This window comes from Nocardioides mangrovicus (assembly GCF_003674065.1).
Classification (GTDB): Bacteria; Actinomycetota; Actinomycetes; order Propionibacteriales; family Nocardioidaceae; genus Marmoricola; species Marmoricola mangrovicus.
On sequence record NZ_RDBE01000001.1, the window covers coordinates 92,567 to 205,541 of the forward strand.

The 112,975-nt window shown below is 72.2% G+C and carries 110 protein-coding genes, 1 tRNA gene and 1 pseudogene (1 of these 112 only partly in view); 58 read left to right on the forward strand and 54 right to left on the reverse strand.

The features are described 5' to 3' along the window. Positions 1-5: 5 nt before the first annotated feature. Complete coding sequence (locus D9V37_RS00420) at positions 6-1,289, reverse strand: lytic transglycosylase domain-containing protein (RefSeq protein WP_158604333.1); 1,284 nt, start codon at positions 1,287-1,289, stop codon at positions 6-8. 214 nt (positions 1,290-1,503) lie between these two features. Here D9V37_RS00420 and hemL point away from each other — a divergent pair, with 214 nt between their 5' ends. From hemL to ccsB, 6 genes are read left to right on the forward strand one after another with little or no spacing between them, the layout of a single operon-like run. Then, complete coding sequence (gene hemL, locus D9V37_RS00425; protein ID WP_121804176.1) at positions 1,504-2,775, forward strand: glutamate-1-semialdehyde 2,1-aminomutase; 1,272 nt, start codon at positions 1,504-1,506, stop codon at positions 2,773-2,775. Then, the gene (locus D9V37_RS00430) at positions 2,772-3,428 is read left to right on the forward strand and encodes a histidine phosphatase family protein (RefSeq protein WP_121804177.1); all 657 of its coding nucleotides are present in this window, start codon (positions 2,772-2,774) and stop codon (positions 3,426-3,428) included. Before hemL ends, D9V37_RS00430 begins: the two co-directional genes overlap by 4 nt. Continuing rightward, positions 3,425-3,976: a TlpA family protein disulfide reductase gene (locus tag D9V37_RS00435; RefSeq protein WP_121804178.1), complete on the forward strand. Its 552-nt coding sequence runs from the start codon at positions 3,425-3,427 to the stop codon at positions 3,974-3,976. Before D9V37_RS00430 ends, D9V37_RS00435 begins: the two co-directional genes overlap by 4 nt. Next, entirely contained in the window at positions 3,973-4,749 is a 777-nt protein-coding gene (locus tag D9V37_RS00440) for a cytochrome c biogenesis CcdA family protein (RefSeq protein WP_121804179.1), read from the forward strand. The genes D9V37_RS00435 and D9V37_RS00440 overlap by 4 nt, the downstream gene beginning before the upstream one ends. Beyond that, a complete protein-coding gene (gene resB, locus D9V37_RS00445) occupies positions 4,746-6,311 on the forward strand; it encodes a cytochrome c biogenesis protein ResB (RefSeq protein WP_121804180.1) in 1,566 nt (521 codons plus the stop codon). Before D9V37_RS00440 ends, resB begins: the two co-directional genes overlap by 4 nt. Next, entirely contained in the window at positions 6,308-7,297 is a 990-nt protein-coding gene (gene ccsB, locus D9V37_RS00450; protein WP_121804181.1) for a c-type cytochrome biogenesis protein CcsB, read from the forward strand. The genes resB and ccsB overlap by 4 nt, the downstream gene beginning before the upstream one ends. A 230-nt stretch (positions 7,298-7,527) precedes the next feature. On the opposite strand, the gene D9V37_RS00455 is transcribed toward ccsB, so the two are convergent. Further along, on the reverse strand, positions 7,528-7,728 hold the full coding sequence (locus D9V37_RS00455) for a hypothetical protein (protein ID WP_198412302.1): 201 nt from the start codon (positions 7,726-7,728) through the stop codon (positions 7,528-7,530). Between the two features lie 51 nt (positions 7,729-7,779). Between D9V37_RS00455 and D9V37_RS00460 the strand changes: the two genes are divergently transcribed. Further along, positions 7,780-8,064, forward strand: a complete 285-nt coding sequence (locus D9V37_RS00460; protein ID WP_121804183.1) for a DUF4229 domain-containing protein — start codon at positions 7,780-7,782, stop codon at positions 8,062-8,064. Here D9V37_RS00460 and D9V37_RS00465 read toward each other — a convergent pair. Both D9V37_RS00465 and D9V37_RS00470 read right to left on the reverse strand, forming a co-directional pair. After that, the gene (locus D9V37_RS00465) at positions 8,047-8,613 is read right to left on the reverse strand and encodes a maleylpyruvate isomerase N-terminal domain-containing protein (protein ID WP_121804184.1); all 567 of its coding nucleotides are present in this window, start codon (positions 8,611-8,613) and stop codon (positions 8,047-8,049) included. The two genes, D9V37_RS00460 and D9V37_RS00465, sit on opposite strands and share 18 nt — an antisense overlap. Beyond that, a complete protein-coding gene (locus tag D9V37_RS00470; RefSeq protein ID WP_121804185.1) occupies positions 8,610-9,491 on the reverse strand; it encodes a 1,4-dihydroxy-2-naphthoate polyprenyltransferase in 882 nt (293 codons plus the stop codon). The genes D9V37_RS00465 and D9V37_RS00470 overlap by 4 nt, the downstream gene beginning before the upstream one ends. A 19-nt stretch (positions 9,492-9,510) precedes the next feature. Here D9V37_RS00470 and D9V37_RS00475 point away from each other — a divergent pair, with 19 nt between their 5' ends. The 6 genes from D9V37_RS00475 to D9V37_RS00500 are packed head-to-tail and all read left to right on the forward strand — an operon-like array spanning position 9,511 to position 16,562. Continuing rightward, entirely contained in the window at positions 9,511-10,485 is a 975-nt protein-coding gene (locus D9V37_RS00475) for an AMP-binding protein (RefSeq protein WP_232524662.1), read from the forward strand. Further along, complete coding sequence (locus tag D9V37_RS00480) at positions 10,482-11,426, forward strand: o-succinylbenzoate synthase (RefSeq protein WP_121804187.1); 945 nt, start codon at positions 10,482-10,484, stop codon at positions 11,424-11,426. The genes D9V37_RS00475 and D9V37_RS00480 overlap by 4 nt, the downstream gene beginning before the upstream one ends. Further along, positions 11,423-13,024: a 2-succinyl-5-enolpyruvyl-6-hydroxy-3-cyclohexene-1-carboxylic-acid synthase gene (gene menD / locus D9V37_RS00485; protein ID WP_121804188.1), complete on the forward strand. Its 1,602-nt coding sequence runs from the start codon at positions 11,423-11,425 to the stop codon at positions 13,022-13,024. Before D9V37_RS00480 ends, menD begins: the two co-directional genes overlap by 4 nt. Positions 13,025-13,033: 9 nt before the next feature. Then, positions 13,034-14,008: a hypothetical protein gene (locus tag D9V37_RS00490; protein ID WP_147455826.1), complete on the forward strand. Its 975-nt coding sequence runs from the start codon at positions 13,034-13,036 to the stop codon at positions 14,006-14,008. Between the two features lie 12 nt (positions 14,009-14,020). After that, positions 14,021-15,883 (forward strand): Na+/H+ antiporter, encoded by a 1,863-nt coding sequence (locus tag D9V37_RS00495; protein WP_121804190.1) that lies wholly within the window; start codon positions 14,021-14,023, stop codon positions 15,881-15,883. A gap of 40 nt (positions 15,884-15,923) precedes the next feature. Continuing rightward, the gene (locus D9V37_RS00500; RefSeq protein WP_121804191.1) at positions 15,924-16,562 is read left to right on the forward strand and encodes an MBL fold metallo-hydrolase; all 639 of its coding nucleotides are present in this window, start codon (positions 15,924-15,926) and stop codon (positions 16,560-16,562) included. A 63-nt stretch (positions 16,563-16,625) separates the two neighbouring features. Here the strand turns inward: D9V37_RS00500 and D9V37_RS00505 are convergent, their stop codons facing one another. Continuing rightward, the gene (locus D9V37_RS00505) at positions 16,626-17,861 is read right to left on the reverse strand and encodes an isochorismate synthase (protein WP_121804192.1); all 1,236 of its coding nucleotides are present in this window, start codon (positions 17,859-17,861) and stop codon (positions 16,626-16,628) included. Between the two features lie 11 nt (positions 17,862-17,872). After that, a complete protein-coding gene (locus D9V37_RS00510; protein WP_121804193.1) occupies positions 17,873-18,772 on the reverse strand; it encodes a L,D-transpeptidase family protein in 900 nt (299 codons plus the stop codon). Between the two features lie 80 nt (positions 18,773-18,852). On the opposite strand from D9V37_RS00510, the gene D9V37_RS00515 reads away from it, so the two are divergent. From D9V37_RS00515 to D9V37_RS00600, 18 genes are all read left to right on the forward strand, one after another. Beyond that, complete coding sequence (locus D9V37_RS00515; protein ID WP_121804194.1) at positions 18,853-19,548, forward strand: demethylmenaquinone methyltransferase; 696 nt, start codon at positions 18,853-18,855, stop codon at positions 19,546-19,548. A 223-nt stretch (positions 19,549-19,771) separates the two neighbouring features. After that, positions 19,772-20,131, forward strand: coding sequence for an NADH-quinone oxidoreductase subunit A (locus D9V37_RS00520; RefSeq protein ID WP_121804195.1), 360 nt, complete (start codon positions 19,772-19,774; stop codon positions 20,129-20,131). Between the two features lie 138 nt (positions 20,132-20,269). Next, positions 20,270-20,824: a NuoB/complex I 20 kDa subunit family protein gene (locus D9V37_RS00525; protein WP_121804196.1), complete on the forward strand. Its 555-nt coding sequence runs from the start codon at positions 20,270-20,272 to the stop codon at positions 20,822-20,824. Between the two features lie 61 nt (positions 20,825-20,885). Continuing rightward, on the forward strand, positions 20,886-21,641 hold the full coding sequence (locus tag D9V37_RS00530; RefSeq protein WP_121804197.1) for an NADH-quinone oxidoreductase subunit C: 756 nt from the start codon (positions 20,886-20,888) through the stop codon (positions 21,639-21,641). Further along, positions 21,641-22,978, forward strand: a complete 1,338-nt coding sequence (locus D9V37_RS00535; protein ID WP_121804198.1) for an NADH-quinone oxidoreductase subunit D — start codon at positions 21,641-21,643, stop codon at positions 22,976-22,978. Before D9V37_RS00530 ends, D9V37_RS00535 begins: the two co-directional genes overlap by 1 nt. Then, positions 22,975-23,757 carry an NADH-quinone oxidoreductase subunit NuoE gene (nuoE, locus tag D9V37_RS00540; protein WP_121804199.1) on the forward strand — a complete coding sequence of 261 codons (783 nt, stop codon included), beginning with the start codon at positions 22,975-22,977 and terminating at the stop codon, positions 23,755-23,757. Before D9V37_RS00535 ends, nuoE begins: the two co-directional genes overlap by 4 nt. A gap of 84 nt (positions 23,758-23,841) precedes the next feature. Next, positions 23,842-25,149, forward strand: coding sequence for an NADH-quinone oxidoreductase subunit NuoF (nuoF, locus tag D9V37_RS00545; RefSeq protein WP_121804200.1), 1,308 nt, complete (start codon positions 23,842-23,844; stop codon positions 25,147-25,149). Further along, positions 25,146-27,545 (forward strand): NADH-quinone oxidoreductase subunit G, encoded by a 2,400-nt coding sequence (locus D9V37_RS00550; RefSeq protein ID WP_121804201.1) that lies wholly within the window; start codon positions 25,146-25,148, stop codon positions 27,543-27,545. Before nuoF ends, D9V37_RS00550 begins: the two co-directional genes overlap by 4 nt. Further along, positions 27,542-28,831 carry an NADH-quinone oxidoreductase subunit NuoH gene (nuoH, locus tag D9V37_RS00555; protein ID WP_121804202.1) on the forward strand — a complete coding sequence of 430 codons (1,290 nt, stop codon included), beginning with the start codon at positions 27,542-27,544 and terminating at the stop codon, positions 28,829-28,831. Before D9V37_RS00550 ends, nuoH begins: the two co-directional genes overlap by 4 nt. Before the next feature lie 3 nt (positions 28,832-28,834). After that, positions 28,835-29,380, forward strand: a complete 546-nt coding sequence (nuoI, locus tag D9V37_RS00560; protein WP_121804875.1) for an NADH-quinone oxidoreductase subunit NuoI — start codon at positions 28,835-28,837, stop codon at positions 29,378-29,380. Then, on the forward strand, positions 29,380-30,162 hold the full coding sequence (locus D9V37_RS00565; protein WP_121804203.1) for an NADH-quinone oxidoreductase subunit J: 783 nt from the start codon (positions 29,380-29,382) through the stop codon (positions 30,160-30,162). Before nuoI ends, D9V37_RS00565 begins: the two co-directional genes overlap by 1 nt. Beyond that, the gene (nuoK, locus tag D9V37_RS00570; RefSeq protein WP_121804204.1) at positions 30,162-30,461 is read left to right on the forward strand and encodes an NADH-quinone oxidoreductase subunit NuoK; all 300 of its coding nucleotides are present in this window, start codon (positions 30,162-30,164) and stop codon (positions 30,459-30,461) included. Before D9V37_RS00565 ends, nuoK begins: the two co-directional genes overlap by 1 nt. A 16-nt stretch (positions 30,462-30,477) precedes the next feature. After that, positions 30,478-32,397: an NADH-quinone oxidoreductase subunit L gene (gene nuoL / locus D9V37_RS00575; RefSeq protein ID WP_232524731.1), complete on the forward strand. Its 1,920-nt coding sequence runs from the start codon at positions 30,478-30,480 to the stop codon at positions 32,395-32,397. After that, the gene (locus tag D9V37_RS00580) at positions 32,397-33,908 is read left to right on the forward strand and encodes an NADH-quinone oxidoreductase subunit M (protein ID WP_121804205.1); all 1,512 of its coding nucleotides are present in this window, start codon (positions 32,397-32,399) and stop codon (positions 33,906-33,908) included. The genes nuoL and D9V37_RS00580 overlap by 1 nt, the downstream gene beginning before the upstream one ends. Next, on the forward strand, positions 33,905-35,491 hold the full coding sequence (nuoN, locus tag D9V37_RS00585; protein ID WP_121804206.1) for an NADH-quinone oxidoreductase subunit NuoN: 1,587 nt from the start codon (positions 33,905-33,907) through the stop codon (positions 35,489-35,491). The genes D9V37_RS00580 and nuoN overlap by 4 nt, the downstream gene beginning before the upstream one ends. Continuing rightward, complete coding sequence (locus D9V37_RS00590; protein ID WP_456299561.1) at positions 35,488-36,492, forward strand: polyprenyl synthetase family protein; 1,005 nt, start codon at positions 35,488-35,490, stop codon at positions 36,490-36,492. Before nuoN ends, D9V37_RS00590 begins: the two co-directional genes overlap by 4 nt. Before the next feature lie 87 nt (positions 36,493-36,579). Continuing rightward, entirely contained in the window at positions 36,580-36,912 is a 333-nt protein-coding gene (locus tag D9V37_RS00595) for a YciI family protein (protein WP_121804207.1), read from the forward strand. Positions 36,913-36,968: 56 nt separating this feature from the next. After that, positions 36,969-38,150, forward strand: a complete 1,182-nt coding sequence (locus D9V37_RS00600; RefSeq protein WP_198412303.1) for an RNA polymerase sigma factor — start codon at positions 36,969-36,971, stop codon at positions 38,148-38,150. On the opposite strand, the gene D9V37_RS00605 is transcribed toward D9V37_RS00600, so the two are convergent. After that, positions 38,128-38,766 (reverse strand): DsbA family oxidoreductase, encoded by a 639-nt coding sequence (locus D9V37_RS00605; protein WP_198412304.1) that lies wholly within the window; start codon positions 38,764-38,766, stop codon positions 38,128-38,130. The two genes, D9V37_RS00600 and D9V37_RS00605, sit on opposite strands and share 23 nt — an antisense overlap. Next, the gene (locus tag D9V37_RS00610; protein WP_121804208.1) at positions 38,763-39,590 is read right to left on the reverse strand and encodes an NAD(P)H-binding protein; all 828 of its coding nucleotides are present in this window, start codon (positions 39,588-39,590) and stop codon (positions 38,763-38,765) included. Before D9V37_RS00610 ends, D9V37_RS00605 begins: the two co-directional genes overlap by 4 nt. 79 nt (positions 39,591-39,669) lie before the next feature. Here D9V37_RS00610 and D9V37_RS00615 point away from each other — a divergent pair, with 79 nt between their 5' ends. Continuing rightward, positions 39,670-40,128, forward strand: coding sequence for an Rrf2 family transcriptional regulator (locus D9V37_RS00615; protein ID WP_121804209.1), 459 nt, complete (start codon positions 39,670-39,672; stop codon positions 40,126-40,128). Here the strand turns inward: D9V37_RS00615 and D9V37_RS00620 are convergent. Further along, a complete protein-coding gene (locus tag D9V37_RS00620; protein ID WP_121804210.1) occupies positions 40,114-40,980 on the reverse strand; it encodes an NmrA family NAD(P)-binding protein in 867 nt (288 codons plus the stop codon). The two genes, D9V37_RS00615 and D9V37_RS00620, sit on opposite strands and share 15 nt — an antisense overlap. A gap of 84 nt (positions 40,981-41,064) precedes the next feature. On the opposite strand from D9V37_RS00620, the gene D9V37_RS00625 reads away from it, so the two are divergent. After that, a complete protein-coding gene (locus tag D9V37_RS00625) occupies positions 41,065-41,820 on the forward strand; it encodes a TetR/AcrR family transcriptional regulator (RefSeq protein WP_121804211.1) in 756 nt (251 codons plus the stop codon). A gap of 6 nt (positions 41,821-41,826) precedes the next feature. On the opposite strand, the gene rarD is transcribed toward D9V37_RS00625, so the two are convergent. From rarD to D9V37_RS00655, 6 genes are all read right to left on the reverse strand, one after another. Further along, positions 41,827-42,786 (reverse strand): EamA family transporter RarD, encoded by a 960-nt coding sequence (gene rarD, locus D9V37_RS00630; protein WP_232524664.1) that lies wholly within the window; start codon positions 42,784-42,786, stop codon positions 41,827-41,829. 157 nt (positions 42,787-42,943) lie between these two features. After that, complete coding sequence (locus tag D9V37_RS00635) at positions 42,944-43,915, reverse strand: XRE family transcriptional regulator (protein ID WP_121804212.1); 972 nt, start codon at positions 43,913-43,915, stop codon at positions 42,944-42,946. Then, a complete protein-coding gene (locus D9V37_RS00640) occupies positions 43,912-44,487 on the reverse strand; it encodes a hypothetical protein (RefSeq protein WP_121804213.1) in 576 nt (191 codons plus the stop codon). Before D9V37_RS00640 ends, D9V37_RS00635 begins: the two co-directional genes overlap by 4 nt. Positions 44,488-44,773: 286 nt before the next feature. Then, the gene (locus tag D9V37_RS00645; RefSeq protein ID WP_121804214.1) at positions 44,774-45,511 is read right to left on the reverse strand and encodes an SDR family NAD(P)-dependent oxidoreductase; all 738 of its coding nucleotides are present in this window, start codon (positions 45,509-45,511) and stop codon (positions 44,774-44,776) included. Next, positions 45,508-46,326, reverse strand: a complete 819-nt coding sequence (locus D9V37_RS00650; protein WP_232524665.1) for an SDR family oxidoreductase — start codon at positions 46,324-46,326, stop codon at positions 45,508-45,510. The genes D9V37_RS00645 and D9V37_RS00650 overlap by 4 nt, the downstream gene beginning before the upstream one ends. Positions 46,327-46,410: 84 nt before the next feature. Next, entirely contained in the window at positions 46,411-47,148 is a 738-nt protein-coding gene (locus D9V37_RS00655) for an SDR family oxidoreductase (RefSeq protein WP_121804215.1), read from the reverse strand. Between the two features lie 102 nt (positions 47,149-47,250). On the opposite strand from D9V37_RS00655, the gene D9V37_RS00660 reads away from it, so the two are divergent. Next, complete coding sequence (locus D9V37_RS00660) at positions 47,251-48,093, forward strand: LysR family transcriptional regulator (protein ID WP_121804216.1); 843 nt, start codon at positions 47,251-47,253, stop codon at positions 48,091-48,093. Between the two features lie 13 nt (positions 48,094-48,106). Here D9V37_RS00660 and D9V37_RS00665 read toward each other — a convergent pair whose 3' ends face one another. Next, positions 48,107-48,685 (reverse strand): TetR/AcrR family transcriptional regulator, encoded by a 579-nt coding sequence (locus D9V37_RS00665; RefSeq protein ID WP_121804217.1) that lies wholly within the window; start codon positions 48,683-48,685, stop codon positions 48,107-48,109. Between the two features lie 83 nt (positions 48,686-48,768). Here D9V37_RS00665 and D9V37_RS00670 point away from each other — a divergent pair, with 83 nt between their 5' ends. Beyond that, on the forward strand, positions 48,769-49,650 hold the full coding sequence (locus D9V37_RS00670; RefSeq protein WP_121804218.1) for an SDR family oxidoreductase: 882 nt from the start codon (positions 48,769-48,771) through the stop codon (positions 49,648-49,650). 5 nt (positions 49,651-49,655) lie between these two features. Here the strand turns inward: D9V37_RS00670 and D9V37_RS00675 are convergent, their stop codons facing one another. From D9V37_RS00675 to D9V37_RS00685, 3 genes are read right to left on the reverse strand one after another with little or no spacing between them, the layout of a single operon-like run. Then, positions 49,656-50,582, reverse strand: coding sequence for an NAD(P)/FAD-dependent oxidoreductase (locus tag D9V37_RS00675; protein ID WP_121804219.1), 927 nt, complete (start codon positions 50,580-50,582; stop codon positions 49,656-49,658). A 12-nt stretch (positions 50,583-50,594) separates the two neighbouring features. Beyond that, positions 50,595-51,008, reverse strand: coding sequence for a hypothetical protein (locus D9V37_RS00680; RefSeq protein ID WP_121804882.1), 414 nt, complete (start codon positions 51,006-51,008; stop codon positions 50,595-50,597). Between the two features lie 7 nt (positions 51,009-51,015). Continuing rightward, entirely contained in the window at positions 51,016-52,248 is a 1,233-nt protein-coding gene (locus D9V37_RS00685; protein ID WP_121804220.1) for an NAD(P)/FAD-dependent oxidoreductase, read from the reverse strand. A 54-nt stretch (positions 52,249-52,302) separates the two neighbouring features. Between D9V37_RS00685 and D9V37_RS00690 the strand changes: the two genes are divergently transcribed. After that, positions 52,303-52,686, forward strand: a complete 384-nt coding sequence (locus tag D9V37_RS00690) for a rhodanese-like domain-containing protein (protein WP_121804221.1) — start codon at positions 52,303-52,305, stop codon at positions 52,684-52,686. Here the strand turns inward: D9V37_RS00690 and D9V37_RS00695 are convergent. From D9V37_RS00695 to D9V37_RS00735, 9 genes are all read right to left on the reverse strand, one after another. Continuing rightward, the gene (locus D9V37_RS00695; protein ID WP_121804222.1) at positions 52,683-53,570 is read right to left on the reverse strand and encodes a formylglycine-generating enzyme family protein; all 888 of its coding nucleotides are present in this window, start codon (positions 53,568-53,570) and stop codon (positions 52,683-52,685) included. The genes D9V37_RS00690 and D9V37_RS00695 overlap by 4 nt on opposite strands. Beyond that, on the reverse strand, positions 53,567-54,028 hold the full coding sequence (locus D9V37_RS00700) for a thioesterase family protein (protein ID WP_232524666.1): 462 nt from the start codon (positions 54,026-54,028) through the stop codon (positions 53,567-53,569). Before D9V37_RS00700 ends, D9V37_RS00695 begins: the two co-directional genes overlap by 4 nt. After that, positions 54,021-54,965, reverse strand: a complete 945-nt coding sequence (locus tag D9V37_RS00705) for a 3-hydroxyacyl-CoA dehydrogenase NAD-binding domain-containing protein (RefSeq protein WP_121804223.1) — start codon at positions 54,963-54,965, stop codon at positions 54,021-54,023. Before D9V37_RS00705 ends, D9V37_RS00700 begins: the two co-directional genes overlap by 8 nt. Before the next feature lie 8 nt (positions 54,966-54,973). Beyond that, complete coding sequence (locus D9V37_RS00710) at positions 54,974-55,873, reverse strand: BKACE family enzyme (protein WP_232524667.1); 900 nt, start codon at positions 55,871-55,873, stop codon at positions 54,974-54,976. Positions 55,874-55,964: 91 nt separating this feature from the next. Continuing rightward, entirely contained in the window at positions 55,965-57,014 is a 1,050-nt protein-coding gene (locus D9V37_RS00715) for a serine hydrolase domain-containing protein (protein WP_147455827.1), read from the reverse strand. A 32-nt stretch (positions 57,015-57,046) separates the two neighbouring features. Beyond that, positions 57,047-58,849, reverse strand: coding sequence for an ABC transporter ATP-binding protein (locus D9V37_RS00720; RefSeq protein WP_198412305.1), 1,803 nt, complete (start codon positions 58,847-58,849; stop codon positions 57,047-57,049). Continuing rightward, positions 58,846-59,724 (reverse strand): ABC transporter permease, encoded by an 879-nt coding sequence (locus tag D9V37_RS00725; protein ID WP_121804225.1) that lies wholly within the window; start codon positions 59,722-59,724, stop codon positions 58,846-58,848. The genes D9V37_RS00720 and D9V37_RS00725 overlap by 4 nt, the downstream gene beginning before the upstream one ends. Next, positions 59,721-60,752: an ABC transporter permease gene (locus D9V37_RS00730; protein ID WP_232524668.1), complete on the reverse strand. Its 1,032-nt coding sequence runs from the start codon at positions 60,750-60,752 to the stop codon at positions 59,721-59,723. The genes D9V37_RS00725 and D9V37_RS00730 overlap by 4 nt, the downstream gene beginning before the upstream one ends. A 9-nt stretch (positions 60,753-60,761) precedes the next feature. Further along, positions 60,762-62,330: an ABC transporter substrate-binding protein gene (locus D9V37_RS00735; RefSeq protein ID WP_198412306.1), complete on the reverse strand. Its 1,569-nt coding sequence runs from the start codon at positions 62,328-62,330 to the stop codon at positions 60,762-60,764. Between the two features lie 148 nt (positions 62,331-62,478). On the opposite strand from D9V37_RS00735, the gene D9V37_RS00740 reads away from it, so the two are divergent. After that, positions 62,479-63,198 carry an IclR family transcriptional regulator gene (locus tag D9V37_RS00740; protein ID WP_158604334.1) on the forward strand — a complete coding sequence of 240 codons (720 nt, stop codon included), beginning with the start codon at positions 62,479-62,481 and terminating at the stop codon, positions 63,196-63,198. 25 nt (positions 63,199-63,223) lie between these two features. On the opposite strand, the gene D9V37_RS00745 is transcribed toward D9V37_RS00740, so the two are convergent. Then, positions 63,224-65,539 carry an arylsulfatase gene (locus tag D9V37_RS00745; RefSeq protein ID WP_198412307.1) on the reverse strand — a complete coding sequence of 772 codons (2,316 nt, stop codon included), beginning with the start codon at positions 65,537-65,539 and terminating at the stop codon, positions 63,224-63,226. 62 nt (positions 65,540-65,601) lie between these two features. Here D9V37_RS00745 and D9V37_RS00750 point away from each other — a divergent pair, with 62 nt between their 5' ends. Further along, positions 65,602-66,981, forward strand: a complete 1,380-nt coding sequence (locus tag D9V37_RS00750) for an NAD-dependent succinate-semialdehyde dehydrogenase (protein ID WP_121804228.1) — start codon at positions 65,602-65,604, stop codon at positions 66,979-66,981. A 61-nt stretch (positions 66,982-67,042) separates the two neighbouring features. Here D9V37_RS00750 and D9V37_RS00755 read toward each other — a convergent pair whose 3' ends face one another. The 3 genes and pseudogenes from D9V37_RS00755 to D9V37_RS00765 all read right to left on the reverse strand — a co-directional run bounded on the left by D9V37_RS00755 (position 67,043) and on the right by D9V37_RS00765 (position 70,681). Further along, the gene (locus tag D9V37_RS00755) at positions 67,043-67,417 is read right to left on the reverse strand and encodes a hypothetical protein (RefSeq protein ID WP_121804229.1); all 375 of its coding nucleotides are present in this window, start codon (positions 67,415-67,417) and stop codon (positions 67,043-67,045) included. Between the two features lie 278 nt (positions 67,418-67,695). Beyond that, positions 67,696-68,733 (reverse strand): annotated as a pseudogene (locus D9V37_RS00760) (2-oxoacid:ferredoxin oxidoreductase subunit beta); the annotation flags it as partial. A gap of 61 nt (positions 68,734-68,794) precedes the next feature. Next, positions 68,795-70,681 carry a 2-oxoacid:acceptor oxidoreductase subunit alpha gene (locus D9V37_RS00765; protein ID WP_121804230.1) on the reverse strand — a complete coding sequence of 629 codons (1,887 nt, stop codon included), beginning with the start codon at positions 70,679-70,681 and terminating at the stop codon, positions 68,795-68,797. Between the two features lie 231 nt (positions 70,682-70,912). Here D9V37_RS00765 and D9V37_RS00770 point away from each other — a divergent pair, with 231 nt between their 5' ends. Genes D9V37_RS00770 through D9V37_RS00785 form a run of 4 tightly spaced genes read left to right on the forward strand, consistent with a single transcriptional unit; the run spans position 70,913 to position 74,616 of the window. Beyond that, the gene (locus tag D9V37_RS00770) at positions 70,913-71,947 is read left to right on the forward strand and encodes a sulfate ABC transporter substrate-binding protein (protein ID WP_121804231.1); all 1,035 of its coding nucleotides are present in this window, start codon (positions 70,913-70,915) and stop codon (positions 71,945-71,947) included. A gap of 3 nt (positions 71,948-71,950) precedes the next feature. Further along, a complete protein-coding gene (gene cysT / locus D9V37_RS00775; RefSeq protein WP_121804232.1) occupies positions 71,951-72,808 on the forward strand; it encodes a sulfate ABC transporter permease subunit CysT in 858 nt (285 codons plus the stop codon). Further along, the gene (locus D9V37_RS00780; protein WP_232524669.1) at positions 72,801-73,640 is read left to right on the forward strand and encodes a sulfate ABC transporter permease subunit; all 840 of its coding nucleotides are present in this window, start codon (positions 72,801-72,803) and stop codon (positions 73,638-73,640) included. The genes cysT and D9V37_RS00780 overlap by 8 nt, the downstream gene beginning before the upstream one ends. 7 nt (positions 73,641-73,647) lie before the next feature. Next, a complete protein-coding gene (locus tag D9V37_RS00785) occupies positions 73,648-74,616 on the forward strand; it encodes a sulfate/molybdate ABC transporter ATP-binding protein (protein WP_121804233.1) in 969 nt (322 codons plus the stop codon). 14 nt (positions 74,617-74,630) lie between these two features. Here the strand turns inward: D9V37_RS00785 and D9V37_RS00790 are convergent, their stop codons facing one another. The 10 genes from D9V37_RS00790 to D9V37_RS00835 all read right to left on the reverse strand — a co-directional run bounded on the left by D9V37_RS00790 (position 74,631) and on the right by D9V37_RS00835 (position 83,864). Then, entirely contained in the window at positions 74,631-75,710 is a 1,080-nt protein-coding gene (locus D9V37_RS00790) for an MSMEG_0565 family glycosyltransferase (protein WP_121804234.1), read from the reverse strand. Beyond that, a complete protein-coding gene (locus D9V37_RS00795; RefSeq protein WP_121804235.1) occupies positions 75,707-76,534 on the reverse strand; it encodes a carbon-nitrogen hydrolase family protein in 828 nt (275 codons plus the stop codon). Before D9V37_RS00795 ends, D9V37_RS00790 begins: the two co-directional genes overlap by 4 nt. After that, positions 76,531-77,838: an MSMEG_0569 family flavin-dependent oxidoreductase gene (locus D9V37_RS00800; RefSeq protein ID WP_121804236.1), complete on the reverse strand. Its 1,308-nt coding sequence runs from the start codon at positions 77,836-77,838 to the stop codon at positions 76,531-76,533. Before D9V37_RS00800 ends, D9V37_RS00795 begins: the two co-directional genes overlap by 4 nt. Beyond that, positions 77,831-78,685 (reverse strand): carbon-nitrogen hydrolase family protein, encoded by an 855-nt coding sequence (locus D9V37_RS00805; protein ID WP_121804237.1) that lies wholly within the window; start codon positions 78,683-78,685, stop codon positions 77,831-77,833. Before D9V37_RS00805 ends, D9V37_RS00800 begins: the two co-directional genes overlap by 8 nt. Next, positions 78,682-80,067 (reverse strand): MSMEG_0567/sll0787 family protein, encoded by a 1,386-nt coding sequence (locus D9V37_RS00810; RefSeq protein WP_121804238.1) that lies wholly within the window; start codon positions 80,065-80,067, stop codon positions 78,682-78,684. The genes D9V37_RS00805 and D9V37_RS00810 overlap by 4 nt, the downstream gene beginning before the upstream one ends. Before the next feature lies 1 nt (position 80,068). Then, on the reverse strand, positions 80,069-81,127 hold the full coding sequence (locus D9V37_RS00815; protein WP_121804239.1) for an MSMEG_0568 family radical SAM protein: 1,059 nt from the start codon (positions 81,125-81,127) through the stop codon (positions 80,069-80,071). 4 nt (positions 81,128-81,131) lie between these two features. Further along, positions 81,132-81,656 (reverse strand): MSMEG_0572/Sll0783 family nitrogen starvation response protein, encoded by a 525-nt coding sequence (locus D9V37_RS00820; protein ID WP_121804240.1) that lies wholly within the window; start codon positions 81,654-81,656, stop codon positions 81,132-81,134. Between the two features lie 42 nt (positions 81,657-81,698). Continuing rightward, complete coding sequence (locus tag D9V37_RS00825; RefSeq protein ID WP_121804241.1) at positions 81,699-82,526, reverse strand: amidohydrolase family protein; 828 nt, start codon at positions 82,524-82,526, stop codon at positions 81,699-81,701. A 103-nt stretch (positions 82,527-82,629) separates the two neighbouring features. Then, complete coding sequence (locus tag D9V37_RS00830; RefSeq protein ID WP_121804242.1) at positions 82,630-82,992, reverse strand: hypothetical protein; 363 nt, start codon at positions 82,990-82,992, stop codon at positions 82,630-82,632. Then, positions 82,989-83,864: a DODA-type extradiol aromatic ring-opening family dioxygenase gene (locus tag D9V37_RS00835; RefSeq protein ID WP_121804243.1), complete on the reverse strand. Its 876-nt coding sequence runs from the start codon at positions 83,862-83,864 to the stop codon at positions 82,989-82,991. Before D9V37_RS00835 ends, D9V37_RS00830 begins: the two co-directional genes overlap by 4 nt. Before the next feature lie 122 nt (positions 83,865-83,986). On the opposite strand from D9V37_RS00835, the gene D9V37_RS00840 reads away from it, so the two are divergent. Then, positions 83,987-84,787 (forward strand): IclR family transcriptional regulator domain-containing protein, encoded by an 801-nt coding sequence (locus D9V37_RS00840; RefSeq protein ID WP_198412308.1) that lies wholly within the window; start codon positions 83,987-83,989, stop codon positions 84,785-84,787. A 47-nt stretch (positions 84,788-84,834) separates the two neighbouring features. Here D9V37_RS00840 and D9V37_RS00845 read toward each other — a convergent pair whose 3' ends face one another. Beyond that, positions 84,835-86,262, reverse strand: a complete 1,428-nt coding sequence (locus D9V37_RS00845) for an amidohydrolase family protein (protein WP_121804245.1) — start codon at positions 86,260-86,262, stop codon at positions 84,835-84,837. A gap of 92 nt (positions 86,263-86,354) precedes the next feature. On the opposite strand from D9V37_RS00845, the gene D9V37_RS00850 reads away from it, so the two are divergent. Next, positions 86,355-87,500 (forward strand): CaiB/BaiF CoA transferase family protein, encoded by a 1,146-nt coding sequence (locus D9V37_RS00850; RefSeq protein WP_121804246.1) that lies wholly within the window; start codon positions 86,355-86,357, stop codon positions 87,498-87,500. After that, the gene (locus tag D9V37_RS00855) at positions 87,493-88,284 is read left to right on the forward strand and encodes a citryl-CoA lyase (protein ID WP_121804247.1); all 792 of its coding nucleotides are present in this window, start codon (positions 87,493-87,495) and stop codon (positions 88,282-88,284) included. The genes D9V37_RS00850 and D9V37_RS00855 overlap by 8 nt, the downstream gene beginning before the upstream one ends. A gap of 10 nt (positions 88,285-88,294) precedes the next feature. On the opposite strand, the gene D9V37_RS00860 is transcribed toward D9V37_RS00855, so the two are convergent. Both D9V37_RS00860 and D9V37_RS00865 read right to left on the reverse strand, forming a co-directional pair. Further along, positions 88,295-91,012, reverse strand: a complete 2,718-nt coding sequence (locus D9V37_RS00860; RefSeq protein WP_121804248.1) for a DEAD/DEAH box helicase family protein — start codon at positions 91,010-91,012, stop codon at positions 88,295-88,297. Between the two features lie 7 nt (positions 91,013-91,019). Then, positions 91,020-91,511, reverse strand: a complete 492-nt coding sequence (locus tag D9V37_RS00865) for a YajQ family cyclic di-GMP-binding protein (RefSeq protein WP_121804889.1) — start codon at positions 91,509-91,511, stop codon at positions 91,020-91,022. A 92-nt stretch (positions 91,512-91,603) separates the two neighbouring features. Here D9V37_RS00865 and D9V37_RS00870 point away from each other — a divergent pair. From D9V37_RS00870 to D9V37_RS00890, 5 genes are all read left to right on the forward strand, one after another. Then, positions 91,604-91,685: transfer RNA gene (locus tag D9V37_RS00870), tRNA-Tyr, on the forward strand. A 123-nt stretch (positions 91,686-91,808) separates the two neighbouring features. Next, positions 91,809-92,780 (forward strand): isopenicillin N synthase family dioxygenase, encoded by a 972-nt coding sequence (locus tag D9V37_RS00875; RefSeq protein ID WP_121804890.1) that lies wholly within the window; start codon positions 91,809-91,811, stop codon positions 92,778-92,780. 46 nt (positions 92,781-92,826) lie between these two features. Further along, entirely contained in the window at positions 92,827-93,282 is a 456-nt protein-coding gene (locus D9V37_RS00880) for a MarR family winged helix-turn-helix transcriptional regulator (protein WP_198412309.1), read from the forward strand. Positions 93,283-93,287: 5 nt separating this feature from the next. Next, a complete protein-coding gene (locus D9V37_RS00885; protein ID WP_121804892.1) occupies positions 93,288-93,722 on the forward strand; it encodes an organic hydroperoxide resistance protein in 435 nt (144 codons plus the stop codon). A gap of 65 nt (positions 93,723-93,787) precedes the next feature. Next, positions 93,788-94,765, forward strand: coding sequence for a zinc-binding dehydrogenase (locus D9V37_RS00890; protein WP_121804249.1), 978 nt, complete (start codon positions 93,788-93,790; stop codon positions 94,763-94,765). Positions 94,766-94,789: 24 nt separating this feature from the next. On the opposite strand, the gene D9V37_RS00895 is transcribed toward D9V37_RS00890, so the two are convergent. Together D9V37_RS00895 and D9V37_RS00900 are read right to left on the reverse strand one after the other, a co-directional pair. After that, positions 94,790-96,352 carry a GAF domain-containing protein gene (locus D9V37_RS00895; protein WP_121804250.1) on the reverse strand — a complete coding sequence of 521 codons (1,563 nt, stop codon included), beginning with the start codon at positions 96,350-96,352 and terminating at the stop codon, positions 94,790-94,792. A gap of 88 nt (positions 96,353-96,440) precedes the next feature. Next, positions 96,441-97,127 carry an NUDIX hydrolase gene (locus D9V37_RS00900; RefSeq protein WP_121804251.1) on the reverse strand — a complete coding sequence of 229 codons (687 nt, stop codon included), beginning with the start codon at positions 97,125-97,127 and terminating at the stop codon, positions 96,441-96,443. Between the two features lie 52 nt (positions 97,128-97,179). Between D9V37_RS00900 and nadA the strand changes: the two genes are divergently transcribed. Genes nadA through nadC form a run of 3 tightly spaced genes read left to right on the forward strand, consistent with a single transcriptional unit; the run spans position 97,180 to position 100,354 of the window. Continuing rightward, positions 97,180-98,151 carry a quinolinate synthase NadA gene (gene nadA / locus D9V37_RS00905; RefSeq protein ID WP_121804252.1) on the forward strand — a complete coding sequence of 324 codons (972 nt, stop codon included), beginning with the start codon at positions 97,180-97,182 and terminating at the stop codon, positions 98,149-98,151. Then, positions 98,148-99,545 (forward strand): L-aspartate oxidase, encoded by a 1,398-nt coding sequence (locus D9V37_RS00910; protein WP_198412310.1) that lies wholly within the window; start codon positions 98,148-98,150, stop codon positions 99,543-99,545. Before nadA ends, D9V37_RS00910 begins: the two co-directional genes overlap by 4 nt. Further along, positions 99,545-100,354: a carboxylating nicotinate-nucleotide diphosphorylase gene (gene nadC / locus D9V37_RS00915; protein WP_121804253.1), complete on the forward strand. Its 810-nt coding sequence runs from the start codon at positions 99,545-99,547 to the stop codon at positions 100,352-100,354. The genes D9V37_RS00910 and nadC overlap by 1 nt, the downstream gene beginning before the upstream one ends. 102 nt (positions 100,355-100,456) lie before the next feature. Here the strand turns inward: nadC and D9V37_RS00920 are convergent, their stop codons facing one another. Together D9V37_RS00920 and D9V37_RS00925 are read right to left on the reverse strand one after the other, a co-directional pair. Next, on the reverse strand, positions 100,457-101,056 hold the full coding sequence (locus D9V37_RS00920; protein WP_121804254.1) for an FMN reductase: 600 nt from the start codon (positions 101,054-101,056) through the stop codon (positions 100,457-100,459). Next, entirely contained in the window at positions 101,056-102,138 is a 1,083-nt protein-coding gene (locus D9V37_RS00925) for an LLM class flavin-dependent oxidoreductase (RefSeq protein ID WP_121804255.1), read from the reverse strand. Before D9V37_RS00925 ends, D9V37_RS00920 begins: the two co-directional genes overlap by 1 nt. Positions 102,139-102,289: 151 nt before the next feature. Here D9V37_RS00925 and D9V37_RS00930 point away from each other — a divergent pair, with 151 nt between their 5' ends. From D9V37_RS00930 to D9V37_RS00945, 4 genes are all read left to right on the forward strand, one after another. Beyond that, complete coding sequence (locus D9V37_RS00930) at positions 102,290-102,574, forward strand: DUF1540 domain-containing protein (RefSeq protein WP_121804894.1); 285 nt, start codon at positions 102,290-102,292, stop codon at positions 102,572-102,574. A 37-nt stretch (positions 102,575-102,611) separates the two neighbouring features. Continuing rightward, positions 102,612-103,523, forward strand: coding sequence for a pirin family protein (locus D9V37_RS00935; RefSeq protein WP_232524670.1), 912 nt, complete (start codon positions 102,612-102,614; stop codon positions 103,521-103,523). A gap of 62 nt (positions 103,524-103,585) precedes the next feature. Further along, entirely contained in the window at positions 103,586-104,461 is an 876-nt protein-coding gene (locus D9V37_RS00940; protein ID WP_121804256.1) for a homocysteine S-methyltransferase family protein, read from the forward strand. 2 nt (positions 104,462-104,463) lie between these two features. Further along, positions 104,464-105,057, forward strand: a complete 594-nt coding sequence (locus D9V37_RS00945) for a DNA-3-methyladenine glycosylase I (RefSeq protein ID WP_121804257.1) — start codon at positions 104,464-104,466, stop codon at positions 105,055-105,057. 39 nt (positions 105,058-105,096) lie between these two features. Here the strand turns inward: D9V37_RS00945 and D9V37_RS00950 are convergent, their stop codons facing one another. From D9V37_RS00950 to D9V37_RS00965, 4 genes are all read right to left on the reverse strand, one after another. After that, the gene (locus D9V37_RS00950; protein WP_121804258.1) at positions 105,097-107,115 is read right to left on the reverse strand and encodes an ArnT family glycosyltransferase; all 2,019 of its coding nucleotides are present in this window, start codon (positions 107,113-107,115) and stop codon (positions 105,097-105,099) included. A gap of 1 nt (position 107,116) precedes the next feature. Continuing rightward, positions 107,117-107,938 carry a dolichyl-phosphate beta-glucosyltransferase gene (locus tag D9V37_RS00955; RefSeq protein WP_121804259.1) on the reverse strand — a complete coding sequence of 274 codons (822 nt, stop codon included), beginning with the start codon at positions 107,936-107,938 and terminating at the stop codon, positions 107,117-107,119. A 73-nt stretch (positions 107,939-108,011) separates the two neighbouring features. Next, on the reverse strand, positions 108,012-109,928 hold the full coding sequence (locus D9V37_RS00960) for an MDR family MFS transporter (RefSeq protein WP_198412311.1): 1,917 nt from the start codon (positions 109,926-109,928) through the stop codon (positions 108,012-108,014). A 75-nt stretch (positions 109,929-110,003) separates the two neighbouring features. Further along, on the reverse strand, positions 110,004-111,095 hold the full coding sequence (locus D9V37_RS00965) for a pyridoxal-phosphate-dependent aminotransferase family protein (RefSeq protein WP_121804260.1): 1,092 nt from the start codon (positions 111,093-111,095) through the stop codon (positions 110,004-110,006). A gap of 117 nt (positions 111,096-111,212) precedes the next feature. On the opposite strand from D9V37_RS00965, the gene D9V37_RS00970 reads away from it, so the two are divergent. Beyond that, positions 111,213-111,770: a GrpB family protein gene (locus D9V37_RS00970; RefSeq protein WP_121804261.1), complete on the forward strand. Its 558-nt coding sequence runs from the start codon at positions 111,213-111,215 to the stop codon at positions 111,768-111,770. Here the strand turns inward: D9V37_RS00970 and D9V37_RS00975 are convergent. Beyond that, on the reverse strand, positions 111,748-112,975 hold the 3' portion of the coding sequence (locus D9V37_RS00975) for an FAD-binding oxidoreductase (protein ID WP_121804262.1). 137 nt of this gene lie beyond the right edge of the window; 1,228 of the gene's 1,365 nt are visible here — the last part of the coding sequence; the start codon falls outside the window, past its right edge; the stop codon is at positions 111,748-111,750. The genes D9V37_RS00970 and D9V37_RS00975 overlap by 23 nt on opposite strands.

Below are 112,975 nucleotides of genomic sequence, written 5' to 3' on the forward strand. Positions count from 1 at the left end.
GGCCGTCAGAGCCCGGGAATCGAGATGCCCAGGAGCGCGAGCAACGACTTCGGTGACAGGCTGCTGGCCAGGTTGCTCGCGGCCGACTGCGTCATGCCGCCGAACTTGTTGGTGCAGGCCGACATCGCCCCGGGCAGGTCCTTGTACTGGCCGAGTGCCGAGCTGCAGAACGCGGCGGTCTGGCCGAGCTGGTTGAGCGTCTTGACCACGGGCGTCACGACCGGGGCCGGGTCGGGAGTGGAGACGTGCACCGGGGGACTCGAGACCGGGGCCTTCGGCGTCGAGGAGGAGCCCGACCCACTGCCGCTGTGGCTGTTGTTGCCGCTGCTGCCGTTCTGGTTCCCGCTCGAGCCGGTCGGGGCGGCGCTGGGCGCCGCGACGTGGACGCTGGCCTTGCTCGGCTTGGGCTTGGCCAGCTTCGCCTTCGGCGTGGCCTGTCCGCCGCCGGAGCCGGACTCGGGGTAGCTGAAGGTCTGGCCGCCGGAGATGCCGTTGGGCACCGCGGTGTAGTCGCCGGCCTGGTAGGCCTCCATGATCCGCAGCACGAGGTCGACGTAGGCGTCGGAGTGGTTGTAGCGGTAGACCGCCGCCTTCTGGCCGGTGGTCTTGGCCAGGTCCTCGGTGCCGGAGCAGAGGTACACGCCGGTGGCCAGGGAGGCGTCGTCGATGTCCTGGGGGTTGCGCTGGCCGTCGCCGTCGGCGTCGACCTTCACCACCTGCCAGGTGCTCGGGATGAACTGCATCGGGCCCACGGCGCGGTCCCAGGTGGTGTCCTGGTCGAGCTCGCCGCCGTCGGTGTCCTTGATGGCCTGGGTGCCGTCCTGGCCGTCGAGCACAGGCCCGAGGACGCCGGGCTTGGAGACGCCGTTGGACTCCAGCACGTTGCCGCCGTAGCGACCGTGGTCGGACTCCACACGCCCGATCGCGGCGATCAACTCCCAGGGCACGTGGCAGGAGGTGTCGGCGGCGTCGATGATCTGGGCGGCGCGCTGGTAGGCCGACAGCGCGGCCGAGGGGATGCCGCTGGTGGAGGCGCCGTTGGCGACCGCGTCGGCGTCGCCGTCGGGTACGCCCGGGGCGATCTGGCCGCTGACCGGCAGGTTGGCCGGGGCCTGGATGGCCTTGCTCGGGACGGTGGTGCCGTCGGGCAGCGTGCCGTCGTGGCGCGCCTTCCCGGCGGCGTCGGCCGAGCCGAAGCCGGCCATGCTCACGGTCCAGCCGCCGCAGAGCAGCGCGATCGGGACCAGGACCGCGGCCTTCTGCCGACGGTTCAGCTCATGCGTAGCCATGCGGACGAACATCTCCCTCTGACGACCACCTCGACGAGGTGGTGGCCGTCCCCTGGTGCTGCTCCTACCCGTGACGCGAGTCACTGAAACCACGAAAGGTACGACTGTATTACTCACAGGTAACGTTGGCTAGGGGGCCAGGTACCCAGCGCTTGTCGCAGCGCGGGAGAATGCCGGTGTGTCACCAGTCGATCCGCCGCAGTCCGCCGCCTGGATGCAGCGGGCCCGCCGCGTCATCCCGGGCGGGGTGAACTCGCCGGTCCGCGCCTTCCACGCCGTCGGCGGCACGCCGCGGTTCATGGCGTCGGCCAGCGGCGCCCGCCTCACCGACGTCGACGGCATCGAGTACGTCGACCTGGTCGGCTCGTGGGGTCCGATGTTGCTGGGTCACGCGCACCCCGAGGTGGTGGCGGCAGCGCAGGCCGCGGCGGCGCGCGGCACGTCGTTCGGCACGCCGAGCGCCACCGAGGTGGAGCTGGCCGAGGAGATCGTCGAGCGGACACCGACCGAGCAGGTGCGGCTGGTCTCCTCGGGCACCGAGGCGACGATGTCGGCCATCCGGCTGGCCCGCGGGTTCACCGGCCGCGACCTGGTGGTGAAGTTCGCCGGCTGCTACCACGGCCACGTCGACTCGCTGCTGGCCTCGGCCGGCTCGGGCCTGGCCACCTTCGGCATCCCCGGGACGCCCGGAGTGCCCGCCGCCGCCACCGAGGCGACGCTGGTGCTGCCCTACAACGACCCGGTGGCGGTGGAGAAGGTATTCGCCGAGCACGGCGACCGGATCGCCTGCCTGGTCACCGAGGCGGCCCCCGGCAACATGGGCGTCGTGCCGCCGGAGGCGGGCTTCAACGAGCTGCTCGCGCGCACCTGCCGCGAGCACGGTGCGCTGTTCGTCAGCGACGAGGTCATGACCGGCTTCCGCGCCTCGCGCGAGGGCATGTGGGGCCTCGACGGCAAGGTGGAGGGCTGGGCGCCCGACCTGATGACGTTCGGCAAGGTGATGGGCGGCGGCTTCCCGGCCGCTGCGTTCGGCGGCCGCGCCGACGTCATGGCGATGCTCTCTCCGGAGGGGCCGGTCTACCAGGCGGGCACGCTCTCGGGGAACCCCGTCGCCACCGCGGCCGGGCTCACCACGCTGCGGCTGGCCACCGAGGAGGTCTACGACCGCGTGGGCCACGCCTCCGACGTCGTCGCGGCGGCCACCACCGAGGCGTTGACCCGCGCGGGGGTGCCGCACGTGGTGCAGCGGGTGGGCACCATGTTCAGCGTGTTCTTCACCGACGCCGAGCAGGTGCGCGACTTCGACGGCGCCGGGGCCCAGGACACCCGTGCCTACGCCGCGTTCTTCCACGCGATGCTCGACGCCGGGGTCTACCTGCCGCCGTCGGCCTACGAGGTGTGGTTCACCTCCGCCGCCCACACCGAGGAGGACCTCGACCGGATCGTGAGCGCCCTGCCCGCCGCTGCGGATGCGGCTGCGGCATGACCAGGACGATCGTGCACCTGCTGCGGCACGGCGAGGTGGAGAACCCCGAGGGCATCCTGTACGGCCGGCTGCCCGGCTACCGCCTCTCCGCCCTGGGCGAGCGGATGGCCGAGCGCGTGGCCGAGCGCATCGGCCAGCGCGACATCACCGCCGTCGTCGCCTCGCCGCTGGAGCGGGCCCAGCAGACTGCCACGCCGCTGGCGACCGTGCGCGCGCTCGAGCTCGGCACCGACGAGCGGCTCATCGAGTCCGGCAACGTCTTCGAGGGCAAGCCGTTCGCGCTCGGCGACGGCGTGCTGCTCAACCCGCCCGCCTGGCGCTACCTGTGGAACCCCTTCAAGCCCTCGTGGGGCGAGCCCTACCGCGAGGTCGCCCACCGCATGTGGGCCGCCGTGCTCGACGCGCGCGCGGCCAACGAGGGACACGAGGCGGTGCTGGTCTCCCACCAGCTGCCGGTGTGGATCACCCGGCTCCTGGCCGAGGGACGTCGCTTCGTGCACAACCCGCGCACACGGCAGTGCACCCTGGCCTCGCTCACCTCGCTCACCTTCGACGGCGAGCACCTGGTCAGCGTCGGCTACTCCGAGCCGGCCGGCGACCTGATCCCGGCCAAGGACCGCAAGCAGAACTTCTCCTCCGGCGGCAAGCGGTGAGGTACCTGCTCGGCGTGGTGGCGCTGCTGCTGGTGGCCGGCTGCGGCACCGACGCCAGCACCGGCGACAAGGGCTACGTCTCCGGCGAGGGCACCGTCTCCACCTACAAGGCCGCCGAACGCAAGAAGGCGCCGGCCATCTCCGGCACCACGCTGCAGGGCAAGAAGGTCTCGGTGGACACGCTCGCGGCCGGCCGGCCCACCGTGGTGAACATCTGGGCGTCGTGGTGCGGCCCGTGCCGCCAGGAGGCCAGCACCTTGATCAAGGCGTCGCAGAAGCTGGGGTCGACGGCCAGCTTCGTCGGCATCAACGTGCGCAACCCCGAGGGCCGGGCCAGCGGGCTCGCCTACGAGCGCCGCTTCGACGTGACGTACCCGAGCATCTACGACCCCGAGGGTCGCACCCTGCTCGGCATGCCCAAGGGCATCACGGTCTACGCGATCCCCAGCACCATCGTCCTCGACGGGCAGGGGCGCATCGCAGCGACGATCGTCGGCGCCGTGCCGAGCGCGCTGACGGTTGAAGAGCTCGTGAAGAGCGCGGCATGACCGGCTACCCGATCCTGCTCGACGTTGGCTCGTCCTTCGCCCAGACCGCCTCGTCCGGCTCGTTGCTGCTGGCCGTGCCGGTGGCCCTGGTCGCCGGCCTGGTCTCGTTCTTCTCCCCGTGCGTGGTGCCGCTGCTGCCGGGCTACCTCTCCTACGCCACGGGCCTGTCGGGGTCCGACCTGGAGAACGCACGCCGGGGCCGGATGGCGCTGGGCAGCCTGCTGTTCATCCTCGGCTTCTCGGCGGTGTTCGTCTCCTACGGCGTGCTGTTCGGCGCGGTGGGGCAGTGGCTGGTGGAGTACTCCCGGCCCATCACCGTGGTGCTCGGCGTCATCACCGTGCTGGTCGGGCTGGCCTTCCTCGGGCTGGTGCCGTGGCTGCAGCGCGACGTGCGCGTGCACCGGGTGCCCGCCGTCGGGCTGGTGGCCGCACCGCTGCTGGGCGTGCTGTTCGGTCTGGGGTGGACCCCCTGCATCGGGCCCACGCTGGCCGCGGTGCTCTCGCTGTCGACCCAGGAGGCCTCGGCCGGGCGGGGTGCGTTCCTCACCTTCGTCTACTGCTTAGGGCTCGGCGTGCCGTTCCTGGTGGCGGGCCTGGCCTACCGACGGATGCTCGGCGCGGTGCGATGGGTGCGTCGCCACCAGGCGTGGGTGACGCGCGTGGGCGGGCTGATGCTGGTGGCGGTCGGCGTGCTGCTGCTCACCGGCTGGTGGGACGTGCTCGTGGCCGACCTGCGTGACGTGTTCTTCCCCGGCTTCACTCCCGGCGTATGACGCTCACCTCGACGCGTCCCGAGACGCCGCCCTCCGAGCCGCCGGACCTGCGTCCGCGCGAGCTGCTGCGCTGGGCCTGGCGGCAGCTGACGTCGATGCGCACGGCGTTGATCCTGCTGTTCCTGCTCGCGCTGGCGGCCATCCCGGGCTCGGTGGTGCCGCAGAACGGGGTGGACTCGCTGCGGGCCTCGCAGTGGCGCGAGCAGCACAAGACGCTCGCACCGATCTACGAGCGCCTCGGCCTCTTCGACGTCTACGGCTCGCCCTGGTTCGCCGCGATCTACCTGCTGCTGGTGGTCTCGCTGGTGGGCTGCATCCTGCCGCGCACGATGGTCTACTGGCGCGCCGCCCGAGCGACGCCGCCGCCCGCGCCGCGCCGCCTCACCCGGCTGCCCGAGCACCGCACGTTCACCACCACGGTCTCGCCCGAGGACGTCCTGGACCGAGCGCGCCGCCAGCTGCGACGACGTCGCTACCGGCTGGCGCCGCAGGAGGAGGGGACGGTGGCGGCAGAGCGCGGCTACCTGCGCGAGGCCGGCAACCTGCTCTTCCACGTGGCGGTGCTGGTGGTGATCATCGGCTTCGGGCTCGGCTCGCTGCTCGGCTTCAAGGGCGGCGTCATCGTCGTCACCGGCGACGGCTTCAGCAACCAGCTCAGCCAGTACGACGACTTCACCCCGGGCACGATCTTCAAGCCCAGCCAGCTCGAGCCGTTCAGCTTCACGGTGCACGACTTCCACGTCGACTTCATCAAGACCGGACGCTCGGCGGGCGCAGCGCACAAGTTCTACGCCGACCTCGACGTCCGCAAGTCCTCGGGATCCTCGAGCACCCGGGAGCGGATCTCGGTGAACCACCCGCTCACCGTCGACGGCACCAAGGTCTTCCTCATCGGGCACGGTTACGCCCCCCACATCACGGTGCGCGACGCGGAGGGCAACGTTGCCGCGTCCGGGCCGGCGGTCTTCCTGCCCGAGAACGAGAGCTTCACCTCCTTCGGCGTGGTGAAGGCCTTCGACGCCCAGCCGACGGCGATCGGGCTGGAGGGCGAGTTCTACCCGACCTACGCCTTCTCGAACACGACCGGCCCGTTCTCGGCGTTCCCCGACGACGAGGACCCCGCCCTGTCGATGCTGGTGTGGCGCGGGAAGACCGGCACGGATCCCGGGAGCAACCAGTCGTCGGTGTACGCGCTCGACAAGGGTGACCTGACGCCGCTGAAGACGTCCAAGGGCGTGCAGCAGCGCATCGACCTCAAGCGCGGGCAGACCGTGCAGCTCGCCGACGGCGCCGGATCGGTGACCTTCGACGGCGTCAGCCGCTTCGTGCGGCTGCAGGTCAGCGACCGTCCCGGCAGCGGCACCGCACTGGTCGGCACCGTGCTCGCGCTGCTCGGCCTGCTGGGCTCGCTGTTCGTGCGGCCGCGGCGGGTCTGGGTGCGCGTCAGCGATGCGGGGGACGGTCGTACGCTCGTCGAGGCGGCAGGGCTCGACCGGTCGAGCGGCGGTGACCTGTCCGGTGAGCTGGACGACGTCGTGACAGGGATGCAGGAGAGCACGTGAGCCACGAGCAGTTCGAGATCCTCAGCAACCAGGCCGTCGCCGCCTGCGCGATCCTCTACTTCCTGGTGTTCTTGGCCCAGGTGGCGGCCTGGGTGACCCGGCCGCGCGTCGCGGCGGAGTCCACGAGCGTCGAGGCGCAGGGCCAGGGCGGCGTGGCCGTCGCGGCCCCGCCGGCCACGGGCGGACCAGTCTCCGACCGCTCCGACTACTGGTCGCGGATCGCGCTCACGCTGACGGTATTCGCGGCGCTGGTGCACTTCGTCGCGCTGGTCTCGCGCGGGCTCGCGGCCGACCCGGTGCGGGTGCCGTGGGGCAACATGTACGAGTTCACCCTCACCGGCACCTTCGTGGTGGTGGCGCTCTACCTGGCGATGTACAAGCGGTTCTCGCTGGCCTGGATGGCGCCGGTCGTGTCGCTGTTCGTGCTCACCGTGCTGATGCTCGACGTGCTGGTGCTCTACGAACCGGTCACCCCGCTGCGCGACGCGCTGCAGTCGCCGTGGCTGGTGATCCACGTGGTCGCCGCGATCCTGGCGACGGGTGCGTTCACCATCGGCGGGATGTGCTCGGTGCTCTACCTGGTCAAGGAGCGCGCCCTGGCCCGCGGCCGCGGCACCACCGGCTACCTGGCCTCGGTGCCCGAGCTGCGCTCGCTGGACCGGCTGGCCTACCGCTGGCACGCCTTCGCGTTCCCGGTCTGGACCTTCGCGGCGCTGATCGCCGGCCCGATCTGGGCCGAGCACGCCTGGGGCAGCTACTGGAACTGGGACCCCAAGGAGGTCTGGGCGTTCATCACCTGGGTCGTCTACGCCGGGTACCTGCACGCCCGCGCCACCGCCGGCTGGAAGGGCTCCCGCGCCTGCTGGGTCGCCCTGATCGGCCTGGCGACGCTGTGGTTCAACTTCGTCGGGATCAACTTCTTCTTCGGGTCCGGGTCGCAGCACTCCTACGCCGTCGAGGTCGTGAGTCGGGTCGTCGGGGGCTGAGGTCCCGGGTGTGCGCGTGGGGGCTGTCCGTCGCGGGCGGGTTGTGGCGGGGGTTTTGCCGGGCACCCGGCAAAACCCTGGGAAATCGGCCTCAGTTTCAGTCGATCTGACGAGTTTCGGTAGCTCGCCGTCCGACATGCGAGGGTTGCGCAGCTGACATCCCAGCCGTCACATCTGCCTCAAGATTCACCGGGCACCCGGCAAAACCCCCCGCCGTCGGGCCCGCCGCCTCACTCCTCCGGCCGGTGCTTGCGCTTGCGATCGAGCTCGCGCAGGAAGTCCTCGTCGTCGTCGGGGCCGAGGGGGCCGCGGGGGCGCGGGTCGGGCGCCGATGACTGGGAGCCCGGGTCGGCGTTGCGCCGGTTGATGCTCCAGAAGACCGCGTAGATCACCGCGGCGATGATCAGCAGGTACAGCAGGACCCGGAGCACGTGGCCAAGGGTAGAGGCGCCCGGCAACCGGCGGCTCCGTAGGCTGCTCCTGTGCGCGACTTCTGGGTCTACAACGTGCTGCGGATCGCGCTGTTCCTGGCCACCGCCGCCGTGGTCTGGGGGATCTTCGCGCTGTTCGCCGACGAGACCATCAACCTGGTCCTGGTCGCCGCCATCGCCGCCGTCGTCTCCGCGGTGCTCTCGTGGCGGCTGCTGGCCGGTCCGCGCGAGCGCGCGGCCTCGGCGATCTCGGGCCGGGCGTCGCGGATGACCGAGGCGTTCGAGGAGCGGCGCGCGCGGGAGGACGCCGAGTCGGCCTCAGGCGAGGAGCGGTAGCCGCGAGGCGAGCTCGGCGCCGGGCTCGGCCGTCGCCACGGCCTGCACCACGTGGCGCGTGTGCGTCAGGGACGCTTGCGAGGGGCCGGGCAGGTCCAGGTGGGCCACCAGGTCGAGGTGGTGCACGGTGGCCTCGACGACCAGCGTGCTGAGCAGGTCGGCCACCCGCAGCGCGTGGCCCTGGGTGGCCACGACCGCCTCGGGGTCGGCCTGCGACGCCGCGTGCGCGGCCGCTCGCGTGGTCTCGGCGTAGAGCCCCCGCAGCTGCTGCCAGCGGCTGAACATGCTGGCCGAGACACGCGCGAACCGGCGGCCGCTGTCGTCGCCCACCGGGTCGTCGCCCCAGTCCTGCCAGTAGCCGACGGCGTCGCGGTCGGGGGCGGTGTCGGTGGGGGTGTGGAGCGCGACGAGCGCTCGCTGGGCGTCCATCGCGCAGTGGAACACCAGGTCGCGCACCGCCCAGCCGACGCAGCCGGTGGGGGCGTAGCTGGTGTCGTCGTCGATCCGGTCGAGGACGGCGGCGACGTCCTCGTAGGCGTCCAGGCTCACGCCACGAGCATGCCCACGAAGATGCCGATCGCGCACACCAGCTCGCCCAGGCCGGTGCTCTGCAGGACCGGCACGAGGTCGCGTCCGGTGGCGCCGGACTGCACCGCGCGGGTGCCCGGGTTGGCCACGCCGAGCCCGATCAGCCCGAGCAGGGCCCACCAGCTGGTAAGCGCGGCCAGCACCACGACGGCGACCAGGGCCAGCAGCAGGAGCAGTACGTAGAACGTCCGGGTGCGTCGGTCGCCCAGGCGTACGGCGAGGGTGCGCTTGCCGGCCAGCTCGTCGGTGGGGATGTCGCGCAGGTTGTTGGCCACCAGCAGCGCGCACGCCAGGCAGCCGATCGCGACGGCGGTGGGCACCGCGTCGAGCACCGGTCGCCCGAACCGGCCGGCCTGCACGTACGTCGTGCCCACCACGGCCACGAGCCCGAAGAACACGAACACCATGACCTCGCCGAGCCCGGCGTAGCCGTAGGGCCGCTTGCCGCCGGTGTAGTACCAGGCGGCCAGCACCGCGAGCGCGCCGACGGCGACCAGCCACCAGGCGGTGGCCGCGGCGAGCACGAGCCCGGCCACGGCGGCGAGGCCGAAGGCCGCGAAGGCGGCGGCCTTCACCTGCCCGGGCGCGGCGGCGCCCGAGCCGACGAGGCGCAGCGGGCCGACGCGGTCGGCGTCGGTGCCGCGGATGCCGTCGGAGTAGTCGTTGGCGTAGTTGACGCCCACCTGCAGCGCCAGCGCGACCACCAGGGCCAGCGCGGCGCGCCACCAGACCTCGACCCCGGCGTAGGCCGCGACTCCGGTGCCGGCGAGCACCGGCGAGACCGCGGCAGGCAGGGTGCGCGGTCGAGCCCCCTCGAGCCACTGCGCCGCGGTCGCCACGAAGGGGGAGACTAGCCCGGTGGCAGGTCTGCGCCCGGTGTCGGGTTCTCGCGACGAGGTGGTCGCGCTGCTGGAGGAGTGGCTCGCCGTCCCCGATCCGGCGCCGCTGAGCGTGGAGACCTCCGGGTCGACCGGCCGGCCCAAGCGCGTGCTCCTCTCGCGCCGAGCGGTGCTCGCCTCGGCCACCGCCACCCACGACCGGCTCGGTGGGCCCGGGGAGTGGACGCTGCTGCTCCCGGTCACCTACGTCGCCGGACTGCAGGTGGCGGTCCGCTCGCTGCTGGCGGGCACGCCGCCGAACGACACGCTGGGCGAGGGCCGCTACGTCTCGGTCGTGCCCACCCAGCTGCATCGGATGCTGGCCGAGCCGGACCAGCGCGCCGCGCTCGCGGCGTACGAGGCGGTGCTGGTCGGCGGCGCGTCGCTGGACCCGGCGCTGCGCGCGGCCGCCGAGCAGGCGGGCGTGCGCGTGGTGGCCACGTACGGCATGAGCGAGACGGCCGGCGGCTGCGTCTACGACGGCCTCGCGCTGCCGGGGGTGGGCGTCCGGATCGGCGACGACGGACTGGTGCGGCTCGGCGGCCCCACGCTGTTCGACGGCTATGACGGCGATCCCGAGCTCACCGCGAGCGTGCTCGACGACGGCTGGTTCGTCACCAGTGATCTCGGCGAGCTGGTCGAGGGCCGGCTGCGGGTGCTCGGCCGCGCCGACGACGTGGTCAACTCCGGGGGCGTGAAGGTGCCGGCGACGGCGGTGGCGCGTCGGCTGCGCGAGCACCCCGGCGTCGAGCACGCCGAGGTGGTCGGCGTCGAGGACGAGGAGTGGGGGCAGCGCGTGGTGGCCGTGGTGGTGGGCAGCGCCGGCCTGGAGGACCTGCGTGAGTGGGTGGCGCAGGTGCACCCGCGCAGCTGGGCGCCGCGCGAGCTGCGGGTGGTGGAGGAGATCCCGCTGCTGGGCAACGGCAAGGTCGACCGCATGGCGCTGCTGGCATGACGCGCACGAGGGTCTGGTCGGTGCCGATGCGCACCCGCTTCCGCGGCGTCGACGTCCGCGAGGGCGTGCTCCTCGAGGGCGAGGCCGGCTGGGGGGAGTTCAGCCCCTTCCTCGAGTACGACGACCCGGTGGCGGCGCCCTGGCTGGCCGCGGCGCGCGAGGCGGCCGACGTCGGCTGGCCCGAGCCGCTGCGCGAGTCGGTGTCGGTGAACGTGACCGTGCCCGCCACCGGTGCCGAGCGCGCGGCGCGGATCGTGCGCGAGGGCGGCTGCACGACGGCGAAGGTGAAGGTGGCCGAGCCCGGGCAGAGCCTGGGCGACGACCTGGCCCGGGTGGAGGCGGTGCGCGACGCGCTGGGCCCCGGCGGCCGGGTGCGCGTCGACGCCAACGGCGGCTGGGACGTCGATGCGGCGGTGGAGGCGATCCGGGCCCTGGACCGGGCCGCCGGCGGCCTGGAGTACGTGGAGCAGCCCTGCGCCGAGGTCGAGGAGCTCGCGGCCGTGCGCCGTGCGGTGGACGTGCCGATCGCCGCCGACGAGTCGATCCGCCGGGCGGCCGACCCCTACCGGGTGCGCGACCTCCGGGCCGCGGACATCGCCGTGCTCAAGGTGCAGCCGCTCGGGGGTGTGCGCGCCTGCCTGCGCATCGCCGAGGACATCGGGCTGCCGGTGGTGGTCTCCAGCGCGCTGGAGTCCAGCGTCGGCATCGCGGCCGGCGTGGCGCTCGCCGCGGCGCTGCCGGAGCTGCCGTACGCCTGCGGACTGGGCACGGTGCAGCTCTTCGCCGACGACGTCAGCGAGCCCCCGCTGCTGCCGGTCGACGGCGCGCTGCCGGTGATGCGCGCGACCCCCTCGTCGGAGGCCCTCGACCGGCTGGAGGCCGCCCCGGAGCGGGTGGCCTGGTGGGAGCGACGGCTGGGCCGGGTGGGTGACCTCGCGTGAGCTCGGCCGATCTCGCCCGCGCGGTGCTGGACCTGCTGGTGCGCAACGGCGCCGAGCACGCCGTGCTCTCGCCCGGCTCCCGCAGCGCGCCGCTGGCCTTCGCGCTCGAGGAGTACGAGCGAGCCGGGATCCTCACGCTGCACACGCGCATCGACGAGCGCACGGCCGGGTTCCTGGCGCTGGGCCTGGCTCGCGGCAGCCGCCGTCCGGTACCGGTCGTATGCACCAGCGGCACCGCCGCCGCCAACCTGCACCCGGCGATGCTCGAGGCCGCTCACGGCGGGCTGCCCCTGGTGGCGGTGACGGCCGACCGGCCGGCGTCGCTGCGCGGCACGAGTGCGAACCAGACCACCGACCAGGTGGCCCTCTTCGGCGACGCCGTGGCCTCCTGGGACCTCGCGACGCCCGAGGAGCTGGCCGGCGTCGTGGTGGGCGACGGTCCGGTCCAGCTCAACGTGCAGTTCACCGAACCTCTGGTGCCCAGCGCCACAACGGCCCCACCCGTCAGTCGTTCACCAGGGTGCCATGGTGAACGAGCGACGGACGGGGCACCGCGGCGCCGGTGGGCCGAGGCCCCCGACGCCGTCCGGCTGCCACCTGGCCCGCGCACGGTCGTGGTCGCCGGCGACGGCGCCGGACCCGCCGCCCGCGGCCTGGCCGAGCGCGCGGGCTGGCCGCTGCTGGCCGAGCCGAGCAGCGGGTCGCGCACCGGCGCCAACCCGATCCGCACCTACCGGCTGCTGCTGGCCGGCGAGCTGGGGCGGCAGGTCGAGCGGGTGGTGGTGTTCGGGCACCCGACCCTCTCCCGTCCGGTCAGCCGGCTGCTGGCCGAGGCCCCCGAGGTCTATGCCGTCCCGCCCCACGGCCGCTGGCCCGACCTGCCCACCCCGGTCACCGGCACGGCCCCCGGCTATGCCGCCGAGGCCGACGACCCGGCCTGGCTCGAGGCCTGGCGGGCCGCTGACCGCGCACTCAGTCAGCTCCTCGACGGCCTCGTCGAGGAGCAGGGGCTGGGACCGCACGCCGTCGCCCGCGAGGTCAGCGCGGCCGTACCGCCCGGCGGCAGCCTGTTCGTCGGCGCCTCCAACCCGGTGCGCGACCTGGACCTGATGGCCACCACCTACCCGGTCGGCGAGCGGCGCCGGGTGCTGGCCAACCGCGGCCTGGCCGGCATCGACGGCACGGTCTCCTCGGCCATCGGCGCTGCCCTCACCCGACCGGGCCAGCGCCATCTGGCGCTGCTGGGCGACGTCACGTTCCTCCACGACGCGACCGGGCTGGTGATCGGGCCGGCAGAGCCGCGTCCGGACCTCACGATCGTCGTGGTCAACGACGACGGCGGCTCCATCTTCGCCACCCTCGAGCAGGGGGCTCCCGCCTTCGCCGACCGCTTCGAGCGGCTCTTCGGCACGCCCCACGGCGTCGACCTGGCCGCCCTGTGCGCCGCGACGCGCACCCCGCACTGGCGGGTGGGGTCGGTGCCCGAGCTGCGGCAGGCGCTGAGCACCCCCAACGGGGGCGTCGAGGTGGTCGAGGCGCGGGTGCGGCGCGACGACCGTCGCGACGTGGACGAGCGGATCCGGGGACTGGTCGGATAGGTTCGAGGGGTGGGGTGGTTCGGACGGCGACACTCCCGCGACGGGTCGACCGAACCCGTCGCGGCGCAGCCCGACCCTGGACTGCCGATGTTCCCCGACGGTGCGCGAGCCGCTCGGTTCGCGTCGCTGGCGATGCGGGTCTTCGCCGAGCACGGCATCGAGTGCAGCTACGACGACGGCTTCCTGCGCGGCAGCGACGGGCGCAGCTACGGGCTGACCAACGTCGCGCTGGTGGCGGCGGCAGGCACGGACCGGCACTGGCGCGAGCTGCTGGAGCAGCACGTCGGCGGCATCGTCGCAGCGCACGCAACGCCGCGGCAGCGCGACCTGGAGGCGGTCGGCGACCGGCTCTACCTCCGGCTGTGGGCCGCGGCCGACCTGCCCCATCGCCCCGATGGGGTCAACGGCTTCGGCGAGCCGCTGGGCGAGGGGCTGGTGGGGCTGGCCGCGATCGACCACCCCGAGCACGTCGAGACGCTGACCGGCGGCCACGACATCGGGCTGCTCGGCGGCTGGGACGTGGTGCGCCGCACGGCCCTGGCGAACCTCGCCGCGCTGCGCGCCGACGACGTCGTCCCCCTCGGCGACGACCCGCACTCCCAGGTGCAGCTGAGCATCGGCGGCTTCTTCAACGCCAGCCGCGTCTTCACCATGGAGCGGTTGCTGCGGGAGGACTTCTTGCTGGAGGAGCCCTCGCACGGCGTGCTGCTCGTCGTCCCCAACCGGCACCTGGTGGCGGTGCACCCGCTGCGCTCGGCGGGCATGGTGGAGGCCGTCCACACCCTGACCCGGCTGGCCCGCGCCGAGTCCGAGGTGCCCGGCGGCATCAGCCCGCACGTCTGGTTCTGGCGCGACGGCTGGGTCGAGCAGGTCACCCGGTCTGCGGAGGAGCCCGACACCGTCGAGCTGCACGTGGCGGGCCTGCTGGAGGTCGCGATGCGCGAGCTGGACCTGGTGGAGGACCCGGGAGACTCCGGCACCTAGGAGAATGGCGCCGTGGACATCGCTGTCGGTCTGGTCGGGCTCGCCACGACCGTGCTCCTCGTCACCGGTCTGTGCAAGCGCTTCAACCTGGCCTCGCCGCTGGTGCTCATCGTGGTGGGAATCGTCGTCAGCTACATCCCGCAGATCCCCGACGTCGAGCTCAAGCCCGAGGTGGTGCTCTTCGGACTGCTGCCGCCACTGCTCTACTCGGCGTCGCTGACCACCTCGCTGGTCGACTTCAAGGCCAACCGCCGCGTCATCGGGCTGCTCTCGGTCGGCCTGGTGGTGTTCACGACCGCCGGGGTCGCCGTCGTCGCGCACTGGCTGGTGCCCGACCTGCCCTGGGGTGCGGCGTTCGCCATCGGAGCGGTGGTGGCGCCGCCGGACGCGGTGGCCGCCACCTCGATCGGCCGCCGGATCGGGCTGCCGCGGCGCATCGTCACGATCCTCGAGGGCGAGTCGCTGCTCAACGACGCGACCGCCCTGGTCGCGCTGCGGACGGCCATCGCGGCCACTGTCGCGGCCGGCACCGTCGCCCGAGACTTCCTCCTCGCGGCCGGCGGCGGGCTGCTGGTCGGGCTGGTCGTCTACTGGGTCGTCGCGCGCGTGCGCCGCCACGTCACCGACCCCCTGCTGGACTCCGGGCTCTCGTTCGTCGTGCCGTTCGGGGCCTACGTCGGCGCGGAGTCGATCCACATCGGCGAGGCGCACGGCAGCGGGGTGCTGGCGGTGGTCGTGGCCGGCCTGCTGCTGGGTCACAACGCGCCGGTGCTGCAGACCGCGCAGTCGCGGATCCAGGAGCGGATGAACTGGAGCAGCATCGCCTACCTGCTGGAGAGCACGGTCTTCCTGCTGATCGGGCTGCAGGCCGCGCGGATCATCAGCGACGCGCGGGCCGAGGGACTCAGCGGCGGCCGGGTGGTGCTGATCTGCGTCTCCGTGCTCGTCGCGGTGATCGTGCTGCGGCTGGTCTGGATGTTCGCGACCCGGCTCCTCCTCACCGGCCAGGAGGGTGGCGACCGCCGGCGCCCGCCGCCGAAGTACGCGCTGCTGCTGGGCTGGGCCGGCATGCGCGGCGTCGTCACCTTGGCCGCGGCCTTCGTCATCCCGGTCGGCACCGAGCACCGCGACGTGCTGCTGCTGGTGGCCTTCGCGGTGGTGGCGGGCACGCTGTTCATCCAGGGGCTCACGCTGCCCTGGCTGGCGCGGCGGCTCGACGTGCCCTCGCCCGACCCCGGCGCCGACGCGCTGGCCCGCGCGAACCTGCTGCAGCAGGCCTCGCAGGCCGGTATGAGCTACCTCAAGGAGCTCAAGCAGGACGACCCGTACGGCGTCGTCGCCCAGATCAAGGAGCGGCTGGAGCGCCGCAACTTCGCGGCGTGGGAGTCGGTCGGTGCCCGCGACGAGGAGACGCCCACCGAGGTCTACACCCGGGTTCGGCGGGAGATGATCGACGCCGAGCGCGGTTACGTCTTGGAGGCCCGCGACGAGGGGCACATCCCCAACGAGGTCATCACGCGGGTGCTGACCCAGCTCGACGTCGAGGAGTCGATGCTGGAGAACTCCGAGCGCGAGCGAGCCCGGGTGCGCGACGCCGTGCGGTCCGTGGCGATCGACGGCGGGTGCGACCACCTGCGCGAGGAGCGCCCGCCGGTCGAGCCGACCAGCCCCGGCGAGTGCGCCGCGTGCGTCGAGGAGGGCCTGGCCTGGGTGCACCTGCGCATGTGCCTGACCTGCGGCACCGTCGGCTGCTGCGACTCCTCCATCGGCCGCCACGCCAGCCGTCACTTCCACGAGACCAAGCACCCCGTCATGCGCTCGGTCGAGCCGGGCGACGACTGGCGGTGGTGCTTCGTCGACCGGATCACGGGCTAGGCGACGAAGGTCGGCTCGTCGTGGAAGTAGCGTGACGGCCATGCGGATCACCAAGTTCGGCCATGCCTGCGTCCGGATCGAGCACGACGGCCAGGTGGTGGTGGTCGACCCGGGCGCCTTCACCGAGCCCGAGGCCGTCGACGGGGCGACGGCGGTGCTGCTCACCCACGTGCACGCCGACCACCTGCACCCTGCCAACCTGCGGGCCACCGACGCCCCGGTGTGGACGATCGCCGAGGTCGCCGAGGGCGTCCGCGATCAGGCACCCGACGTCGCCGAGCGGACGACGGTGATCGCACCCGGCGACCGGTTCGACATCGGCGTGCCGGTCACCGCGGTCGGCGAGCGTCACGCGGTCATCCACCCCTCGATGCCCGGCGTCGCCAACTCCGGCTACCGGATGGAGGTCGACGGGCAGACGCTCTTCCACCCCGGCGACAGCTTCGACCACCCCGAGCAGGGCGTCGACCTGCTCTTCCTGCCGGTCAGCGCACCGTGGTGCAAGCTGGCCGAGGTCATGGACTACGCGAAGGCCGTCGGCGCGCCGCGATCGCTGGCCGTGCACGACCGGATCCTCTCCGAGGTCGGGCTGAGCCTCCTCGACGAGCGGGTCACCGCCTACCTCGAGGGCATCGGCGACTACACCCGGATCGCCGACGGTTCGGACCTGCACGCCTAGTCCAGATCAAGTAGCACCGCTCGACCCCGCGACACCGGTGTCACTCGGTCTGGACTACCCGGATCAGTCGCGGGCGGCCAGGGCGTCGCGGACCGGGACGAACTTCGCGGTGGCCTCGGCGAGCTCGGCGGCGGGGTCGGAGTCGGCGACGATGCCGCAGCCGGCGAAGAGGCGCACGGTGCTGCCTTCGAGGTGGGCCGAGCGCAGGGCGATGCCGAACTCGCCGTCGCCGGTGGCGTCGATCCAGCCCACCGGTCCGGCGTAGCGGCCGCGGTCCATGCCCTCGATCTCGCTGATCAGCCGGACGGCGGTCTTGGTGGGCGTGCCGCCGACCGCGGCGGAGGGGTGCAGGGCGGCGGCGAGCTCGAGGGCGTTGGCGCCCGAGGAGTCGTGGACGACCGCGGTGACGTCGGTGGCCAGGTGCATCACGTTGGGCAGGTGCAGCACGAACGGCGCGTCGGGCACGTTCATCGAGTCGCAGTAGGGCCCCAGCGCGTCGGCCACGGAGCGCACGGCGTACTCGTGTTCCTCCAGGTCCTTCGAGGAGCGGGCCAGGGTGGCCGCGAGGGTGAGGTCGTGGGCGTCGTCGCCGGTGCGCCGGATGGTGCCAGCCAGCACCCGGGAGGTGACCAGCCCGCGCTCGCGGCGCACCAGCATCTCGGGGGTGGCGCCGAACCAGCCGTCGACGTGGAAGGTCCAGCACATCGGGTAGCCGCGGGCCAGTCGCCGCAGCGGCCGGCGTACGTCGATGGGCGCGCGGGTCTCGGCCAGCAGGTCGCGGGCCAGGACGACCTTCTCCAGGTCGCCGGCCTGGATGCGCCGGACGGCGTCGGCGACGACCGACTCCCACTGCGCACCGGAGAGCGCGCCGTCGGCGAACCGGACCGTGTCGCCGATCTCGCTGGTCGGCGAGCCCACCAGGTGGGGGGTGGGCAGGGGCTCGGCGGCGTCGCCGACCACGGTCAGCCAGGCCATCCCGCGGCGCCGGCCCACCACCACCTGCGGCACCACGAGTGCGGAGTCGCCGGGCTCGTCGGCGAACCCGAACCCGCCGAAGGCCACCAGACCGCTGCCCGGCGCCGCCACGTCGTCCTCGACGTCGGCGTGCTCGACCAGGTCGCGCCACCAGTCCGAGGCGCGCAGGAACCGGTCGGCGCCCGAGGTGTCCAGGCGCGCGGCCTCGCCCCAGCCGACCAGTCCCTCGCCGCGGCGCAGCCAGGCGAACGTGTGCGAGTCGGGCAGCAGCTCCAGCAGCGCGCCGGGGTCGGCGATCTCGACGGTGCGAGCACGAAGCCTCACGACGGTCGAGCCTACGACCGGTAGACGACCACCTTGTCGCCGACCTGCACCTGGCCGAACAGCCAGCGCACTCCGTCGTAGTCGCGCACGTTGACGCAGCCGTGCGAGGCGCCGGCGTAGCCGCGGGCGGCGAAGTCGCTGGAGTAGTGCACCGCCTGGCCGCCGGAGAAGAACATCGCGAACGGCATCGAGGAGTCGTAGAGCTTGGAGACGTGGTGCTCGGACTTCCACCCCACGTGGAACAGCCCCTCGCGCGTGGGCGAGTAGGAGGCGCCGAACCGCACGGCCATCGTCGCCTTCACGCGCCCGTCGACCACCCACCGCAGCGTCTGGCTGGTCTTGTCGACGCAGATCGCGCGGCCGGTGGTGCACCGGGCGTCGAGCCGGGCCTTCGTGGACGCGCTCTGGCCGACGACGTTGTGCTTCTGCCCGTAGGTCGGGGTGTCGGTCATCGTCTTCAGCCGCGCCAGCGTGGCGGCGTCGACGATGCCGCTGGCCCGGATGCCCCGCTTGGCCTGGAAGCCCTTCACGGCCGCGCCGGTGGTGGCGTCGTAGCGGCCGGTGACGTCGGGGGAGTACCAGGCCAGCTGCTTCAGGCGCACCTGCAGGTCGCGCACGGCGTCGTTGCTGTCGCCGGGGCCGAGCACCTTGACGACGGGGCCCGGGGTGGCCGACGCGGTGGCCGAAGCCGTGGGGGTGGCCGTCGGCGTCGGCGTCGGGGTGGGTGTGGCCGACGGCGTGGGGGTCGGGCTCGCGGTGGGGGTGGGGGTCGCGGTCACCGTGACCGTGGCCGTCGGTGCCCCGACGCGGGCCGCCGGCCGGTCGAGGCCTCCCGTGGCGCGCTGCACGCCGTAGCCGAGCCCGCCGAAGCCGGCCAGCAGCAACACCGTCACCAGTAACTTGCGTCCCACGCGTCACATGGTCGCCGATCGGAGGTCACCGCGGCGGATGCCACACCGGGCGGCCTCCCGACACGTCCTAGGCTTCCCCGGTGACCCGCGCCGACCTGGACAAGAAGCCCGCCGAGGTGCAGGCCATGTTCGACGCCGTGGCCCGCCGCTACGACCTGACCAACGACGTGCTCTCGCTGGGCCAGGACCGGCGCTGGCGGCGCGAGGTGGTCGAGGCGGTCGACCCGCGCCCGGGTGAGCGCGTGCTCGACCTGGCCGCCGGCACCGGCACGTCGTCGCTCCCCTTCCGCGAGCGCGGGGCCTTCGTCGTCTCCGGCGACTTCTCGGTCGGCATGCTCGTCCAGGGCCGCAGGCAGCACCCCGGGCTGCCGTTCACCGCCGCCGACGCCACCCGGCTGCCCTTCGCCGACGCCACCTTCGACGCCGTCACCATCTCCTTCGGGCTGCGCAACGTCGTCGACCCCGACGCCGGCCTGGCCGAGCTGCGCCGGGTGACCAAGCCCGGCGGCCGACTGGTGGTGTGCGAGTTCAGCTCGCCCACGTGGGCCCCGTTCCGCACCGTCTACCTGGAGTACCTGATGCGGGCGCTGCCCCCGGTGGCGCGCGCGGTCAGCTCCAGCCCCGACGCCTACGTCTACCTGGCCGAGTCGATCCGCGCCTGGCCGGACCAGCCCGCGCTGGCGGCCCGCATCGGCGCCGCCGGCTGGTCGGACGTCCGCTGGCGCAACCTGAGCGGCGGGATCGTCGCGCTGCACCACGCCACCGCTCGGTCCTAGCGCCGGGTCACGGTCGTCGCGCTCGAGGACGCTGCGTGGCGGCGTCGACGACCCGTGCCGCACGGTGGGACGCGCGGATGCCTTTTCGCAACGTCGACATGCCCTAAATATCCAGGTCAGGGGTGGTGTTGACCGGCGCTGGAGCAGTCGTAGAGTGTGATCTGCGTCGTACGTGAAGGACTTCACAAAGTCACCTGCACGGCGCTGTCGACTAGGAGGGACCGTGCACCTCTACGCCCCGGTCATGGCGTTGTTCATCCTCGCCGCCGGCTTCGCGATCTTCTCCGTCGTCGTCTCCACGCTGACGGGTCCCAAGCGCTACAACCGGGCCAAGGTCGACTCCTACGAGTGCGGCATCGAGCCCACCCCGCAGCCGGTCGGCGGCGGCAAGTTCCCGGTGCGCTACTACATCACCGCGATGCTCTTCATCGTCTTCGACATCGAGATCGTCTTCCTCTACCCGATCGCCGTCGCCTTCGATGCGATGAAGCTCTTCGGCTTCGTGGAGATGGTCCTGTTCATCGTCCCCGTCTTCGTCGCCTACACCTACGTCTGGCGACGCGGCGGCCTGGACTGGGACTGAGGCCCGCGATGTACGCACCCTGCCCACGTTGTCGTCGGTCGACGACCGCTCCGCTTCGCTTCGCACCGAGGTCGCCTTCCCTCCTCCGCCTCGGCGTGGCACGCACCTCACGAGCCTCAGAGATGGGAGGACCCAGGAATGGGTCTTGAAGAAAAGCTCCCCAGCGGCGTCCTGCTCACCACCGTCGAGGGCGTCGCCGGCTACATGCGCAAGGCGTCGTTCTGGCCGGCCACCTTCGGCCTGGCCTGCTGTGCCATCGAGATGATGACCTCCGGTGGCCCCAAGTACGACCTCGCGCGGTTCGGCATGGAGGTGTTCCGGGCCAGCCCGCGCCAGGCCGACCTCATGATCGTCGCCGGCCGGGTCAGCCAGAAGATGGCTCCGGTGCTGCGTCAGATCTACGACCAGATGGCCAACCCCAAGTGGGTGCTGGCGATGGGCGTGTGCGCGAGCTCGGGCGGCATGTTCAACAACTACGCGATCGTGCAGGGCGTCGACCACGTCGTCCCGGTCGACATGTACCTGCCCGGCTGCCCGCCGCGGCCGGAGATGCTGATCGACGCGATCCTCAAGCTCCACGACCAGGTGCAGCACACCAAGCTCGGCGCCAACCGCCTCGCGCAGATCACCGAGCTGGAGACCGAGGCCCTCAGCGCGCTGCCCACCTCCGACCAGCCCGGGCTGCTGCGATGAATCACCCCACGACGTTCTTCTCCCCCGCTTCGCTCCTCCAAACAACGCCGAGGGGACCCCGATGACCCAGGGCGGACCCAAGGGCCCCGACGCCCCCGACGACAAGGGCCTGGAGCACACCGGCACCCAGGACCCGTCCGGGGACTCGGTACGCGAGACGGGCGGCGAGGTCGTCGGCACCCGGCAGGGCATGTTCGGCGTGCGCGGCACCGGCGATACCTCGGGCTACGGCGGGCTGACCCGCCAGGTCACGATGCCCGGCTCCAGCACCCCGCCCTTCGGTGGCTGGTTCGACGAGGTCGCCCAGGCGCTGCAGCAGGCCACCGCCGACGCCGGCTTCGACGACGCCGTCGAGGGCGTGGTCGTCCACGTCGGCGAGATCACCTTCCACGTCAAGCGCGAGCGGCTGGCCGAGGTGGCCCGACTGCTGCGCGACTCCGAGTCGCTGCGGTTCGAGGTGCTGGCCAGCCTCTCGGGCGTGCACTACCCCGACGAGACCAACCGCGAGCTGCACGTGGTGCTCCACCTGCTCTCGATGACCCACAACCGGCGCATCCGGGTCGAGGTCGCCGCGCCCGACGCCGACCCGCACGTGCCCAGCGTCGTGGCCACCTACCCGACCGCGGACTGGCACGAGCGCGAGACCTTCGACTTCTTCGGCGTCGTCTTCGACGGCCACCCGGGCCTCACGCGCATCGAGATGCCCGACGACTGGCCCGGCCACCCGCAGCGCAAGGACTACCCCCTCGGCGGCATCCCCGTCGAGTACAAGGGGGCCACCGTGCCCCCGCCGGACGAGAGAAGGTCATACAACTGATGACCGCAGATCCCTACGCAGCAACCGAGTCCGAGACCACCGAGGGCCGCGTCTTCACCGTCACCGGTCAGGACTGGGACTCCCTGGTCTCCGGTGTCGCCGAGGAGGGCGAGGACCGGGTCGTGGTCAACATGGGCCCGCAGCACCCCTCCACCCACGGCGTGCTCCGGCTCATCCTCGAGCTCGAGGGCGAGACCGTCACCGAGGCCCGGTGCGGCATCGGCTACCTGCACACCGGCATCGAGAAGAACATGGAGTACCGCTCCTGGGTGCAGGGCGTCACCTTCTGCACCCGGATGGACTACCTGAGCCCGTTCTACAACGAGGCCGCCTACGTCTTCTCCGTCGAGCGGCTGCTCGGCATCGAGGACGACATCACCGAGAAGGCCCGGGTGATGCGGGTGCTGATGATGGAGCTCAACCGCATCTCCTCCCACCTGGTGTGCATCGCCACCGGCGGCATGGAGATCGGTGCCCTCACGGTGATGACGATCGGCTTCCGCGAGCGCGAGCTCGTGCTCGACCTGTTCGAGACCATCACCGGGCTGCGCATGAACCACGCGTTCATCCGCCCCGGCGGCGTCGCGCAGGACCTGCCCGCCGGCGCCCTGGACGACATCACCAGCTTCATCGCGCTGATGAAGAAGCGGCTGCCCGAGTACGCCGCGCTGTGCAACGCCAACCCGATCTTCAAGGCCCGCCTCGACGGCGTCGGCCACCTCGACCTCTCCGGCTGCCTGGCGCTGGGCATGACCGGCCCCGTGCTCCGCTCCACCGGCTACCCCTGGGACCTGCGCCGCGCGCAGCCCTACGCCGGCTACGACGAGTTCGACTTCGACGTCTGCACCTGGGACACCGCCGACGCCTACGGCCGGTTCCGGGTGCGCCTGGACGAGATGTGGGAGTCGCTGCGCATCGTCGAGCAGTGCGTCACCCGACTCGCCGACCTCGAGGGCGCGCCGGTCATGGTCGAGGACAAGAAGATCGCCTGGCCCAGCCAGCTGGCCATCGGCCAGGACGGCATGGGCAACTCCTTGGACCACATCCGCCACATCATGGGTGAGTCCATGGAGGCGCTGATCCACCACTTCAAGCTGGTCACCGAGGGCTTCCGGGTGCCGGCCGGCCAGGCCTACGTGCCGATCGAGTCGCCCCGCGGCGAGCTCGGCGCCCACGTGGTCTCCGACGGCGGCACGCGTCCGTTCCGGGCCCACTTCCGCGACCCGTCGTTCACCAATCTGCAGGCCACCTCGGTGATGAGCGAGGGCGGTCAGGTGGCCGACGTCATCGTCGCCATCGCCTCCATCGACCCCGTGATGGGAGGTGTCGATCGATGACGCTCACCGCCGAGACCTACACCGAGCTCGAGCAGATCGCGGCCCGCTACCCGCAGCCGCGCTCGGGCCTTCTGCCGATGCTGCACCTGGTGCAGTCGGCCGAGGGCATGGTGACGTCCGAGGGCATCGAGGCGTGCGCGGAGATCCTCGGCATCAGCGCCGCCGACGTCAGCGGCGTCGCGACGTTCTACACGATGTACAAGCGCCGCCCCGTCGGCGACTACCACGTCGGCGTGTGCACCAACACGCTGTGCGCGGTGATGGGCGGCGACCTGATCTTCGAGCGGCTCAAGGACCACCTCGACGTCGGCAACGACGAGACCACCGAGGACGGGCGCATCACGCTGGAGCACCTGGAGTGCAACGCGGCCTGCGACTACGCCCCGGTGATGATGGTCAACTGGGAGTTCATGGACAACATGACCCCGCAGAGCGCGACACAGCTGGTCGACGACCTGCGTGCCGGCGAGGAGGTCACCTCCACCCGTGGCGCGCGGCTGTGCACCTGGCGCGAGGCCGAGCGGGTGCTGGCCGGGTTCCCCGACGGCCGTGCCGACGAGGGTCCGGGCGCCGGCAAGGCGTCGCTGGTCGGGCTGCAGATCGCCCGCGGCCAGGGCTGGACCGCGCCCCCCGCCGACGCGACCGACGACACCGCGAGCGCCGAGAGCAAGGAGGGTGCGGCCGAGGAGGCCGACACCTCCCGCGCCGAGTCGGAGACGAAGGTCGAGACCTCGCCCGCCGACACCGAGCACGAAGACAGCGAGGACAAGAAGCAGTGACCGTGTTTCGACGCGCGGTGGACGCGACGCCGGCTTCGCCGAGGCGGCGTGGTGCGCTGCTCAACAACCGGATGAGGACACTTCGTGGCTGACACCTTGACCCCGGTCCTGACCGACACCTGGGACGCCGAGAAGTCCTGGACGCTGAAGGCCTACCGCGGCCGCGGCGGCTACCGCGCGCTGGACAAGGCGCTGGCCCAGGAGCCCGACGCCATCGTCGAGTCGGTCAAGGCCTCCGGCCTGCGCGGGCGCGGCGGCGCCGGCTTCCCGACCGGCATGAAGTGGGGCTTCCTCCCGCCGCTGGAGCCGGGCAAGCCGCGCTACCTGGTGGTCAACGCCGACGAGTCCGAGCCGGGCACCTGCAAGGACATCCCGCTGATGATGGCCAGCCCGCACACGCTGGTCGAGGGCGTCATCATCAGCTCCTACGCGATCAAGGCCAACACCGCGTTCATCTACATCCGTGGCGAGGTGCTCCACGTCGTCCGCCGGGTGCAGGCCGCCGTGCGCGAGGCGTACGAGGCCGGGCACCTGGGCCGCGACATCCACGGCTCGGGCTACGACCTGGAGATCATCGTCCACACCGGCGCGGGCGCCTACATCTGCGGTGAGGAGACGGCGCTGCTCGAGGGCCTGGAGGGCCGGCGCGGACAACCGCGGCTGCGCCCGCCGTTCCCCGCCGTGGCCGGCCTGTACGCCAGCCCCACGGTCATCAACAACGTCGAGTCGATCGCCTCGGTGCCCAGCATCGTCGACAACGGCGGCGACTGGTTCGCCTCGATGGGCACCGAGAAGTCCAAGGGCTTCGGCATCTTCTCCCTCTCGGGTCACGTCACCCGGCCGGGCCAGTACGAGGCGCCGCTGGGCATCACGCTGCGCAAGCTCATCGAGCTGGCCGGCGGCGTCCGCAAGGGCCACGAGCTCAAGTTCTGGACCCCGGGCGGCTCCTCGACTCCGCTGCTGACCGCCGAGCACCTCGACGTACCGCTGGACTTCGAGGGCGTCGCCGGCGTCGGCTCGATGCTGGGCACCCGGGCGCTGCAGATCTTCGACGAGACCACCTGCGTGGTCCGCGCGGTGCTGCGGTGGACCGAGTTCTACAAGCACGAGTCGTGCGGCAAGTGCACCCCGTGCCGCGAGGGCACCTGGTGGCTGGTGCAGACGCTGGCCAACCTCGAGCACGGTCGCGGCTCGGAGTCCGACCTCGACCAGCTCGACGACGTCTGCGACAACATCCTGGGCCGCTCGTTCTGCGCGCTCGGCGACGGCGCGGTCAGCCCGATCACCAGCTCCATCAAGTACTTCAAGGACGAGTACCTCGCGCACCTGCGCGAGGGTGGCTGCCCGTTCGACCCGATGAAGTCGACCCTCTTCGAAGGTGCGCTGGCATGACGGTCACCGCAGACGGCAGCAAGACCGTCGAGCAGAGCGACCTGGTCACCCTCACCATCGACGGCATCGAGGTGAGCGTGCCCAAGGGCACGCTGGTCATCCGCGCCGCCGAGCAGGTGGGCGTGCAGATCCCGCGCTTCTGCGACCACCCGCTGCTCGACCCGGTGGGCGCCTGCCGCCAGTGCCTGGTCGACATCCCCGACGGCGGCAACGGCCGCCCGATCCCCAAGCCGCAGGCCTCGTGCACGATCACGGTCGCGCCGGGCATGGTCGTCAACACCCAGGCCACGAGCCCGGTGGCCGACAAGGCGCAGCACGGCGTCATGGAGCTGCTGCTGATCAACCACCCGCTGGACTGCCCGGTGTGCGACAAGGGCGGCGAGTGCCCGCTGCAGAACCAGGCGATGAGCAACGGCCGCGGCGAGACCCGCTTCGAGGTCACCAAGCGCACGTTCCCCAAGCCGATCAACATCTCCGCGCAGATCCTGCTCGACCGCGAGCGCTGCGTGCTGTGCGCGCGCTGCACCCGGTTCTCCGAGCAGGTCGCGGGCGACCCGTTCATCTCGCTGCTCGAGCGCGGCGCGCTCCAGCAGGTGGGCATCTACGAGCAGGAGCCCTTCGAGAGCTACTTCTCCGGCAACACCATCCAGATCTGCCCGGTCGGTGCGCTGACCTCGGCGGCCTACCGCTTCCGCTCGCGCCCCTTCGACCTGGTGTCCACGCCCAGCATCGCCGAGCTCGACGCCTGCGGCTCGGCCGTGCGCGTCGACCACCGCCGCGGCAAGGTGATGCGCCGCCTGGCCGGCAACGACCCCGAGGTCAACGAGGAGTGGATCACCGACAAGGACCGGTTCTCCTTCCTCTACGCGCGCCAGAGCGATCGGCTCACGGTGCCGCTGGTGCGTGAGGACGGTGAGCTCCGGCCGGCCAGCTGGCCCGAGGCGTTCGCGGTCGCCGCGCGGGGGTTGCAGCAGGCCGGTGCCGTCGGCGTCCTGACGGGTGGCCGGCTCACCGCCGAGGACTCCTACGCCTACGCCAAGTTCGCGCGCGTGGTGCTCGGCACCAACGACGTCGACTTCCGTGCCCGCCCGCACTCGGCCGAGGAGGCGGCGTTCCTGGCCTCCGACGTCGTGCTCGGTCGCACCGTGGAGTTCGAGGACCTCGAGCGGGCCTCGGCGGTCGTGCTCGTCGGCCTGGAGCCCGAGGACGAGGCCGGCGCGATCTTCCTGCGGCTGCGCAAGGCCGCCCGCAAGTCGGGCACGAAGGTCTACGGCCTCGGCCCGTTCACCACGCGCGGGCTGCAGAAGATGAAGGGCACCTTGGTGCCGACGGCGCCGGGCGCCGAGGCCGAGGTGCTCGCGAACCTGGCCGACGTGCCCGTCGACGCCGCGACGGTCATCTTGGTGGGGGAGCGGCTGGCCACGGTGCCGGGCGCGCTCTCCGCGGCCTCGGCCCTGGCCCGGTCCACCGGCGCCAAGCTGGCCTGGGTGCCGCGCCGCGCCGGCGACCGTGGCGCCGTCGAGACCGGTGCGCTGCCGAACCTGCTGCCCGGTGGCCGTCCGGTCGCCGACGCCGCGGCACGCGTCGACCTGGCCGCGGCCTGGGGCGTGGACTCGCTGCCCGACGCCGAGGGCCGCGACACCGACGCGATCCTGGCCGCCGCTGCGAGCGGTGAGCTGGGCGGCCTGGTCGTGGCCGGCGTCGACCCCGCCGACCTCGCCGACCCCATCGCCGGTCGGGCCGCCATCGAGGCGGCGGCCTTCGTGGTGGCGCTGGAGCTGCGCGAGTCGGAGGTGACCGCGGCGGCCGACGTCGTGTTCCCCGTCGCGCCGGTCAGCGACAAGAGCGGGTCCTTCGTCAACTGGGAGGGCCGGTTGCGACGCTTCGAGCAGGTGATGCACGTGCCGACCTCGCTGCCCGACCTGCGGGTGCTGGCCGGAATCGCGGCCGAGATGGGCGCCGACCTCGGCTTCCAGGCCCCCGACAAGGCCTTCGCCGAGATGGCCGCGGTCGGACCGTGGGACGGGGAGCTGTCCGCGCCGCCGACGGTCGAGGAGGCCTCGCAGGGTCCCGCCACCGCGGGGAGCTACGTGCTCGCCTCCTGGAAGCAGTCGCTGGACGACGGCCGGATGCAGGACGGCGACGAGAACCTGCGCGCCACTGCGCGCCGGCCGGTGGTCGCGGTGAGCCCGCGGACGCTGGAGGACCTCGGGGTCGAGGAGGGCGGCATCGTGACGCTGAGCGGCCCGCTGGGCTCTGTCGACCTGCCGGTCGGGGTGGCCGACCTCGCCGACGGCGTCGTGTGGGCGCCCGCCAGCGCACCCGGCGCCAGCGTGCGCCACCTGGTCGGGCCCGCCGGGTCCGAGGTCAGCCTGAGCGCGGGAGGGGCCCGATGACGCTGCTCGACACCGCCACCGGACTCTCGCAGTTCGGCAGCGACAAGGTCTGGGTGATCATCCTCAAGGCCGTGCTGATCTTCCTGGTCCTGGTGCTGCTGACGCTGTTCAACATCTGGTGGGAGCGCCGCGTGGTCGCGCGGATGCAGCACCGGATCGGCCCGAACGTGCACGGTCCCTTCGGACTCCTGCAGAGCCTGGCCGACGGCGTGAAGCTGGCGCTGAAGGAGGACATCATCCCCAAGGCCGCCGACAAGGTGGTCTTCGTCATCGCGCCGGTGCTCTCCACCATCCCGGCCTTCCTCACCTTCTCCGTGGTGCCCTTCGGTCCCGAGGTGCGCATCCCGTGGACCGACATCCGCACCCCGCTGCAGCTGACCGACATGCCGGTCGCGATCCCCTTCGTGCTGGCCATCGCCTCGGTCGGGATCTACGGCATCGTGCTGGCCGGCTGGTCCAGCGGGTCGACGTACTCGCTGCTCGGAGGGCTGCGCTCGAGCGCCCAGATGATCTCCTACGAGGTGGCGATGGGCCTGGCCTTCGTCGCGGTGTTCCTCTACGCCGGCTCGATGTCGACCAGCGAGATCGTGGCCGCGCAGGACAAGCTGTGGTTCGGCGTCTCGCTGCTGCCCAGCTTCATCATCTACGTCATCGCGATGGTCGGTGAGACCAACCGCGCGCCCTTCGACCTCCCCGAGGCCGAGGGCGAGCTGGTCGGCGGCTTCCACACCGAGTACAGCTCGCTGAAGTTCGCGCTGTTCTTCCTCGCCGAGTACATCAACATGGCCACCGTCTCGGCGCTGGCCACCACCATGTTCCTCGGCGGCTGGCACGCGCCGTGGCCGATCAACCTGTGGGACGGCGCCAACCACGGCTACTGGCCGGTGCTGTGGTTCCTGGGCAAGGTGCTGTTCTTCATCTTCATCTTCATCTGGCTCCGCGGCAGCCTGCCGCGGCTGCGCTACGACCAGTTCATGCACTTCGGCTGGAAGCGGCTGATCCCGATCTCGCTGGTGTGGACGGTGCTGGTGGCCGGCATCCGCGCGGTGAACAACACCGGCGGCTTCAACCGCAACTGGCTGATCGTGGCCGCCGTCGTCCTGGCCGTGCTGCTGGTGGCCACGTTCTTGATCCCGGAGAAGCAGGACGAGCCGTCCGAGGAGGAGGTCGACTTCGACGCCTTCGCCGGCGGCTACCCCGTACCCCCCGTTCCCGAGGCCGCGGCGAGCTGGGGCATCCGCGGCCCGCAGGGCCGACTGACCTCACCCCCGCATGAGAAGAGCTGAGTGATGGGCACCCTCAAGGAGACCTACTGGGACCCGGTCGCCGGGTTCGGCGTGACCTTCCGGACGATGTTCCGCAAGGTCGTCACCGAGCAGTACCCGTACGTCAAGGAGAAGACCGCTCCCCGCTTCCACGGCCGGCACCAGCTCAACCGCTGGCCCGACGGGCTGGAGAAGTGCGTGGGCTGCGAGCTGTGCGCGTGGGCCTGCCCGGCCGACGCCATCTACGTCGAAGGTGCCTCCAACACCGACGACGAGCGCTTCTCCCCGGGCGAGCGCTACGGCCGCGTCTACCAGATCAACTACCTGCGCTGCATCCTGTGCGGGCTGTGCATCGAGGCCTGCCCCACCCGGGCGCTCACGATGACCAACGAGTACGAGCTGGCCGACGACAACCGCGCCGACCTGATCTACGAGAAGTCCGACCTGCTCGCCCCGCTGCTGCCCGGCATGGAGCAGCCGCCGCACCCGATGCGGCTCGGCGACGACGAGGGCGACTACTACCGCGGCACCCTGTCGGTCGGACGCCAGTCGGCGGGGGAGGGTCAGTAGTGGTCGCCTTCTGGATCCTCGCGCCCGTCATGGTGATCTGCGCCCTAGGCATCCTGTTCACCCGCAAGGCCGTGCACTGCGCCCTGCTGCTGGCCATCGTCATGGTCTCGCTGGCGGTGCTCTACGCGGTGCAGGACGCCCCGTTCCTGTTCGCGGTGCAGATCATCGTCTACACCGGCGCGATCTTGATGCTGTTCCTGTTCGTGCTGATGCTGGTCGGCGTCGACGCCTCGGACTCCCTGGTGGAGACCATCCGCGGCCAGCGGGTGATCGCGAGCCTGGTCGGGCTCGCGTTCGCGCTGCTGCTCGTGCTCGGCGTCGCGCAGGTGGGCTTCAGCTCCGTGGCCGGGCTGGACTCGGCCAACGCGGAGGGCAACGTGCCGGCGATCGCCAAGATCCTCTTCACCCGCTATGTCTTCGCCTTCGAGGTCACCTCGGCGCTGCTGATCACCGCGGCGTTGGGCGCGATGGTGCTCGCCCACCGCGAGCGGCTGACGCCCAAGCTCGGCCAGGCCGACGCCGCCGCGCAGCGGCTGCGCGACTTCGCCGACCACGGCAAGCACCTGGGCCCGCTGCCTCCTCCCGGCACCTTCGCGCGGCACAACGCCGTCGACACCCCGGCGCTGCGGCCCGACGGCACGCCCGAGCCGACGTCGGTGCCGGCCGTGCTCACCGCCCGCGGCACCGTGCGCACGGCACCGGCGTACGAGGTGCAGCGCTCCAGCGAGGAGCTGCCGGACCCGGCCACCGAGCCGGTCGGCGGCAGCAAGGACGGTGTCTGATGCCGGTCACGCCGTTCATCGTGCTGAGCGCGCTGCTGTTCTCGATCGGCGCCGTCGGCGTCCTCGTGCGCCGCAACGCCATCGTGATCTTCATGTGCGTGGAGCTGATGCTCAACGCCAGCAACCTGGCCCTGGTGACCTTCGCCCGGGTCAACGGCAACCTCGACGGCCAGATCGCGGCGTTCTTCGTCATGGTCGTCGCCGCCGCCGAGGTGGTCGTGGGGCTCGCGATCATCATGACCATCTTCCGCACGCGTCGCTCGGCCTCCGTCGACGACGCCAGCCTGCTGAAGTACTAGGTAGGGATCTGTGACACTGCACGCCCTGGCGGCCGGACCGGTCGTCGACCCGACATCCGCGAGCGGGGTGTTCTCCCTGCTCTGGCTGGTGATCGCGCTGCCTGCCGCCGGCGCGCTGGTGCTGCTGCTCGGCGGCAAGCGCACCGACCGCTGGGGCCACTGGCTCGGCGTCGGCACCGTCGCGGTCTCGTTCGTGATCAGCCTGGTGCTCTTCTTCTCGCTCCTGGGCCGCGACGAGAGCGACCGCTCGATCGGCCAGCACCTGTGGACCTGGTTCTCGGCCGGTGACTACAAGGTCGGCCTCGACCTGCTCTACGACCCGCTCTCGGCGCTGTTCCTCATGCTCATCACCGGCGTCGGCGGGCTGATCCACGTCTACTCGGTCGGCTACATGGAGCACGACCCGCGCCGTCGCCGGTTCTTCGGCTACCTCAACCTGTTCGTCGCCGCGATGCTGACGCTGGTGCTCGGCGGCGACTACGTCGTGGTGTTCCTCGGCTGGGAGGGCGTCGGTCTGGCCTCCTACCTGCTGATCGGCTTCTGGCAGTACAAGGACTCCGCGGCCTTCGCGGCCAAGAAGGCCTTCGTGGTGAACCGCGTCGGCGACATCGGCATGGCGCTGGGCGTCGGGCTGCTGTTCGCGACGTTCGGCACCACCTCGTTCGCCGGCGTCTCCAAGCTCGCGCCGCAGGCCTCGGGCGCGACGCTGACCGCGATCGGCTTCCTGCTGTTGCTGGCCGCCTGCGGCAAGTCCGCGCAGTTCCCGCTTCACACCTGGCTGCTCGACGCCATGGAGGGCCCGACCCCGGTCTCGGCCCTCATCCACGCCGCGACGATGGTGACCGCGGGCGTCTACCTCATCACCCGGTCGAACTTCATCTTCGAGCTCGCCCCGCACGCGCGTACGGGAGTCGCGGTCATCGGCTGCATCACCCTGCTGCTCGGCGCCATCATCGGGTGCGCGAAGGACGACATCAAGAAGACCCTCGCCGGCTCCACCATGAGCCAGATCGGCTACATGATCCTGGCCTCCGGGCTGGGCGTGGCCGGCTACGCGTTCGCGATCTTCCACCTGCTCACGCACGGCTTCTTCAAGGCCAACATGTTCCTCGGCGCCGGCTCGGTCATGCACGGCATGGAGGACGACGTCGACATGCGGCACTACGGCGCGCTGCGCAAGGCCATGCCGGTGACCTTCCTGACCTTCGCGATGGGCTACCTGGCGATCATCGGGTTCCCGGGCTTCTCCGGCTTCTGGTCGAAGGACAAGATCATCGAGACCGCCTTCGAGAACAACACGATCGTCGGGCTCTGCGCGCTCATCGGCGCCGGCATCACCGGCTTCTACATGACCCGGCTGATGCTGATGACCTGGTTCACCGACAAGCGGTGGCGCGAGAACGTGCACCCGCACGAGTCACCCGCCGTCATGACCGGCCCGCTGGTCGTGCTGGCCGCGCTGTCGGTGCTCGGCGGGCTGCTGCTGCTCGGCGACTGGATCGTCGACTGGCTCTCGCCCGTCGTGGGCGAGCACCCCGAGGGCCACCTGGCCATCCCGGGCATCGTGCTCTCGCTGATCGTGCTGGTGGTCGTCGCCGTCGGCATCGCCACCGCCTGGTTCTTCGTCGGCCGCAACGAGGTGCCCGACGTCGCGCCGCAGCGGGTCTCGCCGGTCACCCGCGCGGCCCGCGCCGAGCTCTACGGCGACGCCTTCTACGACGCGGTGCTGGTGCGGCCGGGGGAGCGGGGGGCCGGCCACATGGTCACCTTCGACCACTCGGTCGTCGACGGTGCCGCCGAGGGACTGGGCCGTTCGTTCAACGGTCTGTCCGGCGGCCTTCGCCTGCTGCAGAACGGCTACGTCCGCTCCTACGCCCTGTCCCTGCTCGGCGGCGCGGCCCTGGTCGTCGCGGCCCTCCTGGTGGTGAACATCTGATGCTCACTGCAATGATCCTGGTGCCCTTCATCGGAGGGCTCGTCGTCGCCTTCGCGCCGACCAAGAAGAACCCCACGCTCACCAAGCAGCTCGCCCTCGGCGTCTCGCTGGTCACGCTGGTGCTCGCGATCGTGCTCGCGGTGCAGTACCAGACCGACGGCGGCACGCAGTTCGTCGAGGACACGATGTGGATCCGCGCGTTCGGCGCCCACTACGCGCTCGGCGTCGACGGTCTGGGCCTCACCCTGGTGGTGCTCACCGCGATCCTCACGCCCGTGGTGGTGCTGGCCTCGTGGAACGACGGCGACGAGGGCCGCTGGTCCACCGCCGCCTTCTTCGGCTTCATGCTGGCGCTCGAGGCGCTGGCGATCGGTGTCTTCGCCGCCACCGACGTGTTCCTCTTCTACGTCTTCTTCGAGGCGACGCTGATCCCGACGTACTTCCTCATCGGCGGCTGGGGCGGCCCGAACCGCGCCCGCGCAGCGGTGAAGTTCCTGGTCTTCTCGCTCGCCGGCGGTCTGGTGATGCTGGCGGCCGTGGTGGGCCTCTACGTCGAGTCGGCCAAGGCCGGCACGCCGTCCTACCTGGTGGCCGACCTGGCCAAGCTCGACATGGGCACCGCCACCGGCCGGCTGCTGTTCGTCGGCTTCTTCATCGCCTTCGCCATCAAGGCGCCGATGTTCCCGGTGCACACCTGGCTGCCCGACACCACCGAGCAGGCCACGCCGGGCACCTCGGTGCTGCTGGTCAGCATCTTGGACAAGATCGGCACCTTCGGGATGGTGCGGTTCTGCCTGGGCATCTTCCCCGAGGCCTCGCGCTGGGCCACGCCCGTGGTGATCGTGCTGGCCATCATCAGCATCCTCTACGGCGCGGTGCTCGCCATCGGCCAGGACAACATCTCCCGGCTCATCGGGTTCACCAGCGTCTCGCACTTCGGCTTCATCGTGCTGGGCATCTTCGTGATGAACAGCCAGGGCCAGAACGGCGCGAACCTCTACATGTTCAACCACGGCCTCTCGACCGCGGCGCTGTTCCTGGTCTCCGGCTTCCTCATCAAGCGGCACGGCTCGGCGAGCATCCGCACGTTGGGCGGGGTGGAGAAGGTCGCGCCGGTGCTGGCCGGCTTCCTGCTCGTGGCCGGCCTGTCGTCGCTCTCGCTGCCCGGCCTCGCGCCGTTCGTCTCCGAGCTGCTGGTACTGGTGGGCGCGTTCGTCCACTCGCCGTGGACCGCCGCGTTCGCCGTGCTCGGCATCGTGCTCGCCGCGATGTACATCCTGATCATGTACCAGCGCGTCTTCACCGGACCCGAGCGGCCGGTGACGGCTGGCATCAGCGACCTCGGCGTGCGCGAGGTCGTCGCCGTGGCGCCGCTGCTGCTGCTCATCGTGGTGCTCGGCTTCTACCCCAAGCCGGTGCTCTCGGTGCTCAACCCGACCGTGAAGGACACCCTCGCCCACGTCGGGGTCTCCGACCCGACGCCGGCCGTGGCCGAAGGGAGCGGCAAGTGACGACCTTCAACGCTCCGCACCTGGAGTACGCCACCCTGCTGCCGCTGCTGATCGTGCTCGGCGGGGCCGTGGTCGGCGTACTGGTGGAGGCCTTCGTGCCCCGCGAGCGCCGCTACGTCGTGCAGTCCGCGCTGGCCGGCGTCGTCGTGCTCGCGGCCGGCGTCGACACCGCGGTGGTCACCCGCAACCTCGGGCTGTTCCACGACAAGCCCGGCAAGGTGGTGGCCGAGGGCGCGATCGCCGTCGACGGCCCGACCTTGTTCATCTGGGGCCTCGTGCTGGCCCTGTCGTTCCTGGGCGTGCTGATGTTCGCCGAGCGCAAGCTGGAGTCCGGCGTGCTCTCCTTCGCCGGCCAAGCCGCGGCGCTGCCGGGCACCGAGGCCGAGCGACAGGCCTCCACCCGCGGCCTCGAGCACACCGAGGTCTTCCCGCTGCTGCTCTTCGCGGTCTCGGGGATGATGCTCTTCCCGGCCGCGAACGACCTGCTCACGCTGTTCGTCGCGCTCGAGGTGCTCTCGCTGCCGCTGTACCTGCTCTGCGGCCTGGCGCGTCGGCGTCGGCTGCTGAGCCAGGAGGCGGCGATGAAGTACTTCCTGCTGGGCGCCTTCAGCTCCGCGTTCTTCGTCTACGGCATCGCGCTGGTCTACGGCTACGCCGGCTCCATGGGCTTCGCGCAGATCGCCAACGCCGTCGCCGGCCGCACCGATGGTCACGTGCTGCTGCTGGGCGGCATGGGCCTGATGGCGGTGGGGCTGCTGTTCAAGGTCAGCGCCGCGCCCTTCCACGCCTGGACCCCCGACGTCTACCAGGGTGCGCCCACCGCGGTCACCGGGTTCATGGCCGCCGGCACGAAGGTGGCGGCGTTCGGTGCGCTGCTGCGCCTGTTCTACGTCGCTTTCGGCGGCGCGCGCTGGGACTGGGAGCCGCTGTTCTGGGCGATCGCCATCCTCACGATGGTGGTCGGCTCGGTGCTGGCACTGGCCCAGACCGACATGAAGCGGCTGCTGGCCTACTCCTCGATCGCCCACGCCGGCTTCATGCTCACCGGCTTCCTCGGCGCCCGCTCGCTCGGCGTCGTCAAGGCCGGCGACATCAGCGCCGTCCAGGCCATCTTGTTCTACCTCCTCACCTACGGCTTCATGACGATGGCCGCCTTCGCCATCGTCACCGTCGTGCGCGACGCCGGCGGCGAGGCCACCGGGATGGCCCGCTGGGCGGGCCTGGGCAAGGAGTCGCCGCTGCTGGCCGGGGTGTTCGCGTTCCTGCTGCTGGCCATGGCCGGCATCCCGCTGACCAGCGGCTTCACCGGCAAGTGGGCGGTCTTCGCGGCCGCCGTCAGCGCCGGGGCGTGGCCGGTGGTGCTAGTGGCGGTGCTGCTCTCGGCGGTGACGGCGTTCTTCTACGTGCGCGTCATCGTGGTGATGTTCTTCTCCGAGCCGGTGGGCGAGGGGCCCAGCGTCGCGGTGCCGTCGGTGCTGACGATGCTGGTCATCGCGGTGGGCACGGCCGTCACCCTGGTGCTGGGCGTGGTGCCCGGTCCGGTCCTCGACCGGCTGGGTGACGTGGCACAGTTCATCAGGTGAACGCACTGGCACTCCCCGTCGTCGACGAGGAGCTGGCGGCCCGGCTGCAGGCGGGGATGGCGCAGGTCGAGGAGCTGCTCGACTCCTACGCCGCGAGCGAGGCGCCGTTCGTCACCGACGCCGCGCGCCACCTGCTGCGCGCCGGCGGCAAGCGGGTGCGTCCGCTGCTGGTGCTGCTGGCCGCCGAGGCCGGGCGCGAGCAGGTCGGTGCGAACGTCGGTGCCTACTCCGAGGACGTCCTCACCGCCGGTTGCGTCGTGGAGCTGACCCACCTGGCCTCGCTCTACCACGACGACGTCATGGACGAGGCGGCGCTGCGCCGCGGGGCCGAGTCGGCCAACGCCCGCTGGGACAACCACGTCGCGATCCTCACCGGCGACTTCCTCTTCTCCCGCTCCTCCGAGCTCACCGCCCGGCTGGGCGCCGACGCCGTGCGCATCCAGGCCGAGACCTTCACCCGGCTGGTGGAGGGTCAGATCCTCGAGACGCTCGGACCGCAGCGCGGCGACGACCCGCTCGAGCACTACCTGCGCGTGGTCGACGGCAAGACCGGCTCGCTCATCGCCACCAGCGCCCGCTACGGCGCGCGGTTCGGCGATGCGCCGACGGACGTGGAGGAGGCGCTGACCGCGTACGCCGCCAAGGTGGGCGTCGCGTTCCAGCTCTCCGACGACATCCTCGACATCGCCTCGGAGTCCGAGGACTCCGGCAAGACGCCGGGCACCGACCTGCGCGAGGGCGTGCCCACGCTGCCGACGCTGCTGGCCCAGCGCGCCGGCGACGACGCACGGCTGGTCGAGCTGCTGGCCGGGCCGGTGGCCGAGGCCGACGTCGAGGAGGCGCTGGGCCTGCTGCGCGCTCACCCGGCGATGCAGCAGGCGCGTGACCACGTCATCGGGCTGGCCACCGAGGCCGTCGAGCTGCTCAAGGTGCTGCCCGAGGGGCCGGTGCGCCAGGCCCTGGCCGACTTCGCCGAGCTCATCGCCGTCAGATCGGCCTAGATTCCTCTCGTCCCCTGTCGATCTCGCCGTGTGCCGTTCGTCGGGACTGGTGAGGCCCGACCGACGGGTCGTCGAGAGGAGCCAGCGATGTCGCAGTACCTGATCCTGATCTACGAGACCGAGGCCGACTACGCCGCCGCCACGCCGGAGACGTTCGGGCAGGTGAGCCAGGCGCACACCGAGTTCATGGAGAAGCACCAGGACGCGCTCGTCGGCGGCAACGCGCTGCAGCCGACGCAGACCGCCACCACCGTCGTCGCCGGTGCCGTCACCGACGGGCCGTTCGCGGAAACCAAGGAGGCGCTCGGCGGCTACTACCTGATCGAGGCGCCCGACCTCGACGCGGCGCTGGCGATCGCGAAGGAGTGCCCGGCGCGCTTCGGCGGGGTCGAGCTGCGTCCGGTCATGGTGTTCGACTGAGCGACGCCGAGGCGGCCGCGGCCGTCGCCGACGCGCACCGTCGTGAGTGGGGCCTCGTGCTCGCCGCGACGGTGCGCGTCACGCGCGACCTCGACCTGGCCGAGGAGTGCGTGCAGGACGCCTACGCCCGCGCGCTGACGGTGTGGGCCGACGGTGTGCCGCGCAACCCCGCCGCCTGGCTCACCACCGCCGCGCGGAACCGCGCGATCGACCTGCTGCGCCGCCAGGACCGGTTGCGGCGGCTGCTGCCCGAGCTCGTCGTCGACGACGTCGATCCCGCCTACGAGCGCGGCGGTATCCCCGACGACCGGCTCCGGCTGATCTGCACCTGCTGCCACCCGGCGCTGGCGCAGCCGGCCCAGGTGGCGCTCACGTTGAGGCTGCTGTGCGGGCTCACCACCGCGGAGGTGGCGCGGGCGTTCCTGGTGCCCGAGCCGACCATGGCGGCACGCCTCACCCGGGCCAAGAAGAAGATCGCCGGCGCCGGCATCCCCTACCGCGAGCCCGACGCCGCGGAGCTGCCCGAGCGGCTGGCCGGCGTGCTGGAGGTGGTGCACCTGCTCTTCACCACCGGGCACACCGCGAGCACCGGCGCCGACCTGGTGCGAGCGGACCTGGTGGAGCGCGCGCTGCAGCTGGGCCGGATGCTGCGGACGCTGTGCCCCGGCTCCGGCGACGTCGCCGGACTGCTGGCGCTGATGCTGCTCACCGACGCCCGTCGCGACACCCGCGTCGACGCCGAGGGCCGGTTGGTGCTGCTCGCCGACCAGGACCGCGACCGCTGGGACGGTGAGGAGATCGCCGACGGCGTCGCGCTGGTGCGCGACGCGCTGCGGCTGGGTGGTCCGGGCCGGTACGCGCTGCAGGCGGCCATCGCCGCCGTGCACGCCGAGGCGCCGAGCTGGGAGCACACCGACTGGCGCGAGATCGTCGGCCTGTACGACGTGCTCGGCACGATCTGGCCCTCGCCGGTGGTCGCGCTCAACCGGGCGGTGGCGGTGGGGTTCGCCGACGGCCCGGACGCGGGTCTGGCGGCGCTCGACGCCCTGGCCGGCGAGCCGCAGCTGGCGGGCTACGGCTACCTCGCGGCGTCGCGGGCGGACCTCCTGCGGCGGTTGGACCGCGGCGCCGAGGCCGCCCTGGCCTACGAGGAGGCGCTCCACCTCACCGGGAACGAGGTGGAGCGCGCGTTCCTCGCCGCTCGGCTGGCCGAGGTCAGGCCCGCGCCTGGCGGATGACCTCGGCGTACTGCTCCACGCTGACCGCGCCCGGCACCCCGAGCCGCTCGTCGAGCACGACGAACGGCACCCCGGTGATGCCGAGCCGGGCGGCGGTGCGCTGGTCGGCCTCGATCACCTCGGCGTAGCGGTCGCCGTCGAGCACCTCGCGGATCTCCGCCTCGGCCAGCCCGAGGCCGACCCCGATGCGCACCAGCTCGTCGGCGCGGAACACCTCGAGGTTGCCGGCGAACAGCTCGGCCTGGATGGCCCGCAGGTAGTCCCAGCCGACGCCGTGCTCCTGGCCCAGCTGCACGACGCGATGCATGCCGGCGGTGTTGGCCACCGCGTGGTCGGCGGCGTAGGGGAGACCGTCGGCGGCGGCGCGCTCGGCCATCTGCCCCTCCATCGCCACGGCCTGCTCGTGCGGCAGACCGTGATGGCTGCCGAGGTACTCCACCGCGGTGCCCACCTCGGTCGGGCTGCTCGGGTCGAGCTGGAAGGCGTGCACGCGCACCTCCACCGGCTCGCCCGCGCTCTCGATCGCCTGCTGCAGCCGGTGCTCTCCGAGGTAGCACCAGGGGCAGATGACGTCGGCCCAGACGTCGACGACCAGCGCCGCGTCTGCCACGGTCACAGCAGGGCCTTCAGCGGCGTAGGCGCGCGACCGGTGAGGCGCTCGACGACGTCGCTCACGTGGTCGGCGTAGCCCTCGCGGGCGGACTGCGGGAAGCTGGCCAGCAGCTCGGCCACCGGCTGCGGCAGCCCGGCCCCAACCAGGCCCTCGATGTAGGCGGCGTCGTCGACCTGGACGATCTCCACGCCGCCGGCCAGGGCGGCGAGTTCGGCGGCGCCGACGGCCTCGGGGCCGGTGACGTCGTAGGCCTGGTTCTCGTGGCCGTCGGTGCTCAGCACGGCGGCGGCCACGGCGGCGCAGTCGGCGCGGGTGACGTAGGCGGTGGCGCCGTCTCCGAGGTTCGTGACCAGCCGGCCGGCGGCCTCGGCCTGCTCGACGGTGGCCACCTGCATGTCGGCGTAGATGTTGTTGCGCAGCATCGTCCACGCCAGCCCGGAGGCGCGGAGGGCCTCCTCTGTGGCGTGGTGGTCGGGCACCACGGCGGCCGGGTTGGCCTCGACCGGCTCGGGGATCGAGGTGTAGGCGATGTGCCGGACGCCGGCCGCGACGGCGGCGTCGATGGCGGCCTGGTGACCGGCGACGCGCTGGCCGACGGCGTCGGTGGAGATCAGCAGCAGCTTCTCCACCCCGGCGAACGCCCCGGGCAGCGAGGCCGGGTCGTCGAAGTCGGCGCGGCGGGTGACGGCGCCTCGCTCGGCGTACTCCGCGAGCTTCGAGGGGTCGCGGCTGAGCAGCACGACCTCGCCGGGCTCGACGGTCTCGAGCAGGCGGTCGGCGACGAGGCGGCCGAGCTGGCCGGAGGCTCCGGTGACGGCGATGGACATGGCAGGCTCCCTTGATCCGTAGTCTTGGTGACGACGATTAACTGTAGTCAGGTCGATGACGATATGACAAGATGGGGTCATGGCCGCGCCCACGAACACCCGCTTCGCGGTGGCGGTGCACGCGCTGACCTACCTGGCGGGTCTCGGGGCGCAGCGCGCGATCAGCTCCGATGAGATCGCCGGCAGCGCCAACGTGAACCCGGTGCACATCCGCACCGTGATGGGTCCGCTGCGCGAGGCCGGCATCGTCGTCTCGCGCGCGGGCGCCCGCGGCGGCTGGCAGCTCACGCGCGACCCGGCGAGCATCTCGCTGGCCGAGGTGTGGGACGTGCTGCAGGGCGACGACCCCGTGCTCGGCCTGCACGGACCGAGCCCGGAGTGTCCGGTCGGCGTCGGCGTCCAGGCGGCGCTGGTCGACCTGGACCGCGAGGTGGCCGAGGCCGTCCGCGCCCGGCTGCGGACCTCGTCGGTGGCCGGCATGCTCGGCGACCTCGAGCTCGACCCGGCCACCTGGACCTCGCAGCTAGCGGCTCGCTGACGCCGCGGCCGCGAGCTGATCGCGCGCCGTGAGCGGCTCGCGTTCCAGCAAGGTGCCCAGCAGCGGGTCGACGCCGGCGAAGAAGCCCTGCTCCGCGGCCTGGTACATCCCGAGGACGAACCGTGCCATCTGCTCGTCCTGGCCCGCCGCGACCTGCCGGGCCAGCCACTCGTCCTCCTCCAGCACGACCGAGGTCACCTCGCGTCCCGTCAGCTCCGAGGCGGTGGCGGCGAGGTCGGCGAAGGTCGGGGCGGCGTTCGCGGTGATGGTCGTCGGTCCGTCGTAGCCGCCGTCGGAGGCCAGCACGATCGCCGCCGCCCGCGCCGCGTCCTCCCGCGCGGTCCAGGACACCGGGCCGTCGGCGGGCACGGCCACCACGCCAGTCTCCTGCCAGGGCCCCATGAGCCAGGCCAGGCTGTGGGCGTAGAAGCCGTTGCGCAGCGACGTCCACGCGACGCCGGAGCCGGCCAGGAGCTCCTCGGTGGCGAGGTGGATGCGCGCAGGGACGAACGGCGAGGTAGCCGCCGCGCCCTGGTGGCTGGTGTAGAGGATCCGCCCGACGCCCGCGCTGACCGCAGCGTCGATGGCCTGCCGGTGCAGGGCCACCGCATCGGCACCCGGGTCGTTGGAGGAGACGAGCAGCAGCTGGTCGGCGCCGGCGAAGGCCGTCGGGAGCGAGTCGGCGTCGGCGTAGTCGCCGCCGGAACGCACCTCCACGCCGCGCTCGGCGAACCGCGCCGCCTTGGCGACGTCGCGCACGGCCACCGCGACCTCGGTGGCCGGGACGAGCTCGAGCAGGTGGTCGACGGTGGCGCCGTTGAGGGCGCCGGTCGCTCCGGTCACGACGATCATGCGAGCCTCCTGGGTATCGGTGGAATACTCATCACGCTATCACCGATAACACAGGCGATAGCAGTGATTCGTTACCGTTGCTACGTGAGCGAGACGGTCGATCGGCGGGCCGGCACCCGGCAGCGCATCGTCGAGGCGGCGGCACAGGTGCTGCGCGAGCAAGGTCCGGCGGCGGTCACCACCCGTGGCGTGGCTGACGCCGCCGGCGTACAGGCGCCCACCCTCTACCGGCTCTTCGGCGACAAGGAAGGCCTCCTCGACGCGGTGGCCGAGCACGTCATGGCCGGTTACGTGAGCGACAAGGCGGCGACGGTCGACGCCGCGTCGGCGGACGGCGTCGACCCCCTGGACGACCTGCGCGCCGGCTGGGACACCCAGATCGAGTTCGGGCTGGCCAACCCGGCGATCTTCCGGATGCTCAGCGACCCCGACCGGGTGCGGCACTCGCCGGCGGCGGTGTCGGGCCGGCAGGTGCTGGCCGCGCGGGTGCGCCGGGTGGCGGTGGCCGGTCGGCTACGCGTCAGCGAGGAGCGAGCGGTCGACCTCATCGCGGCCGCGGGGGTGGGTGCCATCTCGGTGCTGCTGTCGACCCCCGAGCCGGAGCGCGACCGCGGCCTGGCCGACGCGATGTACGAGGCCGTCCTCGCCCAGGTGCTGGACGGGACGCCGGACGGCGTACCCGAGCGCGCCGAGGCGGGACCGATGGCGGCGACCGTCGCCTTCCGCGCGATCGCGCCCGAGCTGCATGTGCTGAGCGGGAGCGAGCGCCGGCTGCTCTCGGACTGGCTGGACCGCGTGGTGGCGGACCTCGGCGCGGGGGCCCGGGTCACGTCGGACTGACCGGCGTCAGACGGCGGCGGCCTCGGCGCTCTCGCGCAGCGGCCGGCGACGGTGCCGCAGCGCGTCGGCGGTGAAGACCACCAGCGCCACCCAGACCAGCACGAAGCCCACCCAGCGCATCGACGTCATCTCCTCGTGCACCACGGCGACGCCGATGACGAACTGCAGGATGGGCGCGATGTACTGCAGCAGCCCGAGCGTCGTCATCGGCACCCGGATCGCGGCCGCGCCGAAGCACAGGAGGGGGATCGCGGTGACCAGCCCGGTGGTGGCCAGCAGCACGACGTGCCCGGGCCCGTGCCCGAGGAAGTGCCCGCGGCCGGCCAGCCCGAGCCAGACCAGGTAGGCGAGCGCCACCGGCGCGATCACCATGGTCTCGAAGGTGAGGCTCTCGATGGCGTCCGCGCCGGCGCGCTTCTTGAGCAGTCCGTAGGTGCCGAAGCTGAACGCCAGCAGCAGCGAGATCCACGGCGGCCGCCCGTACTCCACGGCCAGCCCGACCACCGCCACCACCGCGATCCCGATGGCCGCCCACTGCCACGGCCGCAGCGTCTCCTTGAGCAGCACGACGCCCATCAGCACGGTGACCAGCGGGTTGATGAAGTATCCCAGCGAGGTCTCCACCACGAGCCCGTGCGCCACGCCGTAGATGAACCCGCCCCAGTTGACGGTGACGACCACGGCCGCCGCCGCGAGCAGCCTCCGCCTGCGCCGGTCGCGGACGATCGACCGCAGCTGCGCCGTCCGGCGGGTGAGCACGACCAGCGCCCCCATGACGACCAGCGACCACACCACCCGGTGCGCCAGCACCTCCACCGGCGACGACGGCTCCAGCAGCGGCCAGTACAGCGGGAACAGCCCCCACATCGCATATGCCGCGACGCCCAGGAGGAAGCCCTGGCTCTGCTGGTCCCGCCCCGGCGACGACGGTGCTGTCATCGGCGTCTGGCGGGCCGTCTCGCTCACCTGGTGAGGCTAAACCTGGGGAGCAGCTCATCTGTCGAGGGGTGATGCCCTGTCTGCCCCGGGCGCGTCACTTCGCCCACATTGACGCAGCCATGCTCTATTCGGCCTGCACTGCCTTCGGAGCCAATGCTGCATCTTTAGACGGCCGGGCACGGCATTAAGCAACGCGCAAGTGGCTCCAGCTGGTCAGCTCTCCGAGGTGATCGGCATTGATGCCAAGTTCGCGAGCCGCGGCCTCGGTACCGCCGTTCTCGGTGACGAGCCGGGTCATCAACTCGCCATGCACTGGCGCGAAGTACGCCGGCTCGGTACGCCGCCACTTCGACATCTGAATCTGAAGCGCGCGGTAGCGCTTGTCGTCGATGTACTCGAGGTCGTGGGCTCGATAGATCAGCGCAGCTGCTGAGACGCCCCAGGAGGACTTGAGGTTCACGAAGTCCCTGAGTTGGGGGTTGGCAGGCACCATGTCGTCGAACTCGGCCTGGGGGAAAAGGAGGTTCGAGGCGAACCGGTTCGCCTCGGCCTCGGTAGTCGAGGTCGATCGTCGGTGCAGGAGTAGGTGCGCAAGCTCGTGGCCGAGCGTTAGGCGAAGCCGATCACCGGCGACGTTTGGCGCGAGACCAATGACCGGGACCTTTCCCACCCAGGCCGAGATGCCATCGACGCCGAGCCCGACGATCGGCACCAGACAGACGCCGGCGCGTTCAACCAGCGAGGTGAGGTTGCGGATGGGACCGTGCTCCTCGTGGCGCAGTGAGTACCGGAGATCGGTCGCGAGGTCATCGAGCTCGTCCATGCTGGTCGGTGAGTCCCCGGGGCTAAGAGCGAGTTTTGGGGCGCCTGCGGTTGTCTCCTGGAGCTCACCGAATACCTCGCCGGCGAGCCGCAGAAGTTCCTTTGCACGTTTCCTGGTTGCGACCTTGGTTGAAGCGCGCTGACGGTGCAGAGGCTCAGACATGTCAGGAATCTCGAACCGGTCGTTCGAATAGCCGATCGGCGCCAGATCACCAGTGAAGCTGCGCGTCCCCTTTTCGATCGCGGAGATCATCTGCGCCGACAGGCCGAGGCGATCACCAAGCTTGTCCTGGGCTATGCCCTCAATGTCCCTGTAAGCCAGCAGGCGATTCACTGCCCGGCCTCTTCGTCCTCTTCGAGGGTTCCGACGTCGCCGAACGGGTCGCGGCTGCCCTGATCAAACGGCACATCGTCGCTGCCGCCGTCGTCGAAGTATGGCCAAAAGCCGGCGAAGATGGGCTCGCCCTTCACGTACACACGGGTACTGGCCGCACGCTTGGCACCGGCAGCGATGGACAGTGTTAGACCAGCCGCGTCGAACTCGTAGACCAGAACACGGATGTCGACGGGCTTCAGAAGCGAGCCGACGCCGAACAGGGCTCCTTGGCCTCTATCGTCCCAACGCTTCTGGATGGCGACGGCAGTAGCGCTGCGCAGGAGAATTCGCTCTTCGGTCTGCCGCTCAACAAACTCGACACGACCGAAGTCGACGTAGGAAGGGGACAGGTCGTACGCATCGTCGTGGATGATGCGAGCCTGCATCAGAGAACGGTGGTGGTGGACGCGGGCCATGTTGGACGGGGGTACGTCGTGGTTGTCGTCCTTGAACTGGCGACTGTAGGCACCGGTGTCGAGGTAGCTGCCGATGAGGTGCGCGGCAATCGGGTCCAGATGGTCCTTCTCCATGGCCGGCAGGTTACTACAATCGTTGTGGAATCTACACAACGAATGTAGGCGGCGCGTCGCTCCGGTCGAGCGGACGGATGCTTGATGACCCAGCCAAGAAACGGCGCCCTGACGATGAGGGGTCACTGCCGGCCGCGAGACACGGCCCCTGATCGTGTCTCAAGGTCCGATAAGCGCGTGACTCCGCCGCCAATGCCTCGGTCGAACTTGAACCGGGGGCTATTCGTCAGCTGATCAACGGCGGCTTGAACGGCTTTCACATATCTGAGCAACACGACGGCGTCGCTCACCAAGGCACCACCCGCCGGTCCTCCCACAACACCCCGGTCTGAGCGTCCTCGGCCGGGCGGCTGGCCAGCCAGACCGCGGTCTCGGCTCCCTGCTCGGCCGAGCGGGGGGCGTCCGGTCCGCCCATGTCGGTGCGGCAGTGGCCCGGGCAGGTGGCGTCGACCAGCACGCCGCGGCGGCCCAGGTTCTGCTCGTGGGCGAGGTTGCGGACGAGGGCGTTGACCCCGGCCTTGGCCACTCGGTAGGGCGCCAGGCCGCCGGCGTTGCCGGGGCCGCTCATGCGGCCCAGGCAGGCGCTCACCGCGATGACGCGGCCGTGGCGGCGCTCGATCATGCCCGGCACGAAGCGCGCCATCGTGCGCCAGACGCCGTCGAGGTCGACGGACATGACCCGGCGCCACTCGTCCTCGCTCGTGCGCAGCGTCTTGGCCGTGCGCTCGCTCATGACAGCGGCCGCGCAGACCAGCACGTCGACGGCGGCCAGTGGTCCCAGCCGGTCCGGCAGCGCGGCGAGGGCGTCGGCGTCGGCGACGTCGCACCCGAAGCCGACCGCGTCGACGCCCTCGGCCACCAGGTCGGCGGCGGCCGCACCGGCGGAGTCGTCGGTGCGGCCGACCAGCACCACGGTGGCGCCCAGCCGGCCCAGGCCGCGGGCGGTGGCCAGGCCGATGCCGCGGCTGCCGCCGGTCACCAGCGCCACCTGGCCCTCGAGCGAGGCCGGCGCCGGGTCGGTCACGACCCCTGCGCCTCCAGGGCCACCGGCTGCCACTCGTTCCAGGTGGCCAGGCGCGACTCGTAGTCCTTGGTCGCGATGTCGAGCGGGGCCTGGCCGAAGAACACGCGCAGCGGCGGCTCGTCGGCGTCGACGACCTTGAGGATCGGCGCACGGGTGGCGGTGGGGTCGCCCGGGCTCGCCTTGGAGGGGCGGTTCTGGGCGGCCTCGCGGACGTCGGCGTAGGCCGAGATCTCCTCGCTGTGCGAGGCCGAGGGGCCGGACCAGTCGGTGGAGAAGCCGCCGGGCTCGATCAGCGTCACGTGGATGCCGAAGCCCGCCACCTCCTGCGCGAGCGACTGGGAGATGCCCTCCAGCGCCCACTTCGAGGCGTGGTAGGCGCCGACGGTCGGGAACGCGCTGATCCCGCCGATGCTCGAGACCTGGATGATGTGGCCCGAGCCCTGCTCGCGCATCACCGGGATCGCCGCCTGGGTCACCCAGACCGCGCCGAAGAGGTTGGTCTCCAGCTGGCTGCGCAGCTCCTCCTCGCTGAGCTCCTCGACCATGCCGAAGTGCCCGTAGCCGGCGTTGTTGACCACCACGTCCAGCCGGCCGAAGTGCTCGGCCGCCCGAGCCACGGCCGCCCGGTCGGCGTCGCGGTCGGTGACGTCGAGCTGGAGTGGCAGCACGAGGTCGCCGTACTGCTCGACCAGCGCGTCGAGCGTCTCGGGCTTGCGGGCCGTTGCCGCCACCCGGTCGCCGCGCTCGAGCGCGGCCTCGGCCCACTCGCGGCCGAAGCCCTTGGACGCACCCGTGATGAACCAGACCTTGCTCACGATCACTCACTCCTCATCGCGCGACAGCGTTCTACGTACCTCGGGCCAACCGGCTCGAGGTCGCTGCCATTCCGTGAAGAGCACCTACCAGGGCTGGATGCCGGTCTCGTCGCGGAAGGTGCCGGACGGCCCGTCGTCGGGCAGCGTCGCCAGCTCGAGGAAGATCGCCGCGCCCTGCTCGGGCGTGCGGTGGCCCTGGTGAGCGTTGAGGTCGGTGGCCACGTAACCGGGGCAGCCGGCGTTGATCAACACGCCCGTCCCGGCCAGCTCCTTGGCGTACTGCACGGTCACGGCGTTGAGGTAGGTCTTGCTGGGGGAGTAGGCCGCCGAGATGGGGCCGACCGCGTCGGCCTGCGCGGTCTGCAGGGTGAGCGAGCCGACGGTGCTGGAGACGTTGACGATGCGCGGCGAGGCGGCTTGGCGCAGCAGCGGCAGCATCGCGTTGGTCGTCCGGATGACGCCGACGACGTTGGTGTCGACCACCTCGAGCACCTGCGACGCGCTGACCTTCGTCGGCTCCTGCGGGCTGCCTCCGGTGATGGCTGCGTTGTTGACGAGGACGTCGAGGCCGCCCTCGCCCTCGAGCTGGGCGGCGGCCGCCGCGACGCTCTCGTCGTCGGTCACGTCGAGCGGGACGCCGAACACGTCGAGGCCCTCGGCGCGCAGCTTCTCCACGGCCGCCTCGCGTCGACCGGTGTCGCGGGCGCCGACGCCCACGCGGAACCCGCGGCGCGCGAGCCCGGCGGCGATCTCGTAGCCGATGCCCTTGTTGGCGCCGGTGACCAGCGCGATCCTCGTGTTCTCGGTGCTGTTCTGTGTCATGCCTCGATCGTGTGCCGAGGGTCGTCGCGGATCAAAGATCGATCGGGTCAGGCCCGATACCGCAGGGGTATCGGTGCTGGCCGGCGGGCGTAGCGTGAAGGCGTGGAGACCCGCGAGCTGCGCTACTTCGTGGCGGTGGCCGAGGAGGCCCACTTCGGCCGCGCCGCCGACCGGCTGGGCATGTCGCAGCCGCCGCTGTCGCGCGCGATCGCGCAGCTGGAGCGCCGGCTCGGTGTCGAGCTGCTGGTCCGCACGCCGCGTGGGGTCACCCTCACCGTCGCCGGGCGGACGCTGCTCAGCGAGGGGCGCGCCGCCCTCGCCGCGGTGGCGGCGGCCGAGCGGCGCACCCGGCGCCGGGCCGGGACGCCGCACGATTCAGTGGTGCTCACCGCCAAGGCCGGGGCCTCGAGCGAGCTGATGGTCAAGCTGCTCGACGCCTACGCCACCGAGCCCGACGCCGCCGAGGTGGAGGTGGTGCTCAGCCCGCCGGGCCACCAGGCGCCCATGCTGCGCGACGGCCGGGCCGACGTCGCCGTGCTGCACCGTCCCTTCGACGACCTCAGCGGCTTCGACATCACCCCACTGACCACGGAGTCGCAGGTGCTCATCGTGCCCGCCGGGCACCCGCTGAGCACCCGCGTGGCGATGAGCGTCGAGGAGGCGACGTCGATCCCGGACCTCCCGTTGCCTCGCTGGCCGCACCTGGACGGCACGTACCCCGAGGGACCCGGGCCGGAGCTGCACGACCTGACCCAGGTGCTCCAGCTGGTGCGGCTGGGGCGCACGGCCGTGGTGCTGCCGGAGTCGGTGCAGGCCAACCTGCGCGACGGCCTCGCCGTCGTCCGCCTGCTCGACGCGCCCCAGGTGACCACGGTGCTGGCCTGGCCGCCGCACAGCACGTCGGGCGGAGTCGCCGGGCTGGTGCGCACCGCCGAGCGACTCTGAGGCGCAGGCAAGCTCAGCCCAGGGCCGTGCTCGCCGCGCGCAGGTCGGCCAGCGCCGAGGTGGTGTAGGTCGCCAACGGCTCCTCGGCCGCCTGATCCGACTCCGACCAGGCGGCGTAGCCGCGCTTGAAGGCCAGCACGCCCAGCTCGGCGGCGAGCTCCGCCGTCGCCTCGGGGACGCCGCGGGCGATCAGGGCCTCGGTCATCGCGGCGGCCAGGCCGACGCTCTTGAGGGCGTCGCGCTCCTGGAGCTCGCCGCTCGCTGCCACGGCGGCCTTGAGCCGCGGGCCCAGCTCGCGGTTCTGCGGTCCCATCTCCGCCGAGGCGCGTTCGAGCCCGGCGGCGACCGCCGCCAGCGGGGTCGAGCCCTCGGGTGCGTCCGCGATGCCCTCGGCCAGCAGCCGGCTCAGCGTCTCCTGGCCCGCGACCAGCAGCTCGCGCTTGTCGGGGAAGTGCCGGAAGAAGGTGCTCTTGGTGACGCCCGCCCGCTCGGCGATCTGGGCCACCGTCGTGTCGTCGTAGCCCTGCTCAGTGAAGAGGTCGACGGCGGCCACGACGAGCCGGAAGCGCGCGTCGGGTGCCCAGCGAGCCATGGCCCCATCCTAGGCGATGGGATACTTGTCCCATCGCCTGCTATGGTGATGGGACAAGTATCCCATCACTGACTGGAGTCACCATGCAGGTCTTCGTCACCGGCGGCACCGGGCTCGTCGGCTCGGCGGTCGTCGCCGAGCTCATCGGCCACGGTCACCGCGTCGCCGTGCTCACCCGGTCCGACGCCTCGGCCGCCGCTGCCACCGGGGCCGGCGCCACCCCGGTCCGCGGCTCCATCGCCGACCTCGACGCCGTGCGCACAGCCGCCGCCGAGGCCGAGGGCGTCATCCACCTGGCGTTCGCGAACGACTTCAGCGGACCTGACGCGCTGACGCGCGCGATCGAGGAGGAGACCGCTGCGGTGGCCACCATCGGGGAGGCGCTCGTCGGCAGCGACCGGCCCTTCGTGGTGGTCTCCGGCACGCCGTGGATCGCGGGGCGGGCGGCCACCGAGGCCGACCCGCTCCCCACCGACGGGCCCGTGGGGGGACGCGGCCGCTCGGTGAACGCCGCGCTGGCGCTGGCCGAGAAGGGCGTACGGGTCTCGGCGGTGCGGCTGCCCCGCACCGTGCACCGCGACGGTGAGGGCGGCTTCGCGGGCCTGCTCACCACCATCGCCCGCAGCAGCGAACGCTCGGGCTACCCCGGCGACGGCAGCAACCGGTGGCCGGCCGTGCACGCGCTCGACGCCGCCGCGCTCTTCCGGCTCGCCCTCGAGCAGGCCCCGGCCGGCACGGCCTGGCACGCGGTCGCCGACGAGGGTGACGCCGTGCGCGACATCGCCGCGGTGATCGGGCGACGGCTGGGCCTGCCGGTCGAGTCGGTGCCGCCGGAGACCTTCGGTGAGCTGGGGCCGATCTTCGCCGCCGACCAGCCCGCCACGAGCACCCGCACCCGCGAGGAGCTCGGCTGGACGCCGACCCACCCGAGCCTGCTCGACGACCTCGAGCTGCTGGAGCCCTGAGCCGATCAGGCGAGTCGCTGCGCCAGCTCGCGTCCCAGGGCGTGGCCGGAGAGCCAGGCGGTCTCCACTTTCGGCGAGGCGCCCCAGCCGTCGCCGCAGACGCCGATGCCGTCGACCAATGCGAACGGTTCGTCACGCTCGCCGACCGGACGGGCGTAGGTCCAGCGCTGCACGGCGCGGTAGGTGGGCTCGGGCAGCCGCAGCAGCGCCTGCAGGGCCACCTGGAGGCCGAGGGCGGCGGCGTTCGGGTCGGCCAGGTGCTGGCGCGCGAACGACGCGGTGGAGTGGGCCACCAGCACCGGCGCGTCGTCGCCGCGGCGCCGGCCGTCGTCGGCCACCCAGGCCAGCGCGGGGTGGTCGGAGACGAACGCGCCGTCGAAGTGGCCGCTGGGACTGACCGTGTCCCAGGTGCGCTCGGGCAGCCGCAGCGTGAGGGCGAGGACGGGCTCGAACTCGCGGTCCAGCCGGTCGGCGAGCGGGTGGCCCTCGGGGACCAGTCGCCGCGCCTGGGGGTCCGGCATGGCCAACACCACCGTGGCGGCCGCGGGAAGGGCGGCGACGTCCTCGCGGGTCACCTCGAGGCCGCGCGCCAGGTCCTCCACCAGCGTCTGCAGCCCGAACGGCGTACCCCACCGCACCGGGCCCTGCTTGAGCTGCGGCTCGTCGTCGCCGAGCACGCAGAAGGTGTCGGTCCACGGCCGGGCCAGTCCCGCCTCGTGCCAGCCGTCCACCACCGCCGCGAAGGCGTCGTCGGAGACGGTCAGGTACGACGCGCCGACGTCGGCGGGCCGGCCGGCACCCCCGTGCCGGGCCATGCGACCACCGACCCGGTGGCCACGGTCGAGCACCCGCACCGCGAGCCCGGCCTCCTGCAGCGCCCGCGCGCAGGCCACGCCGGAGATCCCAGCGCCGACCACCACGACGTCAGTCATGCCCACAGCACATCACCCGGCCGCCACCACGGCGACGGCGGCCGAGACCGCGCCGAGCACCGCCGCCGCGCACCGCCAGCGGTCCACCACCAGCAGCCGGGCGACACGCGTCGTGTCGTGCGTCCGCAGCCGACCGTGCAGGGGAGCGGCGAGCGTGGCGGTGACGACGAGGGACGCGGCGCCGCCGAGCAGCCCGACGACGGCGAGCGGGCCGGGCCCGGCGGCCACGAGCACGCCGCCGCAGACGACCAGCAGCGCGTAGACCAGGCCGACCAGCGGCGTGATGCGCGAGGAGTGGCGCCCATGGATCGTGGGCCACTGCGCGGCGTCGTGCGCGGCCAGCGCGGGGTAGACCAGCACGGTCACGGTCAGCTGGAACCCCGCGTGCAGCGCCGAGGCGAGCGCGAAGGCGACCACCGGAGTCATCGGCGGCTCACGCGGTGCCCGCGAGCACCGCGTCGGCCGCCCGCTGCCCACTCACCAGGGCGCCCTGGATGGACCCGGTGTCGCGGTGGTCGCCGCAGACCACGACGTCGCCCACCCGCACCGGCCGCGCGGTCGTGAACGGCGGCGGCTGCGCGGGCAGCGCGTCGGGCACCTCGTGGCGGGCGACCACCTCCCAGCCGCGCGCGTCGGCGCCGAGCAGCTCCGCGGCGTGGCGGCGCATCGCCGGCTCCTCGACCACCCGGCCCGGACCGAGCAGCGCCGAGCCCTGCACCAGATGGCGGTCCGGCGGGGCGTAGCTGGGGGCCGCGTCCGAGACCACCGCGGTGTTCACCAGCGGCCCGGTCGGCCGGGCGCGGGCGTCGACGTGCAGCAGGTCGCTGCTCTCGGTCCGCTTCGCCGACCACCACACGGTCACCACGCCCTTGGTGGCCCTCGCCTCGACGCCGGTCAGACCGTGCGCCGCGCCGGCGTCCGTGGCGACGACGACGTGCGGGGCGCGCCAGGTGCCCTCGGTGGTGCTGACCTGCGAGCGACCGACGGCGGTGACCCGGTGCCCCAGCCGCACCCGGGCACCGAGGGGCCGGGCCAGCTGCTCGGGCAGCGCCTGCATCCCCTCGGCCGGCAGCGCGGGGACCCCGCGCAGGAACGAGGACACCAGCAGCAGCGCGAACCGGTCGGCGGTCGAGCCGTCGTCCTCCAGGAGCACACCGGCCAGGAACCCGTCGACCACCCGGCGCAGCACGCCGCGTGCGCCGGCGCGGTCGAGCGCCTCGCCGCGGGCGACGTCGTCGTGGGCCTCCAGAACCCGGGCGAGTGGGCCTCGGTGGGGGCGCAGCAGCGGCGCCACCCACCGCAGCAGGCCCAGCACCTCGCCGGGACGGGTCAGCGTGCTGGCCAGCGTGCCCGGCAGCAGACCGGGCTCGCGCAGCGGATGGCCGAGCATGACCCGCCCCTGCTCGGTCGCGGCCACCACCCCGGCGCCGAACGCCTGAAGCCCCAGCGCGTCGACGTCGACCCACCGGCGGACCGCGGGGTAGGCGGGGTTGAGCAGCTGGAAGCCCCGGTCGACCAGGAAGCCGTCCACCCGGTCGGTGCGGATCCGGCCGCCGACCGCGTCCGCCGCCTCCAGCACCACCACCTCGCGACCGGCCTCGACCAGGGCTGCGGCGCACCGCAGCCCGGCCAGTCCGGCGCCCACCACCACGACGTCGGCGTCCACGGCGGACCGGTACCCAGCCGAGCGCGGCTGACGCACCCCTGCCAGGCTCGGGGCATGACCTCACCGGGCCGGAGCATCGAGGAGCTGCTGGACCAGGCGCGGAGCCGGCTGGACCGCCTCGACCCCCACCAGGCCCTCCAGGCACAGCAGGACGGCGCGATGCTCGTCGACGTACGCCCGCAGGCCAATCGTGAGGCCGAGGGCGAGCTGCCCGGGGCGGTGGTGCTCGAGCGGATCGTGCTCGAGTGGCGGCTCGACCCCGCCAGCGACGCCCGGTTGGCGGAGGCCGCCTACGACCTGCAGGTGGTGGTGGTCTGCAACGAGGGCTATTCCTCCAGCCTGGCCGCGGCCACGCTGCAGGGCCTCGGGCTCACCCGCGCGACCGACCTCGTCGGCGGCTTCCGCGCCTGGAAGGACGCCGGGCTGCCCACCGCTTAGAGCGCGACGCGGAACCCCTGGTTGCCGGTGGTGGAGTCGACGGTGGTAAAGGTGCGGGCCGAGACCCGGTAGCGGTTGCAGTAGGAGGCGTGGCACAGGTACGAGCCGCCCCGGACGACCCGGGTGTCCGGCGTCGACCAGACGTCGGCCGTGTGCTCCCAGACGTTGCCGGAGGTGTTGAACAGCCCGTAGCCGTTGGGGGCGTACGCGGCCACCGGCGCGGTGCCGGCGTAGCCGTCGGCGACGGTGTTCGAGGCCGGGAACTCGCCCTGCCAGATGTTGCACCGGTGCTCGCCGTCCGGTGTCAGCTCCTCGCCCCACGGGAACCTGGCGCCGACCAGCCCGCCGCGCGAGGCGTACTCCCACTCGGTCTCGGTGGGCAGCCGCAGCCGCGCCCACCGGCAGTAGGCGCGGGCGTCGGCGTGGGAGACGTGGACGACCGGGTGGTCCTCGCGGCCCGCCAGGGTGCTGCCGGGACCGTCGGGGCTGCGCCACGTGGCCCCCGCCACCGCCAGCCACCACGGCGCCTGCGCGGCTCGGTCGCCTTCCGCGGTCGCGAACGCCTCGAAGACGAACGACCAGCCGTAGCGCTCGGCGTCGGTGACGTGGCCGGTGGCCTCGACGAACGCGGCGAAGCGGTCGTTGCTCACGCAGACGGCGTCGATGGCGAAGGGCGCGACCTCGACCGACCGCACGGGCCCTTCGCCGTCGCCGGGTACGACGTCGGCGTCCTCGGAGCCCATCGCGAAGCGGCCGCCGGGGAGCGGAACGAGGCGGGCGCCGTCGTGGGCGGGGTGGGGGTTTCGAGACGGTTGCTGCGCAACATCCTTAATCACCGTCTCGACCACCGCCGGGTCGCGGCGGGGCGCACAGCACTCGCTCACGAGACCAGGATGGACCTCGACGCCTCCGGCGGGGGCGGCACCCGGGCGGCCTCGATCGCCGCGGCCACCTCCGCGGGGAACGGTGTGGTGCGCGCGGTGGCCGTGTCCGGGTCGGTGCCGACGTGCACGCCGAGGATCTCCTCGGTCGCGCGCAGCGAGCCCGCGGCGTAGAGCTCGTGCCAGATCCACAGCAGCTTCGGCGTCGAGCCGATGACCCACGAGCGCGCCTCGAGCAGCTCGCCGGGGCCCACCTGGTCGAGGTAGCGCACGTGCGCCTCGACCGTGTACAGCGAGGCCTGTGCGGCCTCGCGGTAGGCCGGCCCCAGCCCGACCGCGTCCATCACGGCGTCCGTGGCGTGGCCGAGCACCAGCACGTAGTACGGCTCGGAGAGGTGGCCGTTGTAGTCGATCCACTCCGCCAGCACCGGCTCGGACCAGACGGTGAGGGGGTCAGGCACGTCCCAGCGCCCGCAGGATCGCGATGACGCCGGCGTCGCGCTCGGCCACCAGGTCGTCGATCGAGCGGCCGTCGGCCTCGCGCTCGCAGCCGTCGACGACGGCGTCGCGCAGCGCCGGGGTGAGCTCGGCCGAGACCAGCCGGGTCCACGGCGACTGCAGCGACGGCCCGAAGTGGTCGAGCATGTGCGCCATGCCGCCCTGCCCGCCGGCGAGGTGGAAGGTCAGCATCGGTCCGTGGATCGGCCAGCGCAGGCCGGGGCCGTCGGTGATCGAGAGGTCGATCTGCTCGACGGTGGCCTCACCGGCGTTCACCATGTGCAGCGCCTCGCGCCACAGCGCCTCCTGAAGCCGGTTGGCGATGAAGCCGGGCACCTCGCGGTCCATGGTGATGACCGACTTGCCGACGTGGCGGTAGAAGTCGCCCGCCCAGGCCACCACCTCCGGCGAGGTGCGCTCGCTGCCCACCACCTCGACCAGGGGGATGAGGTACGGCGGGTTGAACGGGTGGCCGACCACCAGCCGCTCCGGGTGGTCGGCGAGGGTGTCCATCTCGCTCATGCCGTAGCCGGACGTGGAGGAGCCGATCACCACGCCCTCGGGCGCCGCGGCGTCGAGGTCGGCGAGCAGCCGGCGCTTGAGCTCGAGGTCCTCCGGCGCGCTCTCCTGCACGAACTCGGCGCCGGCCAGCGCCTTGTCCAGCTCCGGCTCGAAGCGCAGTCGTGACCGGTCGGCCCCGTCGGCCAGGCCCAGCTCCGTGAGCGCGGGCCACGCGGCGTCGACGACGTGCCGCAGCCGATCGTCGGCTCCGGGCGCCGGGTCCCAGGCGACGACGTCGTACCCGCGCGCGAGGAAGTACGCCGCCCAGCCTCCGCCGATGACGCCGACCCCGGCGCAGCAGACGGTGCGGACGTCGGCGACCGCGATCGGCGGCGTCATGCCCCGACTCATGACCGTGGCCGCAGGTTGAGCATCTCGCGGGCCTCGTCGGGCGTGGCCACGGAGGAGCCCATGGCCTCGACGATGGTCTTCGCCCGGTCGGCGAGCTGCGCGTTCGTGGCCTTGACGCCCTTGCTCAGGTAGAGGTTGTCCTCCAGCCCGACCCGGACGTGACCGCCCAGCAGCACCGACTGCGCCACCCACGGGAACTGCATGCGGCCCAGCGCGAACGAGGCCCAGTGCGCGCCCTCGGGCAGCTGCGCCACCATCGAGGCCAGCAGCGAGGAGTCGGCCGGGGCGCCGTAGGGGATGTCCATGCACAGCTGGTAGAGCGGGGGAGCGTCGATCAGCCCCTCCTCCACCAGGGTGTTGGCGAACCACAGGTGTCCGGTGTCGAAGATCTCCATCTCGCACCGCACTCCGAGATCCTGGATGCGCTTGGCACCCTCGCGCAGCATGTCGGGGGTGCTGACGTAGACCAGGCTGCCCTCGCCGAAGTTCAGGCTGCCGCAGTCCAGCGTGCAGATGTCGGGCATCACCTTCTCCACGTGCTTGAGCCGCTCGACGCCGCTGACCAGGTCGGTGCCCTCGACGAAGGTGGTCGGGTCGTGCGGGTCGAGGTAGAGGTCGCCGCCCATGCCGGCGGTGGTGTTGATGATGACGTCGACGCCGCTCTCGCGGATCCGGTCGACGGCCTCGACGTAGAACGCGGTCTCGCGCGAACCCTGGCCGGTCTCGGGGTCGCGCACGTGCACGTGCACGACCGTGGCGCCGGCCTTCGCCGCGGCGATGCCCGACTCGGCGATCTGCTGCGGGGTGACGGGCACGTGCTCGGACCTGCCGGTCGTGTCGCCGGCGCCGGTCAGGGCGCAGGTGATGATGACCTTGCGGTTGATGGCTGCTCTCACGGGATACCTCCGAGGATGGTGCTGATTGATCAGTCAGTCAGTTGGGGGCGGAGCGACGGTGCTGGACCGCCGACGACGAGGTGGGGCGGTCTCAGCCAACGGCCGCTGCCACGAGGGGGAGACCGAGGTAGGACAGGTCGCGCTGCTGTCGGTCGACCCACGGGTCGTCGTAGGGCCACAGCGAGGTCTTGACGACGGCGACGCCGCGGTCGCGGTCGGCGTAGCCGAACTGGCCGCGGCTGCCGTCGGCGGTCACGCGCGAGCCGTCGGCGCTCAGCGGCCACCAGTGATAGCCGAATCCGGCGTGGGTGGTGATGCTGCTCGGCAGCCGGCCGGGCTCGAGCCAGGGCTGCGTGGGCGTCGAGGAGGCCTGCGCCCAGGCGGTGGGCTCCAGCTGCAGGGCGGCCAGCCGCAGCCAGTCCTCCGCACACGCGGCCAGGCCGCCGCCGGCCAGCGCGACCCCGGCGACGTCGACGCCCACCACGGCGTCGCGGACGCAGCCGAGCTCGGCCCACAGGTCGCCCAGCGCCTCGGCGTAGGTCTGCCCGGTGGCCCGCTCGCGTGCCCAGTCGAGCACCTGGGAGTCGGCGGTGCTGTACTCCCACCGCGTGCCGGGTGGGTCCTGGGGACGCACCTGCACCAGCAGCTCGCGCGAGCGCTCCTGCGTGCCGCCGAAGCAGGCCACCAGCCGGGTGGCGGGTCCGTCGGGGTCGCGGTGGTCCTCGGTCCAGGCGGTGCCGGTGGTCATCGTCAGCAGGTGCTCGACGGTGCAGCCGGCGTAGCCGCTGCCGGCCAGCTCGGGCACCAGGTTGCCCACGACGTCGGTGACGCGCAACGAGCCCGCGCCCACCGCCCGGCCGACCAGGTGGGCCAGCGCCGACTTGGTCATCGACGCCCCCAGCAGCAGCGAGCCCGGCCCCACGCCGTCGGCGTACCACTCGTGCACGACGCTGCCGCCGCTGAGCACCAGGAGCGAGGTGGAGTGGGTCTCGGTGACCCAGTCGGCGAACGGGCGCGAGCGCCCGGCGCCGGGGATCTCGACGTCGATCTCGCGCGGCGCCCGCTCCAGCGGACGCGGTGCGCTCGCGCGCACGACCTCGTGCCGCCGGGAGGCGTCCTCCTGCGGGTCGACGAACCTCATCACGGAGAGGCGGGGCCGTTGCTGGCTGGACGTCAGTCGATCCTGGGACTGTTGGCCAGCAGCCGCTGGGTGTACTCCTGCTGCGGGCGGTCCATCACGTCGACCACGAAGCCGGACTCGACGACGTTGCCCGCGTTGAGGATCTGCACCCGGCTGGCGATGGAGCGCACCAGGGCCAGGTTGTGGGTCACGAAGAGCATGCTGATGCCGCGCGTCTGCCGCAGGTCCTCCAGCAGCGCCACGATCGAGCCCTGCACCGAGACGTCGAGCGCCGAGGTGATCTCGTCGCAGACCAGCAGGTCGGGCTCGGCGGCCAGCGCTCGCGCGATCGCCACCCGCTGCCGCTCGCCTCCGGAGAGCCGGCTGGCCTGGTAGCGCAGCACCGCAGGGCCCAGCGCCACCTGGTCGAGCAGCGCGACCACCCGGTCGGTGGCCTCCTTGCCCGAGGCGAGGCCGAACAGCTCCATCGGCCGTCGCACGATCTGCTCGATCGTCAGCCGCGGGTTCAGCGACAGGTAGGGGTTCTGGAAGATGTACTGCACGCGCTTGCGGTCCGAGGCGCTGCGCGAGCGCGAGCCCTTGCCCAGCTCGTTGCCCTCGAAGGTGATCGAGCCGGTCCACTCCTTGTGCAGCCCGCCGACGCAGCGCGAGATGGTGGTCTTGCCGCTGCCGGACTCGCCGACCAGCGCGACCACCTCGGCCTTGCCCACCTCGAAGCTGACGCCGTGCACGACCTCCGTGTGGCCGTAGAAGACCTTGAGGTCGCCCAGCGTGAGGATCGGCTCACGGTGCTGGTTGGGGTCGGAGTCCGGCACCGTGCCCCGGGAGATGTCCCAGTGGCCGATCTGCTCACTGCGGATGCAGCGCACCAGGTGGTCCGGGGCCACCTCGCGCAGCTCGGGCACACCCGCCGAGCACTCATCGATGGCGTAGGAGCAGCGGTCGTGGAACCGGCAGCCGTCGGGTCGCGCGCCCGGCGCCGGCGTACGACCGGGGATGCCGGTGAGCGCCCGCGCCTGGCTCAGGTGCGGGATCGAGTCCAGCAGGGCGCGCGTGTAGGGGTGGGTCGGCTGGCCGAAGATGGTCTCGCGTGGCCCGAGCTCGGCGATCTGGCCGGCGTACATGACCGCGACCCGGTCGGCGATGTTGGAGATGACGGCCAGGTCGTGGGTGACGTAGAGCGCCGCGACGCCGTGGGAGCGGCACAGCTCGCCCATGGTCTGCAGCACCATGCCCTGGGTGGTGACGTCGAGGCCGGTGGTGGGCTCGTCGAGCACCAGCACCTTCGGCTTCGGCAGGAAGGCCATGGCCAGCGCCACCCGCTGCACCTGGCCGCCGGAGAGCTGGTGGGAGTAGCGGCGCAGGAACTCGTCGTCGTTGGGCAGGCCCACCTCGGCCAGCCCGTCGCGCGCGCCCTGCAGCCGTGAGGCGGGCGTGCCGATGCCGCGCAGCTCGAGCAGCTCGACGATCTGCTTGCCGATGCGGATGCTGGGGTTGAGCGCCGCGGCCGGGTCCTGCGGCACGTAGGCGATCTCCTCGCCGCGCAGCTGCCGCACCTGCTGCCAGGGCAGGCCGAGCACGTCCTTGTCCTCGAAGAGGACCTTGCCCTTCTCGATCAGCGCGCCAGCGCGGGTGTAGCCGAGGAGCGCGGTGCCCACCGTGGTCTTGCCGCTGCCGGACTCGCCGACCAGCCCGACCACCTCGCCGGGCTTGAGCACCAGGTCGATGTCGTCGACGACGTCGACGCCCGGCCGGGCGGTGAGCCCGATGCGCAGGTTCTGCACCGCGATGCCGGTGCCGGCCCGCTCCCGGTCGCTGCTCACCGTGGCGCTCACTCCGATCCCCCTCCGCGCTGGGCGACCTGGGCGACACCGTCGGCCATCAGGTTGGTGCCGACGGTGAACAGACCGATGATGAGCACCGGCGCCAGCACGGCCCAGGTCTGGATGGTCAGGCCGAGGCGGTTCTCGTTGATCATCTGGCCCCAGTTCGCGGCGTTCGGGTCGGTGGAGAAGCCGAGGAACCCCAGCGCGGCCACCAGACCGATGGAGTAGGTCAGGCGCAGCCCCGCCTCGGCGAGGAGCGGCGCGCTCATGTTGGGCAGCACCTCGGCCAGGATCACGCGCGAGCGCCTCTCGCCCAGCGCCTCGGCGGCGTAGACGAAGTCGCGCGAGACGATGCCGAGCGCGACGCCGCGAGCCAGCCGGGCCACGCGCGGGGCGTGGGAGATGCCGACCAGGATGATGATGATCCAGGCGCGCGGCTGGTTGACTGCGGTGAGCACGACCAGCGAGAGCAGGATCTGCGGGAACGCGAGCGTCACGTCGTTGAGCCGCATGATCACCTCGTCCCACCAGCCGCCGGCGTAGGCCGCGACGACGCCGATGAGCACGCCGAGCACCATGCCGAGCAGGGTGGCGAAGAGCGAGATGAGCAGGATGACCCGGCCGCCGTACAGCAGCCGCGTGAGGACGTCCTGTCCCAGGTAGTCGGTGCCGAAGAGGCCCTTGCTGGAGAACGTCGGGCCGACCACCTCGTTCTGGCCGTGGGGGGCCAGCAGCGGCCCGAACACGGCCAGCAGCACGATGATCGCGGTGATCGTCAGGCCGACGGTGAACCGCTTCTGGTCCAGGGCGCGACGCAGCGTCGACTTCTCGGCGGGCGCGGGGGCCGGCGAGGGCCCGGGTGTGGGCTCGGAGACGGCGGTCATGACGAGATCGCCGTCCTCGCGCGGGGGGTGAGCAGGATGGAGAGGACGTCGGCGATCAGGTTCACCAGCACGTAGATGGCGGCGATGATCATGCTCAGCGCCTGCACCATCGAGACGTCGTGGTTGCGCACGGAGTCGACGAGCTGGAAGCCGACGCCGGGGTAGTTGTAGAGCGTCTCGACGACCACGACGCCGCCGGCCAGCCACGCGAGCTGCAGGGCGATCACCTGGATGCCGGGCACGAGCGCGTTGAGCAGGGCGTGCTTGCGCATGACCACCCGCTCGGGGATGCCTTTGAGCCGCGCCAGCTCCACGTAGTCGCTGTCGAGCACCTCCAGCAGCGTCGAGCGCACGATGCGCGAGACGTACGGCGCCACGGCCAGCACCAAGGTGGCGACCGGCAGCACCATCGCCTTCGGCTGGTCCCACGGGTGTCCGCCGGCGGCGACGAGGGTGACCGCCGGGAGCAGGTGGAACACGGTGGTGGAGAACACCGCCACCAGCAAGATGCCGATGACGAACTCCGGCAGACCGGCCAGCGTGAGCAGGATGGTCTGGATGACGGTGTCTGGGCGCCGTCGCCGGTAGTTGGCCGAGAGCATCGCGATGCCGAAGGCCACCGGGATCATGACGATCGCCGAGACCAGCACCAGCACCAAGGTGTTGACCACGTTGCTGCCGATCAGCTCGCTGACCGGTCGCTGGCTGGCGATGGAGGTGCCCAGGTCGCCGGTGAAGAGGCCGCCGAGCCAGTGGAGGTAGCGGGTGACCAGCGGCTCGTCGAGGTTGAGCTGCGAGGTCAGCTGCGCCGCGCGTGCCTTGTCGGCGAGGTAGTCACGACCGAGGATCGCCTTGACCGGGTTGCCCAGTGACGACGTCGCCACGTAGACGAGGATCGAGACCAGCCACAACGTGAGCACGGCCAGCCCGATGCGGCGCGCGAACCAGGACGCCCACGCCGCCGCGCCGTGACGGCCCGATGGCGGGGCGACCTCCTCCAGCGCGTCGGTGACGACGACGTCGGTCACGACCCCGCCCTAGCTCGAGACCGACGCGGTGTTGAACTTGTAGTTGCCCAGTGGGAGGTACTTGCTCGGCTTGACCCCGGAGACCTTCGACGACGTCGCGTCGACCTGCTTGCGGAAGCCCCAGATGATGTAGCCGCCCTCGTTGTACTCGATCTCCTGGGCGTCCTGCAGCAGCGTCTTGCGCTTGGCCTCGTCAGTCTCGGCCTGGGCCGAGGCGATCAGTCCGGCGAACTTGTCGTTGTTGAAGTGGGTCTCGTTGTACGTGCCGTTCTTCAGCGCGCACACCGCGGCCTGCGGGATGTAGTTGCGGGTGTTCCAGAAGTCCTGGGCGAAGGTGTAGCTGAGGTAGTCGTCGCCGTAGAACGGGTTCTTCTTCACCACGCTGACCTTGACCCCGGCCTTGGCCGCCTGCTGCACGAACAGCGAGGCACTGGCCGTGGCCACCGAGCCGATGTCGTCGCCGGTGAACAGCTGCACCGACAGGTCGGACTGCCCGGCCGCCTTGAGCAGTGACTTGGCCTGGTCGATGTCCTGCTCGCGCTGGGGTAGCTCGCTGGCGAAGGAGGGGTCGAACGGCGCGTAGAGATCGTTGCCCAGGCTGCCCTCGCCCGAGAGCGCCTGCTCGATCATCTGCTTGCGGTCGCAGATCAGCCGCATCGCCTGGCGCACGCGGACGTCGCTGAACGGCTTCTGGTCGACGCGCATCGTGAAGGGGACCCAGGCGCCGGTCTCGGCCTCGACGATCTTGCCGGTCTTCTTCACCGAGCTCATCAGGTTGTACGGCAGGTTGTCCATGGTCTGGATCTGGCCCGCCGAGAGCGCATTCACCAAGGCGTTGGCGTCGGCGAAGTCCTGGATCTGCAGCTGGTCGACCTTGGCCTTGTCGCCCCAGTAGCCGTCGTAGCGCTCGAAGACGCTCTGCTTGCCCGGGGTGAAGGACTTGTACTTGAAGGCACCGGTGCCCACCGGGTTCTTCGGGTCGTAGTCGGTGGGGACGATGCCGAAGGTGTACTCGGCGAACAGCCAGTCGAGCACGGCGTAGGGCGTCTTGAGCGCGATGACGACCGTGCTGTCGTCGACCTTCTTGGTGCCGTCGAAGTCGATGAAGGTCGACAGGCCGGCGCCGGCGGAGCGGGGGTTCTTGGGGTCGGCGACGCGCTTGATGGAGAACAGGACGTCCTCGGGCGTCACGTCCTTGCCGTTGTGGAAGGTGACGCCCTTGCGCAGCTTCACGGTCCAGGTCTTGGCGTCCGAGGACGGCTCGATGGACTCCGCCAGCGCCGGTGCGATCTGGTAGTTGTCGTCCCAGAACAGCAGCGGCTCGTAGAGGTTGTTGATGCGGGCGATGTCGGCCGACTGCACGGGGCTGTGGGCGTCGAGGGTGTCCTTGCTGCTGCCGCCGCTGGTGCCGTGGATCAGCAGGCCGCCCGAGCCGCCGCCGCTGCCGCCGCTGCTCGAGCCGCCGCCGCACGCGGCGAGGAGCTGGCTGCCGCCGACCGCCGCAGCGGCGACGCCGCCCATGCGGAAGATGTCGCGTCGGGAGAACCGGGCACTGTCGAGAATCTCGTTGTTCGCCATACGAACACCTCCGTCTAGGATGCGAACACACGGTGGTCCATCTCTCACCCGCGGTCAAGGAGGGATCTTGGTGGTTGCCCGAACCGTGACCCCGCGGACGTCTTCCGCCCCTAGTGGTCCAGACCGGTCCTCCTTCCGAGTGCAGTCCGTGGACCGGGCGGCGTCGCTGCTGCGCGCGGTGGCCGAGGCCAAGGCGGTCGGTGCCGGCACGACGGCGCTGGGCCGGACCTGTGGTGTCAACCGGGCCACCGCCTGGCGGATCCTGTCCACCCTGCGCGGGCACGGACTGGTCGAGCAGGACCCGGCCAGCGGCCGGTGGAGCCTGGGCGCCGGGATCGTCGACCTGGTGCGCACGGCCGGTCTGGACGCCGTGCTCCACGAGGTGCACGAGGTGCTCGAGCACGTGGCGCTGCAGACCGGCGAGACCGCCGCGCTGGCCCAGCTGCGCAACGGCGTGCTGACCTACGTCGACGAGGCCGCGCCCGCCGCCGTCGTTTCGGTGACCTGGGTCGACCGGCCGCTCAGCCTGCACGCCACCTCCACGGGCAAGGTCGTGCTGGCCTGGTCCGCCGAGCAGGAGGTCGAGCGGCTGCTGCCGCGGCGCCTGGAACGTTTCACCTCGGCGACGGTGACCGACCGCCGCCGGCTGCGCGCGGACCTCGACCGGTGCCGCGAGCGCGGCTACGCCACCTGTCGCGGCGAGTTCGACGAGTCGGCCTGGGGGGTCTCGGCCCCCGTCGTCGACCCGGTGGGCCGGCTGCTGGCGGTCGTGAGCATCTGGGGGCCACCGCCCCGCGTGGGCGCCGAGCGGTTCCCCGCGCTGGCCGAGGTCGTCCGCGCCGCGGCCGACCAGCTGGCGCCGGGCTGAGACCGGGGCTGAGACCGGGGCGGGCCTAGTCGCGGATCCGGCTGGCCAGCAGCGCCTCGGCCTCGGCGTCCAGCGCGGTGCCCGGCGCCAGGTCGACCACCACCTGGCGGATCTCGCCGGTGAAGGAGTTGCGCAGTGCCGGGTAGTCGTCGACCACCGGGCTGCCCCGGTCGATGCCGACGTTGAAGGTCTCGTCGAAGGCGAAGTAGTAGGCGGTCGTCTCCTCGACCCGTCCGCGGCCGACCAGGTCGCCGTCGAGCACGATCACCGCCTCGCCACCACTGCCGGGCGGGCCGCCGTCGTAGTCGAACTGCAGCTCCACCTCGTGCTCGCCGGGCCAGAGCACCTCGGTGGCCCGCACGACGGTGAGGTCCTTGCCGTAGCGGTTGTAGGCGTAGCAGGGCCGACCGTCGACGACGTAGAGCGACCAGCCGCCGAAGCGGCCGCCCTGGGCCACGAGCACGCCCTGGGTGGACTGGGGCGGGTGGTCGGCGGGGATGTCGAGCCGCACGGTGATCCGGTGGGTGCGGTTCTTGACGTTCGGCGCGGCCTCCTCCGACAGCCGGCCGCTGTGTGGGCCGAGCAGCATCCGGGTGCGGCCGTGGTGCAGGTCGTAGCGTCCGGCGAGCTCGGGGTTCTCGCGCTCGGTGACCCGGTCGTCCAGCGGGAGCACCTGGTACTTCTCGGCCTCGGCGTCGAACAGCGCCTGCAGCCGCGCCAGGCGCTCGGGATCGTCGGCGGCCACGTCGTGGGCCTGCGACCAGTCGGTGCCGGTGTCGTAGAGCTCCCAGGTGTCGGCGTCGAAGGGCCGCGGCTCCTCGGTCATCTTCCACGGCACGCCGTGACGCGTGACCGCCGTCCAGCCCTCGTGGTAGACGCCGCGGTTGCCGACCATCTCGAAGTACTGCGTGGTGCGCGCCTCCGGCGCGTCCGGGTCGTCGAAGCTGTAGCGCATCGACGTGCCCTCGACCGGCTGCTGCGCCACCCCGGAGAGGCTGTCGGGCTGGGGGACGCCGGCCGCCTCGAGGATCGTGGGCAGCACGTCGATCACGTGGTGGAACTGGTGGCGGATCTCGCCGCGCGCGGCGATGCCGTTCGTCCACTGCACCACCAGCCCGTCGCGGGTGCCGCCGAAGTGGGAGGCGACCTGCTTGGTCCACTGGTAGGGCGTGTTCATCGCCAGCGCCCAGCCCACCGGGTACATCGCGTAGCTCTGCGGGCCGCCGATGTCGTCGAGCCGTGCGTCCATGTCGGCGATGTCGTCGGCGATGCCGTGCCCGACCAGGTGCTCGCGGATCGTGCCCTCCAACCCGCCCTCGCCCGAGGCGCCGTTGTCGCCGAGCAGGTAGACCACCAAGGTGTCGTCGAGCACCTCGAGCTCCTCCAGCGCACGCACCAGCCGGCCGACCTGCTGGTCGGCGTGCTCGGCGAACCCGGCGTAGGCCTCCATCAGCCGCACTGCGACGCGCTGGGCGGCCTCGTCCAGCTCGTCCCAGTGCGGCACCTCCTCGGCCCACGGCGCGAGCACGGTGTCGGGCGCCACCACGCCCAGCGCCTTCTGTCGCTCGAGGATCTCCTCGCGCATCGCGTCCCAACCGGCGTCGAAGCGGCCGGCGTAGCGGTCGACCCACTCCTGCGCGACGTGGAAAGGCGCATGCGTGGCGCCGAGGGCCAGGTAGGCGAAGAACGGCCGGTCGGGGGTGAGGGACTGCTGCGTACGCACCCAGTCGACCGCGTGGTCGACCAGGTCCTCGGTGAGGTGGTAGCCCTCCTCGGGCAGCCGGTCGGGCTCCACCGGTGTGGTGCCGGTGTAGAGCTGGGGGTACCAGTGGTTCATCTCCGCGCCCATGAACCCGTAGAAGGTCTCGAAGCCCTCGCCGGTGGGCCAGCGGGTGAACGGGCCGGCCTGGGTCACCTCCACCGGCGGCGTCTGGTGCCACTTGCCGAAGGCGGCCGTGCTGTAGCCGTTGCCGCGCAGGATCTGGCCGAGCGTGCCGGCGCTGGCCGGCCGGAAGCCGGTGTAGCCCGGGTGGCTCGTGGCCATCTCCGTGGTCACGCCCATCCCCACGGAGTGGTGGTTGCGTCCGGTGAGCAGCGCCTGCCGGGTGGGGGAGCACAGCGCCGTGACGTGGAAGCGGCTGTAGCGCAGGCCGCCGTCGGCCAGACGCTGCGCGGTGGGCAGCTGGCAGGGGCCGCCGTAGGGGCTCGACGCGCCGAAGCCCATGTCGTCGATGACCACCAGCAGCACGTTCGGGGCGCCCTGGGGTGCCGCCACGGGTTCGACCGGGAGGCCGGCGACGTCGAGGGGCAGATGACGACGGTCGGGTCCCGGTGGTGGCACGCCACGCATGGTGGACCCTCGCCGGATCCCGCGTCGAACCGGCCCGCCGTAGAGTCGGGGTCATGAGCCTCTTCGTCACCCAGAACCCGGCCACCGGCGAGACCGTCGAGGAGTTCGAGACCGTCACCGCCGACGGTCTCGAGCAGGCCCTGGCCCAGGCGCAGACCGGCTTCGAGGCCTGGCGCGAGGTGTCGGTCTCCGAGCGGGCCGACGTGCTGCGCGCCGTCGCCAAGGCCTACGACGAGCGCGCCGACGAGCTCGCCCGCACCGTCGCCGTCGAGATGGGCAAGCCGGTGGCCGAGGCGGCCGGTGAGCTGAAGCTGTGCTCGATGATCTACGCCTGGTACGCCGACAACGGTCCCGCGATGCTCGAGGACGAGGTGCTCGACGTGCCCGGCGCCGACAGCTCGGTGGTGCGCCGGACGCCGGTCGGGGTGCTGCTGGGGATCATGCCGTGGAACTTCCCGCACTACCAGATCGCCCGCTTCGCGGCGCCCAATCTCCTGCTGGGCAACGCGATCCTGCTCAAGCACGCGCCGATCTGCGCGCGCTCCTCGCTGCAGGTGGAGGAGATCATGCGCGACGCCGGCGTCGTGGCCGGCGCCTACCAGAACCTCTTCGCCGACAACGACCAGATCGCCACCGTCATCGCCGACCCCCGCGTGCAGGGCGTCTCGCTGACCGGCAGCGAGCGCGCCGGCGCCGCGGTGGCCGAGATCGCCGGGCGCAACCTGAAGAAGGTCGTCCTCGAGCTGGGCGGCTCCGACCCCTTCATCGTGCTGGAGTCGGCCGACGTCGACGCCGTCGTGAAGGCCGCCAGCCGGGCCCGCCTCGGCAATGCCGGCCAGGCCTGCAACGCCCCGAAGCGGATGCTCGTGGCCGACCCGGTCTTCGACGAGTTCGTGGACAAGCTGGCCGCCTCGTTCGAGAAGATCACTCCCGGCGACCCCACCGACCCCGACGTCCGCATGGGCCCGCTCAGCTCACGGTCCGCAGCCGACGCCCTGCTGGAGCAGGTCGACGACGCCGTCGAGCACGGTGCCACCGTCCGCGCGGGCGGAAAGGCGGTCGAGGGCCCCGGCGCCTTCGTCGAGCCGACGGTCCTCACCGACGTCACGCCGCAGATGCGAGCCTGGAGCGAGGAGCTCTTCGGCCCGGTCGCGGTCGTCTACCGCGTGGCCGACGCCGACGAGGCGGTCGCCCTGGCCAACGACTCCAGCTACGGCCTGTCCGGCTCGGTCTGGGGCGCCGACGCCGACGCCGCCCAGGCCGTGGCCGAGCGCCTCGACGTCGGCATGGCCTTCGTCAACGAGCACGGCACCACGCTGCCCGGCCTGCCCTTCGGCGGCGTCAAGCGCTCCGGGTTCGGCCGCGAGCTGGGCCCCTGGGGGCTCGACGAGTTCGCGAACAAGAAGCTGGTGCGGGTGAGCAAGGGCCGCTGAGGGGACGCCCGCAATTCCCCGCACGTCCGGGGAATGATGGGACGGGTGTGTGACGCGGAGGTCAGCGCCAGCGCAGGCCCTCGAGGAACCGGTGGTAGAGCCCGCCCTTGGGCGGAAGCGCCGGCTCGGGGGCGGGCGCACTCTTCTTGCGGGTGGCGATGGGGGCGTCGTAGTCGGTGCTGCGGATCGCCTCGATCACCTGCTCCTCGGTGAAGCCGGCTGAACCCTCGATCTCCGGGACGAACCCGACCAGCATCCCGTTGCGCATCACCTGCGCCTCCAGCGAGATCGTGCCGTCGGAGTCCCAGACCGCTTCGCGGCCGTCGGGCAGGCGGACCGTCACCCCGAACTGATGGACGCCGACCCGGGCCACGTCGGCGTCGGTCCCCAGCTCGCGCAGCGCGTCGACCACCCGGCGGGCCCGCATCTCCTCCATGCCCAGCACCGTAACCAGTGCACCCTGACCGCGCCGGTCGGACCGATCAGGCGCGCGGGGTCAGGAATCGCGGGTGTGGACAACGGAATTTCCTGCTCCGTCGCCGTCATTCCTCGCACGTGCGGGGAATCGCGGTCACCCGCGGCAGCGTTCGTGACCGTCCGCGGCGGCGAGGCCGCGAACGGGATGAACCGGGCGGCGTCTGCACGAAACTCGTCCCCGCGACCGTTTCTGGACCGAATTTCTCGGGGTTTTGCCGGGTGCCCGGCAAANTCCCCGCCCGCGATGAGCTGCCCCAGCGCCTGGGCCGGCTCGGCGTCGCCGAGCTCGGCGCGGGCGGTGGTGACCTGGGCCCGGGCCTGGTCGTCGTAGGTGGCGCGCTCGACCTGGCGGAAGACGCCGATCGGGGTCTGCTGCAAGACGCCGGCGTCGGTCAGCCGGGAGAGGGCGAACGCGGTGGAGGGGTCGTCGCGGTGGGCGTCGTGGACCAGCAGGTCGGGGTGGTCGCCGGCGACGACCTCGACCCCGCCGTCGGCAGAGCGCGCGATGCCCTTCGACCCGTCGATCCCGAAGCGGATCGGCTCGCCCTGCACCAGCGGGATGATCGCGTCGGCCTTGGTGTCGTTGTCCTTGATCGCGTCGAACGCGCCGTCGTTGAAGATCGGGCAGTTCTGGTAGATCTCCACCAGCGAGGTGCCGCGGTGGGCGGCGGCCGCCTGGAGCACCGAGGTCAGGTGCTTGCGGTCGGAGTCGATGGTGCGCGCGACGAAGGTCGCCTCGGCGCCCAGCGCCAGCGAGACCGGGTTGAACGGGTGGTCGACCGACCCGACGGGCGTCGACTTGGTGATCTTGCCGGGCTCGGAGGTGGGGGAGTACTGGCCCTTGGTCAGGCCGTAGATCCGGTTGTTGAACAGCAGGATCGTCATGTTGATGTTGCGCCGCATCGCGTGGATGAGGTGGTTGCCGCCGATCGACAGCGCGTCGCCGTCGCCGGTGACGACCCACACCGAGAGGTCCTCGCGAGCCGTGGCGATGCCGGTGGCGATGGCCGGGGCGCGGCCGTGGATCGAGTGCATCCCGTAGGTGTCGAGGTAGTACGGGAAGCGGCTCGAGCAGCCGATGCCGGAGACGAAGACGATGTTCTCCCGGCGCAGGCCGAGGTCGGGCAGGAAGCCCTGGACGGCGGCCAGCACGGCGTAGTCGCCGCAGCCGGGGCACCAGCGGACCTCCTGGTCGGAGGTGTACTCCTTGCGGTTCTGCGGCTCCTCGGAGGTGGGGACACCTCGAAGGCCGGGCAGCGGCAGGTCGATGGTCATGCGGGGTCCTCGCGGCGTTGTTCGGGGAAGCGGAGCGGAGGAGAAGAAGGCCGTGGGGTGCTCATGCGTGAGCCTCCTCTCGCGTGACGACCAGCTCGGTGATCGCCTCGGCCAGCTCGGCCGCCTTCAGCGGCAGCCCGCGGACGTGGTTGTAGCCGACGGCGTCGACCAGGAAGGTCGCGCGCACCAGCATGGAGAGCTGGCCCAGGTTCATCTCCGGCACCAGCACGGTCTCGTAGCGCGAGAGCACCTCGCCCAGGTCGGCCGGGAACGGGTTGAGGTGGCGCAGGTGGGCCTGGGCGACGTGGTGGCCGGCCTTGCGGACGCGACGGCAGGCCGCGCCGATCGGGCCGTAGGTGGAGCCCCAGCCGAGCACCAGCACCTTCGCGTCGCCGGTGGGGTCGTCGAGCTCGGTGGGTCCGATGGACTCCGCGATCCGGTCGACCTTGGCCTGGCGGGTCCTGACCATGAAGTCGTGGTTGGCGGGGTCGTAGGAGATGTTGCCGTGCCCGTCGCCCTTCTCCAGGCCGCCGATGCGGTGCTCGAGACCCTGCGTGCCGGGCACGGCCCACGGCCGGGCCAGCGTCTCCTGGTCGCGCAGGTAGGGCCAGAACTCGCCCTCGCCCTTCGCCGAGACGTGGTTGGTCTCGGTGGCGAAGGCCGGGTCGATGGCGGGCAGGTCGGCCAGCTCGGGGATCCGCCACGGCTCGGAGCCGTTGGCCAGCATCCCGTCGGAGAGCAGCATCACCGGGGTGCGATAGGTGACGGCGATCCGGGCCGCCTCGAGCGCGGCGTCGAAGCAGTCACCGGGCGACTTCGGCGCGACGATCGGCACCGGCGACTCGCCGTTGCGGCCGAACATGGCCTGCAGCAGGTCGGCCTGCTCGGTCTTGGTCGGCAGGCCCGTCGACGGACCGCCGCGCTGGACGTCGACGACGACCAGCGGCAGCTCGGTCATCACCGCGAGGCCGATGGTCTCCGACTTCAGCGCCACGCCCGGGCCCGACGTCGAGGTGATGCCCAGCGCACCGGCGAACGAGGCGCCCAGCGCCGCGCCGATGCCGGCGATCTCGTCCTCGGCCTGGAAGGTGGTGACGCCGAACCGCTTGTGCTTGCTCAGCTCGTGGAGGATGTCGGAGGCCGGGGTGATGGGGTAGGTGCCGAAGAAGATCGGCAGCCCGGACTGCACGCCGGCCGCCACCAGCCCGTAGGCGAGCGCCAGGTTGCCGGTGATGTTGCGGTAGGTGCCCGTCGCCATCGGCGCCGGCTTGATCTCGTACTGCACCGCGAACGCCTCGGTGGTCTCACCGAAGTTCCAGCCCGCCTTGAACGCCGTCACGTTGGCGTCGCGGATGGCCGGCACCTTGGCGAAGCGACGCTCGAGGAAGTCGATGGTGCTCTGCGTCGGGCGCCCGTACATCCACGACAGCAGCCCCAGCGCGAACATGTTCTTGGCCCGGCCGGCGTCCTTGCGGGAGAGGCCGAACTCCTTGACCGCCTCCACCGTCATGCCGGTCAGGTCCAGCGTGGTGAGGGCGTACTCGCCCAGCGAGTCGTCCTCGAGCGGGTTCTCGGTGTAGCCGGCCTTGGTCAGGTTGCGCCCGGAGAAGTCGTGGGAGTCGACGATCAGCGTGGTGCCCGGCGCCATGTCGGCCAGGTTGGCGCGCAGCGCGGCCGGGTTCATCGCCACCAGGACGTCGGGGGCGTCGCCGGGGGTCAGGATGTCGTGGTCGGCGAAGTGCACCTGGAACGACGACACGCCCGGCAGCGTGCCCTGCGGGGCACGGATCTCGGCGGGGAAGTTGGGCAGCGTGGAGAGGTCGTTGCCGAACGTCGCCGACTCCTGGGTGAACCGGTCACCCGTGAGCTGCATCCCGTCACCGGAGTCACCGGCGAACCGGATGATGACCCGATCGAGCTGCTTGACCTGCTTGACCTGCTTGGACACGCCTTCTCCTCCAGCCGCTCACGCCTGCGCGGCACAGCTGTCCACGATAGCCGGGTAAGGGTGACCTACCCCGCTCGTCTCACTCCCGCGAGCGGGGGAGTGACGAACGCCACGTCCAGGTCCAGGGAGCAGACGGTGGCGGATGTGCATGCAATCTGTAGTAAGTTCGTGGTCAATAGTCAGTAACTCGGGTTGCGATTCCCTCTCTCGACCAACGAAGGACCACGACGCATGTCGATCAAGACCAAGGCCGTCCTCGCCGGAGCACTCGTCGGTGCGGTGGGCCTGACCGGCTGTGCCACCGCCAGTGCGGGCGGGAGCAGCAGCGGCTCCAAGAGCATCAGCGTCGTCGGCTTCTCGGTGATGAAGACCGCCAACACCAAGGTCATCGCCGACTTCAAGAAGACCTCCGCCGGCAAGGGCGTGACCTTCAAGCAGTCCTACGGCGCCTCCGGCGACCAGGCCCGCGCCGTCGTCTCCGGCCTCAAGGCCGACGAGGCGCACCTGTCGCTGGAGCCCGACGTCGCCAAGCTGGTCGACGCCGGCAAGGTCGCCTCGGACTGGAAGAGCGGCGCCAACGCCGGCCCGGACAACGGCATCCTCACCCAGTCGGTCGTGGTCATCGTGGTCCGCAAGGGCAACCCGCTGGGCATCAAGACCTGGGACGACCTGACCAAGAAGGGCGTCAAGATCGTCACCCCCAACCCGGGCTCGTCGGGCTCGGCCAAGTGGAACATCCTGGCCGCGTACGGCCACGTGCTGGCCAACGGCGGCAGCGAGGCCGACGCGCAGACGTACCTGACCTCGTTCCTGAAGAACGTCGTCGCGCTGCCGGGCAGCGGCAAGGACGCCACCACCGCCTTCGAGGGTGGCACCGGCGACGTGCTGCTCTCCTACGAGAACGAGGCGATCGAGGCGCGCCAGGCCGGCGCCGACGTCGACTACATCGTCCCGCCGCAGACCCTGCTCATCCAGAACCCGGGCGTGCTGACCAAGACCGCCTCGAGCTCGGCGAAGGCGTTCTTGAAGTTCCAGCAGAGCACCAAGGGCCAGACCGACTACGCCGAGCAGGGCTTCCGTCCGCTGGAGGACTCGATCAAGGTCACGGTCAAGGGCGCGAACGACCCGAGCGACCCGTTCCCGGCCCCGCAGACCCTGATGACCATCGACAAGGACTTCGGCGGCTGGACCAGCGCCAACACGAAGTACTTCGACGAGACCGACGGCATCGTCACCAAGGCCCTCGAGGCCTCGGGCAAGAGCTGACGCATGGCGGTCATCGCCTCTGCCGCGAGCCCGGCGCCCCCTGCCAACCCCAGGGGGCGCCGGGCTCGCGGTGCGCGTTCGCTCGGCGCCGGCTCCACGCTGAGCCTGGGCATCTCGGTGCTCTGGTTCAGCCTGCTGGTGCTCATCCCCCTGGTCGCGGTGCTGGTCTCCGCGGCCGGGCTGGGCCCCGCGGGCTTCTGGAAGGTGCTCTCCAGCCCGCAGACGGCCGCGGCCATCCGGTTGACCGTGGAGCAGTCGGTGTTGGTCACCCTGCTCAACGTGGTCATGGGCACGACGCTGGCCTGGGTGCTGGTGCGCGACCGGTTCTTCGGCAAGCGCGCGCTCGACGTCGTCATCGACGTGCCGTTCGCGCTGCCCACCATCGTCGCCGGCCTCGTGCTGCTCTCTCTCTACGGGCCGCGCTCGCCGCTGGGCATCAACGCCGTCAACACCCGCTACGCCGTCTTCTTGGCGCTGGCCTTCGTGACGCTGCCGTTCGTGGTGCGCACGGTGCAGCCGGTGCTCGAGACGCTGGAGCGCGACGTCGAGGAGGCCGCCGCCTCGCTGGGCGCCGGCCGGCTCACGACGTTCCGGCGAGTGATCCTGCCCAGCCTGGTGCCCGCCATCAGCGCCGGTGCGGCCCTCTCCTTCGCCCGCGGCATCAGCGAGTACGGCTCCCTGGTGCTGCTCTCGGGCAACCTGCCCGGCCGTACCGAGGTGGCCTCGGTGCGGGTGCTCACCTACATCGAGAACGGCCACAAGGACCAGGCCTCGGCCGTCGCCGCGGTGCTGCTGGTCGTGGCGCTGCTGGTGATCGTCGTGCTCGACGTCGTCCAGAGGAGGCTGGCCCGCCGTGGCTGAGGCAACGTCCACCACCGCGTACGCGCGGGACCCGAAGCCGGTGCGCTGGGGGCTGCGCATCCTCGTCGTCGGCTACGTGTTCCTGCTCGTGGCCTGGCCGACCTACCTGGTCTTCGAGAACGCCCTGAAGCCGGGTGTCGGCAAGATGCTCTCCGGCCTGGGTGACCCCGAGGTCTCCCACGCGCTGGCGCTGACCGTCACCATCACGATCTGGGCGGTGGTGATCAACCTGGCCTTCGGGCTCACCGTCTCGCTGCTGCTGGTGCGCTACGACTTCCCGGGCAAGCGCGTGCTCTCGGCGCTGCTCGACGTGCCGCTCTCGGTCTCGCCGGTGGTCGTGGGCCTCGCGCTGGTGCTGGTCTACAACGGCCAGGACGGCTGGTTCGGTCCCTGGCTGGAGAAGGCGGGCTACCAAGTCATCTTCTCCACGCCCGGCATCGTCATGGCCACGGTCTTCGTGGCCCTGCCGCTGGTGATCCGCGAGATCGTGCCGGTGCTGGAGGAGATCGGCGACGACCAGGAGCAGGCCGCCCGCAGCCTGGGGGCCAACGGCTACCAGACCTTCTGGCGCATCACCCTGCCCGGCATCAAGTGGGCCGTCGTCTACGGCGTCGTGCTCGCCCTGGCCCGCTCGCTCGGCGAGTTCGGTGCCGTCAAGATCGTCTCGGGGAACATCGTCGGCCAGTCGCAGACCGCGACCCTCTCGGTCGAGGAGACCTACCAGAACTTCCAGCAGCAGACGGCCTACGCTGAGTCCGCCCTGCTCGCGCTGGCGGCGATGGTGTGTCTGGTGATCGTGGCCGTCATCCGTCCCAAGGAGCACAAGAAGTGAGCCCCCGATGAGCATCAACGTCTCCGGCGTCACCAAGCGGTTCGGCGACTTCGTCGCCCTCGACGACGTCTCCGTCGACCTCCCCACCGGCCAGCTCACCGCGCTGCTCGGGCCCAGCGGCGGCGGCAAGTCCACGCTGCTGCGCATCATCGCCGGGCTGGAGTCGGCCGACTCCGGCACCGTCACGATCGAGGGGACCGAGGCCACCCACCTGCCGCCGCAGAAGCGCAACGTCGGCTTCGTCTTCCAGCACTACGCGGCCTTCAAGCACATGAGCGTGGCCAAGAACGTCGCGTTCGGCCTAGAGATCCGGCACCGCTCCAAGGAGGAGGTCAAGAAGCGGGTGGGCGACCTGCTCGACCTGGTGCACCTGAGCCAGTTCGCCGACCGGCTGCCCTCGCAGCTCTCCGGCGGGCAGCGCCAGCGCATGGCGCTGGCGCGGGCACTCGCCGTCGAGCCGTCGGTGCTGCTGCTCGACGAGCCGTTCGGCGCCTTGGACGCGAAAGTCCGCAAGGAGCTGCGCGACTGGCTGCGACGGCTGCACGACGAGGTGCACGTGACCTCGGTGTTCGTCACCCACGACCAGGAGGAGGCGCTCGAGGTCGCCGACGAGATCGTCGTCATCAACGACGGCCGCATCGAGCAGATCGGCGCCCCCGACGACCTCTACGACTCCCCGGCCAGCGACTTCGTCATGACGTTCCTCGGCCCGACCACACGGCTGGGCGGCGTCCTGGTGCGACCGCACGACATCGACGTGCTCACCCACACCGTCCCTGGGGCCGTCGCGGGTCGCATCGAGCGGCAGCTGCGGGTCGGCTTCGAGGTGCGGCTGACCGTGGCCACCGAGGACGCTCAGCAGGTGGAGGTCACCGTCACCCGGGCCACGCAGCGCCAGCTCGACCTGCACGAGGGCGTCGAGGTTTGGCTCACCCCCACCACCGGGGTGCCCCGGGCCGAGATCGCCGCCGTCTGAGGGCGCACGCGACCTCAGGGGTGCGCGGCGTAGAAGTCCAGGTGGGCCTGGGCGGCCCGGCGCCAGGTGAAGCGGCGTGCCAGCAGCCGCCCCGGCCCCGGGTCGGGCTCGGTGCGCGTCGCGGCGTCGAGGAGGCGGGCGAACGACGCCGGGTCGGTGCCGTAGCCGACGGTGTCGCCGAACACCTCGCGCAGCACCGGCAGGTCGCGCGCGACGACGGGGGTCCCGGCCGCGAGCGCCTCCATGGCGGCCAGGCCGAAACCCTCCTTCGTCGAGACCATCGCCAACGCGTCGGCCTGGGCGACGAGCGACGGCAGCTCGTCCTCGGTGAGGGTGCCGAGGACGACGGGCTCGACGCCCAGCTCGGCCGCGCGCTGCTCGTACCGGGCCCGGTAGTCGCGGTAGTCGAAGAGCGTCTCGCCGCCGCCGATCACCAGCCGCAGCTCGGGCCGCCGAGCGCGCAGCAGCGCGAACGCCTCGAGCAGGTCGAGGCTGCCCTTGCGCGGCTCGATGCCGCCGAGCGCGAGCACGTAGCGGCCGAGCCGGGCCGACCACCGGTCGCGCCCCGCCCGGTCGGCGGCGCCGTGCTCGAAGCGCGCGGCGTCGACGCCGTTGGGGATGACGGTGGGCGTGAGCCCCCAGCCCTGCCGGACCTCGTCGGCCACGGCCGCGGAGACACAGATCCTCTGCCGTGGCGCCACCACCGCCCGCTCGTGACAGGCGGCCAGCTCGGGGGTGGTGAAGGTGTCGAGGTGGTGGATGGTGCGCACGCACGGCAGGGCGGCGTTGGCCGAGATGCAGTCCTGGGCGTGGACCACGTCGTAACCGGCCCGCGCCGGGGCGAAGGCCTCGCGCAGCACCGCGATCGAGCGGACGATGCGCGCCCCGACCGGCTCGGCGTCGTCGGGCGCGAACGGGACGGCCACCACCCCGACCGTCGGGTCGACGGGACGGAAGAAGCCCTGGTCGCCCTCGCGGGCCAGCGTCCAGACGTCGACCTCGACCCCTTTGGCGGCGAGCGCCTCGGCCAGCGCGAGGGTGTGCACGACGCCGCCGCGGGGGCGCGTCGAGTAGGTCAGCAGCGCCAGCCTCACCGCAGCCGGTCCTGGTAGGCCGTCGGCGCGATCTCCTTGAGGTGGTTGAGCATCCGACGCGCCCGGCTGGTCTCGGCCGCCACGTCGACGTCGGCCACCGCCAGGCCGCCCTTGGAGGAGGTCCGGGCGAGCACGTCGCCGCCGGGGCCGACCACCTTGGCCAGGCCCAGGAAGCGCAACCGGCCGTAGCTGCCGGTCTGGTTGGCCGAGGCGACCACCACCTGGTTCTCCGCCGCGCGGGCGCAGTCGTAGAGGTCGAAGAGCCGGGCCTGGCGGTCCTGCGGCAGCCGGCGGGAGCGGTCGGTGACGCTGGCCGGCCAGGCCGAGAGGCAGGCGATCACGTCGGCGCCGTCGAGCGCGAGCGAGCGCGCCGACTCCGGGAAGGTCTTGTCGTAGTCGATGAGCATGCCCATGCGCCCGAGCGGGGTGTCGAAGGCGTCGAACCGGCTGCCCGGCGTGAAGACCGACGCCTCGCCGGCGGGCAGGTGCACCTTGCGGTGGCGACCGAGGACGCCGTCGCCGCTCAGGCACAGCGCGGCGTTGTGGCGCCGCTCGCCGTCGGCCTCGGTCAGTCCCACGCAGACCACCAGCGACCCGGCGCGGGCGATCAGCCGTCGTACCTCGGGACCGTCGGGGTCCAGGGCGGGCGGCACGTCGGCCGCGTCGGGGTCCTGGAGGTCGCCGAGGTAGCCGCCCAGGGCAGCATCGGGCAGCACGAGCAGGTCGGCTCCCGCGCTCTCGGCGTCGCCCACGATGCCCTCGACCTTGGTCAGACACCGGTCCAGGTCGCGGCCGAAGTGCGCCGCGGCGACAGCGATCCTCACGACCCGACGCTCGCCCGCGGGGCCGCGACGACGTGCCGGGCGAGGTGGGTCGCGACGTGCTCGGCATCCTCGGCGATGCCGAGGAACCGCCCCGATCCCCAGGTGTGCAGCCAGGGCAGGCCGAGGAAGTACAGGCCGCGGACCGCGGTCACGCCGCGCTGGTGCGTCGGGCGGCCGGTGCCGTCGAACACCCCGACCTCGACCCACCGGTAGTCGGGCCGGTAGCCGATCGCCCAGACCACGCTGGTGATGCCGGCCTCGGCGAGGTCGAGGTCCAGCAGCTCCTGGTCCGTGTTCTCGTCCGGCTGCCACACCGGCTCGTACCGGCTCGGCGGCGGCGCCTGGACGCCCTCCGCCTCGATGTAGCGGTCGATGTCGGCGCAGATGGAGTTGTAGACCGCGTCGGCGGAGTCCAGCGAGCGACGCAGGGTGGGCCGGAACCGCAGCGTCGTGCCGGATCCCTCGGTGAGCAGGCCGTGCAGCCGCATGCCGTCGGCGGCGAAGCGGCGCAGGTCGATGTCGTGGCCGCCGTCGCGGCCGGTCACGTAGTGGTTGGTCTTCTCGCGGGCGGCGAGACCGCCCGGGTACTGCGCGACCGGGGTGTCGTAGAGCCCCATCTCGGCCAGCCAGGTCATCGAGTCCCGGCCCCGGTAGGTGCGGGCCACGCGCGGTGCGTCGCCGATGGCCAGGTGCACCTGGCGACCGGCCAGGTGCAGGTCCTCGGCGATCTGAGCACCGGACTGTCCCGACCCGACGACCAGCACGGCGCCCTCGGGCAGCGAGGCCGGGTTCTGGTAGTCCGAGGCGGTCAGCTGGTGCACCGAGGGGTCCAGGGCCAGCGCCCAGGCGGGCACGACGGGGATGTGATAGCCGCCGGTGGCGACGACGACGGCCTCCGCTCGGCGGGTCACCTCGCCGTCGGGGCCGATCGAGGTGACCGTGAACCCGTCGGGGTCCTGCGTGAGCGAGGTGACCCGGGTGTGCTCGACCAGCGGCGGGTCGAAGGTCGCGGGATAGCCGCCGAGCCAGGTCACGACCTCCTCGCGGTTCATGAAGCCGTCGGGGTCCGGGCCGTCGTAGGCGTATCCCGGCAGCCGGCACTGCCAGTTCGGGGTGACCAGGGTGAAGGAGTCCCAGCGGGTGTCGGCCCACTCGTGCCCGGCCGTGCTCGCCTCGAGCACGACGTGGTCGATGCCGGCCTGCCGCAGGTGCCAGCTCGTGGCCAGCCCGGCCTGGCCGGCGCCGACGACCACCACCGCGACCTGCTCCTGCTCGGCAGTCGACCCAGAAGACGCCTCAGGCACCGGAGGGCTCCGTCGCCAGGTAGACCTCGGGTCGCCGGTCGCGCAGGTAGGACATCGAGCGACGGGCGGTGGCGATCGCGTCGGGCACGTCGAGCTCGGCCACCGCGAGGGCGTCGTCGACACCGGTGACGGCCAGCACCTCACCGCCCGGGCCCACCACCTTGGCGTGCCCGACGAAGCGCAGCGTGCCGAAGGTGCCGGTCTGGTTGGAGGCCACCCACACCACCTGGTTCTCCAGGGCGCGCACCCGGTCGAAGAGGTCGAAGCGGTGGGTCCAGCGGTCGTCGTCGAGGTCGGCGGCGGTCGCCGTCCGCGAGGCCGGCCACGCCGAGATGCAGGTGATGACGTCGGCGCCGTCGAGGGCGAGCGTGCGGGCGGCCTCGGGGAACCCCTTGTCGTAGCAGATCAGCATGCCCAGCCGGCCGGCCGGCGAGTCCACGGCGGCCAGCACGTCGCCGGCGGCGTAGAAGGCGCCCTCGCCGAGCGGCTGGTGCACCTTGCGGTGCACGCCGAGCACCCCGTCGCCGGTGACCGCGACGGCGCTGTTGTAGCGGTCGGTGCCGTCGGACTCGCACAGCCCCACCACCACCGTCATGTCGCGCGCGGCGCGTGCGACGCGGGACAGCTCCGGCCCGTCGATGTCCATCACCGGAGGTCCCTCGTCGCCATCGGCGCCGGCCGCGTCGGTGCTGTCGAGCGCGGCGAGGTAGCCGCCCAGGCAGGCCTCCGGCAGCGCGAGCAGCTCCACGCCACGGCTCCGGGCCTCCTCGACGACCGCGTCGATCCGCGCCAGGTTGGCCTCGACGTCGCGTCCGAACCACCCGGCCAGGGCGGCCAGCACGCTCATGCCGCGGGCCCCAGTCCGGTCACGGCACCGACCGCCTCGGTGACGACGCCGTCGGGCCAGCGCAGCCCCACGCCGGACCCCTCGACCAGCTCACCGCACCTGGCGTGGCTCACGAAGCCGGGCAGGTCGGCGGGCCGGGCGTCGGCGGTGACCATGGCGAAGCCCGGGAAGCAGGTCAGCCAGTCGCCGGTCGTGGCGGCGGCGGGCTTCACGACGTCGGCGACGTCGAGCACGGCGCGGCATCCTGAGGCCTCGGCCAGCATCCCGGTCGTGCCCACCACCCCGGCCATCGAGACGTCCTTCGCCGCGGCCGGGCGCAGGGCCGGCACCACCTCGCGCAGCGCCCGCAGCTCGGCGGGGGTGCGGTGGGAGGTGGAGTCCCACTGCGCGCCGGTGTAGCCGGGCCGCCAGCCCCCGCCGAGGTCGGCGGTGAGCGAGAGCCGCTGCCCCGCCCGGCCCCCGCCGCCCGGCACCGGGCGGTCGGTGCGGCCTAGCGCGGTCACGCTGAGCGCGGCGGGCACGCCGAGCTGGGTGTGCCCGCCGAGCACCGCGACGTCGTAGGCCGCGGCCGCGTCGGCCAGGCCGCGCAGCACCCGTCGCGCGAACGAGGCATCACGGGCGGCCACCGCGTCGAGCAGCCCGACCGGGGCGGCGCCCATCGCGAACAGGTCGTTGAGGTTCACCAGCACCGAGCACCAGCCGGCCCACTCGGGGTCGCGCTCGACCATCGCGGGGACGATGGCGTCGCAGGCCGCCACCAGGTCCGAGCCCGGCACGGGCGCGCCGTCGTCGCCGAGGAACCCCTCGCCGGGCCGGGTGAGGGAGACCAGGAGGCCGCCCAGCGGCTGCTTGGTGGCGGCCACCAGCCGGCGGACCCGCGCCACCGGCCACTCCAGGCGTCGGTGGGGCCGGCCGTGGAGGTCGACCGGCTCGTGGGTCGACCAGCCCAGCCGGGTGAAGAGCGGCACGTTCTGGGTCTGGACGGTCGCGTCGAACCGCAACGCCCCGGCCGCCTCGGCGTGCACGCACGCGGCCCTCACCAGGGCCGCGCCGACGCCCAGGCCGGCCCGGGCCGACGCGGCCACCGCCAGCCGGCTGCCGCGCCACCAGCCGATGTCGGCTCCTCGCAGCGCCGGGTGGACCCGCACCCCGCCGAGCACCTGCCCGTCGGTGGCGAGCGCGACCAGGCTCACCGTGCGCGGGTCCTCGTCGACCTCGTCGCGGTCGCTGTGGTCGAAGACGCCCTGCTCGCCGACGAAGACCTCCCGGCGCAGCGCGTGGAGGGCGTCGAGCTCGCGGCGGCCGGCGGGCAGCACCGTGAACGCCGGGACCGGACCGGCGTCGCTGCCGGTCAGGATGCCGTTGTCGAGGGTCGTGGTCATCTCAGCCTCCCTGGCAGCCCAGGGCCGAGCAGGCGCCGCAGGCCGCGCAGCCGGCCGCCTGGTCGGCGCCGGCCATGCCGGCCCGTCGCAGCGCCGCGGCCACCCGCGAGGTCACGTCGGCCACCACCTCGTACGCCGGCGCCGGCACGTGGTCGACCTCGGTGGCCAAGGTGCCGGCCAGCGGCCGGAACGGCACGACGAACGGGTAGACGCCCATCGCGATGAGCTCCTCGGCCCCCGCCACCAGCTCGTCGGGGTCCTCGCCCAGCCCGATGAGCAGGTAGGTCGAGACCTGGTTCCAGCCGAACACGCGGACCGCCTCGGCCCAGGCCGCCCGGTACTCCGACATCGGCACCGAGCCCTTGCCGGGCATCCAACGGAGCCGGGCGTCGTCGTCGAGGGACTCCACGTGGATGCCGATCGAGTTCGCCCCGGCCCGGTGCAGCTCGCTCAGTGTGGCCAGGTCGCCGGGCGGCTCGCATTGCACCTGGATGGGCAGGTCGGGCAGCACCTCGCGGACGGCCCGCACGCAGCGGGCCAGATGGGTGGCCCCGCGGTCGCGACCGCGAGAGGTGCCCGTGGTCATCACCAGCTGCGAGACGCCGTCGAGCTCGTGGGCGGCCAGCGCCACCTCCGCGATCTGGGCCGGGGTCTTGACCGCGATCGTCGAGCCCTGGCGCAGCGACTCCTCGATGGCGCAGAACCGGCACCGCTCGGACTCCGCGTAGCGCACGCAGGTCTGCACGACCGTCGTGGCCAGCACGTGCGCGGAGTGCAGCCGGGCGATCTGCTCGTAGGGCACACCGTCCTCGGTGACGAGGTCGTAGAAGCGAGGCCGGGCCACCGCCTCGACGCCCATCCCGGTGTCCGCCCCGTCGAGCAGCAGCCGGCCGCCGTCGACGCTGTAGGGGCTGCGCGGGTTCAGCGGGATCGCGGCGCCCACCCCGTCGAGCAGCACGTGGCCGTCGTCGCTGGGGCCGGCGCCGGCACGACGGCTCACCGGAGCGTCCATGAGGCGCACGCCGCGGATCGCGACGTCCACCCGGGTCGAGGAGCCCACGGCGCTAGAGGTTGTAGACGGAGTTGATGATGGCGCCCTTGTTGGCGAAGTGGATGACGGCGTCCTGCACGTCGAGCGGGTGGCACGGGACGACGCCCTCGATGACGTCCTCCTCGCGCAGCCCGTGCAGCGCCATGCCGAAGCGGCAGCACAGCACCGTGCCGCCCTCGGAGATGAAGGTCTTGATCGCGTCGTTCATGTTCTGGTTGCCGGGGAAGGCGACGTCGCCGGTCGTGGGGAAGCCGCGGGTGTCCATGCAGGCCAACGTGCCCGGACCGTAGAAGTAGAGGGTGGTGTCGAAGCCCTTGCGCAGCGCGCGGGTCGACTGCAGGACGGCCACGAAGCTCACCGAGCTCTCGTGCGGGATGCCGTGCACCAGCGTCAGCCAGGCCTGACCCTCGGAGGCCTGGTAGTCGGGGAAGAGCTTCGTGCTGCCGTAGAGGTTGGTGCCCTTCTCCTGGGAGGGGTGGGGGATCTCGGCCACGGACTTCTCCATGTTGGCCAGGATCTCGTCGTCGTAGGCGGACATGTTTCTCCTTGTGGGGTTGGGCTAACTCGGTTGGGGTGGAGCTCAGCTGTCGTAGAGCGTCGCGAGGTTGGTGCGGAAGAAGCCGTCGGCCAGCTCGCCGTCGCCGGCCGCCGCGCGCAGCCGGGCGTACTCGCCGGCGTGGTCGCCCCACGGGGTGTCGGTGGCGAACAGCACCCGGTCGTGGCCGACACCGCGGCGCTCGATCTCCGAGACCAGCCACGTCGGGGCGAAGCCGATCGCCCAGGAGGTGTCGGTGTAGACGCGCTTGCCGGCCTCGACCCAGTCGAAGAAGCGGCCGCCGATGAGCTTGATGTGGCCGCTCATCCCGCCCCCGAGGTGGACGAGGTGGATCTTCGTGGCGTCGCCGTAGCGCTCCACGAGGGTGCCCACGCGATCGATGTCGGAGGCGGCGCCGGGGGAGGTGTGCACGTGCACGACGAGGTCGCGCTCGGCCGCGGTGGTGAAGATGCGGTCCAGCTGCTCCTGGCAGTCGGGGTCGTCGGGAGCCCCGCCGAGCAGGAAGCTGGTCTTCAGCGCGACGACGCCGGCCTCACCGGCCAGCGCGAGAGCCGCGTCGTTGCGCTCGGCATCGCTGGCCAGCGGCGAGAGCCACAGCCCGCAGCGCACCCGGTCGTCGCGCTGCGCGGCCTCCAGGGCGAGGTGGTTGAGCCCGAAGGCGGCGTCGGGGTCGGGCACGCCGTAATTGGGCAGCACGACCGTGCGCTCCACCCGCTCGGCGTCCAACCGGGCCAGGAACTCGGTGACGGTGGCGCTGGCGCTCAGGTCCGGCCTGACCGGGGCGCCGCCGTAGAACCCGAACGCCGGCAGCACGCCGATGTGGCGGTGCGCGTCGTTCGTGGTCGGTTCCATCACTCGATGGAACGGGCCAGGTGTTTCGGCGTGGTTTCGCCAGGAATACCGATCGCGAGCGAACGCGTAAGTTCGCGGTTACGCCGGTCGGCTCAGAAGTGGCTCAGGTGTCGATGGCGGGGTAGGGGAGCTCGACGTGCGCCAGCTTCGCGGCGTAGTCCAGCTGCATGCCCAGCGGCTCGTCGAAGTCGCGCTCGAACATCGCGATCCACAGCGTCAGCGTGAGGAACGGGTGGGCGCCCATCTCGAACAGCGCCACCTGGTCGTGGGCGACCAGGGCCTCGCGCTCGGCGTCGGTCAGCCGCAGCCAGGTGGTCTGCTCGGCGTCGATGCTGTTGAGGAGCTTCCCGGCGAGCTCGCTCTCCCACCAGGCCACGAGGGCGGCGGGGTCCTCGCGGTAGCGCTCGGTGAGCTCGGCGTCGCGGTCGACGGTGTAGAGGAACTTGTTCAGCAGGTACTTGCTCACGACCGCGTCCCCTCGATCAGCTGCGGGTTGGGGTACCAGGTGAAGTAGGCCTCCATGGTGTGGAAGAGATCCAGGTGGTCGGCGTAGTCGGCCTTCACGTGTCCGGCGATGCCCATCATCAGCATGAAGTCCATGAAGCCGTGGGTGGCGTTGCCCGGCGCGTGCAGGCTGTCGAGCGTCACCTCCGAGAGGCAGCCGTCGATGTCGCCGTTGCCGATCCACTCCACGGCCCGGGCGTCGAACTCCGGGTCGGGGCCGTGCGGTCCGAACTGGCGGGGACCGCCCAGCTCCAAGGAGAGGTGCCCGGTGCCGATGACGGCGACGCGCAGGTCGCTGGGCCAGGCGTCGATGATCTCGCGGATGGTGCGGCCCAGGGCCACGAAGCGCTCGGGCCGGGGCAGCGGCGGCGCGAAGATGTTGGTGTAGATCGGCACGATCGGGAGGTCGTTCTGCGGCCGCACGGTGAAGATCGGGCAGGTGACCGAGTGGTCGACCCGCAGCTCGTTGGAGAAGGCGAGGTCGAAGCCCTTGTCGATGCCCTCGCGCAGCATGTACGCCGAGAGTTCCTCGTGGCCTTTGAAGAACAGCTTCGGGAGCCCGAACTCCCGCATCTCGTTCTCCCAGTTGCCGTCGTAGAACGGCGCCTTGCCCACCAGGAACTGCGGCATGTTGTCCAGCCAGATCTGGTGGAAGTGGTCGGAGCCGACCATCACCAAGACGTCGGGGTTCGCCCGCGTCAGCGTCTCGCGGTACGCCTCGACCTTGCGCACCCACTCGGCCGCGAAGGGCGGCGCCTCCTCCGGTGCCAGCTGGCTGGTCCGGTAGTAGAACGGGTGGTGCGTCGTGGCCAGGATCGCCACCAGCTGGGCCATGGTCAGACCTTCCCTTGCTCCGGCGTCGGCGCCGGGACCGTCGGTTCACCATGGTGCCGTGGTGAACCGGTGAAAACGTACACCTGTCCGCAGAGCGTATGGCGCTGTGGGACGATCCTGAGGTGGCAGGACGCGGCACCGGACCGGACTTCGTCGAGGCACTCGCGCGCGGCCTCGACGTGCTCACCTGCTTCGACGACCTGCACCGGGAGATGACGCTGGCCGAGGTGGCCGCGGCCACCGACCTGGCCCGGCCGACCGCGCGGCGGCTGCTGCTGACCCTGGCCGAGCTGGGCTACGTCCGGGTGGCCGACGGCCGCTTCGCCCTCACTCCGGCGGTGCTGCGCCTGGGCTCGGCCTACGCGAGCTCGCTGGGCCTGTGGGAGATGGCGCGCCCGCACCTGGAGGAGCTCGTCGCGCAGACCCACGAGTCGTCCTCGATGAGCCAGCTCGACGGCTCCGACATCGTCTACGTCGCCCGGGTCGCGGTGCCGAAGATCATCGCGCTGCGCGTCGACATCGGCACCCGCTTCCCGGCCGTCGTGGCCTCGCAGGGCAAGGTGCTGCTCGCCGCGCTCTCGCCCGAGGAGCTCGACCGGGTGCTGGCCGAGCCCACCCGCTCGGGAGTCGCGGCGCCGCCGGTCGACCGGACCGCCCTGGGCGAGGAGCTCGCCGTCGTCCGTGAGCGCGGCTGGGCGCTGGCCGACGAGGAGCTCGCCCGCGGCATCCGCTCGGTCGCGGTGCCGGTGCGCGACGGCGGCGGCGAGGTGCGCGCCGCCATGAACGTCACCGTCCACGCCGCCGAGACCAGCGTCGCCACGCTGACCGAGGAGTACCTCCCGCTGCTGGTGCAGGCCGCCGGTCGCGTCGCCGACGACTGGGCCGCGTGGCACTCCCGGCCGCAGGTCGAGCTCCATCCCTGACTCGGCTGTGCTGCTTGGCTGTCGCGGCTCGGCTGTCCCGGCCCGGCTCAGCTGCTCCGGCGGTGCGTGGAGGAGTCGGCGTAGTCGGTGTAGGTGTAGGGGTTGTCGAGCACCTTCGACTCCGGGATGTCCGGGGTCATGCCCTTCTCCCACTCCTCCTCGCCGAGCGTCGAGCGCAAGTGCTCGACGGTGTCGGCCACAGCGGCGCGCGCCTTGGCCAGGTCGGCGTCGACCAGGCGGCCGCCGCGCTTGAGCACCTTGCCGTCGACCAGCACGGTGTCGACGTCGCCGCGCTGGGCCTGGAAGACCACGTGGCCGAACGGGTTGAGGATCGGGAACATCACCGGGGAGTCGTCGTTCTTGATCAGCACCACGTCGGCCTGCTTGCCCTTCTCCAGGCTGCCGATCTTGTCGTCGAGCCCGAGCGCCTTCGCCCCGCCGCGGGTGGCCCAGTCGACGACGTCGGCGGCGCGCAGGCCGAGGTTGGTCACGGTGTCGCCGGCGGCGTGGGCCTCGGTGTGCTCGCGGGCGTGGTCGGCCGAGAGCGTCGAGCGCATCGCGGAGAACCCGTCGCCGCTCCACCACACGCTGGTGTCGACCGAGAGCGAGACCGGGATGCCGTGGCGGCGCAGCGCCCAGCTCGAGGGGTAGCCCTGGCCGCAGGTCGACTCGCTCTCGGCGGAGACCGAGGCCGAGCCGCCGCTGGCGGCGATGCGCTGGTAGGAGTCCTCGCTCAGCGTCGCCGCGTGCACGTAGACGGTCTCGGGCGTCATGAAGCCGCCCTCGTGCATGAGCCGGATGCCGTCGTCGTTGGTGGCGCCCCACACACCGGCGTGGGTGGTGACGGGCACGCCGAGCTCGCGGGCCACCTCGAAGGCCGCCTTCTCGGGGAAGGTCGGGTCGCCGGTGACGTCGAAGGCCATCTGGAAGCCGAGCATGTCCGAGCGGGGAAGCTCGTCGACGAAGGCCTTGAACTCCGGGGTGGTCGACCACTCCCACGGGCCGGCCTGGATGTTGCCGTAGGCCAGCACGAACCTTGCCGGCACCTCGCGCAGCGCGTCGACCGCGGCGCGCGCGTGGTCGGTGGTCTGCAGGTTGTGCGACCAGTCGACGCTGGTGGTGACGCCGGCCTCGACCGCGTCGAGGGCCGAGAGCAGGTTGCCGGCGTAGATGTCCTGCGGCCGGAAGTGCTTGCCGTGCTCGAGGTAGTTCCACACGAAGTACTGCGTCAGGGTCCAGTCGGCGCCGTAGCCGCGCATCGCGGTCTGCCACATGTGCCGGTGGGTGTCGACCATGCCGGGCATGAGGATGCCGCCACTGGCGTCGATCTCCTCGGTGCCCTCTGGCACTGTCAGGTTCGTGCCCACCGCCTCGATCTTGTCGTCGACGACGAGCACGTCGGCGTCGGGCAGGACCGTGCGGGCGTCGTCCATCGTGAGGACGGTCCCGTGACGGAAGACGATCGAGCTGCTCATGGCGTGCTACCTTCCGATCTGTTCTGCGGACATGTGTCCGCTCCATGGACACGCTCGTGTAACCGCTGCCACATGTCAAGGAGGAACCTCTCGTGACCGGACCGCTCGACGGGCTGCTGGTGGCCGACTTCTCGCGCGTGCTGGCCGGGCCGTACGCCACCATGCTGCTGGCCGATCTCGGCGCCGACGTGATCAAGGTCGAGGGCCCCGGCGGTGACGACACCCGCCACTGGACCCCGCCCGTGCGTGACGGCGTCGGCACCTACTTCCTGGGCATCAACCGCAACAAGCGCTCGGTCGTGCTCGACCTCAAGGACGCCGACGACCTGGTGCTGGCCCACGAGCTCTCCACCCGCGCCGACGTGTTCATCCAGAACTTCAAGCCCGGCGGCCTGGACCGCTACGGCCTGGGCTACGACGACGTCGCCCGCCGCAACCCGGCGAGCGTGTACTGCTCGATCAGCGGGTTCGGCGCGGACGGCGGTCGCTCGTTGCCCGGTTACGACATCTTGGTGCAGGCCTCGTCGGGGCTGATGAGCCTCACCGGGAGCCCCGACGGGCCGGCCTACCGCTCGGGCATCTCGGTCTTCGACGTGATGACCGGGCTGCAGTCGGTCATCGCGATCCTCGCCGCGCTGCGCCACCGCGACGCGACCGGCGAGGGTCAGCACGTCGAGACCAACCTGCTCTCCACGGCAATGTCGACCATGGTCAACCAGACCTCGGCCTACGTCGCGGGCGGAGTGGTGCCGCACCGCATGGGCAACGAGCACCTGAGCCTCTACCCCTACGAGCCGATGGCCACTGCCGATGGCGACCTCATCATCGCCGTCGGCAACGACACCCAGTTCCGGCGGCTGGTGACCTCGCTCGGCGCGCCCGACCTGGCCGACGACGAGCGCTTCGACACCGTCGCCCACCGCAACGAGTACCGCGGCGAGCTGCGGCCGATCCTGACCGACCTGCTCTCGGTGCACTCGGCGCAGGAGTGGTTCGACCTGCTGTCGGCCGACGGCATCGCCTGCGGCCCGATCAACGACGTCCGGGGCGGCGTCGAGCTCGCCGAGTCGCTGGGCCTGGACCCGGTGGCGATGGCCGGCGACGTGCCGACCGTGCGCAACCCCATCCGGTTCAGCGCCACGCCGCCGCGCTACGACCGTCCCCCGCCCGGCCTCGACGAGCACGGCGCCGAGATCCGGTCCTGGCTGGCGAAGAACCCCGAGGAGAAGCATGGCTGAGCTGCCCGAGTTCCCCACGTCCCTGGGTACCTCCGAGGGCACCACCATCACCCTGCTGGGCCAGGACCTGGCCGCCGACCTGATGGGCGAGGTGACCTTCGGCGAGCTCGCCTACTGGCTGATCACCCTGCAGCGGCCCACGCCTCAGCAGGCCCGGCTCTTCGAGGCCGTGCTCCTCGGGCTGGCCGACCACGGCTACACGCCGACCGCGATCGCCGCCCGTCTGACCTACCTCAGCGCCCCCGACTCCATCCAGGGGGCACTGGCGGCCGGGTTGCTCGGCGGCGGCTCGCGGTTCCTCGGCGTCACCGAGGACACCGGCCGCTTCCTCGCCGAGGTGCTCGACGGGCTCGACGAGCTGCCGGGCGACGACGCCGCCTGGGACGTCGTGGCCGAGGCCGCCGTCCGCCGGCAGCGCGAGGCCGGCCGGTTCGTCCCCGGCCTGGGCCACCCGGTGCACAAGGAGGGCGACCCGCGCACCCCGCGGCTGATCCAGATCGCCCACGAGGAAGGGCTCTACGGCCCCCACCTGGCGCTGTTCGAGGCTGTCGGCCGCGTGCACCCAGGTGTCCTCGGCAAGACGCTCCCGCTCAACGGCGCCGGCGTCAGCGGCGCCGCGCTCGCCGACCTCGGCATTCCGCAGGAGCTCCTGCGCGGCACCGTGCTGCTGGCCCGCTGCGCCGGCCTGCTGGGCCACATCGCCGAGGAGATCCGCCGACCGGTGGCCAACGACGTCTACATGACGGTGGACCGCAACGCGGTCTACGTCGCGCCGGAGGACTGAGCCGAGCCGCTCAGCGCCAGACCCGACGCACCACGCAGGTGACGTCGAAGGGGTCCAGGCCGCGGTGGGTGGCCAGCACGCCGGCGCCCTCGGGGGAGCCGGCGTAGACGGCCGGCCCGCCGCCCACCCAGTGGTCCCACGCCGCGGCGTAGGCGTCGGCGCGGTCGCGGGTGGTGGCGAGCACCGCGGGCACGGTGTGCCAGACCTCGCCGTCGGCCACGCGACCGGTCAGTGCGCCCAGCCCGCGCAGCAGGCCGCCGACGCCGCGCGGCGGCGAGGTGACGTCGCGGCGCACGACGTAGCGCGGACCCGACATGGGCGACACCGCCTCCTCCAGTGCCGCGGCGAACACCGCCGAGGTCTCGTCGTCGGTGTCGAGACGGAAGGTCTCCTCGCCGTCGGTGGTGACCTCGCCGTGCAGGTCGTCGGCGCCCGCGGCGCTGAGCCCGGCTCGCTGCAGGCCGTCGGCGATGCTGGCCGCGACCAGCCCGACCGTCACCGGGTGCCGGCTGGCGGCCAGCAGCCGCGAGCGACCCCAGCACGCGGCACCGAGCACGACGAGCACGGCGGCCGCGGCCAGCCACGCCGGTGGCAGCCCGAGCAGCACGACGGCCACCACGAGCACTGCCAGCAGCGCCGCGGTCCAGGCCGGCCAGGCCTGGGGGCGGCGTCGGCTCGCCAGCGACCACGGCACCAGACCGGTGGCCGTCACGCGCGCGGCGGCGAGCGCCGACGACACGTGCGTCGGGTCGCGACGCACCCGCACCACACTCGCCGTGCGGTCCTCGTAGTGCTGGCCCACCTGCCAGTTCTCCCGAACCTCCTCGCGCCGCTCGGCGCGGACGAGCATGGCGGCGTCGATGGCGTCGAACTGCTCGGTGGGCGGGGGCGCGTCGTTGCCGAACCGGGCGTCGACCCCGGCCACGCCGTCGACGACGGTGCCCTTCTCGTCGACGGTGAAGTAGCCGCGGTGCTTGCGCACGTAGCGCTCCCAGTCGTTCGTGCCGGCGACGTGCCCCTCGTACACGCACACCGGCGACCAGATCAGCGCCGTCTTCTCGGGCCGGTCGGGGTCGGTCCGCAGCGCCCGGCCGCGGGTCTGCACTACAGCGGTGGCGGTGGTGGCCGTGGTGAGGTCGACCAGGGTCGTGACGCAGGGGGCGTCCCAGCCCTCGCCCAGCAGCCCGCGGGTGCCCACCAGTGCCCGGGTGCCGCCCACCCGCAGGAAGTCGGTGGCGTGGGCCGTCCAGACCCGGCTGGTCCAGGGGCCGGTGAGCATCGGACCCTCGTCGGTGGTGTCGACGCGCAGCGCCACCGCGAGCGCGGTGTCGGTGGCCGCGACGTGCTCGCGCAGCGCCTCCAGCGTCTCGGCGGAGCCGGCCACCGTGCGGCCGGTGACCAGCAGGGGGGAGAGAGCGGCGGTGTCGGGGTCGGCCAGCAGCGTCTGGAGCACGCCGAGGGCCGAGCCGGCGGGGTCGGGCGCAGCCGACCCGTCGAGCCGGCGGCGGCTGGTGGCCGTCGCCCGTTCGTGGTCGCACACGACCAGCGCGCGCACGTCGTCGCCCAGGCTCGAGCGGTCGGCTCGCAGGATCGCGGCCACCGCCTGCTGCTTCGCGCTGGAGCGCGCGGTCACCCGGTCGACGGTGCTGCGACCGGAGCGGATGCCTCGCTTGGTCCACACCAGCCCGATCGCCGGCAGGGTCCGGCGCACCGCCTCGATCACGCGCTGGTCGTTCTCGTCGCCCTCCTCGGCCCGGGCCACCACCACGCCGAGCAGCCAGTCCTGCAGCAGCAGCCGCCAGTCCTCGGGGTCGAGCCGGCGCCGGTGACGCTCGCGCAGCACCGCACCCGCGGGCAGCGCCAGCAGGCCGTCGGCCACCATCCGCAGCGCGGCGTCGGTGAGCTCGGGCTCGCGGGCGGCCAGCTCCTCCCACGTGGTGCGCCGCTGCTCGACCGGGTCGACGAACCGCGCCGTCAGCCACTGCGGGAACGGTGTGCTGCCGAAGCCGGGGGCGAAGAGGTCGCTGGTCAGCTCGGCGAAGCGGGTGGCCTGCTCGGCCAGCCAGCGCGACTCGTCGGCCGTCGGTGTGGTCAGCCAGGCCAGCTCGGCGTACGGCGCGAGGATGCCCTCCCTCACCAGCGCCGGGATCCGCGCCTCGTAGAGCACCGGGCCGAAGAGCGTGTCGATCAGCTCGGCCTCGCGCCGCGTCATCGCGGTGGGCGGGGTGGCGGTCAGGCCGAGCACCACCGCGTCGGGCAGCGAGTCCAGCACCTCGCGCAGCAGCTCGCCCCACACCTCGAGCAGGTGGTGGCACTCGTCGAGCACCAACGTGAGCGGCCCGGCCTCGCGCATGCGCTCCACCAGGGCGGCGCCGTTGGCGTGCAGCCGTCCCAGCTGCGAGCCGGCGACCTCCTCCTCGTCGTCCTCGAAGACCGCAAGCGACTGGTAGGTCAGCGAGGTGAAGCCCGCGTCGAGACCGCGGTCGGTGCCGGCGGGCTCACCGCCGTAGGCGTCCCAGGTGCGGGCCCACTGCATCTGGATGGCGGCGTTGGGGGAGAGGACCACCGTCGTGCGACCGAGCTCGTGGGCGACCTCGGTGCCGACCAGCGTCTTGCCGGAGCCGGGCGGCATGGTGACCCACCAGCGCGACGCCCCGGCCTCCCGCGCGCGGTCGAGCGCCGCCAGCGCCTCCTGCTGGTGCCGCCGTAACGGGTGCGGGCACGGCATCCGGGGCTCAGCGGTAGTTGGTGAACTGCACCGCGAAGTCGTAGTCCTGGGCCTTGACCAGGGCGATGACGGCCTGCAGGTCGTCGCGCTTCTTGCTGCTCACGCGCAGCTCGTCGCCCTGCACCTGCGCCTTGACGCCCTTGGGCCCCTCGTCGCGGATCAGCTTGCCGATCTTCTTCGCGTCCTCGGAGGTGATGCCCTCCTTCAGCGCCACGCTGATCTTGGAGACCTGGCCGGACTGGCGCGGCTCGCCGGCGTCGAGCACCTTCAGCGACACGTCGCGCTTGACCAGCTTCTCCTTGAAGACGTCGAGCACCGCGGTGGCGCGGTCATCGGCGTTGGCCTCGATCTCGACGCCCTTCTCACCCGACCAGGAGATCGAGGCGCCGGTGCCCTTGAAGTCGTAGCGCTGCGCGATCTCGCGGGAGGTCTGCGAGAGCGCGTTGTCGACCTCCTGGTGGTCGAGCTTGCTGACGATGTCGAACGACGAGTCCGCCACGGTGGGTGGCTCCTTCACGATTTCTTCGGCTGAGTCGCGCTGCGCTATCCTCGGCTGCGCTGCGTGGGTCAGACTACGCGGCCAGCGAACCCGGCAGGTTGCCCGAGCGGCCAATGGGAGCGGACTGTAAATCCGTCGGCTTTGCCTTCGAAGGTTCGAATCCTTCACCTGCCACGTTCGACGTGAGGGGCTCCGAGCGATGCGCTCGGAGCCCCTTCGTGCGTCTGCTGTCACGACGGCGAGAAGTTGTCGTGACGCAGCCGTGTCGGCGCTGCGCCATGTCCTAGCGTGCAGCGGGTGAGCACCCCGGACATCCCGCTGATCGACCTCTCGCTGTGGCGCGACGGGCACGACGCCGACCGCGCCGCCATCGCCGCCCGGCTCGACCGGGCGATGCAGGACTCGGGCTTCTTCCTCGTCGAGCACCACGGCATCCCCGTCGAGCTGCTGGCCGACCTGCGTACGGCGGCGCGCGCCTTCTTCGCGCTGCCGGCCGAGCAGAAGGAGCACTACCGCACGCACGTCGGCGGCCGTGGCTGGCTGGCGCGGGGTTCGGAGGCCAACGCCTTCTACGGCGAGGTGGCCGACACCGCGAAGGCCGACCTCAAGGAGAGCCTCACCTTCGGCCGCGAGCTGGTCACCGGCGACGCCGCCCTCGACGCGGAGTGGTTCGTGCCCAACCGCTGGCCCGACGTACCCGGTCTCGAGGAGCTCGGCCGGCGCTGGATGGACCTGGCGCACGGCCTCTACGACGACCTGCTGCGGATGCTGGCCACCGCCCTCGGTCTGGAGGAGTCCTACTTCTACGACCGCACCCGGCTCTCGCCGCACACCTTCAACCTCAACCGCTACCCACCGCTGAGCGAGGTCGGCGCCGCCCAGCACGGGCAGTTCCGGGTGGCTCCGCACACCGACTGGGGCATGCTCACCGTCCTGGACCGCCAGCCCGGGTACGGCGGCCTGCAGGTGCAGACCCCCGACGGTGAGTGGGCCGACGCCCCCTACGTCGAGGGCGCGCTGACGGTGAACATCGCCGACATCTTGGCCCGCTGGACCGCGGACCGGTGGCGCTCGACCCGGCACCGCGTCCTGCCGCCCAGCGACCGGGCGCCGGGGGAGGAGCTGATCAGCGTCATTCTCTTCTTCGAGGCCGACATGGACCAGCTGATCGCGCCGCTGCCGCCCCCGGTCGGCGGCTCCGCGGAGTACGAGCCGGTCGTCGCGGCCGACTACCTGGCCGAGCGCACCCGGGCCGCCGCGGTGGGCTGAGCCACATTTGATTGTGCACAACCAGGTTGTGCGCAATCATTTAAGCATGCCCATCACCGACGAGATGGTCTGCTTCTCGCTCTACGCCGCCACCCGCGCGACCACCCAGGCCTACCGGGCGCTGCTGGAGCCCTGGGGGCTGACCTATCCCCAGTACCTCGTGCTGGTGCAGCTGTGGGTCGAGGGCGACCAGAGCGTCACCACGCTGGGCGACCGGCTGCAGCTGGACTCCGGCACCCTCTCGCCGCTGCTGCGACGGATGGAGCAGGCGGGGTGGGTGGAGAAGCAGCGCCGCTCGCCCGACGAGCGGATCGTCACCGTGACCACCACCGAGCGCGGCGAGGAGCTGCGCGCCGAGCTCGCCCATATCCCGCAGCGGATCGCCGCCGGCACCGGGCTCTCCGGGCAGGAGGCCGCGCGCGAGCTCATCGAGACCCTGCAGCGCCTCACCGAGACCATGCACCGCGTCGCTTCGGACGCGGGCACCACCAGGAAGGAATGACCAGCATGTCCACCACCAGCCCCGCCGAGGTCCTCTACACCGCCGAGGCGCTCTCCACCGGCGCCGGCCGCAACGGCCGCGTCGCCACCAGCTCGTTCGCCCTCGACCTCGCCGTCCCCACCGCGATGGGCGGATCGGGCGAGGGCACCAACCCCGAGCAGCTCTTCGCCGCGGGCTACGCCGCCTGCTTCCACTCCGCGCTGCAGGGCATCGCGCGCCGCGAGAAGGTCGACGTCGAGGGATCCTCGGTGGGCGGCCGGGTGCAGATCGGCCCCAACGGCGAGGGCGGATACCAGCTCGCCGTGGAGCTCGAGGTCGTCATCCCCGGCCTCGACCACGACCAGGCGCAGGCGCTCGCCGACGCCGCCCACCAGGTCTGCCCCTACTCCAACGCGACCCGCGGCAACATCGACGTCGCCATCACCGTCAGCGACGACTGACCGCGTCCAGCTTCAGCACCCTTCCCGCCACCAGCCCGCCCCGCAGTCCCAGGAGGAACCGCCCCATGCGTGCCGTCGTGCACCACACCTTCGCCGAGCCCGAGACCGTCCTCGTGGTCGAGCAGCGCCCGATGCCCGAGCCGGGTGAGGGCGAGGTTCGCATCCGCACGGTGCTCTCGCCCATCCACCAGCACGACCTGTGGACCGTCCGCGGCACCTACGGCTTCAAGCCGGAGCTGCCCGCGGCGTCCGGCACAGAGGCCCTGGGGGTGGTCGACACGCTCGGCCCCGGCGTCGAGGGTCTCGAGGTCGGCCAGCGGGTGGTCTCCAGCGCGACCTTCGGGGTGTGGGCGGAGTACGTCATCGCGCCGGCGGCCGGGTTGCTGCCGGTGCCCGACGGCGTACCGGACGAGGCGGCGGCCCAGCTGGTGGCGATGCCGTTCAGCGCCATCAGCCTGCTGCACTCCCTGGACCTGCCGGCTGGATCCTGGCTGGTGCAGAACGCCGCCAACGGCGCGGTCGGGCGCATCGTCGCCCAGCTGGCCGCGGCGCGCGGGCTGCACGTGGTGGGCCTGGTGCGCCGCTCCGCCGCCGTGGCCGAGCTGGCCGAGCAGGGCATCGAGGGCATCGTCGCCACCGACGCCGAGGACTGGCGCGAGCAGGTCGCTGCGCTGACCGGCGGCGCGCCCCTGGTGGCCGGAGTCGACTCGCTGGGCGGTCGCGCCTCGGGCGAGGTGCTCTCGGTGCTGGCCGACGACGCCACGCTGGTGGCCTTCGGCGCGATGAACTCGCCGGTCATGGAGATCGGGTCCGGCGACCTGATCTTCAAGCAGGCCACGGTGAAGGGCTTCTGGGGAGCCCGGGTCAGCCGCGAGCTGGAGCCGGCCGTCCGTGCGGCGCTGCTGCGCGAGCTGGTCGAGCGGGTCGCCGCCGGCGAGCTCACGCTGCCGGTCGCTGCCGTCCACCCCTTCGAGGAGGTGGCCGACGCGGTGCGCGCCACCCAGCAGCCCGGTCGCGTGGGCAAGGTCCTGCTGCGGCCCTAGGTTCGCTCCGCGGTGGTCGACGGCTCAGGCGTCGGCCACCACGTCGCGGGTCACGGCGCTCTGCTCGGCGAGCACGGTGCCGATCTCGGCCTGGGTCTGGGTGACCTCCTCGACCGTGCGGCCGATCGAGGTGAGTGCCTCGACCACGGCGGCGACGTCGGTCTGGATGGTGCCGACCCGTCGACCGATGTCCTCGGTGGCCCGCGCGGTCTCGGCGGCGAGCTCCTTGACCTCGCCGGCCACGACCGCGAAGCCCTTGCCGGCCTGACCGGCCCGGGCGGCCTCGATGGTGGCGTTGAGCGCCAGCAGGTTGGTCTGCCCGGCGATGGTCGAGATCGTCTTGACGATGTTGCCGATCGCCGTGCTGGACTCCGAGAGCCGACCGGCCGCGGCGTCGGCCTGCAAGGTGAGCTCGAGCGCGCCGCCGGCCACCGACGTGGCCCGGTCGACGTTGCGGCCCACCTCGTCGATCGAGACCACCATCGCCGAGCCCGCCGCGCGGACGCGGTCGGAGGCGTCGAGTCGCTCGAACGCGTGCGAGACCAGCGAGACGGTGCTGCGCAGCGCGTCGCGACGACTGTCGGAGAGGGTGAGGGTCTCGGTGGCGAAGAAGTCCATGGTGCCGACGACCTCGCCGCGCACCAGGATGGGCAGGCAGACCCCGGACTTGACGCCGGCGCGGCCGGCGGCGGGGGCCCGCACGCAGTCGGTGACCTCGGCCAGGTCGGCCACGAACACCAGCTCGCGCTGCCGCCAGGCGCGCCCGGACAGGCCGACGCCCTCGGCGAACGAGGCGGCCAGCGTCACCTCGCGGAACTCGGCGCCGGCGGTGCCCGACTCCTGGGCGAAGCGCAGCACGGCCGCGTCGCGGTCGATCTGCCAGTAGGACCCGTAGGCCCAGCCGAACTCGCGGCGGATGGTGTCCAGGGCGGCGGTGACCGCGGCGCTGCGGTCGGTAGCGCGGGCGAGCTCGTTGAGCACGACGGTCACCGCCGTGAGGTCGGCGAACGCCTGCCGCTGCTGGTCGGCCTCGAAGAGCCGGTCGAGGGCCTGGCTGACCAGCACCCCGACCGCGCGCATCGCGGCCAGCCGCTCCGGGCTGGGGTCGAGCGTCTCGGTGGCGAAGAAGTCCATCGTGCCGATCACGCGACCGGCGTGCAGGATCGGGAAGCAGATGCCGCTGCGCACCCCGGCCCGGCCGGCCGCGGGAGCGCGGACGCAGTCGGTCACCTCGGCCAGCTCGGGCACGAAGACGAGGTCCCGGGCCCGCCAGGCGCGACCGGAGAGCCCCACGCCCTCGGCGAAGCTGGCCTGCATGGTGACCTCGCGGAACTCCGCGCCGGCCGACCCGGACTCCACAGCGAAGCGCAGCTCGCCGACCTCGGGGTCGACGCGCCAGAACGAGCCGTAGGCCAGGCCGAACGCCTCGCGGACGGCGTCGAGCGCCAGCCGCGCCGCGGTGTCGACGTCCTCGGCGCCGGCGAGCGCCTCGAGCACGCTGAGCACGGCCCTGGCGTCGCGGCGGCTCTCCTCGAGCAAGTCCTGCGACGACAGCGCCCGGTCCTGGCGCGAAGATCGAGTGAACACGGGTACCCCTCCGGGCTCTCCAGGTCGATGACAACGGTGTCTCGCCCTTGGAGATCGGCACTCCCCAGCGGTTCTTGAGCGATTCAGGTCAACGGCGCTCGGGAGGACGCAGCACGGCGAAGGGATCGGTGATCTCCAGCACCCGGCTGCGGAAGCGGTAGAGCGCGGCCGGCCGCCCGCCGTCGGGGCCGGGGGCGCTGTGCTCGCCGGTGGGTTCGATGAGCCCACGCCGGGTCGACACGCGCTGCAGGTTGGTGGCGCCGACGTCGTATCCCAGGGCGGCGCTGACCACCTCGCGCAGTCGCTGGATGGTGAACTCGCGCGGCGCCAGGGCGAACCCGATGTTGGTGTAGCTCAGCTTGGCCCGCAGCCGCTCGCTGGCGGCGCTGATGAAGTCGACGTGGTCGAAGGCCAGGGGCGGCAGGTCGGCCACCGGGTGCCACGCGGTGTCGTCGGGCAGCGCCGGCTCGGCGTCGGGCGGGACGATGGCCAGGTAGCCGGTGGCCAGCACTCGCGCCCGCGGGTCGCGGTCGACCCTGCTGTGGGTGGCCACCTGCTCCAGCCAGGCCACCTCGCGGACGTCGACCTTGGCTCCCAGGTGCTCGGTGATCGCCTCGCGCAGCCGCTGTCGTGGCCCGATCCCGCCGCCCGGCAGCGCCCAGCGGCCCGCGTCGGGATCGCTGCGACGTCGCCACAGCAGCACGCTGAGTCCCGGCTCGCGCACCGAGAGCACGATGCCCAGCACCTCGTGGGGGTAGGCAGGGAAGGGTTCCACGCGGATCGATGTTAGTGTCGTCGACACCGGTTATCGACTGTGAGGCGAAAACATGACCGCGACGATGACGGACTGGCAGAGCGAGGTCAAGGAGCTGGCGCGGCATCGAGACGCGCTGGTGCTGGCCCACAACTACATGCGTCCGGAGATCCAGGACGTCGCCGACGTCGTCGGCGACTCGCTCGCCCTCGCGCGGCACGCGGCCACCACCGACGCCTCGACCATCGTGCTCTGTGGGGTGTACTTCATGGCCGAGACCGCGAAGCTGCTCAGCCCCGACAAGACGGTGCTGATCCCGACCGACCAGGCCGGCTGCTCGCTGGCCGACACCGTCACCGCGGCCGACGTGCGCCGCTGGCGCGAGGAGAACCCCGGCGCGGTGGTGGTGGCCTACGTCAACACCTCGGCCGAGGTGAAGGCGGAGGCCGACATCTGCTGCACCTCCTCCAACGCCGTCGAGGTGGTCGACTCGGTGCCCGAGGACGTGCCGGTGCTGTTCCTGCCCGACCAGTTCCTCGGCGCCCACGTGCGTCGGGTGACCGGGCGCCGCAACCTGCAGGTGTGGTTGGGGGAGTGCCACGTGCACGCAGGCATCAGCCCCGACGACGTCCGCCGCCAGGTGGCGGCGTACCCGGACGCCGAGCTGCTGGTGCACCCCGAGTGCGGCTGCGCCACCTCGGCCTTGTGGCTGGCCGAGGAGGGCGTGCTGCCGAAGGAGCGCACCCACGTGCTCTCCACCGGTGGCATGGTCGAGGCCGCGCGCGCCGCCACGGCCTCGACGGTGCTGGTAGCCACGGAGATCGGCATGCTGCACCAGCTGCGCAAGGCCAAGCCGGGCACGGAGTTCCTGGCCATGAACGAGAAGGCCTCGTGCCGCTACATGAAGATGACGACGCCCGACCTGCTGGTGCGCTGCCTGCGTGAGGGACGCGACGAGGTGAGCGTCCCGCCGGCGGTTGCCGAGCGGGCGCGCCACTCGGTCGAGGCGATGATCCGCCTCGGTGAGCCGGGCGGTGGCGAGTGAGCGCCCACGACGTCGTGGTCGTCGGCTCCGGTGTCGCCGGGATGTCGGCGGCGCTCGGGCTGGCCGCGACCCGCGACGTGCTGGTGCTCGAGGACGCCGACGGTTCCACGCGGTGGGCGCAGGGCGGCATCGCCGCGGCGTTCGGGTCCGACCCGGCCGAGGAACACGCCGTCGACACCCAGGTCGCCGGCGCGGGGCTCTGCGACCCCGACGCCGTGCGGCGGCTGACCGAGGAGGGTCCCCTTCGCGTGGCCGAGCTGGTCGGCCGCGGCGCCCGCCTGGATCGCGAGGCCGACGGCTCGCTGCAGCGCTCCCGCGAGGGCGGCCACGGCCGGCGCCGGGTGGTGCACACCGACGGCGACGCGACGGGCGCCGAGGTCTGGCGGACGCTGCACGCCGCCGGCTCCTCGCTGCACCGCCGCCGCGCCCGGGTCGTCGGGCTCAGCCTCACCGCGGGCCAGGTGACCGGCGTCGTGACCGCCGACGGCGAGCACATCGCCGCTCGCGCCGTGGTGCTGGCCACCGGCGGGCTGGGCCACGTCTACGGCGCCACGACCAACCCCGAGGGAGTCCGCGGCGACGGGCTCGCCCTGGCCCTGGCCGCGGGCGCGGCCACCAGCCACCTGGAGTTCGTGCAGTTCCACCCCACCGCGCTGGCCACGGGCGGCTCGGGCCAGCTGCCGCTGGTCACCGAGGCGCTGCGCGGCGACGGCGCCGTGCTGCGCGACCGGGCGGGCACGGCGTTCATGCAGGGTCGCCACCCGCTGGCCGACCTGGCCCCTCGCGACGTCGTCGCGGCCGCCGTCCACGAGGCGGGCGGCGGCGAGCACGTCTGGCTCGACTGCCGCGGGGTGGCCGAGGTCCGCCGGCACTTCCCGACCGTGACGGCGGCCTGCGAGGCGATCGGCGTCGACCCCGCCCGCGACCTCGTGCCGGTGCGCGCGGCCCAGCACTTCCTGTGCGGCGGCGTCACCACCGACCGCTGGGGCGCCACCAGCCTGCCCGGGCTCTACGCCGTCGGCGAGGTGGCCGACTCCGGCGTCCACGGCGCCAACCGGCTGGCCTCCAACAGCCTGCTCGAGGGGCTGGTCTACGGCGCCCGCGTGGCGGCCGGCCTCACCCTGGAGCTGCCCTCGCTGCCGGCCGGCGCCTCGCGCGACGTGCTCGTCGCCCGCGACCCGGTGCTCGCCGCTCGGGCCTCGGCGCTGATGGACGCCCACGCCGGCATCGTCCGCGACGCCGAGGGGCTCGGCCGGGCGGCCGACTGGCTCGCCCCGCGCATCGAGCTCGACGCCACCTGCCGGGTGGCGGCGGCCGTGGTGGCGGCGGCGCTGGCCCGGCGCGAGAGCGTGGGCTGCCACCGTCGCTCCGACGTTGCGGCGCTGGTGGCGTGATGGACCTCGACGCGCTGCTCGCCGCCACCCTCGCCGAGGACCTCGGCGACGCCGGTGACCTCACCTCGCTGGCCACGGTGCCCGCCGACGCCGTGCTGCGGGTCGGCTACGTCACCCGCCAGCCGGGCGTCGTATGTGGGCTGCAGGTGGTGGAGGCGCTGTGCCCGGGTCTGGTCGTCGACGCGAGCGACGGTGACCGCGTCGAGGCCGGTCGGCGGCTCGCGGTCTGGGAGGCACCCGCTCGCGAGGTGCTGCGCCTCGAGCGCACCTCCCTCAACCTGCTCGGCCACCTCAGCGGCGTCGCCACCGCGACGCGCGCGTGGGTCGACGCGGTCGAGGGCACCGGCGCCCGCATCCGCGACACCCGCAAGACGCTGCCGCTGCTGCGCGACCTGCAGAAGTACGCCGTGCGCTGCGGCGGCGGCGTCAACCACCGCGCCGGCCTCTACGACGCGATCCTCATCAAGGACAACCACGTCGCGGCGGCCGGGGGAGTCGGGGCGGCGCTGGACGCGGCCTACGCCGCCCACCCGCGCGGCACGCTGGTGGTGCAGGTCGAGGTCGACTCCCTCGACCAGCTCGACGAGGCGCTCGACCACGGCGCGGAGCAGGTGCTGCTCGACAACTTCTCGCTGGCCGACCTCCGCGAGGCCGTGCGTCGTCGCCCCGCCGGCGTCATGCTCGAGGCCAGCGGCGGCCTGCGCCTCGAGAACGCCCGAGCCGTGGCCTCGACCCGCGTCGACTACCTCGCCGTCGGGGCGCTCACGCACTCGGTCGTGGTCCTCGACGTCGGGCTGGACGTCGTCTGAGCCGGGGGTGGACCGACCGGGCGAGGGGTCATGAACTGCGGTCGGTGGTCAGGTCTTCTCCTGCCCTGGAGCCGCAATCCCCGCACGTGCGGGGAATGACGGCTATCCGCGCAGCAGCTCCTCGAACGGCACCGGCTCGGCGAACGGGTCGGCCACAGCCGCCACCGGGAGCCGCCCGACGACCTTGTCGGCGAGCTCGCGGGCGGCGCGGTCGACGCGCGGGGTGATGGCGTCGGCGCCGCCGAAGTCGTCGGTGGCGGCGAAGACGCCGGTCGCGACGACGTCGGCCCGCAGGTAGGCGAAGAGCGGTCGCATGGCGACGTCGACCACCAGCGAGTGGCGGGCGGTGCCGGCGGTGGCGGCCAGCAGCACCGGCTTGCCCTCCAGCGTGCCCGGCTCCACGACGTCGAAGAACGTCTTGAACAGGCCGCTGTAGGAGGCGCTGAACACCGGCGTCACGGCGATGAGGGCGTCGGCGCGGGCGACACCGGCGATCGCCTCGGCGAGCGGGCCGCTGGGGAAGCCGGTGAGCAGGTGGTCGGTGAGCGCGTGCGCCAGGTCGCGCAGCTCCACGTGCACCACCTCGACCTGCTCGCCGCCCAGCCGCAGCGCACGGTCGGTGGCCTCGGCCAGCCGGTCGGCCAGCAGCCGTGTGGTGGAGGGGTTGCTGAGCCCGGCGGAGACGACGGCGACGGTGCGCATCACGCGGCCACCCGTCGCGACTCCAGCAGCGACTGGTGCGTGGGCGCGTCGGGCACGTGGGCCGGCTTGAGCTTCGCGAACTCCTCGCGCAGCACCGGCACCACCTGCTCGCCGAGGATGTCCAGCTGCTCCAGCACGGTCTTCAGCGGCAGTCCGGCGTGGTCCATGAGGAACAGCTGGCGCTGGTAGTCCCCGACGTACTCACGGAAGCCCAGCGTGCGCTCGATGACCTGCTGTGGGCTCCCGACGGTCAACGGGGTCTGGGCCATGAAGTCCTCCAGCGAGGGGCCGTGGCCGTAGACCGGGGCGTTGTCGAAGTACGGCCGGAACTCCCGCACCGCGTCCTGGCTGTTGGCCCGCATGAACACCTGTCCGCCCAGGCCGACGATGGCCTGGTCGGCCGAGCCGTGGCCGTAGTGCTCGAAGCGGCGCCGGTAGAGCCCCACCATCTGCTCGGTGTGCGAGGCGGGCCAGAAGATGTGGTTGGCGAAGAAGCCGTCGCCGTAGTACGCGGCCTGCTCGGCGATCTCCGGCGAGCGGATCGACCCGTGCCAGACGAAGGGCGGCACGTCGTCGAGCGGCCGTGGCGAGGAGGTGTAGCCCTGCAGCGGGGTGCGGAACCGGCCCTGCCAGTCGACGTCGGTCTCGCGCCACAGCCGGTGCAGGAGCGCGTAGTTCTCGACGGCCAGCGGGAGGCCCTGGCGGATGTCCTTGCCGAACCACGGGTAGACCGGTCCGGTGTTGCCGCGACCCATCACCAGGTCGACGCGTCCGTCGGCGAGGTGCTGCAGCTTGGCGTAGTCCTCGGCGATGAGCACCGGGTCCGTGGTGGTGATCAGGGTGGTCGCGGTCGAGAGGATGATCCGCTCTGTCCGCGCGGCGACGAAGGCCAGCGTCGCGGTCGGGTTGGAGGAGATGAACGGCGGGTTGTGGTGCTCGCCGGTGGCGAAGACGTCCAGGCCGACCTCCTCGGCCTTCTCGGCGATGGCGACCGTCGCCTTGATCCGCTCCTGCTCCGTGGGCACGCGCCCGGTGGTCGGGTCGAGCGTGACGTCGCCGACGGTGAAGATCCCGAACTGCATGATCGCTCCCCACTGGTTGAAGGTTCAATGATACGAGCGATCTGGTGGTCACGGCTATTCCGTGAGCCACACGCGACCGATGCCGGCGGCGGCCGCTGAGGGCAGCCTCACCTGGCTGGACGCGCGCCGGCGTCGGGGCGATGGTGGGCTCATGACCCAGCTCCCCGTCATCAGCACCTGCAGTGTCGAGGGTTGCTCCTACAACCACGACCACGACTGTCATGCCGGAGCCATCACCGTCACCGGTGACCACTCCGCCTGCGGCACCTACATCCACACCGACTCCCCGGCCGGCAACGACACCACCGCCCAGGTGGGCGCCTGCCACCGTGCCGACTGCGTCCACAACGAGTCGCTGGAGTGTCATGCCGAGAGCATCGAGATCGGCGCCGGTGACGACCCGGCCGACTGCCTGACCTACGCCGCCTCGGCCTGAGCCGGACGCGGTAGCGCTCGCGACCTACGCTGAGGTCGTGAGCGTGGAGGTGATCGGTCCCCGAGACGTCCCGCTCGGAGGCCTGCGATCGATGACGGTCCGGCGCACGCTGCCCAGCCGCGGCCGGACGACCATCGGTGCGTGGTGCTTCGCCGACCACTACGGGCCCGACGCCGTCGCCGAGACCGGCGGCATGGTCGTGCCGCCACACCCGCACACGGGCCTGCAGACCGTCAGCTGGCTGTTCACCGGCGAGATCGAGCACCGCGACAGCGCCGGTCACCGCGCCGTCGTCCGCCCCGGCGAGATGAACCTGATGACAGCCGGGCGCGGCATCAGCCACTCCGAGATCTCCACCGACGGCACCGAGGTGCTGCACGGCGTCCAGCTGTGGCTGGCGCTGCCCGACGCCAGCCGCGAGATAGAGCCCGGGTTCGAGCACTACGTGCCCCCGGTGGTCGACGGCCACGGCTGGTGGGCGCGGGTCTTCCTCGGTGCGGTGCTCGGCGGCCGCTCACCGGTCACGACCTACTCCGGGCTGCTCGGTGCCGAGCTCACCCTCGCCGCCGGCGTCCGGCTCACCGTGCCGGTCGATCCTGCCTACGAGCACGGCGTGCTGGTCGACACCGGCAATGTGGTGCTCGACGGCGAGCCGGTCGCCGGCTCCCGCCTGGGCTACGTGCCGCCCGGGCACAACACGCTGCAGCTGCAGGCCCTCGAGCCCACCCGGCTGGTGCTGCTCGGCGGGGTCCCGCTGGGCGAGCGACTGGTGATGTGGTGGAACTTCGTGGGCCGCAGCCACGAGGAGATCGCCGAGTACCGCCGCGCCTGGCAGGCGCTGCTCGACGACGGCGAGCCGGGCCGGTTCGCGCTCCCCGACGACGACCGTCACCCCAGCATCCCGGCTCCCGAGATGCCCCGCGGGGTGCGGCTGACGCCGCGGACCTAGGCCGTGGACCCGGGCTGTGGACGTGGGCCGTGGACCTGGTCCGCACGGCCTAGCATCTCCCCGTGCCTGTGAATCTCTCCTCCCGCCCGGTCCTGCTCGACGGCGCCACCGGCACCTGGCTGCAGGACCACGGCCTCGACGACGGCGGCTCGGGTGAGCTGTGGAACGTCGAGCGCCCCGACGTCATCCGCGCGCTGCACCGGGCGTACGCCGAGGCCGGCTCGCAGCTGCTGACCACCAACACCTTCGGCGGCACCCGGCCCCGCCTGGAGATGCACGGCCTGGGCGAGCGGGTGCACGAGCTGAGCGAGGCCGGTGCTCGGCTCGCCCGCGAGGTCGCCGACGCCCACGACCTGCTGGTCGCCGGCGACGTCGGGCCCACCGGCGAGCTGATGGCGCCGCTGGGCACCATGGACGAGGCCGAGGCCCAGGCGATCTTCGCCGAGCAGATCCGCGGCCTGGTCGACGGCGGCGCCGACCTGATCCTCATCGAAACGCTGAGCGACCTGGCCGAGGCGAGCGCCGCCGTGGCCGCCGCCCACGAGGTCGCCCCCGACCTGCCGGTGCTGGTGACGCTCAGCTTCGACACCAACCTGCGCACCATGATGGGCGTGCGTCCCGGCGACGCCGTCCGCGCGCTGGCCGAGGCCGGCGCCACCGGCGTGGGCGCCAACTGCGGCCGTGGGCCGGAGGAGATGGAGACCATCGTCGCCGAGATGGTGCAGGCGCGCCCCGAGGGTGTGCTGCTGGTGGCGCAGTCCAACGCCGGGCTCCCCGAGGTCTCCGGTGACACCTTCGTCTACACGGTCGGGCCCGACGAGCTCGGCGCCCACGCGCGACGACTGGTGGATCTCGGCGTCGACGTCGTCGGCGGCTGCTGCGGCTCGACGCCCGCCCACGTGCGCGCGATGGCGGACCAGCTGGCCGTCGGCGTCTGAGGATGGCCGAGGGCCCGGTGGTCGGCGACGACGGCGTCGCCCGCTGTCCGTGGGGCGACGGCCCCGCGATGCGTCGCTACCACGACACCGAGTGGGGGATGCCGGTGCGCGGTGAGACCGCGATGTTCGAGCGGCTCTCGCTCGAGGCCTTCCAGGCCGGGCTGTCATGGCGGACGATCCTCGACAAGCGCGAGCGGTTCCGTGAGGTGTTCCACGGCTTCGACGTCGACGCCGTCGCGGCCCTGGCCGACGCCGACCTCGAGCGGCTGCTGACCGACCCCGGCATCGTCCGCAACCGGGCCAAGGTCGAGGCCACACGGGGCAACGCCCGCGCCGCGGCCGAGCTGCGCCAGCACGGCGGCCTGGAGTCGGTCATCCGCGCTCACCGCCCCGATGACACCCCGCGGCCGGCCACCACCGCCGAGATGCCCACCGTCTCCGCCGAGAGCACCGCGCTGTCCAAGGACCTGCGCAAGCGCGGCTTCCGCTTCGTCGGCCCCACCACGATGCACGCGCTGATGGAGGCCGTCGGCCTGGTCGACACCCACCTGATCGGCTGCCACCGACGTGCCGCCAGCGGCGAATGGGGCAGCTGACCCGCCACCAGCAGGTGGCGGGTCAGCTGGCCCTGGTGATCAGGTGGTCAGGTCGTAGACGGTCGTGCCTCCGATCGTGGTGGCGGTGAAGTTGCTCTTGACCCAGTTGGTGATCTGGGTCCCGACGCTCGACGACCCGCCACCGCCGCCCTGACCGGAGCTGGCGATGAAGTAGGTGATCTTCCCCTCCTTCACCCAGGCCTTGAACTGGGCCAGCGTAGGAGCGTCGTCGGAGCCGGAGAACCCGCCGATGCCGATCACCGAGGTACCGGTCGCCAGCTCGTAGGACGCCGCGTTCTGAGCTCCGACGGTGGCCGCCGACCAGGTGGTCGTCGTGGACTCCAGCGCCTTCGCCAACCTGCTGCTGACCGACGTCGTGCCACCACCGCCGCCACCGCTGGGTCGCGACGACGACCCGGAGCTGCTCGAGGAGGACGAGGAGCCCGAGGAGCTCGAGCCCGAGCGGCTCGGGGGGTTGCCGCTGGGCCGGGTGCCGCTGGCCTTCGTGCCGCTCGGCTTGGTGCCGCTCGGCTTGGTGCCGCCACCGCCCATGCCGCCACCCATCGCGTTGCTGGAGGACGACGAGGAGGAGTCGGAGACCGCGGTCGGGATGCTGCCGGTGTGCGGGGTGTTCGCCGTGCGCAGACCCCAGTCGGCGATGGGCGCCGCGACCGCGAGGACGCCGACCAGGGCCAGGGCGGGAAGACCGCGCCGGACCGAGCCGCCGGCCAGCCAACGGGTCATCAGGCCGAGAGTGGCTGCGACCCCGAGCGCGATCGCCACGACGACGTAGACCGTGGGGGTGCCGCCGGTGGTCAGCAGGTGCACGCCCCAGGCAGACGTCGCGACCACCATGGCGATGAGGAGCGCGTGGCACGCGGCACTGTTGCGCACCCACAGCTCGCGGCCGGCGATGGCCACCAGTGCGGCGATGGCCGGGGCGAGGGCCACCGAGTAGTAGGGGTGGATGGTGCCCTGCATGAAGCTGAACGTCAGACCGGTGGCGAGCAGCGAGCCGCCCCACACCAGGGCCGCCGCACGCAGTCGGTCGGTGCGAGGAGCCGAGCGGGTCACCCAGAACAGCGCGGCGATGGCGACGAGCGCGGCCGGCAGCAACCAGGAGATCTCCAGGCCGAACTCGCCGCTGAACATGCGCTGCAGCCCGGTCGAGCCGCCGAAGCTGGAGTTCTGGCCGCCTCCACCGCCGCTCATGTTGCCCGAGCCGCCGAACAGACGGCCCAGACCGTTGTAGCCGAAGGCCAGCTCCAGCGGGTTGTTGTCGGTGCTCCCACCGATGTAGGGGCGGTCGGCTGCGGGCCACAGCAGGACGGCCAGGATCCACCAACCGGCCGAGACGACCAGGGTGACGCCGGCCAGCAGCAGCTGCCGCACCCGCTTCCACACCCCGTTCGGTCCGAGTGCGAGGTAGGCCAGGGAGAGCGCAGGCAGCACGAGGAGCGCCTGGCCGCTCTTGGTCAAGAACCCGAAGCCGAGCGCGACGCCGGCCAGCGCCAGCCACTTCGTCCGACCGTCCTCGAGCGCTCGGGTCACGCAGTAGGTCGCCGCGACGACGAGCAGCAGCAGGAGGGCGTCGGGGTTGTCGAAGCGGAAGATCAGCACGGCGGCCGGGGTCAGCGCGAGCAGCGCACCCGCCGCGAGGCCGGCGACCGGGCCCGCCACGCGGCGCACGGCGGCGAACAGCAGGCCGACCGCGGCGACGCCCTCCAGCGCCTGGGGAATGAGCAGCGTCCAGCTGTTGAAGCCGACGACGCGGGCCAGGAGACCGGGTAGCCACAGCGACGCCGGCGGCTTGTCCACGGTGATGGACGAGGCGGCGTCGAGCGCTCCGAAGAACCAGGCCTTCCAGCTCTGTGAGCCTGCCTGGATGGCTGCGGCGTAGTAGGAGTTGGCGTAGCCCGAGGAGCTGAGCTGCCAGAGATAGAGGCCTCCGGTGGCCACCAGGAGCGCCAGGAGGGCAGGACGGACCCACGCGGGGTCGCGCCGCGGTGGCGGGGAGGGTCGGGTGGTCGACCGGTCGAGCACGGGTGCGTGGGCCATCTCAGGCCGCCTCTCGGATCGTGGTGGGAACGAGCTGGTCGGTGGCCGAGGCGACGGCCGCGACCTGGGCGCGGGCGCTGCGGATCCGCCACATCCCGCGCAGGTCCTTCGCCGCGGTGTCGACGATGTCGACGCGGCTGTCGGGGTCGTCGGTCCAGTCGACCGGGACCTCGTGGACACGAAGACCCATCCGCTCGGCCAGCACGAGAAGCTCGGTGTCGAAGAACCACTCCTGGTCCACCACGGCCGGCAGCAAGGAGCCGGCGGTGTCGCGGCGGATGGCCTTGAAGCCGCACTGGGCGTCGGAGAATCTGGCCCGCAACAGAGTGCGCAGCAGTCGGTTGTAGCAGCGAGAGATGAACTCCCGCTTGGGTCCGCGCACGACGTGGGAGTCACGGTGCAGCCGGGTGCCGATGGCCAGTTCGGAGTGACCGGTCAGGAGGGGGGCCACCAGCGGCAGGAGTGCGGACAGGTCGGTGGAGAGATCGACGTCCATGTACGCCACGACGGTTGCGTCGGAGGCGAGCCAGGCGGTGCGCAGCGCGCGACCCCGGCCCTTCTGCGCCAGCCGCAGGTACGCCACGCCGGGCAGGTCGTCGGCGAGGCCGCGGCCGATCTCCTCGGTGCGGTCCGTGCTGGCGTTGTCGGCCACCGTGATCCGCACGTCGAACGGCAGCTCGCGCCGGACGAAGGCGTGCACGCGCCGTACGCTGCCGGCGAGCGACGCCTCCTCGTTGTAGACGGGGATGACGACCTCGAGCAGCGGGGAGCGGCGCTCCAGGCGGGTGACGCGGGTCGGGGGCGGGGCGGTGGTCTCGGTCATGTACCGAGACTCGCCCGCCCACCTCGCCGCGGCGTGGGGTTGTTCTGTGGGTTTTCTGTGAGCAGCGACGCCGCTACGGCGCAGCGTGACGGCCCGGCGATCCGGCGTGCCGGCCGTCCGCCGGGTCGGGGTCGCTGGGGTGCTCGCCGACCACCGTCGGGATGGCCGCGGCGTGGCTGCCCTCGTGGGCCAGGCCGTCGTGGTCGCGCTGCAGGTCGGCCTCGGCGTCGGCCTCGGCGAGCTGGGAGATCTCGGCGGTGCCGACCGGGTGCGAGGCCGCGACCGCGTCGGCGGCGGTGTGCCCGTTGCCGTTGCCGTTGCCGTTGCCGTTGCCGTTGGCCGTGTCACGCTCGGCCCGGGCCGCCGCCTGTGCCGAGGAGGCGCGCAGCTCGACCTTCGGCATCAGCAGCGTCACCAGGAAGCCGAAGATCAGCACGCACCCGGCGCCGAGGAACACCGTGCTCATCGAGTCCGAGAAGCCGACCTTGAACGGGTGCGAGAGCACATCCGACATCCGGTTGATGATCGAGGAGTCGTTCTGCACCTGCGAGATCACGCCGGTGCTGCCCGAGAGCACCTCCTTGTCGATCGCCGTCTTCGGGATCGAGCCGCTGGCCGCGGCCGCCTTGATGGCCGGCGCCGCGTCGGCGAAGGCGGACTTGATGTTGTCGCCCAGGGTGCTGAAGAGCAGCGACAAGAACACCGCGACACCGAGCGTGCCGCCCATCTGGCGGAAGAACGTGGCCGAGGCGGTGGCCACGCCGATGTCGCGGGGCGGCACGGCGTTCTGCGCGATGATCGTCAGCGGCTGCATGCACCCGCCGATGCCCAGGCCGAGGAACAGCATCCCGACCATGACCAGCACCAGGCTGGTGTCGGCGGTGATGAACGACAGCACGATCATCATCACCCCGCCCAGGCCGGTGCCGATGATCGGGAAGATCCGGATCTTGCCGGTCTTGCTGGTCACCTGGCCGGCGATGATGCCGGTGGTCATCAGGCCCACCACCATGGGCAGCATCATCAGGCCGGACTTCGTGGGGCTCGCGCCGTGGACGATCTGCATGTACTGCGGCAGCACCGTGATCGCGCCGAACATCGCGGCGCCGACGATGATGCTGGCGATGATGGTCACCGTCATCGTGCGGTTGGAGAAGATCCGCAGCGGGATGAGCGCGTCGTCGTGCATGCGCGCCTCGACGAAGGCGAACAGTGCGATGCCGACCACGCCGATCACGTAGCAGGCCCACGAGCGCTCGGAGGTCCAGCCCCAGTCGCGGCCCTGCTCGGCGACGACCAGCAGCGGCACGACCGCGATGACCAGCGAGACCGCGCCCCACCAGTCGATACGTGCCTCGCGGCGCTGGTGGTGCAGGTGCAGGTTCTTGGTGACCACGAAGAGGGCCAGGATGCCGATCGGCACGTTGACCAGGAACACCCAGCGCCAGCCGGTGATGCCGAGGATCGAGTCGGCGCCGGCGAACAGCCCGCCGGCCACCGGGCCCAGCACGCTGGAGGTGGCGAAGACGCCCATGAAGTAACCGGTGTACTTGGCCCGCTCGCGCGGCGAGACGATGTCGCCGATGATCGAGAGCACGAGGGTGAACAGACCGCCGGCGCCGAGACCCTGGAAGGCGCGCAGCGCGGCGAGCTCGTACATGGAGGTGGCGAACGAGCAGGCGGCGGAGCCGATGATGAAGACGGTGATCGCGAACAGGAACAGCTTCTTGCGGCCGTAGAGGTCGCCGAGCTTGCCGTAGATCGGCGTCGTGATCGTCGAGGTGATCAGGTACGCCGTCGTGACCCAGGCCTGGATCGAGAGGCCGTTGAGGTCATCGGAGATGGTGCGGATCGCCGTACCGACGATCGACTGGTCCAGGGCGGCGAGGAACATGCCCAGGAGCAGGCCGGACAAGATGGTGAGGATCTGGGCGTGGGTGTACTCGCCGGTGGACTCCTCTGCGGCGGGCGCCGAGGTCGTGGTGGCCACGAGTCTCCTGAAGGTCGGGTTGTGAGTGCCGGTCCAGGATAGTTGTCTTCGACAATCAACGCGAACCGCTTCGGATTACGCCAGGACCTCGTCCAGGGCGGCGAGCACCAGCTCGACGGCGTCGGGCCGGGCGTTGTGGCCCATCAGCCCGATCCGCCAGACGGTGGCGGCGTAGGCGCCGGCTCCTGCGCCGATCTCGAGCCCGAACCGCTCCAGCAGGCGCGCGCGCACCGCGGCGGAGTCGACGCCGTCGGGCACCTTGACCGTGGTCAGCTCCGGCAGCCGCGAGCCCTTCTCGGCGAACAGCTCCAGGCCGCGCTGCTCCAGCCCGTCCTGCAGCTGCTGGCCGGCGGCGGCGTGCCGCGCCCACACCGACTCCAGACCCTCCTCCAGGATCCGGCCCAGCCCGGCGTGGAGCGAGGCGACCATCGCCACCGGCGCGGTGTGGTGGTACGTGCGTCCGCCACCGGCCTTCGTGCCGGCCTCGCCGACGTAACCGCCCAGCAGCCCGAGGTCGAGGTACCACGACCGCGGCTTCTCGACCCGGCGCTCGAAGGCGCGGTCGTTGATGGTGAACGGCGCGAGCCCGGGCGCGACGCCCAGGCACTTCTGCGTGCCCGCGTAGCCGACGTCGATGCCCCACTCGTCGGCGTGCAGCTCGATGCCGGCGATGCTGGTGACCGCGTCGGTGAGCAGCAGGGCGTCGCCCTTGCCCGCGCCCAGGCCCGCGATGTCGGAGCGCACGCCGGTGGAGGTCTCGGCGTGGACCGCGGCGATGATCGCCGGGCTCGGGTGGGCGCCGGTCACCCGGTCGACGTCGACCGGCGTGCCCCACTCGTGCTCCACCGGCACCACCTCGGCACCGCAGCGGGCGGCGACGTCGCACATCCGCTGCCCGAACAGTCCGTTGACCGCCACGACCACCACGTCGCCCTCGTGCACGGTGTTGACGAAGGCCGCCTCCATGCCCGCGGACCCCGTGGCGCTGAGCGGCAGCGTGCGCGCGTTGGCGGTGCCCCACACCGTCCGCAGCCACTCGCAGGTCTCGTCCATCATCGCCAGGAACGCCGGGTCGAGGTGCCCCAGGATCGGCAGCCCCAGCGCCGCCGTCGCCTCCGGGTAGGGGTTGGACGGACCGGGACCGAAGAGGTGGCGCTCGAGGATCATGGAGCCGACGTAACCACAGCCGTCGCTCGTTCACCATGGTGGCATGGTGAACGGCCACCTCCCACGACGTAGGACCTGTGGGAAGTGGACGTTCATCGTGGGAAGTACGGTCCCGAGGTGATCCTCGTCGAGGAGTACGACCCCGCCTGGCCCGGCCGCTTCGAGGCGCTCCGCGAGGAGTACGCCGAGGCGCTGGCGGCGGCAGAGGTTCCGGTGGTGGCGATCGAGCATGTCGGCAGTACGTCGGTGCCCGGACTCGCGGCCAAGCCGGTCATCGACATCGACGTCGTGGTCGGGCCCGACCACGTCGCCGCTGCGTCCGCGGTGATGGAATCGCTCGGGTTCGTCGCCCGTGGCGATCTGGGCGTCCCCGAGCGGTACGCCTTCCGCGCACCCGAGCGGCTCGGCCCCACCCATACCTACGTCGTCGTCGAGGGATCACTGTCGCTGCGCAACCACCTGGGCGTGCGCCGGGTGCTGCGCGAGCACGCGGCGCTGCGCGAGGAGTACGCGGAGACCAAGCGACGGGCCGGTCGCGAGGCGGCGGACATCGACGAGTACATCGCCCACAAGAGCGACGTCGTGCAGCGCATCCTGGCCGCGGCCGGCGTCGAGCAGGCCGAGCGGGCAGCGATCGACGCGGTCAACCGCCCTACAGGACCGCCCCGGGGTTGAGGATCCCGGCGGGGTCGAGGGCGTCCTTGACCCGGCGCGAGAGCGCCATGACGTCGGGACCGAGCTGGTCGGGCAGGGCCGCCCGCTTCGCGCGGCCCACGCCGTGCTCGCCGGTGATGGTGCCGCCCAGGCCGATGGCCAGCGACATCACCTCGTCGAAGGCGAGGCGGGCCCGCTTCTCGACGGCGGGGTCGGCCGGGTCGAAGACGATGATGGGGTGGGTGTTGCCGTCGCCGGCGTGGGCGACGACCGGGATGCGCACCTCGTGCTCGGCGGCGATCGCCGCGATGCCGTCGATCAGCGTCGGCAGCAGCGGCACCGGGGCGCCGACGTCCTCGAGCAGCAGCGAGCCCTGCTGCTCGAGTGCGAGGAAGGCGTTGCGACGGGCGGCGACGAACATCTCCGACTCGGCGGGGTCGGTGGTGGTGGCCACCTCGGTGGCGCCGGCGGCCGCACACGCCTGCTCCATCACCGCCAGCTCCAGCGCGCACGCCTCGCCGGGGGCGTCGGACTGGGCGATCATCAGGGCGCCGGCGCTGCGGTCCAGGCCGTGGGAGCGCCAGTCCTCCACCGCGTTGATGGAGGCGTTGTCCATCAGCTCCATCATCGAGGGCCGCACCTTCGCCCCGATGGCGACGACGGCGCGCGAGGCGTCGGTCATCGAGTCGAAGACCGCCACCAGCGTCGCGCGCTCGGACTGGGCGGGCACCAGCCGCAGGATGGCGCGGGTGACGATGCCCAGCGTGCCCTCGCTGCCGACGAACAGCTTGAGCAGCGAGAGCCCGGCGACGTCCTTGATCCGCTTGCCGCCGAGCGTGACGAGGGTGCCGTCGGCCAGCACGACGTCGAGCCCGAGCACGTAGTCGGTCGTCACCCCGTACTTCACGCAGCACAGGCCGCCGGCGTTGGTGGCGACGTTGCCGCCGATGGAGCACATCTCGAACGACGACGGGTCCGGCGGGTACCAGAGCCCTTCTTGCGCCGCCGCCTGCTTGACCTCGACGTTGAGGGCGCCGGGCTCGACCACGGCAACCCGGCAGGCGGTGTCGATCTCGATGTCCCGCATCCGCTCCAGGCTGATCACCAGGCCGTCCTCGACCGCCGAGGCGCCACCGGAGAGCCCGCTGCCCGCGCCGCGCGGCACCACCGCGACGCCGTGGCGGGCGGCCCAGCGGACCGCCTCCTGCACGTGCTCGGCGCACTCC

Excerpts from the sequence above, each read along its gene's own strand:
- D9V37_RS00925 (WP_121804255.1), bottom strand. The coding sequence starts at position 102,138 with ATGCAGTTCGGGATCTTCACCGTCGGCGACGTCACGCTCGACCCGACC.
- D9V37_RS00580 (WP_121804205.1), top strand. The coding sequence starts at position 32,397 with ATGCTCACTGCAATGATCCTGGTGCCCTTCATCGGAGGGCTCGTCGTC.
- D9V37_RS00825 (WP_121804241.1), bottom strand. The coding sequence starts at position 82,526 with ATGGAACCGACCACGAACGACGCGCACCGCCACATCGGCGTGCTGCCG.
- D9V37_RS00965 (WP_121804260.1), bottom strand. The coding sequence starts at position 111,095 with ATGATCCTCGAGCGCCACCTCTTCGGTCCCGGTCCGTCCAACCCCTAC.
- D9V37_RS00595 (WP_121804207.1), top strand. The coding sequence starts at position 36,580 with ATGTCGCAGTACCTGATCCTGATCTACGAGACCGAGGCCGACTACGCC.
- D9V37_RS00835 (WP_121804243.1), bottom strand. The coding sequence starts at position 83,864 with ATGGCCCAGCTGGTGGCGATCCTGGCCACGACGCACCACCCGTTCTAC.
- D9V37_RS00640 (WP_121804213.1), bottom strand. The coding sequence starts at position 44,487 with ATGGAGAAGGACCATCTGGACCCGATTGCCGCGCACCTCATCGGCAGC.
- D9V37_RS00855 (WP_121804247.1), top strand. The coding sequence starts at position 87,493 with ATGGCTGAGCTGCCCGAGTTCCCCACGTCCCTGGGTACCTCCGAGGGC.
- cysT (WP_121804232.1), top strand. The coding sequence starts at position 71,951 with ATGGCGGTCATCGCCTCTGCCGCGAGCCCGGCGCCCCCTGCCAACCCC.
- D9V37_RS00440 (WP_121804179.1), top strand. The coding sequence starts at position 3,973 with ATGACCGGCTACCCGATCCTGCTCGACGTTGGCTCGTCCTTCGCCCAG.
- nadA (WP_121804252.1), top strand. The coding sequence starts at position 97,180 with ATGACCGCGACGATGACGGACTGGCAGAGCGAGGTCAAGGAGCTGGCG.
- D9V37_RS00670 (WP_121804218.1), top strand. The coding sequence starts at position 48,769 with ATGCAGGTCTTCGTCACCGGCGGCACCGGGCTCGTCGGCTCGGCGGTC.
- D9V37_RS00705 (WP_121804223.1), bottom strand. The coding sequence starts at position 54,965 with ATGACGCCGCCGATCGCGGTCGCCGACGTCCGCACCGTCTGCTGCGCC.
- D9V37_RS00680 (WP_121804882.1), bottom strand. The coding sequence starts at position 51,008 with ATGACTCCGGTGGTCGCCTTCGCGCTCGCCTCGGCGCTGCACGCGGGG.
- D9V37_RS00675 (WP_121804219.1), bottom strand. The coding sequence starts at position 50,582 with ATGACTGACGTCGTGGTGGTCGGCGCTGGGATCTCCGGCGTGGCCTGC.
- D9V37_RS00930 (WP_121804894.1), top strand. The coding sequence starts at position 102,290 with ATGACCCAGCTCCCCGTCATCAGCACCTGCAGTGTCGAGGGTTGCTCC.
- nuoK (WP_121804204.1), top strand. The coding sequence starts at position 30,162 with ATGCCGGTCACGCCGTTCATCGTGCTGAGCGCGCTGCTGTTCTCGATC.
- D9V37_RS00920 (WP_121804254.1), bottom strand. The coding sequence starts at position 101,056 with ATGCGCACCGTCGCCGTCGTCTCCGCCGGGCTCAGCAACCCCTCCACC.
- D9V37_RS00610 (WP_121804208.1), bottom strand. The coding sequence starts at position 39,590 with ATGTCCATCGCCGTCACCGGAGCCTCCGGCCAGCTCGGCCGCCTCGTC.
- D9V37_RS00550 (WP_121804201.1), top strand. The coding sequence starts at position 25,146 with ATGACGGTCACCGCAGACGGCAGCAAGACCGTCGAGCAGAGCGACCTG.
- D9V37_RS00880 (WP_198412309.1), top strand. The coding sequence starts at position 92,827 with ATGCCCATCACCGACGAGATGGTCTGCTTCTCGCTCTACGCCGCCACC.
- D9V37_RS00715 (WP_147455827.1), bottom strand. The coding sequence starts at position 57,014 with ATGAGGTTCGTCGACCCGCAGGAGGACGCCTCCCGGCGGCACGAGGTC.
- D9V37_RS00945 (WP_121804257.1), top strand. The coding sequence starts at position 104,464 with ATGGCCGAGGGCCCGGTGGTCGGCGACGACGGCGTCGCCCGCTGTCCG.
- D9V37_RS00620 (WP_121804210.1), bottom strand. The coding sequence starts at position 40,980 with ATGATCGTCGTGACCGGAGCGACCGGCGCCCTCAACGGCGCCACCGTC.
- resB (WP_121804180.1), top strand. The coding sequence starts at position 4,746 with ATGACGCTCACCTCGACGCGTCCCGAGACGCCGCCCTCCGAGCCGCCG.
- D9V37_RS00955 (WP_121804259.1), bottom strand. The coding sequence starts at position 107,938 with ATGACCGAGACCACCGCCCCGCCCCCGACCCGCGTCACCCGCCTGGAG.
- D9V37_RS00890 (WP_121804249.1), top strand. The coding sequence starts at position 93,788 with ATGCGTGCCGTCGTGCACCACACCTTCGCCGAGCCCGAGACCGTCCTC.
- D9V37_RS00665 (WP_121804217.1), bottom strand. The coding sequence starts at position 48,685 with ATGGCTCGCTGGGCACCCGACGCGCGCTTCCGGCTCGTCGTGGCCGCC.
- D9V37_RS00805 (WP_121804237.1), bottom strand. The coding sequence starts at position 78,685 with ATGAGCGTGCTGGCCGCCCTGGCCGGGTGGTTCGGACGCGACGTCGAG.
- D9V37_RS00755 (WP_121804229.1), bottom strand. The coding sequence starts at position 67,417 with ATGGAGGAGATGCGGGCCCGCCGGGTGGTCGACGCGCTGCGCGAGCTG.
- nuoH (WP_121804202.1), top strand. The coding sequence starts at position 27,542 with ATGACGCTGCTCGACACCGCCACCGGACTCTCGCAGTTCGGCAGCGAC.
- D9V37_RS00885 (WP_121804892.1), top strand. The coding sequence starts at position 93,288 with ATGTCCACCACCAGCCCCGCCGAGGTCCTCTACACCGCCGAGGCGCTC.
- D9V37_RS00530 (WP_121804197.1), top strand. The coding sequence starts at position 20,886 with ATGACCCAGGGCGGACCCAAGGGCCCCGACGCCCCCGACGACAAGGGC.
- D9V37_RS00500 (WP_121804191.1), top strand. The coding sequence starts at position 15,924 with ATGCGGATCACCAAGTTCGGCCATGCCTGCGTCCGGATCGAGCACGAC.
- hemL (WP_121804176.1), top strand. The coding sequence starts at position 1,504 with ATGCAGCGGGCCCGCCGCGTCATCCCGGGCGGGGTGAACTCGCCGGTC.
- nadC (WP_121804253.1), top strand. The coding sequence starts at position 99,545 with ATGGACCTCGACGCGCTGCTCGCCGCCACCCTCGCCGAGGACCTCGGC.
- nuoE (WP_121804199.1), top strand. The coding sequence starts at position 22,975 with ATGACGCTCACCGCCGAGACCTACACCGAGCTCGAGCAGATCGCGGCC.
- D9V37_RS00725 (WP_121804225.1), bottom strand. The coding sequence starts at position 59,724 with ATGACCGCCGTCTCCGAGCCCACACCCGGGCCCTCGCCGGCCCCCGCG.
- D9V37_RS00770 (WP_121804231.1), top strand. The coding sequence starts at position 70,913 with ATGTCGATCAAGACCAAGGCCGTCCTCGCCGGAGCACTCGTCGGTGCG.
- D9V37_RS00820 (WP_121804240.1), bottom strand. The coding sequence starts at position 81,656 with ATGTCCGCCTACGACGACGAGATCCTGGCCAACATGGAGAAGTCCGTG.
- D9V37_RS00480 (WP_121804187.1), top strand. The coding sequence starts at position 10,482 with ATGACGCGCACGAGGGTCTGGTCGGTGCCGATGCGCACCCGCTTCCGC.
- D9V37_RS00690 (WP_121804221.1), top strand. The coding sequence starts at position 52,303 with ATGACCTCACCGGGCCGGAGCATCGAGGAGCTGCTGGACCAGGCGCGG.
- D9V37_RS00735 (WP_198412306.1), bottom strand. The coding sequence starts at position 62,330 with ATGGCGAACAACGAGATTCTCGACAGTGCCCGGTTCTCCCGACGCGAC.
- nuoI (WP_121804875.1), top strand. The coding sequence starts at position 28,835 with ATGGGCACCCTCAAGGAGACCTACTGGGACCCGGTCGCCGGGTTCGGC.
- D9V37_RS00655 (WP_121804215.1), bottom strand. The coding sequence starts at position 47,148 with ATGACACAGAACAGCACCGAGAACACGAGGATCGCGCTGGTCACCGGC.
- D9V37_RS00430 (WP_121804177.1), top strand. The coding sequence starts at position 2,772 with ATGACCAGGACGATCGTGCACCTGCTGCGGCACGGCGAGGTGGAGAAC.
- D9V37_RS00750 (WP_121804228.1), top strand. The coding sequence starts at position 65,602 with ATGAGCCTCTTCGTCACCCAGAACCCGGCCACCGGCGAGACCGTCGAG.
- D9V37_RS00860 (WP_121804248.1), bottom strand. The coding sequence starts at position 91,012 with ATGCCGTGCCCGCACCCGTTACGGCGGCACCAGCAGGAGGCGCTGGCG.
- D9V37_RS00810 (WP_121804238.1), bottom strand. The coding sequence starts at position 80,067 with ATGACCACGACCCTCGACAACGGCATCCTGACCGGCAGCGACGCCGGT.
- D9V37_RS00615 (WP_121804209.1), top strand. The coding sequence starts at position 39,670 with ATGGCCGCGCCCACGAACACCCGCTTCGCGGTGGCGGTGCACGCGCTG.
- D9V37_RS00785 (WP_121804233.1), top strand. The coding sequence starts at position 73,648 with ATGAGCATCAACGTCTCCGGCGTCACCAAGCGGTTCGGCGACTTCGTC.
- D9V37_RS00525 (WP_121804196.1), top strand. The coding sequence starts at position 20,270 with ATGGGTCTTGAAGAAAAGCTCCCCAGCGGCGTCCTGCTCACCACCGTC.
- D9V37_RS00950 (WP_121804258.1), bottom strand. The coding sequence starts at position 107,115 with ATGGCCCACGCACCCGTGCTCGACCGGTCGACCACCCGACCCTCCCCG.
- D9V37_RS00845 (WP_121804245.1), bottom strand. The coding sequence starts at position 86,262 with ATGAGCAGCTCGATCGTCTTCCGTCACGGGACCGTCCTCACGATGGAC.
- D9V37_RS00535 (WP_121804198.1), top strand. The coding sequence starts at position 21,641 with ATGACCGCAGATCCCTACGCAGCAACCGAGTCCGAGACCACCGAGGGC.
- D9V37_RS00420 (WP_158604333.1), bottom strand. The coding sequence starts at position 1,289 with ATGGCTACGCATGAGCTGAACCGTCGGCAGAAGGCCGCGGTCCTGGTC.